The organism is uncultured Dysgonomonas sp. (assembly GCF_900079725.1).
Classification (GTDB): domain Bacteria; phylum Bacteroidota; class Bacteroidia; order Bacteroidales; family Dysgonomonadaceae; genus Dysgonomonas.
On the sequence record NZ_LT599032.1, the window covers coordinates 2,190,601 to 2,305,943 of the forward strand.

The 115,343-nt window shown below is 41.0% G+C and carries 82 protein-coding genes (2 of these 82 only partly in view); 67 read left to right on the forward strand and 15 right to left on the reverse strand.

Annotated features, from left to right (window positions below):
• The 9 genes from QZL88_RS09145 to murF form a co-directional block, all read left to right on the forward strand.
• Nucleotides 1-818 carry the 3' portion of a RagB/SusD family nutrient uptake outer membrane protein gene (locus tag QZL88_RS09145; RefSeq protein ID WP_296940324.1) on the forward strand. It extends 670 nt beyond the left edge of the window, so 818 of the gene's 1,488 nt are visible here — the last part of the coding sequence; its start codon lies off the left edge, out of view; its stop codon occupies nt 816-818.
• 19 nt (nt 819-837) lie between these two features.
• Complete coding sequence (locus QZL88_RS09150; protein ID WP_296940326.1) at nt 838-2,274, forward strand: SusF/SusE family outer membrane protein; 1,437 nt, start codon at nt 838-840, stop codon at nt 2,272-2,274.
• A 53-nt stretch (nt 2,275-2,327) separates the two neighbouring features.
• Nucleotides 2,328-4,085, forward strand: coding sequence for a glycoside hydrolase family 66 protein (locus QZL88_RS09155; protein WP_296940328.1), 1,758 nt, complete (start codon nt 2,328-2,330; stop codon nt 4,083-4,085).
• 25 nt (nt 4,086-4,110) lie between these two features.
• On the forward strand, nt 4,111-6,594 hold the full coding sequence (locus QZL88_RS09160) for a TIM-barrel domain-containing protein (protein WP_296940331.1): 2,484 nt from the start codon (nt 4,111-4,113) through the stop codon (nt 6,592-6,594).
• 10 nt (nt 6,595-6,604) lie between these two features.
• Nucleotides 6,605-8,806 carry a glycoside hydrolase family 97 protein gene (locus QZL88_RS09165; RefSeq protein ID WP_296940332.1) on the forward strand — a complete coding sequence of 734 codons (2,202 nt, stop codon included), beginning with the start codon at nt 6,605-6,607 and terminating at the stop codon, nt 8,804-8,806.
• Nucleotides 8,807-10,132: 1,326 nt separating this feature from the next.
• Entirely contained in the window at nt 10,133-10,459 is a 327-nt protein-coding gene (locus QZL88_RS09170; protein WP_194225912.1) for a cupin domain-containing protein, read from the forward strand.
• 2 nt (nt 10,460-10,461) lie between these two features.
• Nucleotides 10,462-11,694, forward strand: coding sequence for a DUF438 domain-containing protein (locus QZL88_RS09175; protein WP_296940336.1), 1,233 nt, complete (start codon nt 10,462-10,464; stop codon nt 11,692-11,694).
• Nucleotides 11,695-11,696: 2 nt separating this feature from the next.
• Complete coding sequence (locus QZL88_RS09180; protein ID WP_296940337.1) at nt 11,697-12,200, forward strand: DUF1858 domain-containing protein; 504 nt, start codon at nt 11,697-11,699, stop codon at nt 12,198-12,200.
• Between the two features lie 642 nt (nt 12,201-12,842).
• On the forward strand, nt 12,843-14,129 hold the full coding sequence (gene murF / locus QZL88_RS09185) for a UDP-N-acetylmuramoyl-tripeptide--D-alanyl-D-alanine ligase (protein ID WP_296940339.1): 1,287 nt from the start codon (nt 12,843-12,845) through the stop codon (nt 14,127-14,129).
• Nucleotides 14,130-14,222: 93 nt separating this feature from the next.
• Here the strand turns inward: murF and QZL88_RS09190 are convergent, their stop codons facing one another.
• The 3 genes from QZL88_RS09190 to QZL88_RS09200 form a co-directional block, all read right to left on the reverse strand.
• Nucleotides 14,223-14,396: a histone H1 gene (locus tag QZL88_RS09190; protein ID WP_006799072.1), complete on the reverse strand. Its 174-nt coding sequence runs from the start codon at nt 14,394-14,396 to the stop codon at nt 14,223-14,225.
• 334 nt (nt 14,397-14,730) lie between these two features.
• Nucleotides 14,731-16,437, reverse strand: coding sequence for a glycoside hydrolase family 43 protein (locus QZL88_RS09195; protein ID WP_296940342.1), 1,707 nt, complete (start codon nt 16,435-16,437; stop codon nt 14,731-14,733).
• A gap of 144 nt (nt 16,438-16,581) precedes the next feature.
• Nucleotides 16,582-20,706 carry a two-component regulator propeller domain-containing protein gene (locus QZL88_RS09200; protein ID WP_296940344.1) on the reverse strand — a complete coding sequence of 1,375 codons (4,125 nt, stop codon included), beginning with the start codon at nt 20,704-20,706 and terminating at the stop codon, nt 16,582-16,584.
• Between the two features lie 325 nt (nt 20,707-21,031).
• Here QZL88_RS09200 and QZL88_RS09205 point away from each other — a divergent pair, with 325 nt between their 5' ends.
• The 15 genes from QZL88_RS09205 (at nt 21,032) to rpiA (ending at nt 44,501) form a co-directional block, all read left to right on the forward strand.
• Nucleotides 21,032-24,181, forward strand: a complete 3,150-nt coding sequence (locus tag QZL88_RS09205; RefSeq protein WP_296940346.1) for a TonB-dependent receptor — start codon at nt 21,032-21,034, stop codon at nt 24,179-24,181.
• Between the two features lie 24 nt (nt 24,182-24,205).
• Nucleotides 24,206-25,837 (forward strand): RagB/SusD family nutrient uptake outer membrane protein, encoded by a 1,632-nt coding sequence (locus QZL88_RS09210; RefSeq protein WP_296940348.1) that lies wholly within the window; start codon nt 24,206-24,208, stop codon nt 25,835-25,837.
• 23 nt (nt 25,838-25,860) lie between these two features.
• Nucleotides 25,861-27,174 carry a glycan-binding surface protein gene (locus tag QZL88_RS09215; protein ID WP_296940350.1) on the forward strand — a complete coding sequence of 438 codons (1,314 nt, stop codon included), beginning with the start codon at nt 25,861-25,863 and terminating at the stop codon, nt 27,172-27,174.
• An 80-nt stretch (nt 27,175-27,254) separates the two neighbouring features.
• Nucleotides 27,255-29,453: an endo-1,4-beta-xylanase gene (locus tag QZL88_RS09220; protein WP_296940352.1), complete on the forward strand. Its 2,199-nt coding sequence runs from the start codon at nt 27,255-27,257 to the stop codon at nt 29,451-29,453.
• Between the two features lie 118 nt (nt 29,454-29,571).
• Nucleotides 29,572-31,284 carry a DUF5597 domain-containing protein gene (locus QZL88_RS09225; RefSeq protein WP_296940355.1) on the forward strand — a complete coding sequence of 571 codons (1,713 nt, stop codon included), beginning with the start codon at nt 29,572-29,574 and terminating at the stop codon, nt 31,282-31,284.
• A 15-nt stretch (nt 31,285-31,299) separates the two neighbouring features.
• On the forward strand, nt 31,300-33,228 hold the full coding sequence (locus QZL88_RS09230; protein ID WP_296940358.1) for a sialate O-acetylesterase: 1,929 nt from the start codon (nt 31,300-31,302) through the stop codon (nt 33,226-33,228).
• Between the two features lie 191 nt (nt 33,229-33,419).
• Nucleotides 33,420-34,838, forward strand: coding sequence for an MFS transporter (locus QZL88_RS09235; protein ID WP_296940359.1), 1,419 nt, complete (start codon nt 33,420-33,422; stop codon nt 34,836-34,838).
• Nucleotides 34,839-34,867: 29 nt separating this feature from the next.
• Nucleotides 34,868-36,013: an endo-1,4-beta-xylanase gene (locus QZL88_RS09240; RefSeq protein WP_296940360.1), complete on the forward strand. Its 1,146-nt coding sequence runs from the start codon at nt 34,868-34,870 to the stop codon at nt 36,011-36,013.
• A gap of 76 nt (nt 36,014-36,089) precedes the next feature.
• Nucleotides 36,090-37,058 (forward strand): glycoside hydrolase family 43 protein, encoded by a 969-nt coding sequence (locus QZL88_RS09245; protein ID WP_296940362.1) that lies wholly within the window; start codon nt 36,090-36,092, stop codon nt 37,056-37,058.
• A 414-nt stretch (nt 37,059-37,472) separates the two neighbouring features.
• Entirely contained in the window at nt 37,473-39,521 is a 2,049-nt protein-coding gene (locus QZL88_RS09250) for an alpha-glucuronidase family glycosyl hydrolase (protein ID WP_296940364.1), read from the forward strand.
• 77 nt (nt 39,522-39,598) lie between these two features.
• Complete coding sequence (gene uxuA / locus QZL88_RS09255) at nt 39,599-40,819, forward strand: mannonate dehydratase (protein ID WP_296940366.1); 1,221 nt, start codon at nt 39,599-39,601, stop codon at nt 40,817-40,819.
• On the forward strand, nt 40,803-41,618 hold the full coding sequence (locus QZL88_RS09260; protein WP_296940369.1) for an SDR family oxidoreductase: 816 nt from the start codon (nt 40,803-40,805) through the stop codon (nt 41,616-41,618). Before uxuA ends, QZL88_RS09260 begins: the two co-directional genes overlap by 17 nt.
• A 178-nt stretch (nt 41,619-41,796) precedes the next feature.
• Complete coding sequence (gene dnaN, locus QZL88_RS09265) at nt 41,797-42,921, forward strand: DNA polymerase III subunit beta (protein WP_296940371.1); 1,125 nt, start codon at nt 41,797-41,799, stop codon at nt 42,919-42,921.
• Between the two features lie 89 nt (nt 42,922-43,010).
• Complete coding sequence (locus tag QZL88_RS09270) at nt 43,011-43,781, forward strand: 3'-5' exonuclease (protein WP_296940375.1); 771 nt, start codon at nt 43,011-43,013, stop codon at nt 43,779-43,781.
• Between the two features lie 21 nt (nt 43,782-43,802).
• The gene (rpiA, locus tag QZL88_RS09275; protein ID WP_296940377.1) at nt 43,803-44,501 is read left to right on the forward strand and encodes a ribose 5-phosphate isomerase A; all 699 of its coding nucleotides are present in this window, start codon (nt 43,803-43,805) and stop codon (nt 44,499-44,501) included.
• Here rpiA and QZL88_RS09280 read toward each other — a convergent pair.
• The gene (locus tag QZL88_RS09280; protein ID WP_296940379.1) at nt 44,498-45,370 is read right to left on the reverse strand and encodes an AraC family transcriptional regulator; all 873 of its coding nucleotides are present in this window, start codon (nt 45,368-45,370) and stop codon (nt 44,498-44,500) included. The genes rpiA and QZL88_RS09280 overlap by 4 nt on opposite strands.
• Before the next feature lie 261 nt (nt 45,371-45,631).
• Between QZL88_RS09280 and QZL88_RS09285 the strand changes: the two genes are divergently transcribed.
• The 29 genes from QZL88_RS09285 to QZL88_RS09425 all read left to right on the forward strand — a co-directional run bounded on the left by QZL88_RS09285 (nt 45,632) and on the right by QZL88_RS09425 (nt 82,749).
• Nucleotides 45,632-48,658, forward strand: a complete 3,027-nt coding sequence (locus QZL88_RS09285; RefSeq protein WP_296940381.1) for a TonB-dependent receptor — start codon at nt 45,632-45,634, stop codon at nt 48,656-48,658.
• A gap of 12 nt (nt 48,659-48,670) precedes the next feature.
• Nucleotides 48,671-50,317: a RagB/SusD family nutrient uptake outer membrane protein gene (locus tag QZL88_RS09290; RefSeq protein ID WP_296940383.1), complete on the forward strand. Its 1,647-nt coding sequence runs from the start codon at nt 48,671-48,673 to the stop codon at nt 50,315-50,317.
• An 11-nt stretch (nt 50,318-50,328) separates the two neighbouring features.
• On the forward strand, nt 50,329-51,195 hold the full coding sequence (locus QZL88_RS09295; RefSeq protein ID WP_296940385.1) for an alpha/beta hydrolase: 867 nt from the start codon (nt 50,329-50,331) through the stop codon (nt 51,193-51,195).
• Nucleotides 51,196-51,221: 26 nt separating this feature from the next.
• Complete coding sequence (locus QZL88_RS09300; RefSeq protein ID WP_296940388.1) at nt 51,222-52,151, forward strand: alpha/beta hydrolase; 930 nt, start codon at nt 51,222-51,224, stop codon at nt 52,149-52,151.
• A gap of 14 nt (nt 52,152-52,165) precedes the next feature.
• Complete coding sequence (locus tag QZL88_RS09305) at nt 52,166-54,226, forward strand: right-handed parallel beta-helix repeat-containing protein (protein WP_296940390.1); 2,061 nt, start codon at nt 52,166-52,168, stop codon at nt 54,224-54,226.
• 102 nt (nt 54,227-54,328) lie between these two features.
• Nucleotides 54,329-55,840 carry a right-handed parallel beta-helix repeat-containing protein gene (locus tag QZL88_RS09310; protein ID WP_296940393.1) on the forward strand — a complete coding sequence of 504 codons (1,512 nt, stop codon included), beginning with the start codon at nt 54,329-54,331 and terminating at the stop codon, nt 55,838-55,840.
• An 11-nt stretch (nt 55,841-55,851) separates the two neighbouring features.
• On the forward strand, nt 55,852-57,093 hold the full coding sequence (locus QZL88_RS09315; RefSeq protein ID WP_296940395.1) for a serine hydrolase domain-containing protein: 1,242 nt from the start codon (nt 55,852-55,854) through the stop codon (nt 57,091-57,093).
• A 113-nt stretch (nt 57,094-57,206) separates the two neighbouring features.
• Nucleotides 57,207-58,226, forward strand: a complete 1,020-nt coding sequence (locus tag QZL88_RS09320) for a glycosidase (protein WP_296940398.1) — start codon at nt 57,207-57,209, stop codon at nt 58,224-58,226.
• Nucleotides 58,226-59,752, forward strand: a complete 1,527-nt coding sequence (locus tag QZL88_RS09325; RefSeq protein WP_296940400.1) for a hypothetical protein — start codon at nt 58,226-58,228, stop codon at nt 59,750-59,752. The genes QZL88_RS09320 and QZL88_RS09325 overlap by 1 nt, the downstream gene beginning before the upstream one ends.
• 4 nt (nt 59,753-59,756) lie before the next feature.
• On the forward strand, nt 59,757-61,334 hold the full coding sequence (locus QZL88_RS09330) for a sodium:solute symporter (protein ID WP_296940402.1): 1,578 nt from the start codon (nt 59,757-59,759) through the stop codon (nt 61,332-61,334).
• Between the two features lie 186 nt (nt 61,335-61,520).
• A complete protein-coding gene (locus tag QZL88_RS09335) occupies nt 61,521-62,423 on the forward strand; it encodes an AraC family transcriptional regulator (protein WP_296940403.1) in 903 nt (300 codons plus the stop codon).
• A gap of 164 nt (nt 62,424-62,587) precedes the next feature.
• Entirely contained in the window at nt 62,588-64,357 is a 1,770-nt protein-coding gene (locus QZL88_RS09340) for an alpha-L-rhamnosidase C-terminal domain-containing protein (protein WP_296940405.1), read from the forward strand.
• A 411-nt stretch (nt 64,358-64,768) separates the two neighbouring features.
• A complete protein-coding gene (locus QZL88_RS09345; RefSeq protein WP_296940407.1) occupies nt 64,769-65,230 on the forward strand; it encodes a division/cell wall cluster transcriptional repressor MraZ in 462 nt (153 codons plus the stop codon).
• Between the two features lie 2 nt (nt 65,231-65,232).
• Nucleotides 65,233-66,144, forward strand: a complete 912-nt coding sequence (rsmH, locus tag QZL88_RS09350; protein ID WP_296940408.1) for a 16S rRNA (cytosine(1402)-N(4))-methyltransferase RsmH — start codon at nt 65,233-65,235, stop codon at nt 66,142-66,144.
• 34 nt (nt 66,145-66,178) lie between these two features.
• Nucleotides 66,179-66,505 (forward strand): FtsL-like putative cell division protein, encoded by a 327-nt coding sequence (locus QZL88_RS09355; protein WP_006799050.1) that lies wholly within the window; start codon nt 66,179-66,181, stop codon nt 66,503-66,505.
• A gap of 24 nt (nt 66,506-66,529) precedes the next feature.
• A complete protein-coding gene (locus QZL88_RS09360; protein WP_296940412.1) occupies nt 66,530-68,737 on the forward strand; it encodes a penicillin-binding protein in 2,208 nt (735 codons plus the stop codon).
• A 106-nt stretch (nt 68,738-68,843) separates the two neighbouring features.
• A complete protein-coding gene (locus QZL88_RS09365; RefSeq protein ID WP_296940413.1) occupies nt 68,844-70,295 on the forward strand; it encodes a UDP-N-acetylmuramoyl-L-alanyl-D-glutamate--2,6-diaminopimelate ligase in 1,452 nt (483 codons plus the stop codon).
• 18 nt (nt 70,296-70,313) lie between these two features.
• On the forward strand, nt 70,314-71,576 hold the full coding sequence (gene mraY, locus QZL88_RS09370; RefSeq protein ID WP_006799047.1) for a phospho-N-acetylmuramoyl-pentapeptide-transferase: 1,263 nt from the start codon (nt 70,314-70,316) through the stop codon (nt 71,574-71,576).
• An 83-nt stretch (nt 71,577-71,659) separates the two neighbouring features.
• Nucleotides 71,660-72,994 (forward strand): UDP-N-acetylmuramoyl-L-alanine--D-glutamate ligase, encoded by a 1,335-nt coding sequence (gene murD, locus QZL88_RS09375; RefSeq protein WP_296940416.1) that lies wholly within the window; start codon nt 71,660-71,662, stop codon nt 72,992-72,994.
• A 6-nt stretch (nt 72,995-73,000) separates the two neighbouring features.
• Nucleotides 73,001-74,251, forward strand: a complete 1,251-nt coding sequence (locus tag QZL88_RS09380) for an FtsW/RodA/SpoVE family cell cycle protein (RefSeq protein WP_296940418.1) — start codon at nt 73,001-73,003, stop codon at nt 74,249-74,251.
• Nucleotides 74,248-75,360, forward strand: coding sequence for an undecaprenyldiphospho-muramoylpentapeptide beta-N-acetylglucosaminyltransferase (gene murG / locus QZL88_RS09385; protein WP_296940420.1), 1,113 nt, complete (start codon nt 74,248-74,250; stop codon nt 75,358-75,360). The genes QZL88_RS09380 and murG overlap by 4 nt, the downstream gene beginning before the upstream one ends.
• Complete coding sequence (gene murC, locus QZL88_RS09390; protein ID WP_296940422.1) at nt 75,353-76,723, forward strand: UDP-N-acetylmuramate--L-alanine ligase; 1,371 nt, start codon at nt 75,353-75,355, stop codon at nt 76,721-76,723. The genes murG and murC overlap by 8 nt, the downstream gene beginning before the upstream one ends.
• Nucleotides 76,724-76,829: 106 nt before the next feature.
• Complete coding sequence (locus tag QZL88_RS09395; protein ID WP_296940423.1) at nt 76,830-77,282, forward strand: transposase; 453 nt, start codon at nt 76,830-76,832, stop codon at nt 77,280-77,282.
• Nucleotides 77,283-77,354: 72 nt separating this feature from the next.
• A complete protein-coding gene (locus tag QZL88_RS09400; protein ID WP_296940425.1) occupies nt 77,355-78,089 on the forward strand; it encodes a hypothetical protein in 735 nt (244 codons plus the stop codon).
• Between the two features lie 58 nt (nt 78,090-78,147).
• Complete coding sequence (gene ftsA, locus QZL88_RS09405; RefSeq protein ID WP_296940428.1) at nt 78,148-79,479, forward strand: cell division protein FtsA; 1,332 nt, start codon at nt 78,148-78,150, stop codon at nt 79,477-79,479.
• Between the two features lie 66 nt (nt 79,480-79,545).
• Nucleotides 79,546-80,838, forward strand: coding sequence for a cell division protein FtsZ (ftsZ, locus tag QZL88_RS09410; RefSeq protein ID WP_296940430.1), 1,293 nt, complete (start codon nt 79,546-79,548; stop codon nt 80,836-80,838).
• Nucleotides 80,839-80,904: 66 nt separating this feature from the next.
• Nucleotides 80,905-81,357 carry a GatB/YqeY domain-containing protein gene (locus QZL88_RS09415; protein WP_296940432.1) on the forward strand — a complete coding sequence of 151 codons (453 nt, stop codon included), beginning with the start codon at nt 80,905-80,907 and terminating at the stop codon, nt 81,355-81,357.
• 142 nt (nt 81,358-81,499) lie between these two features.
• Nucleotides 81,500-81,988 (forward strand): DUF5034 domain-containing protein, encoded by a 489-nt coding sequence (locus tag QZL88_RS09420; protein WP_296940434.1) that lies wholly within the window; start codon nt 81,500-81,502, stop codon nt 81,986-81,988.
• Nucleotides 81,989-81,990: 2 nt separating this feature from the next.
• A complete protein-coding gene (locus tag QZL88_RS09425; RefSeq protein WP_296940436.1) occupies nt 81,991-82,749 on the forward strand; it encodes a hypothetical protein in 759 nt (252 codons plus the stop codon).
• A 12-nt stretch (nt 82,750-82,761) separates the two neighbouring features.
• On the opposite strand, the gene mutL is transcribed toward QZL88_RS09425, so the two are convergent.
• The 11 genes from mutL to QZL88_RS09480 all read right to left on the reverse strand — a co-directional run bounded on the left by mutL (nt 82,762) and on the right by QZL88_RS09480 (nt 100,919).
• A complete protein-coding gene (gene mutL / locus QZL88_RS09430; protein ID WP_296940438.1) occupies nt 82,762-84,597 on the reverse strand; it encodes a DNA mismatch repair endonuclease MutL in 1,836 nt (611 codons plus the stop codon).
• An 84-nt stretch (nt 84,598-84,681) separates the two neighbouring features.
• Entirely contained in the window at nt 84,682-86,562 is a 1,881-nt protein-coding gene (locus QZL88_RS09435; RefSeq protein WP_296940442.1) for an OstA-like protein, read from the reverse strand.
• A 30-nt stretch (nt 86,563-86,592) separates the two neighbouring features.
• Entirely contained in the window at nt 86,593-87,978 is a 1,386-nt protein-coding gene (locus QZL88_RS09440; protein WP_296940445.1) for a peptidylprolyl isomerase, read from the reverse strand.
• Between the two features lie 81 nt (nt 87,979-88,059).
• Nucleotides 88,060-88,926 (reverse strand): peptidylprolyl isomerase, encoded by an 867-nt coding sequence (locus tag QZL88_RS09445; RefSeq protein WP_296940448.1) that lies wholly within the window; start codon nt 88,924-88,926, stop codon nt 88,060-88,062.
• On the reverse strand, nt 88,923-90,938 hold the full coding sequence (locus QZL88_RS09450; RefSeq protein ID WP_296940450.1) for a peptidylprolyl isomerase: 2,016 nt from the start codon (nt 90,936-90,938) through the stop codon (nt 88,923-88,925). The genes QZL88_RS09445 and QZL88_RS09450 overlap by 4 nt, the downstream gene beginning before the upstream one ends.
• 145 nt (nt 90,939-91,083) lie before the next feature.
• Nucleotides 91,084-92,559: an IMP dehydrogenase gene (gene guaB, locus QZL88_RS09455; protein WP_296940451.1), complete on the reverse strand. Its 1,476-nt coding sequence runs from the start codon at nt 92,557-92,559 to the stop codon at nt 91,084-91,086.
• Between the two features lie 151 nt (nt 92,560-92,710).
• Nucleotides 92,711-93,364: a hypothetical protein gene (locus QZL88_RS09460; protein ID WP_296940454.1), complete on the reverse strand. Its 654-nt coding sequence runs from the start codon at nt 93,362-93,364 to the stop codon at nt 92,711-92,713.
• Between the two features lie 297 nt (nt 93,365-93,661).
• Nucleotides 93,662-94,705: an EFR1 family ferrodoxin gene (locus QZL88_RS09465; protein WP_296940455.1), complete on the reverse strand. Its 1,044-nt coding sequence runs from the start codon at nt 94,703-94,705 to the stop codon at nt 93,662-93,664.
• Nucleotides 94,706-94,716: 11 nt separating this feature from the next.
• Nucleotides 94,717-95,949 (reverse strand): TlpA disulfide reductase family protein, encoded by a 1,233-nt coding sequence (locus QZL88_RS09470; RefSeq protein WP_296940458.1) that lies wholly within the window; start codon nt 95,947-95,949, stop codon nt 94,717-94,719.
• A 121-nt stretch (nt 95,950-96,070) separates the two neighbouring features.
• On the reverse strand, nt 96,071-97,612 hold the full coding sequence (locus QZL88_RS09475; protein WP_296940460.1) for a SusD/RagB family nutrient-binding outer membrane lipoprotein: 1,542 nt from the start codon (nt 97,610-97,612) through the stop codon (nt 96,071-96,073).
• Between the two features lie 109 nt (nt 97,613-97,721).
• Nucleotides 97,722-100,919 carry a SusC/RagA family TonB-linked outer membrane protein gene (locus QZL88_RS09480; protein ID WP_296940466.1) on the reverse strand — a complete coding sequence of 1,066 codons (3,198 nt, stop codon included), beginning with the start codon at nt 100,917-100,919 and terminating at the stop codon, nt 97,722-97,724.
• 377 nt (nt 100,920-101,296) lie between these two features.
• Between QZL88_RS09480 and QZL88_RS09485 the strand changes: the two genes are divergently transcribed.
• From QZL88_RS09485 to QZL88_RS09550, 14 genes are all read left to right on the forward strand, one after another.
• Nucleotides 101,297-102,307 (forward strand): Gfo/Idh/MocA family oxidoreductase, encoded by a 1,011-nt coding sequence (locus QZL88_RS09485; protein ID WP_296940476.1) that lies wholly within the window; start codon nt 101,297-101,299, stop codon nt 102,305-102,307.
• Nucleotides 102,308-102,645: 338 nt separating this feature from the next.
• Nucleotides 102,646-103,134 carry a DoxX family membrane protein gene (locus QZL88_RS09490; RefSeq protein ID WP_296940484.1) on the forward strand — a complete coding sequence of 163 codons (489 nt, stop codon included), beginning with the start codon at nt 102,646-102,648 and terminating at the stop codon, nt 103,132-103,134.
• Between the two features lie 20 nt (nt 103,135-103,154).
• Nucleotides 103,155-104,852, forward strand: a complete 1,698-nt coding sequence (locus tag QZL88_RS09495; protein WP_296940492.1) for a Gfo/Idh/MocA family oxidoreductase — start codon at nt 103,155-103,157, stop codon at nt 104,850-104,852.
• A gap of 70 nt (nt 104,853-104,922) precedes the next feature.
• The gene (locus QZL88_RS09500) at nt 104,923-106,395 is read left to right on the forward strand and encodes a Gfo/Idh/MocA family oxidoreductase (protein ID WP_296940495.1); all 1,473 of its coding nucleotides are present in this window, start codon (nt 104,923-104,925) and stop codon (nt 106,393-106,395) included.
• A 32-nt stretch (nt 106,396-106,427) separates the two neighbouring features.
• Nucleotides 106,428-107,312 carry a DUF1080 domain-containing protein gene (locus QZL88_RS09505; RefSeq protein ID WP_296940497.1) on the forward strand — a complete coding sequence of 295 codons (885 nt, stop codon included), beginning with the start codon at nt 106,428-106,430 and terminating at the stop codon, nt 107,310-107,312.
• A gap of 100 nt (nt 107,313-107,412) precedes the next feature.
• Nucleotides 107,413-108,297 carry a sugar phosphate isomerase/epimerase gene (locus QZL88_RS09510; protein WP_296940498.1) on the forward strand — a complete coding sequence of 295 codons (885 nt, stop codon included), beginning with the start codon at nt 107,413-107,415 and terminating at the stop codon, nt 108,295-108,297.
• Between the two features lie 52 nt (nt 108,298-108,349).
• Nucleotides 108,350-109,312 carry an FAD:protein FMN transferase gene (locus QZL88_RS09515; protein ID WP_296940500.1) on the forward strand — a complete coding sequence of 321 codons (963 nt, stop codon included), beginning with the start codon at nt 108,350-108,352 and terminating at the stop codon, nt 109,310-109,312.
• A 140-nt stretch (nt 109,313-109,452) separates the two neighbouring features.
• Nucleotides 109,453-109,650, forward strand: coding sequence for a twin-arginine translocase TatA/TatE family subunit (gene tatA, locus QZL88_RS09520; protein ID WP_006799017.1), 198 nt, complete (start codon nt 109,453-109,455; stop codon nt 109,648-109,650).
• 14 nt (nt 109,651-109,664) lie between these two features.
• A complete protein-coding gene (tatC, locus tag QZL88_RS09525) occupies nt 109,665-110,528 on the forward strand; it encodes a twin-arginine translocase subunit TatC (protein ID WP_296940503.1) in 864 nt (287 codons plus the stop codon).
• A gap of 277 nt (nt 110,529-110,805) precedes the next feature.
• Nucleotides 110,806-111,510 (forward strand): RNA ligase family protein, encoded by a 705-nt coding sequence (locus QZL88_RS09530; protein WP_296940505.1) that lies wholly within the window; start codon nt 110,806-110,808, stop codon nt 111,508-111,510.
• An 11-nt stretch (nt 111,511-111,521) separates the two neighbouring features.
• On the forward strand, nt 111,522-112,631 hold the full coding sequence (locus QZL88_RS09535) for an AAA family ATPase (RefSeq protein ID WP_296940508.1): 1,110 nt from the start codon (nt 111,522-111,524) through the stop codon (nt 112,629-112,631).
• Nucleotides 112,632-112,695: 64 nt separating this feature from the next.
• On the forward strand, nt 112,696-113,073 hold the full coding sequence (locus QZL88_RS09540) for a DUF4377 domain-containing protein (RefSeq protein ID WP_296940511.1): 378 nt from the start codon (nt 112,696-112,698) through the stop codon (nt 113,071-113,073).
• Between the two features lie 999 nt (nt 113,074-114,072).
• Nucleotides 114,073-114,741, forward strand: coding sequence for a helix-turn-helix domain-containing protein (locus QZL88_RS09545; RefSeq protein WP_296940513.1), 669 nt, complete (start codon nt 114,073-114,075; stop codon nt 114,739-114,741).
• Nucleotides 114,742-115,075: 334 nt separating this feature from the next.
• Nucleotides 115,076-115,343: the 5' end (the start) of an ABC transporter ATP-binding protein gene (locus tag QZL88_RS09550; RefSeq protein WP_296940515.1), read on the forward strand. It continues 563 nt past the right edge of the window; 268 of the gene's 831 nt are visible here — the first part of the coding sequence; it begins with the start codon at nt 115,076-115,078; the stop codon falls past the right edge of the window.

A 115,343-nucleotide genomic window follows, 5' to 3' on the forward strand; every position in this document is an offset into this window, starting at 1 on the left:
TTACATTGGGGATGCATGATGAAAGCCTCAAAATGTGCAACATGGTGGAAAGCCTGGGCTATACATTAAATCCGAATTATAGCGATTGTTTCGGCGGCGAAGCCAAGAATAAGAATACATCGGAGTCACTTTTCGAAGTTCAGTATTATGGGCTTACAAAAGCCGATTTCTGGAGTGATGAAAATCAGGCAAACTGGCTCAGCACCTATATGGGGCCACGAAATTCAGGATGGGTAGGGGGAGCCTACGGATGGAACCAGCCTACACAGGAATTTGTAGACCAATATGAGAATGGCGATTTACGAAAAGACAAAACAATCCTGTATGAAGGATGCCCGTCTTTCGATAGTAAGACCTATAAGTCAAATATGTCTAATACAGGCTATAATGTCCGTAAGTTTTTGGTTCCGCTATCAATCTCAGCCGATTATAATACAAACTCAGCAAGTATTATCGTATTGCGCTATGCTGATGTATTACTGATGAAAGCAGAGGCCCTGAACGAATTGGGACAAACATCTGATGCCGAAGAGCCGCTTTATCAGGTAAGAAAAAGAGCTGGATTAACCAACCGTGACGATGTGGAGGGGCTGACTCAGGATCAGATGCGCGATAAAATCAGACAGGAACGCCGTATAGAATTGGCATTCGAGGGACATCGTTGGTTCGACATGATACGTTGGGATAATGGGCAATATGCTCTTGATTTCCTGCATTCCATCGGTAAAATAAATGCTTCACAAAAGCACTTGCTCTTTCCGATTCCACAAAAAGAAATAGACACAAATCCAAATCTGAAACAAAATACAGGATATTAATTTTTAAATACCGACTATCATGAAATTATATAAAATAATATCATTACTTACACTATTATTTCTATTCTGGTCGTGCACCGACGAGGATAATACGGAATATAATAAAGGAGACCAGCCATTGGAGATAAGCGCGTCAAAGGAAACTGTAGAACTGGATGCGTTGAATCCTGCATCGGAAGCTATAAAATTCATCTGGACATCGGGAACAAACAACGGAACCGGACTGGCAATAGAATATGTTTTCCAGATGGACAAACAGGATGGTAATTTCGAGAACGGGTTATCCATAGACATGGGACGCAACGTGTATGAGAAATCGTACAAGAATGAGGAACTTAATGATCTGCTTATTGATAAATTCGGCATAACCCCAGCTTCGGAGACAATATTCCAATACAGGATTATTGCCAAAGTGGCTTCTGAAAATATTGAATCTCAGACTTCGCCTGTTCAGACTATAAATATCAAGACTCATAAACCTATTACGAAAACATTGTACCTTATAGGAGATGCGACACCGAATGGATGGAGCGCCGACGATGCTACCGAAATGAAACCGATAACAAACACTCCGAAAGCATTTTCGTGGACAGGTGCGCTTTCTGCCGGAGAATTCAAACTTATAGCAACACAAGGGGAATTCTTACCTTCTTATAATAGAGGAGAAAATGACACTAAACTTGTACTCCGTGAATCAGACTCAGATCCGGACGAAAAGTTTGTAATTACAGAAGGAGGCACTTATACGGTCAAAGTGAACCTGATATCGATGGCTATCAGTATTACAAAAGGAGAAGGCCCTGAATTTAGCGAACTATGGTTTGTAGGTAATCCTTCCGGCTGGAATTTCAATCCGATGACTGTAGATCTGCTCGATCCGTTTGTATTCCATTACAATGACGATCTATCGGTAGGTGGAGAATTCAAAATAGGAACTGCCGCAGGCAACTGGGATGCTGTATTTTTCCGTCCTGCAATAAATGAACAACCGGAAGGGACTAACCTCGATGTAGACAAATGGGCGGGTGATCCTGACAATAAATGGAAAATCACAGGAGGTGTTTACAAGATTAAACTCGACACCCGGGACATGAAGATAGACATTGTGCCATTCACTCCTTTTGCCATGATTTATCTGGTAGGAGATGCTTCGCCTAACGGCTGGAATATTGGCAGTGCGACACCGATGACCGCAACAGGCAATCCATATGTATTCACCTGGACAGGAACATTAAATGCCGGAGAATTGAAATTCACACTGGATAAGCAGGACGACTGGAACGGTGCCTGGTTCATTGCCGGAGAAGCCGATAAAAACCCGACAGGAGATGTAGAGCAAATAATATACAATTATCCGGGAGCAGGTGTAGATTATAAATGGAAAATCACACAAGGAGGCACATATACAATTGAACTAAATCAATTGAAAGAAACTATTATAATCAAAAAACAATAATTAAAATATAAGGAGTGTCTTCTCCGGAGGCACTCCTGCTTAAAAATATTATCATGAAGAAAATATATGTATATCTAATATTCTGCCTGACAATCTCTTTGTGGAGTTGCGAAGATTATTACGATACGGATAATGATCCCGTAGTATATGGTGTGACTTATTTCAAAGCAGATTTACATACGGATAAAGCTTCGTACAAACCGGGTGAGACAGTCCGCTTTTACCTCAAAGAAAAGCCGTCAGGCAATGTAAAAGTAAGGTATTCCCACTTAGGCAAAGTGATTTCGGAAGAAACCCTGTCGTCTGCCACGTGGGACTGGACTGCACCCTCCGACGACTACAAAGGGTATATGGTAGATATATATGAAGTAACCGATAATGCAGAAAAGATACACCAGAGCATTGCTGTCGATGTATCGTCGGACTGGAAGAAGTTCCCTCGCTATGGTTTTCTTTCATCATATGGCAAACTATCCGAAAATGAAATAGAAAATAACATCGAAGCCCTTAACCGTTATCACATCAACGGCATTCAATTCTACGACTGGATGTATGACCACCAACGTCCATTGGCCGGAACGGTCGACAATCCGTCCGCATCATGGGCAGACCTTATAGGCAGAACTAATTATCTGTCCACAGTCAAAGGATATATCAATGCTGCCCACAATAAAGGGATGAAAGCCATGTTTTACAATCTTGCTTTCGGAGCATTGAGCAATGCGGCGGCAGATGGGGTAAAAGAGGAATGGTATCTTTTCAAAGATCAGAATCATACCGAAAAAGACAATCATCACCTCGACGCTCCTTTCCGCAGTAGCATTTATCTGACAAATCCGGGGAATAAGGAATGGCAGGATTATATTGCAGGAAGGCATGGTGATGTCTATAAAGTTTTCGATTTTGACGGCTATCATATCGACCAATTGGGAAACAGGGGAACAGTCTATGACTATACAGGAAATGCTGTTAAGCTCGAGGAGACTTATAAACCTTTTATCTCGGCGATGAAACAAGCCAATCCGGACAAACGACTGGTTATGAATGCAGTTTCTCAATACGGGCAGCAAAAGAGTATTGCAAAATCAGAAGTTGATTTCCTATACACAGAAGTTTGGGACGAATCTAAAACTTTTGACCAATTGGCTCAGGTTATACTCGATAATAATAGTTATAGCGGAAATGAAAAAGCGACTGTTCTGGCGGCATATATGAATTATGCACGATCAAACAATTCCGGCTACATCAATACACCCGGTATATTGCTTACCAACGCTGTGATATTCTCTTTTGGAGGCTCGCATCTCGAATTAGGAGAACACTATCTGTCGAATGAATATTTCCCGAACTCTAATTTGCAGATGAAATCCGGGACAAAGGAATCCCTTACTCATTACTACGATTTCCTTGTTGCATACCAGAATATCTTACGCGACGGAGGCACTTTTTCTCCAATAAACGTACAATCGGCCGCGGGAACCCTTTCATTCGAAAACTGGCCTGCATCGCAAGGCAGTATAGCTGTGGTGGGAAAGAAATTCACAGATAAAGATGTGGTTCATCTGATAAACTTTTCACAGGCTAATTCTATGGAATGGAGGGATACGAACGGCACACAAAAAGAACCGTCGCTAGTCGCCGGTATACAGGTAAAAGTGACCGCATCCAAAGCTGTTTCGAAAGTATGGATTGCCTCTCCCGATATCAATGGAGGAGTTGCGATCAATACTGAATTTTCCCAATCGGACAATGAGGTTTTGCTAACACTCCCTTCGCTTAAATACTGGGATATGCTGGTACTTGAATATTAATTAATAAGGAAAAGGTAAGAAGGTTATGATAAAGAAGGTTTGGTTATTTCTAATAGGTTTGATATTTTCTTCGGCAACACTATTTGCCGGAGAATGTATCTCCTATACTAAAAACGGGAATCAGGTTATTTTCAATTGTAAAGACGGGTCGAAGATGTCTCTGACAATAAACAGCAGCTCTGTCATTAAAGTCTGGTTCGACCAATCGGGGAAATTTCTAAGAAGCAATGAATCATTTGCTGTAATAAATGAAAATCTCGAGGATATCGGAGAAATTAATGTGAATGACGAACCCGCATGTTATGAAATATTTACGTCGAAGCTGCGTATCAGGGTAAATAAAAATCCGATGCAGTTACAGATATTCGATAAATGGCAGAAACTGGTTTTCAGCGATTTTAAAGAGAGAGGGCACGTTGCCGATTCTAAAGCCGTAAAAGCATACAAGGTTTTGCGTAACGATGAGCAATTTTTCGGGCTGGGCGAAAAGACAGGCCCCCTGAACCGCCGCGGACGCTCTTATAAGATGTGGAATAGCGACCGTCCCTGCTACAGTGTCACAGAAGACCCTCTGGCAAAAAGCATTCCATTTTTTATGAGTAGTTACCGTTATGGTATATTTTTGGACAATACATACAAGACTGAGTTCAAATTTGGTACTGAATCAGATGAATACTACTCATTTGAAGCACCGGACGGGGCATTTGTTTATTATTTCATATTCGGAAAAGATTATAAAGATATCCAACAGCAATATATCGACCTGACTGGTAAACCCATCATGCCTCCTAAATGGGCTTTGGGTTTCGCTCAGAGCCGGGGGTTATATACCAAAGAGGCTCAGGCTTTGGACATAGCGGCTGAATTCCGTAAACGTCAGATCCCTTGTGATATAATTTATCAGGATATAGGATGGACACAATATTTACAGGATTTTGAGTGGCGCAAAGGAAACTATACAGACCCAAAGGGGATGCTGAAATCATTGAAAGAACAAGGCTTTAAGATGATCGTCTCGCAAGACCCTGTTATATCACAGGCGAATGAAATACAATGGAAAGAAGCTGATAAATCAGGCTATTTCGTAAAAGATGTCCGTAATGGAAAATCGTATGATATGCCGTGGCCATGGGGAGGAAACTGCGGTGTAGTAGATTTCACTATTCCCGAAGTTGCCGATTGGTGGGGCCAATATCAGCAAAAGCCAATAGATGACGGAATAAGCGGATTCTGGACTGATATGGGTGAGCCTGCATGGAGCAATGAAGAAGACATAGACCGCCTGAATATGAAACATCATATAGGCATGCACGATGAGATACATAATGTATATGGTCTGACATGGGATAAGGTTGTAAAAGAGCAGTTTGACAAACGCAATCCGGATAAACGGATCTTCCAGATGACACGTTCGGCCTATGCCGGTTTACAACGTTACACATTCGGATGGACAAACGATAGCGGTAACGGAAATGATGTACTGGAAGGTTGGGGACAACTTGAGAATCAGGTAGCAGTAGGAATTTCTGCCGGACTGGGGGGAATTCCGTTCTGGACTACAGATATATCAGGTTATTGCGGAGATATTACCGACTATAACGCAATGGGTGAATTATATACGCGTTGGATGCAGTTCGGTATATTCTGCCCGTTGAGCCGCGCTCACCATGAGGGAGACAATGCTGTTGAGCCATGGATGTTCGGCGATGTGGTGGAAAAGAATACTAAAGCGGCTATCGAGCTGAAATACCAGCTATTCCCCTATCTGTACACATATTCACGTATAGCTCACGATACAGGCTTACCGATAACAAGAGGCTTATTTATGGAATATCCGAATGATGCAGAAGCTGTAAAAACAGATAACCAGTTCATCTTTGGAGAAGAAATATTAGTGGCTCCTGTGCTAAAAAAAGGAGAACGGGTAAGACGTGTTTACTTACCTGACGGGGAATGGATCGACTTCAATGATAAAAAGACTATCTATCTGGGTGGGCAAACCGTAGCCTATCGTGCACCGTTGAATACAATCCCTGTATTTGTGAAAAAGGGTTCGATTATCCCGATGATGCCTGTAATGCAGTATATACATGAGAAGAAAGACTACCCCCTGTTTATCCATATTTTCCCTAACTATGAGGATGAAAATGCCAGCTTTGAGCTTTATGAAGATGAGGGTGAAAATCTGGACTATCTGAAAGATATTTATTCAAAGACATATTTTGTATGTACAACATTGAGTGACGGATATACAACTATGATAGAACCAAAAGATAAAGGTTTCCGGCAATCGGAGAGGCGAAATATCGTTCTCAAATACCATTTAGAGGCAAAACCGAATAGCATATCCGCAGATAACAAGGTTATCAGAAATGTAGAAGAAAATATAATCCTGGATAAACAGGATACAGATTTTTCTTCAGTAGAATGGTCGTGGAATGAGACAACGAAAGAATGTTGGGTAAAAGTACCGGATAATAGAAAAACTGTAAATATATCAATCAAATAAAATAATAAGAATGAAGAAAATACTTTTGCTAATAAGCATCTGTTTATTAGGAGGATCGGCTTATGCCCAGGATTTAAAATCTCCTGATGGTAATTTCGTGATGAAATTCCATTTGCAGAATGGAGGGATTCCCTGCTATCAGCTTGACTACAAAGGAAAACAAATCATAAAGCCAAGTAAATTGGGTTTGGAACTAATGGGCAACACAACCAAAGTTGAATTTGGTGCGGAAATGGATATAAAGTCCGGGACTAATGACCCTCAGACCTCGCTTTATGACAATTTCCGTATAGTAGATACAAAAAGCGCCTCTTTCGATGAAACATGGCAGCCTGTGTGGGGAGAAACTAAAGATATCCGGAATCACTATAACGAATTAGCTGTGACATTGAATCAGGAAGGAACAGACCGGCAAATGATCATCCGTTTCCGCTTGTTCGACGATGGTCTGGGATTTCGTTATGAATTTCCTCAACAAAAGAATCTGATCTATTTTGTTATTAAAGAAGAACGTACCCAGTTTGCCATGACGGGCGACCATACAGCTTATTGGATACCGGGCGATTATGATACACAAGAATATGATTATACGACTTCCCGTCTTTCAGAGATCAGAGGCCTAATGAAAAATGCGATTACACCGAATGCTTCACAAACACCGTTTTCTCCGACAGGAGTACAGACTTCCCTGATGATGAAAACCGATGACGGCTTATATATCAACCTGCACGAGGCTGCGCTTATCAACTATGCTTGTATGCACCTTAATCTGGATGATAAAAATTTTGTTTTCGAATCGTGGCTGACACCGGATGCGAATGGATCGAAAGGACATATGCAGGCTCCATGCAGTACACCCTGGCGGACTATTATAGCGAGTGATGATGCACGGGACATTCTGGCATCGAATATGACTCTGAACCTGAACGAACCGTGTAAGATTGAAGATACATCATGGATCAGACCTGTGAAGTATGTTGGCGTTTGGTGGGAAATGATAACCGGAAAAAGTGAATGGTCTTATACTTACGACCTGCCAAGTGTACAACTTGGGATTACAGATTATTCTAAAGTAAAACCTCATGGCCGTCATGGTGCGACAACCGGGAATGTGAAAAAATATATTGATTTTGCCGCAGAGCATGGCTTTGATGCTGTATTGGTCGAAGGATGGAATACCGGTTGGGAAGACTGGTTTGGAAATTCAAAAGATTATGTTTTTGACTTTCTTACTCCTTATCCCGACTTTGACCTTAAAGCGATTCGCGATTATGCAAAAAGTAAGGGAGTGAAAATGATGATGCATCATGAAACTTCCGGCTCTATCCGTAATTATGAACGCCACCTGGATGCAGCATATAAATTCATGAATGATAATGATTACACTTCAGTTAAATCAGGCTATGTAGGAAATATGATACCGCGTGGTGAGTTTCATTACAGCCAATGGCTAAACAACCATTATCAGCATGCCATAGAAAAAGCGGCAGAACATAAGATCATGGTAAATGCCCATGAAGCCACCCGTCCTACCGGAATTAGCCGTACATGGCCCAACCTTATAGGAAACGAGTCTGCACGGGGCACGGAATATCAGGCTTTTGGAGGCAGCAAACCGAACCATGTGACCGTACTTCCGTTTACCCGCCTGATCGGTGGCCCTATGGATTATACTCCGGGTATCTTCGAAATGGATATCGAGAAAATCAATCCAAACAATAAATCACATGTAAACAGTACATTAGCGAATCAATTGGCGCTATATGTAACAATGTACAGCCCTTTGCAAATGGCTGCCGATTTTCCGGAACACTATGAGAAGTTTATGGATGCTTTCCGGTTTATCAAAGATGTAGCTCTTGACTGGGACAACAGCAAATATCTGGAAGCCGAACCGGGAGAATATATAACAGTCGCCCGTAAAGCCAAAGGAAAAGATAACTGGTTTGTAGGGAATGTAGCCGGGGAAAAAGGATTTACATCTAATATCGGCTTTGATTTTCTGGATGCAAATAAACAATACATAGCTACTATATACTCAGATGCAAAGGATGCTCATTATAAAACTAATCCGCAGGCATATGAAATAAGAAAAGTTATCGTAAATAATAAATCCAGATTAAAACAACTTTCAGCTCCGGGCGGGGGATATGCGATCAGTATAATACCGGTTACAGATAAAAATGAAACTAAAGGACTGAAAAAATTATAGGAAACCGTCCTTCATAGATACAGGAAACTCTTTTAATATTCCCCTAATACCGTTTAAATAAATATTTATTTAAACGGTATTAGGGGAATATTTATGACTAAATTTTAGTCTTCATGAAATAATTAATGAAATCAGGGTTATTCTTATTATTCAGAATTAATCTCTTATAAGGCATACCGAAATCTAATCTTTTAGTAAAAAGTTTATCTATATAGTAAGCTGTTAGCTTGTAGTTCTTTGAAGTATTGATCGGACCATCCAACCTCCCCAAGGGGCAGGGCTGCTAAGTTCTAATTTTTTAGACCCTCTGTGTCATGTTGAACGGAGTGAAACATCTCTTTTCTCAGGGTCGGGATCCTTCGTTCCACTCAGGATGACAGTAGAAAATAACAGAACAAAGTAGAGAACTTAGCAGCCCTGCCCCTTGGGGAGGCTACAGAGAGGGTAAAAAGTAATAGGTAGAAATAGTGTAAGCTTTTTACCTTTTCAAAGTTGTAAGCGTTGAGTAATAAGTATGAAAGAGTTCTAATTATTGGCTGCTAACTGTTGACTGTTTACTGATATATGTGTAACCTTTGTTACCTTTTTTATAGTTACAAGTTACTTCGCCCTTTGGACAGTTACGAGTTACGAGGGAAAGAATTAGCTCCGCTGACCGGTGGTTCTTAATTTTTCATTCTTAATTCTTAATTGCTTTCGGTGTTACAAGTGTTACCTTTTTGCGCTTCTGCATCTTTGCGAGCGTTATCTCTCATCCATGATTAAGACGAAGTTACGGAGTTTTTAGAAGAAAAAGTGACAATGAAAATTGTGTGAAAAGTGTCAGGTTTGTCAAGTTTTGTGCATAAGCTATCGGCTAACAGTTATCAGCTAATAGCTAAAAACTGTTACCTCTGTTACCTTTTGGAAAAGGCTGTAGGGGCAGAATATCTTCCGCCCGAAATAGAAAAAGGTCTACGGGCAGAAAATATTCCGCCCCTACAAAAGAATGCAAAGCCTGTTACCTTTGTTACTTTTTAGCCACATATAGTTAACAGATGCAAAAACAACAAGATAAAAGCAATAAAAAAAGTGTCAGAAGTGTCAGGTTTTAACTAAATATGGTTAATAAAAGTAAATATAGTGATGAGTTATAAATTATGAGGATGGGTTATACTTTGTACCTTAAGCTCTTTTCGAGAAACTCATTGTTAACTGATGGCTGTTCTCTAAAAAGTTGGCAATTTTCGTGTATTTATCCAAAATCTCTTTAGTGTAACAAATGTGACATATTATTTGTTATTATCATAATACCTTCACATTGTCAAATTAAAAACAATAAAGAAGATGAATAATATATTTGAAAAAGGAACAGTCTTAAACTTATCCCAACTCGTCGATTATTCTGACGGAGGAGTTATCAGCAAACAAGTACTAAAAAGCAATGCAGGAAATATTACCCTGTTCTCTTTCGACAAAGGTCAGGGCTTGAGCGAACACACAGCGCCATTCGATGCAATGGTACAGGTACTCGATGGTGAAGTAGAAATCAGAATCGGTGGCAATCCCGTATTGCTCAAACAAGGGGAGACCATCATTATGCCTGCCAATATCTCACATGCCTTATTTGCTGTAGAAAGGTTCAAAATGTTATTAACCATGATAAGAGGATAACCATGAGTGAAGTAATAAATAATTCGCAGAAAAGGAAAGAGTTGCTCAAGCATCTGATCCTTCAGTTACATAATAATGAAGCTCCCGAAATTGTCCGGAAACGGTTAATCGAACTATTGCGCTCTGTTCCCTATAACGAAGTGGTGGAAGTAGAACAGGAACTTATATCCGAAGGCTTGCCCGAAGAAGAAGTCCTGCGCTTTTGTGATATACACACTGCCGTACTGGACGGGAGTATAGATACATCAGCAGCAAAAACAGTACAGCCGGGGCATCCGGTAGATACCTTCAAGCGGGAGAATCGGGCTCTGGAAGAATATATCCAAAAGGCAAAAGTTCTGTTTGACAAAGGTAATAAGCTGAAAGATGAAGAAGTAAAAGAATATCTTTTGCAACTCAAAGGTGTCTTTAATAACCTGTCGGATGTAGATAAACATTACAAACGGAAGGAATACCTCCTATTCCCATTTCTGGAAAAGGCGGGTATTACAGGGCCTCCGAAAGTAATGTGGGGGAAACATGATGAAACGCGCGAATTGCTAAAGGCGGCCCATGAGGCTCTCCTGGCAAAGGATGTATCTGCCGGAGAAGTACCGAGTCTGATCCTGTTGGTTCTTTTGCCTGCTATCGACGCCCTCGAGGGTATGATAATGAAGGAAGAGGAGATATTGTTGCCAATGTGTCTCGATACACTCACAGATAAAGACTGGTACCAGATATACAAGGAAACTCCTCAATTCGGGTTCAGTCTGTACGATCCGCAAACGGAATGGGCTCCTGAATCAGTAGAAGTGGGGGAACTTACGTATAAAGAAGGGGATGCTATACACCTCTCTTCTGGAAACTTTACTACAAAAGAACTGGAAACAATATTCAAAACATTGCCTGTCGATGTCACTTTTGTGGATAAAGATGATAAAGTGAAATTCTTCTCACACGGAACAAAAAAAGTCTTTGAACGCAATCGCTCAATAATCGGCCGGGATGTACGCCTTTGTCATCCTCCGGGTAGTGTACATATTGTAGAGCAAATCATCAATGACTTCAAAAGCGGGAAAGAAAATGTAGCAGCATTCTGGATCTCTTCGTTTATGGGACGTTTCGTCTATATTGAATATACAGCACTCCGGGGAAATGACGGCGAATATCTGGGGGTGATGGAGGTTACACAGGATATAACGGATTTAAGGAAACTCGAAGGAGACCAACGTCTGTTATCTTATGGAACAAAGTAACAATGAAAACGGATATCAACCTTCAGACCAAAGTTGCCAACCTATTGGAATCTTATCCTGAGTTGGAAGATATACTAATGGAATTATCTCCGGTTTTCTCTAAGTTGAAAAATCCTGTATTACGCCGTACCATTGCCAAAGTTACATCATTGCAACAGGCAGCAGGAGTCGCAGGGATTTCCCCGCCTCTGCTAATTCAAAAACTAAGGAAAGCCGCGGGATTATCGGAGATTGCAATGGATGCAGATACGGACAATATTGAAGATGCAGCCGCACCCGTTTGGTTCGATGAAAGTAAAATAAGTTTCCGGTTCGATGCACGCCCTGTAATAGAATCAGGCGAGAGTCCCATGCAGGATATTCTAAAACTGTCGTCGAAGTTAGAAGGTGAGCAGATATTACAGATAGTTACTCCATTTAAACCTATACCGATTATTGATATTCTGAGTTCGAGAGGTTTTAAAGTCTGGAGCCGGGGAGATAATCATTTTTTCGTAAAGGAATAATAGTTATTAAATAAGAATTTGCAAGTAGCTTAGAAGTCCCCTTTTATTATATTCTCCACAGCATGTGATGAATATGCTGTGGAAAGCTACAAAGGGGATATGATCAGTTCAGAACTCAGCCTAAAGTAAAAAAAGAAAACCAGAGCAAATAAGATTGTATTTCTTTATTAAAGCTTTATCTATACACGGCCGTCGGCTAATGACTGACAGCTATTCGTTCTTTGAATTATAAATCTATGGCGTATAAACATTTAGCGATGAATGAACAGTCTGAAATTGAGTAATATATAGCGAAACCCATACTTTGTTTTTGTATTCTTCACATCCCTTTCAAGACTATATTTGTAGAAAAAACAGTATGACACCGATCAGATAAGATGGTATTAAAACTGTTATTTCCTCTTTGTGATAATAGCAGATGAAAGGTAATAAATAATCACTCAATTAAATAGCATTACCGGCACTAAAAACGGGGATATAAGCGTATATTTTCATAAAGTAAAAAACGTTAAGAAACATCTCGTATATGAATAATTAACGTTACATTCGCGTAGCCTTAAATAATCTTATAGACTCATACAAAGACCAAACAATAATAGAGAAATAAACGTTGTTATTAAAAAACATCATCTTAAAAGTGCTATGGAGATATCGGAACTGTATAAAATTTATAAACAATACCCGGAAGTTTCAACAGATACACGCAACAGCCCAAAAGATTCTATTTTCTTTGCACTGAAAGGCGCCAATTTTAATGGAAATGAGTATGCCGAAAGAGCTATCGATTCGGGATGTAGTTATGCTATTGTGGATGAATCCAAATATGCTACACGCCCGAATATTATATTGGTAGAAGATTGCCTGGATATATTGCAAAAACTCGCAAATCACCACCGTAAACAACTAAAGACCCCGGTGATAGGCATAACAGGAACAAATGGCAAAACAACTACCAAGGAACTAATCACCTCTGTCTTATCGCAGGAATACAATGTTCTTGCCACTCAGGGTAACCTGAACAATCATATTGGAGTGCCACTAACGCTACTGCGTATAAAAAAAGAGCATGAGATAGCTATTATAGAGATGGGAGCCAGCCATGTAGGGGAGATAAAAGTGCTTTCGGAAATGGCTATGCCTAATTATGGAGTCATTACCAATATTGGCCATGCTCACATAGAAGGCTTCGGTTCATATGAAAATGTAATCAAAGCCAAAGGTGAATTATACGAATATATAAGAAGTACAAGAGACGGGAAAATCTTTATCGACTATGACAATTCCCTGTTACGGGAAATGTCGGAAGGTATTACATCCATATACTACGGATTGGAAGAAGACTTGTTCATATCCGGAAAAGTATTATCTATAAGACCATTCCTCGAATTTGAATGGAAATTTGGCAGCAGACGCAATAAGGTTAAGACTAATCTTATCGGAGAATACAATCTGTCCAACGCATTAGCAGCAATCACTATAGGCAAATATCTGGGAGTAAAAGCCTCCTTAATATGCAAAGCAATTGAAGAATACCAGCCTACAAACAATCGCTCGCAGCTAAAAGAAACGGACAGGAATATGCTCATTATAGATGCATATAATGCAAATCCTACAAGTATGCATGCAGCCCTTGAAAACTTCGATCATATGGACGTGAATCACAAAGTTCTGATCTTGGGAGATATGAAGGAGCTTGGCCCGGACACGGATCTGGAGCATCAGAAAGTAGCCGACTATGTATCCCATCATAATTTTGACAGAGTAATATTCGTCGGAGATAATTTTAGCCGTATTACAACCGATTATCCCCGTTTCAAGGATCTGGACAGTTTGAAGTATTATCTGAAAGAGAACCCTATCGCAGATAGCTATATATTGCTTAAAGGCTCACGGGGGGTGCAGCTGGAAAGGTGTATCGATGTCCTGTAAATTGGGAAATATATATTTCGAAAAACCACTATAAAAAAGACAGGATAACCCATCGGATTATCCTGTTTTTTTAAATAAATGCTGTTGCTTTTATTATTTTGTTGCTTCAATCGATTTCTTGCGGAATTCTTTCAAAGCTTTCTCGATTTCAAGAGATACTTTTCTTGCTCTCTGTCCAGCTGCTTTGTTTCCACTTTCAACCTGTGCAGCTGCATCTTTAGCAAAGTCTGCAAAATCCTTGTGTAATTTTTCTACTAAATTTTTCATTTTACTTCTTTTTTTAAATTCGTACAAAGATAATTTCTTTAACTAAACAAACAAAAATGCCGGATAGTTTATTTAAACACGCATTAATAGTAAAGTTTTAGCGTTTTTTCTTCCTTTAGACAAAGACTAAATATCTATATTTTGTTCAACTTACTTATAAACATGCACATAATCTAGAATCATCTGATGAAAAAAATAGTATCACATACACCTCCAAGTCCGCATCTGTAGCCGTCGACAACAATATTTAATACAAAAAAACAGGGTTATCTTACCTAATTGTGATAACCCTATTTCTCAAAAGATTAAAATCTACCAATGAATATTTACTTTTTTATAAGTTCGAGTGTTTTGTAGATGTAGCATACATACCGATCATGGTGCCTGTAAATCCTCCGGCGACCTGAGTGCTGAGATTTTTTGCATCCAATCCCGACGCAATGTCAATCCATGTAGTACCACTATCGAACGATGCCTGAAAACTATATTTATCTTTGTCTCCCATTACTTTCAGGATGACGGGATTTCGACTCTTCTGCTCCGGAATTATATATTCAGCTATTCTCTTATTATTTTTCTCGGAACGGTCTAAAGTGAGTGCGCTTTTTCCATCAATTAACGTCTTACCAAAAACAAAATTATGTGATTCGTTCTGATAGCAAACTAATCCTGCTAGATCATTATCCGACTGTGGAGTGAATACCATCTCTATTTCAGCTTCGAAAACAAGATTTTGCTGACGGTAACCAACGAATGCCGGATTTGTGACTTCATAAATATTTTGAGGAATAGCATTAAGCATTATAGCCCCATCCTTCAAACTCCACCATTCTGCTCTTGGCGTACGGATAAAAGTCCACTTATAATCAAGAGTTTCTATGTTGAAATCATCTTTCCATACGAAATTTCCTGTCAACGTATTTTGTTGAGGGGCAAGGCTATCCTTAGTTACTACGATAGGTAGTGCTTCACCTTTTTCCAGAATAACAGGGAAACCGTCTTTCCACATAACAGGAAGTAAAAATGTTTCACGTCCCGTATTATAATAATTACCAAAATAAGGCCTGCAACCCAAAAATACGGCATACCAGTCTCCCCCCGGTGTCTCTATAAGATCAGCATGTCCTACACTGGTAATTGCATCAGTCCGGGATTCAGGCAAGCCGCGCTGTGTAAGGATAGGATTACCTTCATATGGTTTATACTCACCTTTTATATTATTTGCTATAAGAATTACTTCCGAATGGTTTGGTCCTGTACCGCCTTCAGCCGCCATCAGGTAATATTTTCCGTCTATTTTGTATATATGAGGACCTTCTATCCATACAGGTCTGGTGCTCTTATCCACACCTCCGTCCAGTATTACTTTCCGTTCACCAAAGGTCTTATCTGTATTCACATCAAAGTCATGTATCCAGATAGCGCGATGCCCCTCCCATTCGGGGACTCTCGCAGGAGCATCGTTATGGACTATGTATGCGGAACCATCATCATCAAAGAATAGAGACGGGTCTATCCCTCCTACTTTAGGTAATGTTACAGGATCTGACCAATTATTTTCAAAAGGGTCTTTTGTTTTCACCAGAAAGTTCCCGATACCATCCACACAGGTGGTTATCAGATAGAAGGTATCATTATGTCTGTTATACTCGATAGCAGGTGCATAAATACCTCCACTTAGCCGGATTCCGTCGAGGTTCAATTGAGATGGCCGATTGAGTACAAATCCTATCTGTTTCCAGTTTACTAAATCCTTGCTATGAAAAATAGGTATCCCCGGATAATATGAAAATGTAGAATGCACCATGTAAAAGTCGTCTCCTTTTCTGCAAACACTGGGATCGGGATAGAAGCCGCTGATAATGGGATTGAGATACTCCTTGGTCGGATCAATCTTCTTATCGAAGCTACTGTCCATCCCCCTGTATTGGAAATAATTAAAACAAGCCCTGTTTGTCTCGTCTGTTACAGTTTGCCCTTTGATATATATAAAAGGGAATATTCCTAAAAATAACAATATAAGTTTTCCACAGTTCAGCATAGTAGTTATCTATAAATGTTGAGTAAACAAATATAGAGTCTTTGCCGAAACTTCATTTACATGGTGGTTTCATTTACTTTTCCACATGTAACATTTATTGCAAAAGAACGATAAAATAAGGAAAGCTTTATATTTCAGCAAAGTTTATTCCTCATCCTGCAGCGGCGGAGAAAGATGTGCTGCCAGATACTCCTTTGGCGACATTCCATAGAATTCCCTGAATGAGTTAGAAAAATGAGACAGATTTGAAAACCCTATCGCATAGGCTACTTCCGAGATAGTCAGCTTCTTACCCGAAAGCAGTGTTGCCGCCTGACGCAAGCGAATACCTTTTATAAAATCGCGGGCCGATTGATTTGTCAGTTCTTTCAGTTTACGATGCATATGTACGCGGCTCATTCCTACATTCATAGCCAACATTTCCACATTCAGTTCGGGATTGGAAAGATTTTCGTTTATAATCTTCATAATACGTTGCATAAGTATCTCATCCGAAGATTTCAGCTCTATTTTTTGTATTTTATCCTCTGGCTGCTGTTGTCCGCTAAACTTATTCTTCAGCCGCTCCCTGTTCTCGATCAGATTAGCTATGGTACTTTTCAGCAGATCTGTATTGAAAGGCTTGGAAACGTAAGCATCCGCCCCTATATCCAGGCCTTCTATTTTATTTTCGGGAGTCGACTTTGCTGTGAGCAGAATGATCGGTATATGATTTATATTTATATTCTGTTTCACCTTACGCGAAAGTGTTATACCATCCATTTCAGGCATCATCACATCACTGATTATCAGATCAGGCTTTTCTGTCAATATCAGATCGATAGCTTCTTTTCCATTTTCACTTACAGTAACCCGATATTCGGACGACAGCTCATCCTTGATATACTCACGGATTTCATCTTCATCTTCAACCACCAGAATCCTGTATTTTGTCCGGGGTTTTATTTTTTTATCGCCACCTTCAATGTCTATTTTATTCAGCAGTTCATTAGAGACATACATAGGAGAAATCCTTTCGGCCGCAACTTTATATTCTTCTCCATCTTCCAGTTCCCTGGCTACCAGATGGTCGCTACCCAAAGGTAGCCGTATTATAAAACGAGTGCCCGGCATTTCAGGTCTATTTTCGGCGAAGATGGTTCCATGATGTAACTCTACTAAGGATTTAGAAAGATGCAAGCCTATGCCTGTTCCGAAATTAGAATTGGTAAAATCATTGCTTATCTGATAAAATCGCTCAAAAATCTGTTCTATTTTACCTTTATCGATACCTATACCATTATCCGTTACTGAAATTTCAAAATATTTCCTCAATGCTCCTTTTACATTTTCATCCTGGCCGATAGATAGTTCAATTGTTATATTACCATTATCCGGTGTATATTTAAAAGCATTCGATATTATATTCAATAAGACTTTATCAAAGTTATTCAGATCGATCCACACATTCAGCTTATCCACCTCATGCCTGAAATTAAAACTTATATTCTTTCTTTGAGCAGAATACTCAAATGTCATCATCAGATCGTCTATAAATCCTACAATATCAGTTTCTCTAAAATGCAATTGCATTTGCCCCTTATCCAGTTTACGGACATCCATTAGCTGGTTTATAAGTCGAAGAATCCGCAGGCCATTCCGATATATCATCACATAAGTCTTTTGCAGCTTCTGATCTTTATTCTCCGACAATAACTTTTCCAATGGATTTATAATCAGTGTCATAGGCGTGCGTATCTCATGCGATATATTAATAAAAAACTGTAATTTGGCTTCATTTATCTGCTCCAGGTGCTGCCGCCTCATTTCTTCCTGACGATGACGGATACGGGTATAGATATAATTCGCAATAAACAAAACCAACAAAACGCTCAACACTGCATAGGCAGCATATGCCCATGGAGACTGATACCACGGAGGTGTAATTATTATTCTTATTGTTTTTACATCTGAATAATTATCATGGTCTTTCGCCCTTAATTTGAAAGTATATGTTCCCGGATTCAGATTGGTATAAGTAACCCGTCCCATACCGGGATACGAATTAAGCCAGTCCTGACTGATTTCTTCAATCATATATTGATATACAATACGTTCGGGGTTTGAAAACTCCAGCGCAGAAAATTCTATACTGAATGTATTGTCGTTGTAAGCCAGAGTAAATTGGTCCGCATCCATAACCGATGTAGAAACAATCTCGTTATTACCCGATCTATCTCCCATCTTTATTGCCCGGTTGAATAGAAAGAAATCTGTAATCAGTACTTTCAGTTCCTTCTTAGCTTCGGTTATGTCTTTGGGATAGAAACTGGTGACACCATAAATACCACCAAAATATATCTTACCGGCTACGTCCTCAAATTTTGCTCCGCGTGTAAACTCATTGCCCTGCAAGCCGTCGCCGGTGTAGTAATTGATAAATCGGTTTTCACTGACAATAAATTTACTGATACCAAAATAGGTGCTTATCCAGAGATTCCGTTCTTTGTCTTCCCGTATGCCACATATAACATTGTTGGGCAATCCGTCTCTGGTCGAATAACTTTTAACCGATTGCTCTTTCTTATTAAAAACATTCAATCCGTCAGATGTCCCTATCCATATATTACCTGTCTTATCTTCAAAAAGGGTGTATGCTACCGTATGTGGTAATATTGTATTTTGGTTGAGATAATTCAGAAAAGTGTTCTTTTTCGAATCATAGCAACTTACACCTTTATAATGTGCAATCCAAATCAACCCCTCACTATCGAACAGGATGTCGTTTACCCAGTCGTTACTCAGTTCATCTATAGAAAAATCATCATTCTCACTTTTGCGTGATTCATAATGAGTCATTTTCCGGCTTGCCAGATTCAACCTGAAAAAGCCCGAACCATAGGTACCTATCAACAGGTTCTTCTCGTCATCTTCTGCTATACAGTATATCTTTTCATTTAGCAATTCAGGAATATATTCACAGTTTCCCGTCTTTCGATTAAATTTTGCCAGTCCTTTAGTATATGAGCCTACCCACATATTATTATTAGAGTCCTCAAAAATACTAAGTATGATATTTGAAATAGATGAAGGTGAAGAACTCTGCATAAAGTGGGCAACCCTTTCTCCTTTACTATTGATGCCGTATATACCTTCGTTATCTGTACTGACCCATGTGATGCCTTCCTTGTCCTTATAGATGGACATTACCGAACTGGAACCAATAGGGTTATTCTTTAAAGATTTGAATCCGTAATAATCAAACTTCTTTTCGGTACCGGGAATAAATATTATCCCCTTCTGAAAAATACCAAGCCAAAGGTTATTATCCTTGTCCTGAAGGATGGAATGGACTTTTCCTTTCGAAAAATCAAATGGAGCCGAACTGATTTTATAATCTTCAACAATATTTCTGTTTCTGTTGTATAGCTTCAAGCCTTGCCCGTCTGTACCTATATACAATATATTTTCTTTAGTCAGTAGCAAGTCTTTAATCAGTAGCTGAACATTATTGTCGGAGCCTATTGCTTCAAATGTCTTCGTCTGCTCATTATACTTATTCAGTCCTCCGGTTAATGTTCCTACAAATATATTACCTTGTTTGTCTTCTGTTATGGACGATATATTATTACTACTTATATTAGCAGGAGCTGTGAATGTTTTTATCTGATTTGTAAGAGGATTATAGAGATTCAGCCCGTTATTTTCAGAACCTATCCAAAGATTCCCTTTCGAATCTTCAAAAATCGAGTTCAGATAATTACTAACCAGCAGATTTGTCAGTTGCAGATTCGCATGAAATTCCCTTTCTCCTTTTTTGATGAGAAATATCCCTTGTCCCGAAGTTGCCACCCAAATATCTCCATTCCGGGTTTCTATCATACGGGTGATATGAGGTGAAACCAGGTTTCCTTCTTTGTACATTTTTATTCCCCTGAATGAATTCGTTGCCCAATCATATTTCATCAGGCCATTGATACACCCTACCCAGAAATTACCCGAGCTATCTTCGAATACGGTACGTACATAATTATTTTTCAGGGAGGTTGAATCTTCGGATGAATGCTTGTAGATATTGAACTTCATTCCGTCGAATTTATTCAATCCGTTTTCGGTCGCAATCCATACAAATCCTTTTTTATCCTGATATACCTGATTGATAAGACTGTTTGATAAGTCTTCGTCAGGAGAATAGAATCTGCCTATTTGTGAAAATATATAGGAATTTGCGACAAGGGAAAAAATACATATCAGAACAAATACTTTTAACCTCGTGTTCTTTGTTGTCATGGGTATCCAGATATTAGAAGCAGTATATATGCAAATATAAAAAAATAATAAGGAATATGTACTTTTCAAAAGCGAATGTAACGTAGAGAAAAGTATATGTTATAGTCGAAAAGCGGATGTTACACAGACAAAATTATATGATACACTTATTCTGTATAAAAAAAATAGATCTTTATATGTTTGTATTACATAAAATCTATGCGAATTGACAAATACAGGCCATACCTTAAATTCTAAATTATTTATATCTATGAAAACTTAAAACTTCCAGACTTGAATAAAAAGAAAATAACCTATTAATAATAGTAAATAATGAATCTTAATCATGAGAAATGCAAGAATTTTTAAGTCCTTGAGACTTTTATTTTTATTTTTTCTTATCCCCGCTTTGGCTTTTTCTCAAAACATATCCATAAATGGAGTTGTGAAAGACGCCTCTGGTGACGGATTACCGGGTGTTGCAATATCGGAAATAGGGACTTCTAACGGAACATTGACCGATATAGATGGAAAATTTACATTGACTGTTTCTTCCAAAGGAAAGATTAAAGTATCTATGATCGGTTTCCAAGCTCAGGAAATCAACGTATCAGGGAAAACATCTTTTAATATAGTATTGGAAGAAGATACAAAACTACTCGATGAAGTGGTAGTTGTCGGCTACGGACAAATGAAAAGAACTGACCTTACCGGCTCGGTAGTTTCGGTAAGTAGCGACGCGATATCAAAATCGGTGACCACATCTGTCGATCAGGTACTGCAAGGTAGAGCTGCCGGTGTACAGGTTACTCAAAATTCTGGGATGCCCGGAGGCGGTTCGTCAATTCGCATCCGTGGAACAAATTCTATAAACAGCTCCAATGAGCCTATTTTTGTTATCGACGGAGTTGTTATTGACGGTAATACTGATTCGGGATCGGAGAATGCATTATCTTCTATCAACCCGGCAGATATCCTATCAATGGACATATTGAAAGACGCCTCGGCTACTGCCATCTATGGCTCACGCGGAGCAAACGGGGTTATTATCATCACTACCAAAAGAGGTGAAAGCGGTACACCACGTATTACATATGATGGCTACGTAGGTATGCAGACAATGCCGAAGAAACTAGACTTATTGAATCTACAGGAATTTGCCTATCATAAGAATGAACGTACCCGGATAATGGGGCATCCTATGGACGATAGCTTCATCCGTCCCGACCTATTAGGTGAAGGTACTGACTGGCAGGATGAACTTTTCCGCACGGCAGTGATGCACAACCACAACCTGTCTGTTTCAGGTGGTACCAGTAAAATGACTTATGCTTTTGGCGCCGGTTATCTGAATCAGGAAGGTATCGCTTTAGGTTCGGGCTTTGAACGTTTCAGTCTGCGTGGAAATATAGACGCTGAAGTTAAAAGCTGGCTGAAAATGGGAGTAAACTTTGCTGTGAACAATTCAAAACAAAACATAACCGTATCTGATGATAATCTGATAAATATAGCATTACAGCAAACACCGAATGTTGCCGCCCGCAATCCTGACGGAAGCTACGGTGGGCCTGACACAGACGAGTTTGTACAAACCAATCCTGTCGGATTAGCCATGCTAAAAGACAACAGGAATGAAAAAAGCGGTTTCCGCAGCAATATATATGCAGAAGCAACAATCATAGATGGACTGACTCTGAAAACAGAATTCTCCAGCGATATAAACAATACCAACGTTTATAAATTCACTCCGTCTTACGAATTCGGTGCAATCAAGAATGAAGTAAGGGAGTCGGAACGCTCTAAATCATACAGCAAGTTCTGGGCATGGAGGAATATCGCTACATACAATAAAACAGTAGCAGAAAAACATGCGATAAACGTAATGCTAGGTCAGGAAATGCAGGAATCTAAATGGGACTACCTGTGGGGATATCGCAAAGGATTCATTACAAATAATGCAAATGACCTCGATGCCGGAGATGCAACTACTGCAAAAGCAAATAACAGTAGCGGTATCAATTCGCTTATGTCATATTTCGGCCGCGCATTCTATTCTTTCGACGACAGATATTTACTTACAGCCACATTAAGACGCGACGGTTCATCCCGATTTGCCGACGGCAACCGCTGGGGATGGTTCCCTTCTGCAGCATTGGCATGGAAAATTTCGAATGAAAGTTTCCTGAAAGAAAACAAAACGATCAACAATATGAAATTCCGTTTGGGATGGGGTAAAGTTGGTAATGAAAACATACAGAACTACGGATATACGTCTACGATGTCATCTGTAGCTACTATATGGGGTACCGGATTATTGAGTGGAAATACAGCCAATCCTGACTTGCAGTGGGAAACTACCAGCTCGGTGAATGTTGGATTCGACCTGAATCTATTCCGCAACCGAATAGAGCTGATCGTAGAATGGTACAACAAGGAAACTGACAACCTCCTTTTATTAATGCCACTGCCTGCATATGTCGGCACATCGGGGCAAGGCTCTACCACGCCACCATGGGTAAATATAGGATCTATCCGCAACAGAGGGTTCGAGGTTACATTAAACACATTCAATATCGACAAAAAGGATTTCTCATGGAAATCTAATTTCGTTTTTTCTTCCAACCGCAACAAAGTCCTGTCCCTAGATATGGAAAGCAGTATCGTAGATGCTACAATGTCACGCGGCTCGGAAACATCCATTATCACACGTACGGCAGTAGGCCAACCGATAGGCCAATTCTACGGTTATAAGGTAATAGGCCGTTTCGAAAGTGCAACCGATTTCTATTATAAAGATGCTAATGGCAATATACAGCAAACGGCTATCCCCGAAGGTGTGCCTATCAGCAAGACCGGGGTATGGGTAGGCGACTTGATGTTTGAGGATAAAGACGGCGATGGAAAAATTACAGAAGCAGACCGCGACTATATAGGTAATCCTGAACCTAAATTCACATTTGGTATCGGTAATACATTTACATACAAAGATTTTGATCTAACCGTCTATCTTAACGGATCTTATGGAGGCGACGTATTCAACTGGATAAGACGCTGGACTGACGATCCCCGCCAATCGACAAACGTAACCAAACGTGCAACCACTTTTGCCCGCCTGGGAGTAATCGACCCTACTCTGTCTGATGATGATTTCCGTAACGTAAGAATTATTGGAGGAGCCAGTAATATGCCTCGTCTTGCACCTTCAGATGCAAATGCAAACAACCGTGTATCGGATCGCTATATCGAGGATGGCTCTTACCTGCGTATACAGAATATTTCGTTAGGATATACATTGCCTAAGAAAATGGTGAACAAACTTCATATAGAAAATCTGAGAGTATACACCAACATACAAAATCTTCATACATTCTCTAAATATAAAGGTTATGATCCTGAGTTGGGTTCTATGTCTCAAAATGCATTATTGACAGGTATCGATAACGCCCGTTATCCATCACCGGTTATCTATACATTTGGGTTAAATGTTACGTTTTAAAAAAATTAAACAGTTATATCTGATATGAAAACTAAGAATAAAATAATAGCATGCGCTCTGACCCTTGCAGCTTCATTCACATTTTCGGGATGTAGTGATTTTCTGGACCATTCACCGGACGACAGGGTAACGCTGGAAAACTTCTTTCAGTCTCCTGAAGATTTGCGCACAGCTACAGCCCCATTATATAATAAAGTATGGTTCGACTTCAATGATAAGTTCTACTTCGGACTGGGAGAAGGCCGTTCAAACAATATGTTTGCTCCTTACTCCGATTATGTTTATCCGTTTACAACCCTTACAGAAACGTCCCTTACAGGCCCATTGGTAAGTGCATGGCAGTCATTCTATAATGTAATCGCACAGTCAAACAACACGATAAATAACATCAGGGATAAATCCAAAAATGTAACGGAGGAACAGAAAAATGAAGCAATGGCCGAGGCCCGTTTCATGAGAGGAACCGCCTACTGGTATCTGGCTTCACTTTGGCAGGATGTTATCATTATTGAAGACAATACGAAACTGATTGCCAACCCAATCGTAAACACGAATCCGAGAGCCGACGTATTTGAGTTTGCAATACGCGACCTTGAGTTTGCTGCGAAACATCTACCCGAAACATCAATTGCTTCGGGACGCCTGAACAAATACAGTGCTTTCGGAATGCTTTCACGCGTCTATCTTTCACGTGCAGGCTTATCAGACAGCCCCAATAGCGGACAACGGGATCAAACATATCTCGAGCTGGCCCGTAAAGCAGCAGAAAAGGTCATAAAAGACAGTAAATTCAGTTTGATGACCAATTATGAAGACTTGTATTATGTAAAAAACAATAATAATAGCGAATCCATGTTTGCTCTGCAATGGGTACCAAACGGTGACTATGGTGTTACCAATACCCAACAGGCTTATTTTGCAGCTTCTTCTGCCATTACAGGCGATGATGCCGCATGGGGAGGATATATGTTTGCATCGTATGATATCATAAGGACTTACGATCCTAAAGACGACATCCGCCTGAGAGCCACCTTTATGCCACGCGGGCAACATTATCCGGAGCTGAATGCTGCCGCAGGAGGTTATACTCAGGACAATACCAACCAATGTTATGTAAAGAAAGGGGTTGTTGGTACAAGTAAAGATAATGATGGAAAATCGGGCCGTATGAATTCTGCACTGAATACATATATGCTCCGTTTGGCCGAAGTATATCTGATATATGCCGAAGCCATACTGGGAGACGACGCATCTACATCCGATGCCGAAGCATTACTTTACTTCAATAAGGTAAGAGAAAGAGCCAAAATGCCTACGCTTACATCCATTACCTGGAACGACATCTTCTATGAACGCCGTATAGAACTGGCTATGGAAGGCCAATTCTGGTACGATCTGGTGCGCCGTTCATATTACAAGCAACAGGAAGTTCTGAATTATATGAACAATCAGGATCGTGCCGCACAGTATACATATGACAAAGAAACACATACCACTACTCTTGAGAATGAAGACTCGCGTCCTGTTGAAACGGCTACTGCCGCTCGCCTGAAGCTGCCTTATCCTGAATCGGAAGTTGTACAAAACAAACTTCTGAAAGAGCCTCCTGTTGCATATCAGTTTACAGAAGGTAAAATAACAGATTTGTTCAATTGATTCAATCGATAAAAATTACTGACATGAATAAAAAAGTAATTCTAAAAAATATTAGTGGGGTATATCTGGCTTTTTGCCTGTTAGCAGGCTTGGCGTTTTTCACTTCGTGTGAAGACGATGATAAATCTGACAGCAGCCCCATTACAGTGACAAGTATCCACTTATCCGACGCGGACGATGAGGTTCCGGACAGGACACTTAACTATGTACGTCTGGGTTATCTTATCCGAATCGAAGGTTCCGGCTTCACCGGAATGCAGAAGATATATATTAATGGTGTCAGCGCATATTTCAATACGACGCTGATGTCCGACAACTCTATGATCATTAAGGTCCCCAATGATGCACCTACAGTAGAGGCCACCGAAGATGTACGAAATACAATCCGCTTTGTAAAGAAAGGAACAGAATATACTTACAACTTCGATGTACGTTCGGCTGCACCGTCCATTTCCCGTATATCCCACACCATGCCGCAAGCCGGTGAAGAGATTACCATCTATGGTTCGGGATTGTATGAAATATCGAAAGTTACATTCCCGGGAGGAGTTACAGTTACAGAAGGTATAGAATCTGACAATGAGGAAGGAACTTATTGTATACTCAAAGTTCCGGCTGGTATTACCGAAGGCGGTGCTATCCTGGTAGAAGGTTCGGCGGGAGCAACTTATTCTCCTGCATATTTCAACTTTAAGAAAGGTTTGTTGCACAATTTCGATGATGTGAACAACTCAAGTTGGGGAGGTGGCCTCGTTTCAGGCAATCTGACAGATGTAATCCCGGCAGCGGGTGACGGCCCTAAATCCCAGGGAATATACCGTTCTTTCAACAAAGACAAAGAGGTTATACCTGCGCCTGCGGCAAAAGCATCTTTCTATTGGGCAAATAGTGCAGTGTGGCCTACCATACTTACCAACAGCGTAATACCTGTGACTACAGAAACATCGAAAGTAGCCGTGCAATTCGATGTATACTTTGAAGGTGCATGGAATTCGGGAACAATCAGAATGGTTATTGCCGACGGATATGGAACAGACAGGTACTGCATGCTTTATACCCCATGGCTGGTGAATGGAAAAATAACAGAATTCGAAAATCCGGGTTCATGGTACACTGTAACATTACCATTCAGCAATAGTGCTGACTTTGTAGACAAAACTTTCGAAAGTGTATTGAATGCCGTTAATGGAGCCAGTTATAAACAATGGGGACCTTGGTTCGACAATATTAAGATCGACGATATAGAACCCGAACCGACAAACGTGGTAGTTTACTTCGATAACCTACGCGTCGTTCCTCTCGAAGTTCCGGCATACAACGAGTTTGGAGATGAATAAATTTGATTATCTGGCATCAGGCTGTCCTCAAAAGATGGCCTGACAAACAGAATAAACATTAATAATAAAAGATAATTATTATGAGATATATAAAATCACTCATTCCTGCGGCACTACTCGCAATTGGCTTTCTCGCATCATCCTGCGACAATGAAAAGATGGAATGGTACAAAGATCCCAACAAAGGTGATGTTACTGTCAACGAAATACCTCTGAAATACAGCGAAAAACTGGCACTCTATAAATCACTCAAAGAATATAACAAAGAAAATGTTATACTGGGAGTCGGCATGGGAGTAGCCGAATATATGGACAATGAAACATACCGTACTTTTGTAAATGAAAATTTCGAAGCGGTTACAGCAGGCTACCACATGAAACATGGCCCGATGGTAAGCAGCAACGGGACTCTGAATTTTACACGGGTAGATAATTTCCTGAATATGCTCCCTGCTTCAATAGCTGTTTACGGACATACATTAGGCTGGCACCAGAATCAAAACGGAGATTATCTTCGCGGACTGATTGCTCCAACCATTATACCGGGTGCATCAGGAACGAACATTCTGTCGAATGGCGATTTCGAAAATGACCTTACAGGCTGGAACTCGTGGGGAAGTGGTAAGCAGAGCGTAGAAATATCTACAGAGACAAAACTCAGCGGCAATAAATCAGCAAAGGCTGTGACCAAATCAAATGCAACTAACTTATGGGATTTACAGATACAAAGCCCGTCAGTGGCCACAATTCAAGACCACCGCTACGAAATCTCATTCTATATAAAATCGGAAGGTGAAGGAGAGATGCGTGTAAACTTTGCAGGTATGAGTAATCAATATCCATATGCTAACGGAGGAGGTGCAACTGTAAAAACATCTTCTACTTGGACACGTGTGGCTTATTCCGGCGATTCATTCAAAGCTACCGGAACGTCCATGTCTTTCCAGTTCGACCTTGGTAAAGTAGGCGACATGGTTTATTATATAGACTTTGTACGCGTAGTAGACCTCGATGCCGGCAATGAACCGGTGAATGTTGTTCCGAACGGCAGTTTCGAAAGTGACTGGGGCAACTGGGTTCGCCAGAATCAAGGCGCAGGCATGTCTATCACTACAGACGAAAAGATGGATGGAACTCATTCGGCAAAAATAATAGCAAAGAGCGGATCTGCCAGTGCATGGGACTTACAACTCATCACTCCTAGCTTGGCAGTTACGGCGACTCATACATATGAATTATCTTTCTATGTGAAATCAGATGTTGCAGGACGTGGACGGATATCATTCCCGGGACAAAGCAACGAATATCCGTATATGAGCTGGACAGGAGGAAGTGCAACGGAGTATTTCTCAACAACAACTGCATGGCAACAGATTAAATGTGATGTAAAAGCAGATAACAATTCATTCAAGCTAAGCTTCGACTTCGGATATCTGCCTGATGTTACTTACTATATCGATGATGTAAAACTAGTAGATAAAGCTGGCGGCTCTTCCGGTTCTACCGAGCCAATTATTATAGAGAAAACTGCTGAAGAAAAAGCAGAAATAATAGATGCTGCCCTAAAAAACTGGATTTCCTCTATGGTTGGCCATTACAAAGAGAGAGTACACGACTGGGATGTAGTGAATGAGCCAGTAGGAGACAACGGAGAAATACGTGTAGGTGACGGCAAAGGCGACTCGGGCGATATTTTCCATTGGCAGGACTTCCTCGGCAAAGATTATGCAGTGAAAGCATTCAAATATGCAAGAGAAGCGGGGGCCGATGGCGTATTATTCATAAATGAATATGCTATTGAATCTAATACGACAAAACTGGACGGATTCCTTAAATATGTGGAATATATAGAAAGCCAAGGCGTAAAAATAGACGGATTAGGTACACAGATGCACGTCAGAGTCGGTTATACAACAAATGAAGGAATCGACAATATGTTTAAGAAACTGGCTGCCACAGGCAAGAAAATAAAAGTTTCGGAACTTGATGTACAGGTTGGCACAGCAACTCCTAGTGCAGAGCAAATGACTGCACAGTCCGACATGTTCCAGTATGTAATAGAATCATATATGAAAAATGTACCTGCAAGCCAACGCTATGGTATCACAATATGGGGTGTGACTGACGAAACAAGCTGGATTGAAAATGATGCTCCTTGCATCTGGGATGCCAAAGACGCACGTAAACCTGCGTATAAAGGCGTTGCCGACGGACTATTTGGTGAAGATGCCAGCGCAAACTGGACGTATGAAGATATTGTGAATGCAGCAAAAGAATAATAACGGTTAAATGGGTTTTAGATAATACATAGATTGTTCATTAAAAAGGGGAAAAGAGGGCGACAACCTCTACTACTCAGTTGTCTCCCTCCTCCTTTTTTCAGAGAATTAAATACCAATGAAGAAATATATCATACTGCTTTTAACGCTTGCTTTTTCATCATTTATCTTTGCTCAAAAGGGAAATACTTTTCCGCACCTTGCTAAAAGCGGAACTGTTACCCAATTGATAGTAAATGACAAACCTTTTCTTATCCTTGGCGGTGAGTTAGGCAATTCGTCGGCTGCTTCCGGTGAAGATATTGAACGTATTTTCCCGAAACTGCAACGCATGGGACTTAATACGGTTCTGGTTCCTGCATATTGGGACCTGATCGAACCCACCGAAGGCAGTTATGATTTTTCACTGGTCGACAAAGCAATTAAACAGACAAGAGAAAATGATCTGAAAATTGTATTTCTCTGGTTTGGGGCATGGAAAAACTCGATGAGTTGTTATGCACCCCTATGGTTTAAGAAAGACTACAAAAAATATCCACGTGCAAACACAAAAGCCGGGAAACCACTCGAAATAGCCAGTTCTTTTTCTGAAAATGTATATCAGGCCGACAACCGAGCTTTTTCTCAATTGATGAAATATATCGCATCCATTGACAAAGAGGAAGGTACTGTAATAATGGTACAAATAGAAAATGAGATAGGCATGCTCGAAGATGCCCGTGACTATTCGGCAGAAGCAAATAAATTATTCAACGAATCTGTTCCCGAAGTTCTGATAAATTATCTAAACAAGAATAAGAATACGCTCCACCCTCAGATGCTCGAAAAGTGGGAGAAACAAGGGTTTAAGAAAAAAGGCAACTGGCAGGAGATATTCGGTGCAGACCTCTATACCGACGAAATATTTATGGCTTGGTCATATGCCCGTTATGTGGAAAAACTGGCACAGACTGCACGCTCGATGCACAATATCCCTCTTTATGTAAACGCTGCCATGAACAGCCGCAACCGCAAACCCGGAGAATACCCATCTGCAGGGCCATTAGCCCATCTGGTAGATATCTGGCATTGCGGAGCACCAAATATAGACATTCTTGCACCCGACCTATACGATGGTTTTGTGGATTGGGTAGCTAAATATAAACTGCATAACAATCCGCTGTTTATCCCGGAAATCAAACTATCGGATAGTAACGGCGCTCAGGCCTTTTATGTCTTCGGCGAGCACGATGCTATCGGTTTTTGCCCGTTTTCCATAGAGAATGGCTCCGATTCGGAGCGTTCGCCACTAGTGCAAAGCTATGCCAAACTGCGCGAATTAATGCCATTACTGACTGAACATCAGGGTAAGAATACGATGAATGGCCTTTATTTCGATAAAGAAAACCAGAAACGTATCATATACAGGGATGACCTTAGAATAACCTGCCGCCATTTCTTCACTCTCCCGTGGGATTCACGCGCTACAGACGGGAGTAAATGGCCCGAAGGCGGCGGAATTATACTTCGGTTGGCCAAAGATGAATATATCATTGCCGGTAGCGGAATCGTAGTAGAATTTGAGAAGACAGATGAAAACAAAGCTATCGACGCCAAGGAGTTAGGCGAAGACGGATTTGCTAGTACAGGAAAAAACGACAGAAAAGAACAAATCTGGAATAGCAGTTCCAGATGCGGGATAGGCCCAGTAGACGAAATCTCCGTAAACAAAGATGGTACATTCGGTTATATCCGCCGCCTGAACGGGGATCAGACACATCAGGGACGCCATGTACGCATTGGGGTTGACGACTTTAGCATTCTTCATGTAAAATTGTACGAATATAAATAAGAGACAGGTATCAGAATGATGAAATCAGGAAAATATATAAGTATATCGTTGTACAAGGCACTGTTATTATTGGTATTAGCCATATCAATATCAGGACTACAGGCTGCTGTAAAACTTCCGCGGCTTATCAGCGACGGGATGGTATTACAACGTGACATTCCATTACAATTGTGGGGTTGGGCCTCTCCCAAAGAAACTGTTACAGTAAAATTTCTTGATAAATCATATCAGACTAAAGCCGATAAAAAGGGTGATTGGAAAATTACACTACCCGCCCAACCTGCCGGTGGGCCATATACTATACAGATAAATGACATTCAACTAAAAGATATCCTAATAGGTGATGTATGGCTTTGTTCGGGACAGTCGAATATGGAACTGCCCATACGCCGTACTCTCGATTTATATGCAGATGAAGTAAAGCAGGTAAATAACCTGATGATACGGCTATTCAGAGTCCCGATGTACTATAATTTCAGCGAAAAAGAAGCAGACTATCAGGGAGGAAACTGGAAAGCTGCCACACAGGAGAATATACTCGATTTTTCGGCTGTCGCCTACTTTTTTGCAAAAGAACTTTATAATAAATATGAAGTACCTGTTGGAATTATCAATACTGCAACCGGTGGATCGCCTGCCGAAGCGTGGATCAGCGGCAATGCATTAAAAAATTATCCGTCTCTTGAAGCCGAAGCGCAAAAATGTGCAGTACCGGGCTTTATAGAAGAAACGAGAAAACAGGAACAACAAGCAAGCAATGAATGGTACTCGGCAATGATAAAAGCAGATAAAGGTATCGGAGAATGGCATAAGAAGAACATCGACACATCGGGATGGAACGACTATTATCTGCCGGGATTATGGAAAGATAAAGGCATGGATGTGAAAAACGCAGTGATCTGGCTTCGTAAAGAGTTTGAGGAGGCAAAAGAGGATGAAGGAAAATCTGCTACCCTGCGCCTGGGATATATTATCGACTCCGATTCTGCCTTTGTAAACGGAACATTTGTGGGTACAACTGGTTATCAGTATCCGCCGCGTATATACCGGATCCCCGAAGGAACATTAATAGCAGGCAAAAACACTGTTGCAATAAGAATAGTAACAAATGAATGGGGAGGTATAAAAGAAGATAAGCCCTATAAAGTGATCATAGGGAATAAGGAGACAGACCTTACCGGAGAGTGGAAATACCGTATCGGGACTGAATTACCTCCTTCCCCGCCAAATACATTTTTTCAGTACAAACCGATGGGATTGTATAACGGGATGATTTCACCCGCAACAAATTATAAAGTAAAAGGGATATTGTGGTATCAGGGAGAATCAAATACAAGCAGGGCAAAAGAATACAGAACTTTATTCCCCGACCTTATCAATGATTGGAGAGAACAAAGGAATGAGCCGCAATTGCCTTTCATATATGCGCAGCTTCCCGAACTTAACAGGCCGTGGAAGCAACCTGTCGAAAGTGGAATGGCTGAACTCAGGGAGGCTCAACGACTGGCTTTGTCTCTACCCTATACGGGCATGGCTGTAACACTCGGCTTCGGAGAATGGAATGATATTCATCCTTTAAATAAAAGAGATGTAGCCAACCGTCTGGCACTGGAAGCAAAGCGTATAGCCTATGGCGAGAACATTGTCAGTACAGGCCCGCAACTGGAAAATATGCAGATTGAAGGAAATGCGGTCATCCTCACATTCGATTCTGTAGGTGAAGGTCTGTATTCCAACAGTATAATCAATGGCTTTACTATTGCCGGAGCAGATAAGAAATATGTATGGGCGGAAGCCGCTATTTTAAATAAGAATCAGGTAAAAGTATGGAGCAATCAGATACAAAATCCCGTATCGGTAAGATATGCGTGGGCGGATAATCCCGAAGGTGCTAACCTGAAAAACAAAGAAGGATTGCCTGCTTCACCATTCGAGGCCGAGTAATAAGAAACTGTTTAAATTTTAATCAATGAAGTATTTTGAATCTAAAACGGCTCTTATCTTGTCAGAAATTTTATCGTTTAGCCCGCTAAACTCAAAAGTTTTGACTTCGAAACAGCTCGTTTTATCCTTCAAAATCATATTCTTGAAAAATTTAAACAGATTCTAAGAAAACAATAAAAAAACAACATAAAATGGAACTAAGAGAACAAACTCATACCGAGTCCAAAGGCTTTTACAAACTATCACTACTGCAACGTATTGGTTTCGGTTCAGGCGATTTAGCTCAGAACCTTATCTATCAGACAGTTGCTCAATACCTTCTTCTTTTCTATACGAACGTTTACGGGCTACCTGCGGCAACGGCTGCCGTTATGTTCCTGATAGTCCGCCTGGTAGATGTGGCATGGGATCCGTTGGTAGGGGCTTTTGTAGATAAGCACAATCCTAAACTGGGCAAATACAGATCTTATCTGGTTCTGGGCGGTATCCCTCTTACAGGCTTTGCTATCCTCTGTTTCTGGAATGGGTTCTCCGGTTCACTGCTTTATGCTTATATCACCTATGTGGGCTTATCGATGTGTTATACATTGGTAAACGTTCCTTATGGCGCGCTGAACGCATCGCTTACACGCGATACCGATGAAATAACAAAACTCACCTCGACACGCATGTTCCTTGCCAATCTAGGCGGACTGGCTGTAGCTTATGGCATTCCGGTTCTGGTTAAAACACTTTCGCCTGATGGCAAAATTAATTCTTCCGAGTCGGGCAGTGCATGGTTTATCACTATGACTATATATGCGCTTGCAGGGCTGGCCTTACTGATTTTCTGCTATACCCAGACCAAAGAACGGGTGGTAATGGACGAAAAGGATACATCACACGTGAAAGTCTCCGATCTGTGGACAGAGTTTAAACACAACCGTCCTTTGCGCGTTCTGGCCTTTTTCTTCGTCACAGCTTTTGCAATGATGGCTATCGGAAATTCGGCGGGTTCTTATTATATGATCTATAATGTACAGGCACCGGACTGGCTACCATATTTTGCGGCGCTCGGCTCTATTCCGGCATTTATATTTATGCCGTTGGTTCCGGCTATAAAACGTGCGATAGGAAAAAAACAAATGTTCTATGTATTTCTTTCCATTGCTATTTTAGGAATGGCCATGCTCTATGCAATATCGGTAATTCCCGCCCTTAAAACACAGATATGGCTGGTGCTTGTTGCCCAGTTTATTAAATCTACCGGAGTGATTGTTGCCACAGGATATATGTGGGCGTTGGTTCCCGAAGTAATATCGTATGGAGAATACACTACCGGAAAAAGAATATCGGGTATTGTGAATGCATTGACCGGTATATTCTTTAAGGCAGGAATGGCGCTGGGTGGAGTTGTACCCGGATTTGTACTCGCATTTGTCAACTTCGACGAGAAGAATACGGTCTCACAATCGGCCTTTGCCGAGCAAGGCATTCTATGGCTTGTGGCAGTGATACCGGCAATATTACTCATTTTAGCCATGTTTGTTATCTCGAAATATGAATTAGAGGATAATGTGATCGACAAAATAAACAGGGAGATCGAAGATAGGCATTTGAATAAGAAATAGATAAAACCTCAATAAAAACAAAAGAAATCATGAAAGTATTAACTCCTGTTCTCTCTCTTATCATCGCCTTCACTATCTTGAGTTGTTCGGCAGAAAAGAAAGAAAATAAAGTAAAAGAACGTTCATTAAAAGAAGCCCTTAAAGACAAATTCCTGATCGGCACAGCCCTGAATACAAATCAGATATGGGGAACAGACTCTGCTGCCGTAAAGCTGGTAAAAGAGCAATTTAATTCCATCGTTGCCGAAAACTGTATGAAGAGCATGTTCTTACAACCAAAAGAGGGTGAATTCAACTTTAAGGATGCCGACAAGTTTGTAGAATTCGGAGAGCAAAATAATATGTTTATCATCGGACATACACTGATATGGCATTCTCAGGCTCCTGCTTGGTTCTTTACGGATGACAAGGGAAAAGACGTTTCGAAAGAAGTGTTGACAGAGCGTATGAAAACCCATATAACAACTGTTGTCAGCCGCTACAAAGGACGTATTAAAGGCTGGGATGTAGTAAATGAAGCCATTCTCGATGACGGTTCATGGCGCGACAGCAAATTCTATAAAATCATAGGAGAAGATTTTATTCCTCTCGCCTTCGAATTTGCTCACGCCGCCGATCCCGATGCAGAACTCTACTATAATGATTACAACGAGTGGCATGCAGGAAAGCGTGATGCAATTGTCAAACTCGTAAATTCACTGAAAGAAGAAGGACTCCGCATAGACGGCGTGGGAATGCAGGGACATATAGGGATGGATTATCCAAGCCTGGGAGAATATAAAGCAGCTATAGAGGCTTATTCTGCCACTGGTGTAAAAGTTCATATCACCGAACTGGATATGAGCGCGCTTCCATCGCCTTGGGGAAATACAGGGGCTAATATTTCAGATACAATTGCATATCACAGGGAAATGAACCCTTATACAACAAACTTACCGGATTCTATCTCTACAATCTGGACTAAGCGGATGGGCGATTACTTCAAACTGTTTTTAGATAATAGTGATAAGATTGCGCGCGTTACCCTATGGGGTGTTACAGATAATGACTCGTGGAAAAACGATTTCCCGATACGCGGACGCACCGATTATCCGTTATTATTCGACCGTCAATACAAAGCAAAAGCTGTGGTTAAGGAAATAATTAATGAACTAAAAGTGAAAAATGAAAAGTGAAGAATATATAAATAAACAGATCCGTGAATTTCTTTAATTTTCAACTCTCAATTTTCAACTAAATAATAAGCACGTAATGAAAAAAGCTAAATACTTATTCCCTCAGGACTATATGGCAGACCCGTCTGCTCACGTATTCGAAGGTAAAATCTATATATACCCATCCCACGACTGGGAAAGCGGGATAGCCGAAAATGACAACGGCGACCACTTCAATATGAAAGATTATCATGTATTCTCTCTCGATGAAGTGGACGGGCCTATCACAGATCATGGGGTGGTACTGGCCGCAGAAAATATTCCGTGGTCGGGACGCCAGCTGTGGGATAGCGATGTCGCATTCAAAGACGGTAAATACTACCTGTACTTTTCACTGAAAGACCAAAATGATATTTTCCGTCTGGGAGTAGCTATCAGTGACAAGCCATATGGGCCGTTCATCCCACAGGAAAATCCGATTAAAGGAAGCTATAGCATCGACCCGTGTGTATTTGAAGAGAACGGAGAATATTACATCTACTTCGGCGGCATCTGGGGTGGACAGCTTCAGCGATATCGGAATAATAAAGCGTTGGAATCCGCAGCTTTTCCGGCAGATAACGAACCGGCTCTTTGTGGAAAAGTTGCACGTTTGAGAAACGACATGCTGGAGTTTGCGGAAGAACCACGCGATGTTGTCATTCTGGACGAAAACGGGCAGTCAATAACACAAGGGGACACAGACCGTCGCTTCTTTGAGGCTTCGTGGATGCATAAATACAATGGAAAGTATTATTTCTCATATTCTACAGGTGACACTCACCTCCTTTGCTATGCCATAGGTGATAATCCTTACGGCCCATTCATTTACAAAGGGGTAATTCTTACTCCCGTTATCGGATGGACAACCCACCATAGTATTGTAGAATACAAGGGTAAGTGGTATCTTTTCCATCACGATTCTGCACCGTCGGGTGGTAGGACATGGCTCCGTAGTATGAAGGTCGTGGAACTGGAATATAATCCGGACGGGACAATTAAAACTATTGAAGGATTGGAGAAATAATTTATCTATAGGGTATAGCTAATAGCTTTTAGTCGTTAGTCAGCTCTTTGATATTTTGTATTTAAAATTTAAAAATTCAATGCTTAAGAATTTAAAGATTGATTAGAAAAAGTAACAGATGAAAAATTATAAATAAGTGTAACCTTTGTTACCTTTTGAAAAAAGATACAAGTAAACGAGATACAAGTTGTTAACTGTTGACTGTTTACTGTAAAAGTTGTTACATGTGTTACCTTTTAACAAGTAGTAAGTTTTAAGTTGAAAGTTATATGAGATACGAGTAGACAAGATACGAGATACGAGATACAAGTTACTGTGCTGACTGTTGACTGTTGACTGAAAAAAGTGTTACATGTGTTACCTTTTTAACTAAATATGATCGATTAATATAAAATGAAAATTAAGTTATAAAATATGAAGCGTACAAAATTCACACTTTTAATTTTTAGTTTTTCATTTATAATTTTCCTGTCACCTTTGTTACTTTTTGCAGAGGATGGTAGCCAACTGTGGTTACGTTATCAAAGTGAAACTCACTTCAAGGCAAAAGTTACATCGAAAGAAAAAAGCCCGGCAATAACTATAGCCATAAGGGAGTTGGAAAACTCCTGGCAGGGACAGCCTATTGAATTTAGCCTGGATAAAAGACAGAAGCATCTGAAAGATGGCTATCAGATAAAAGGTGACAAAGACAAAATAACTATCACTGCACAAAAAGATGTCGGACTATTATACGGCGCTTACCATTTGCTTCGTCTGCAACTCACAGAAGCTGACAGGACAAATATGAATATAGAGGAAATACCTGCTTACGATGTGCGCATTCTCAATCACTGGGATAACCTGAATCGTACCGTAGAACGTGGCTATGCGGGCTATTCAATATGGAAGTGGAATGAGTTGCCTAATACGCTCTCGCCCCGATACGAGGCTTATGCACGGGCCAATGCATCGATAGGGATTAACGCTACAGTATTGAATAACGTGAATGCTACACCGGAGATACTGACTGATGCCTATCTGGAAAAAGTAAAAGCACTGGCTGATATATTCCGCTCTTACGGAATGAAAGTGTACCTTGCCGTAAATTTCTCTTCACCGAAAGAACTTGGTGGCTTATCTGATTCCGATCCGCTTAATCCGGCAGTAAGTAAATGGTGGAATAGTAAAGTAAAAGAAATTTACAGCCTTATACCCGACTTTGGCGGCTTCCTTGTCAAAGCCAATTCCGAAGGTCTTCCCGGCCCACAGGATTACGGCCGCACTCATGCCGATGGAGCGAACATGCTGGCTGATGCCCTGAAACCTTATGGAGGTATTGTTATGTGGCGCGCATTTGTTTATAATCCGAGTGATGAAGATAGGGCCAAACAAGCCTATCTGGAATTTGTACCACTCGACGCGCAATTCCGCGACAATGTAATAATCCAGATAAAGAACGGACCTGTCGACTTCCAACCACGCGAACCGTTCAGCCCGTTATTCGGGGCGCTCCGCAAAACACCGGAGATGGTCGAATTTCAGATCACACAAGAATATCTGGGTTTTTCCAATCATCTGGTATATCTTTCGCCTTTGTTTAAAGAAACACTCGACAGCGATACTTATTCGGATGGAGAAGGCTCTACCATTGCAAAGATCACAGATGGCACATTGCGTCCTAATAAGGTTACAGCAATATCTGCCGTAGCAAATATAGGAGAAGACACTAACTGGTGCGGACATCATTTTGCCCAAGCCAACTGGTATGCTTTCGGACGTTTGGCATGGAATCACCAATTGACATCAGAGCAGATAGCAGACGAATGGATAAAAATGACTTTCTCAAACAATAAAGACTTTATTGATCCGGTAAAGGATATGATGCTGACATCGAGAGAGACCGCAGTAGATTATATGATGCCACTTGGATTGCATCACATATTTGCATTCGACCACCACTATGGGCCTGAACCATGGGGAGATGTGCCCGGCGCCCGTCCCGACTGGATGCCGTGGTATTATCATAATGCAGACAGTACAGGTCTAGGATTTGACCGTACAATGAACGGAAGCAATGCCGTATCGCAATACTTTCCGCCATTGAATAACATTTATAATGATATTAAACTTTGCCCTGAAAATCTCCTGCTATGGTTCCATCATGTGCCATGGGATTACAGGATGAAAGACGGAAAAACGCTATGGGAGGCGCTTTGTTACAAGTACGATTCGGGTGTGCAGCAGGTAAGAACTTATCAGAAATTATGGGACAAGATGGAACCATTCGTTGACGAACAGCGTTTCAGGGAAGTACAATCGAAACTGAGAATACAGGCACGGGATGCTGTATGGTGGAAAGATGCCTGCCTGCTTTATTTCCAAACGTTTTCGAAACGGCCGATACCTTACGATATTGAACGGCCGGTACACGAACTGGAATACCTGAAGAAGATTAAACTGGATATGAAACATCATAATTAAAATGAAGAATGAAGAATTAGGAATGAAGAATTAATCTTGTAAACTCTTAATTTTTTAAATCTTGAAATTCAAATTATATGGAAAAGACATGGAGATGGTTCGGCAAAAAAGATAAGATAAGCCTGTCTATGCTCAGACAGATAGGAGTAGAAGGTATTGTAACTGCCCTGCACGATATACCCAATGGAGAGGTGTGGCCATTGGAAGCAATAAACGATCTGAAGAATTACATTAAAGATGCAGGCCTTCGCTGGTCGGTAGTGGAAAGCCTGCCTGTTAGTGAAGCTATAAAATACGGTGGGGAAAATGCAGATCAATTAATAGCTAATTACATAGAAAGCCTTGCCAATCTGGGAGAAGCAGGTATAAATACGGTATGCTACAATTTTATGCCGGTTATTGACTGGATACGCACCGATCTCGAATATCCATGGGCGGACGGAACCTCTTCATTGTATTTCGATAAAATACGCTTTGCCTACTTCGACTGTTTCATCCTTAACCGGGAGGGAGCTGTAAAAGACTATTCTGCCGAGGAGATGGAGAAAGTATATGCGTTGGATAAGACAATTACCGAAGCAGAAAAAGAACAACTGATAGATACTATAATAGTAAAGACACAGGGTTTCATTAATGGGAATATCAAAGAAGGGGATAAACATCCTGTTGCGATATTTAAGAAGCTGCTATCGCTTTATAAAGACGTAGATAGGAATGCATTGAGAGAAAACCTGAAGTATTTCCTTTCGCAGTTGATGCCCGTTTGCGAAGAATATAATATAAACATGTGCATCCATCCTGATGATCCTCCTTTCCAAATGTTGGGACTCCCCCGTATTGTAACAAATATGGAGGACATTAAATGGATTTTCAATGCAGTAGACAACCCTTACAACGGACTCACATTCTGCGCGGGTTCGCTTAGTGCAAGCATACATAACAATGTTCCTGAGTTGGCTCGCAGATTTGCATCACGTACACGTTTCATCCATCTGCGCAGTACAGATGTCTTCCAGAACGGAGACTTTATAGAAGCCCCGCATCTGGAAGGCCGTGGCCATTTGATAGAACTGGTGCGTATCTTCGAAAAAGAAAACCCTGCCCTGCCTATGCGTGTAGACCACGGGCGACTGATGCTAGGCGACGGAGATAAAGGCTACAATCCCGGCTATTCATTTTATGGACGCATGTACGCCTTTGCCCAGATGGACGGAGTGATAGCCACAATACAGGATGAGATAAGAAGAGAAATAAACAATGACGATAAATATGCGCAGGAGTATGAACGAACTTTTTAGTGTTAAAGGTAAAATAACAATCGTAACAGGCGGATACGGCGTACTGGGTTCAAGTATTGCAAAATACATGGCATTGCAAGGAGCTGTCATAATCATATTAGGCCGCTCGGAAGAAAAAGGGAATGCTTTGGCTGACGAAATAAAAGCCGCCGGAGGGGAGGCTGTATTTTTGACCTCGGATGTGCTCGACCTCGCCATACTCGAAAGCAACAAGGAAAGTATTTTATCCATGTATGGAAGAATCGACATTCTGATAAATGTTGTCGGAGGAAATGTACCCGGTGCTACCCTGAGTCCCGAACAACCCTTCTTCGATATGAAAATAGCCGACTGGGAGAAGGTTACCAACCTGAATCTGAATGGGACTGTTTACCCCTCTTATGTATTCGGTGAAGCGATGGCCAAACAGAAAAGCGGGAATATTATCAACATCACATCCATGGCAGCCTATTCTGCCATCACACGCGTACCGGGCTACTCTGTGGCAAAAACAGGCATAAGTAATTTCACACAGTGGCTGGCAACAGAAATGGCATTGAAATACGGAGATAATGTAAGAGTCAACGCGATTGCTCCGGGCTTTTTTATCGGAAATCAGAACCGTGCAGTACTTATCAACCCTGATGGTTCACTGACCGAAAGAAGCGAAAAGGTACTGGCTAAAACCCCGATGAAACGCTTTGGAGATATAACGGAACTGAACGGAGCAGTACAGTTTCTGTGCAGTGACGCCGCCAGTTTCATTACAGGAGCGATACTACCTGTAGACGGGGGATTCAGTGCATTTAGCGGAGTGTAGAAAGTTTTACATAACGAGAAGTATGTTTTATAGGCAATTGCCTCTTTCAGGAGAGAGGAAGTATTTGAGGGATAAAATATCAGTTATATCGAAAAAGCTATTGTTATAACTGGAAAAAATTCCTACATTTGCTCTATTGATAATATGCGAAATTTAAAATCTAAAACATACTGATAATATGAAATTTGTTGTTTCCAGCACTGCTTTATTAAGTCACTTGCAAGCGATAAGCAAGGTGATCAACTCAAAAAACACGTTGCCTATTCTCGATTGTTTCTTGTTGGAACTGGAAGGTTCTACTCTTACTCTTACTGCAGCCGATGCCGAAACCCGTCTGGTTACTTCCCTCGAAGTAAACGAAGCCGATGGTAACGGAAAGTTTGCCGTAAATGCGAAGAACCTGTTGGATCCGTTGAAAGAACTGCCTGAGCAACCGCTTACATTCGAGATAAACAATGACAATCTGGAAACATTCATTTTCTTCCACAACGGTAAGTATAATTTCATAGGACAAAGCGGAGATGATTATCCTCAGCCGAAAGAACTGAAAGAGACTGCCGTTAGCCTGACTATCGAACCGCAGGTGCTGTTTGCAGGAATCAACCGCACATTGTTTGCCAGCGCAGACGATGAGCTTCGCCCTGTAATGAACGGTGTGTTCTTCGATATCACCCCTGAAGACCTGACCTTCGTAGCATCGGACGGTCACAAACTTGTTCGCTGCAAAACATTATCGGCAAAAGGAGCCGAAAGAGCATCTTTCATTCTTCCAAAGAAACCTGCCAACCTATTAAAGGCTATCCTGCCAAAAGAAGCTGAAACAGTAGAGATTAAATTCGACGAAAATAACGCATATATAAAGATGTCGAGCTATACAATGACTTCCCGCTTTATAGAAGGACGTTACCCGAACTACAACTCTGTTATTCCACAGAATAACACAAACAAGGTTATACTTGATCGTCAGACTTTCCTGAATGCACTGAAACGTGTATCTGTATTCTCTAATCAGGCAAGCAATCTTATCAAACTTCAGCTTACTGACAGGAATATTGTAGTAACAGCTCAGGACATCGACTTCTCCACAGCTGCCGAAGAGACTATCGCTTGCGAATATACAGGTTCTCCTATGAACATCGGATTCAAATCGAGTTTCCTGATCGAGATACTGAACAACATTCCATCTACAGACATTTCGCTCGAATTGTCTGACCCTTCACGTGCAGGATTGATTATCCCTACCGAGAATGAGGAAAATGAAGATTTGCTGATGTTGCTCATGCCAATGATGCTAAACGACTAAAGACAGAATTTTAAATACAAAATATATAGACTTTATCATTCTTCTGATTCTAAAAAATGGGGAATGATAAAGTTTTTTCTTGAAAGCTTATGGAACTAAACCTCAAAAACCCGCTTGTATTCTTCGACCTCGAAACCACAGGTACAGATACGGTAAAAGACCGGATAGTGGAAATATCGTACCTGAAAGTATACCCTAACGGAAAGCAGGAAGTAAAGACCAAAAGGCTCAACCCGGAAATGCCTATACCTCCGGGAGCAACGGCTGTACACGGCATATCGGATGAGGACATAAAAGACTGCCCTACATTCAAGCAGATAGCAAAATCTCTGGCCGACCAGATGGAAGGTTGCGATCTGGCAGGTTTTAACTCGAGCCGTTTCGATATTCCGCTCCTTGCTGAAGAATTCTTACGCGCCGGAGTGGATATAGACTTCAGCAAACGGAAAATGATAGATGTACAGATCATCTTCCATAAGAAAGAACAACGCACCCTTGAAGCTGCTTACAAGTTCTATTGTGACAAGGAGCTTACCGACGCGCACTCCGCAGAAGCCGATACATTAGCCACATTCGAAGTATTGAAAGCCCAACTGGACAAGTATCCGGACTTGGTAAACGATATGGAAAAACTGGCTGAGGAGTTTTCATTCTTCAACAACAATGTTGATCTGGCAGGACGCATCATAAGAGACGAAAACGGAATCGAGGTCTTTAACTTCGGCAAGCATAAAGGGAAACCTGTGGCTGAAGTATTGAAGAAAGAACCGAGTTTTTATGCATGGATGATGGACGCAGACTTCCCTCTAAATACCAAACAGGTGCTGACCAAAATAAAGTTGAGAGAGATGCAGCGGTAAACTCTGCGAAGATGGAAAGCTATGGAATGGGGTAAGAATATCATCGATTCGTTGAAATGGTCGGACACCATTATCAATAGAGAAGGGAAAGAGAAGGTTGTCAAAGAAATCGCAGCTAAGATGAAAGACGGACAGATAATCGGGGTTGGCTCAGGCTCCACTGTTTATCTGGCTCTGATTGCCATCGCCGAAAGAATCGAAAAAGAAAACCTGCACATACAAGTCATCCCTTCTTCTTTAGAGATATCGATGACCTGCACCCAGTTAAGAATTCCTCAAACTACACTTCTAGAGAAAAAGCCCGACTGGACTTTCGACGGGGCAGATGAAGTAGACCCGCAACGAAGTCTTATAAAAGGACGAGGGGGAGCCATGTTTAAGGAAAAGCTGTTGATCTGCAATAGTACCGAAACTTATATCATTGTAGATGAATCTAAATTTGTCACACAGTTAGGCTCCAAATTCCCGGTTCCTGTCGAAGTATTTCCAACCTCTCTGCTATATGCAGAAAAAGAACTTACAGCATTAGACGCTAGCGACGTATCGCTAAGAATGGCAAAAGGGAAAGACGGGCCTGTTATTACAGAAAACGGAAACTTTATTCTTGATGCATGGTTCGACTCAATAGAAAGTTCTTTGGAACGTGACATTAAGTCAATAACGGGAGTTATCGAAAGCGGATTGTTCATAGGATACAATGTGGAGATAATAAGTATCTAAAATTTCGTCATTATCTTCTGAATATTCATTCTATATTCAGACGGGGTCTGCCCCTTCTTCTTTTTGAATATCCGGTTGAAATTAGAAATATTGTTGAAGCCTGACGAATAGCATACCTCTGCTATCGTATGAGTAGTTTCGTATAAAACTTTTGCTGCATGGCCTATCCGTATATCATTCAGATAGTCAATAAAGCTCCGGTTAGTCCTCTTCTTGAAAAAGTGACTGAATGCAGATTCCGACATGCCCACGCTTTCGGCAACAGCCGAAAGTGCAATATCCTCCTGAAAATGCTCCTGTATATATGCTATCACTTTATTGATTCTACGGCTTTTCGATTCCCTGATAGCGAAATCCATTTTACTACTGCCTTCCAAGAGGAACTTTTGATCAGGAGAGACGGATAAAAGATAAAGTATCCTGAAAAATTCCAATGCAGACTCTACACCCTGCTTATGTGACAGGTTGAGTAAAGCATCTTTCATTGCCACTTTGGTCTCGTCAGAGAATTCGATTCCGTAAAATGAATTGGTGAACAACTCTTTTACCGGGTGAAATATCTTCTTATTTATAATAGGATATTCCAGCGTCTCCTTATGGAACTGGATAGTCACTACATGAGCATTTCCATTATCGTCTTCACTTACCCAGCGATGGGGAATATTCGGGCCTACCATTACCAGATCAAGGTCCCGGTATTCTGTTACACAATCGCCTACAATCCTCTTCCCCCTGCTGTTGAGTACAAGATTAATTTCATAATCGGAATGAAAATGCGCTGCATAATCGAACCTTGCATTAGGATGATTCAGGACAATAAATAAGTCCTCATCATTGATCGGTGTTATCTCTCTTTGTATGTATTCCATGGTAGTAGTTTTTTACAAATATAGAGATATAATTCAAAAAAGTACAATCAATTATAAAAATAATATACATACTTAAATGATTGATAATCAGAATAAATATTTAATTCTAAGACTTTTCCTTCAAAAAAGTACAACAGTTTAACAGTATTATATTACAATTTATACAAATACTATTCTATGTTTGTGGTAGCTAAGTTCCAAATGTCCTAGGTATATTTAAAATTTACAAAAGCTAACCGATTTAATAAATCTGATTATTTTATGAAAAAGAACAAAATCTTATTAATCTTGTTTTTATTGGTCTTTCCGGTTGCACAAATACTTGCCCAAGAAATAGGGCTGAAAGGCAATGTAACCGCATCCGACGGCGAGAGCCTTATAGGTGTAACAATCACGGTAAAAGGCCAAAATAGAGGAATCACAACCGATGTAGATGGTAACTTTGCCATCACGGTGAAGAAAGGCGATGTTCTCGTTTTTTCTTATATTGGTTTCACTACTATCGAACGAACCGTAGCAGAGAATACCCTCAATGTAGTGATGGAACCTTCTTCCGAAATGCTGGCAGAGGTAGTAACTGTAGGTTATGGAGTACAGAAAAAAGTGGACATGACAGGTTCCGTCTCCACGGTAAAGGGCGATGTATTACTCAAAGCTCCTACCCCGAACCTGGCAAATGCTTTGACCGGAAAAATGACCGGAGTAATAACTACCCAGCAAACAGGAAAACCCGGGTTGGATGATCCCGCTTTCTTTATCAGGGGAAAAAGTACATTCGGAGATAATGGTACATTACTGCTTGTCGACGGAATAGAGCGCTCTATCAGCAAACTCGACCCCAATGAAATAGAAAGCATAACAGTACTCAAAGACGCAGCCTCGGCTGCCGTATATGGGGCACGGGCAGCAAATGGGGTTATAATCGTTACCACCAAGCGCGGTACCGAAGGTAAAACCAAGATAAACTATTCGGGAACATTCGGATTTCAGACCCCTACTGTCATCCCCGAAATGATGAATGCCTACGAATATGCGAAATATCTGAATTTAGCATTGGATAACTTCAACAACAATGCTCCACGTTTTACCGAATCTGAGATTCAGGCATATAAAAACGGTACAATGTCTTCAACAGACTGGTGGAAAGAAACCTTGAAAAAAAGAGCAGGAATCCAGCAGCACAGCCTGACTGTAAACGGAGGGAGTAAAACGACTAAGTTCTTCACATCGCTGGGATACCTCAATCAGGATGGGCTTTATGATCTGTCAGGGTTTAAGAGGTATACAGTCCGTTCTAACATAGATACTCAAATAACAAATGATTTCAGTATATCACTCGACTTAGCCGGCCGATATGAGAAAATAAACCAATCTGCAATAGGAGACGGCCTATTCTCAACCATCATCAATTCTAAACCGACAGAAAGCCCTTATGTGCCCGACAGTGTAGAAAGAGGTGGTCTCAACTCAAATGGGCAAAATGTTTCACCAATAGGTCAGGCTGAGAATTCGGGATATAATAAAACTGAAAATTCCGTATTCCAGAGTACGTTACAAGGTGTATATAATGTACCTTTTGTGAAAGGACTGAAAGCAAGAGCCAGTTTTTCTTATGACCGTTGGTTTTCGAAAGCCAAAACATTCACTATGCCATACGAGTTTTACCAACATGACAGAGTGATAGATACATATACCAAAAGAAAAACCGGTGGTGGCACGAGCCTGTACGAAGGTACCGCGGAAGACGAAAGACTTACCGTACAAGCTGCTCTGACATATGATGCAACATTCAATAAAGCACATAACGTTTCTGCACTCTTCCTATTTGAAGAGTCATCATATAAGTACAGCGATTTGCAGGCATCACGCGTAAACTATATATCAACAGCCATAGACCAGCTATTTGCAGGCCCTGACAAGGACAAAGATAATGGAGGACTCGCCAGAGAGACTGTAAGACAGGGATATGTAGGGCGTCTGAACTACAACTATTTAGGCAAATACCTGTTTCAGTTCAACTTCCGTTACGATGGATCATACAATTTCCCTAAGAGTAAACGCTGGGGCTTCTTCCCTGCGGTTTCAGCCGGATGGAGAATCAGTGAAGAGCCTTTCCTAAAAGACAATGCTATATTGCATAATCTGAAACTACGGGCATCGTACGGAGAATTCGGAAACGACAGAGTGGCTGCTTATCAATTTATGTCAGGATACAGATTCAACTCAGGCTCTGTAATCGGAGGCTCTTTTCAGTCGGGAATAAACGATACAGGTATCGCCAATCCTAATATTACATGGGAAACTGCAAGCAATACTGATGTCGGTTTGGACTTCAGCTTGTTGAATGGAAAAATATCAGGAGAATTTACATACTTCTACAAAAAGACCAGAGATATTTTATTACCTAGAAATGCATCTGTTCCTCAGTCATTTGGGGCAACACTACCTGACGAAAATATAGGTAAAGTAGACAATTATGGTATCGAATCTATCCTTCGCTACACAGACAAAATCGGCGATTTCAATTTTATGGTAGAAGGTAATATAACATATGCGAAAAGCAAAGTTGTATTCATGGATGAAGCGATAAACAAGCTGGATCATCAAAGATCTACAGGGCGTCCATTCGACCAGAATTACGGATATAAAGCCTTGGGTCTGTTTCGTAGTCAGGAAGAGATAGATAGTTGGGCAATACAAGACGGACGCGGCAACACATCTCTTAAAGTAGGAGATATAAAATACGAAGACTTCTACGATGATGGCGTGATTGACGGCAAAGACCATCAGTTTATCGGTAAAAGTGAGATACCTGAGATAATCTTCGGATTGAATATCGGATTATCATACAAAAACTTCGACATGACTATGAATTTTCAGGGTGCAACAGGATTTGACCAATATCTGAGGTGGGATCCCTTCAATCTTGAATCCAATGCACTGGCGATCTTCAAAGACTCATGGTCGGAAGATAACCCGAATGCAAAGTACCCACGCCTGTATGCAGGAACAGTACAAAATAATCGTGAAAAATCATCATTCTGGTTATACGATGGCACATATTTGAGACTGAAGAATTTTGAGCTGGCCTATACTTTCGACAAAAAAGACTTCCTGAAGAAAATAGGTATACAGAATCTTAGGGTATTCGTTTCCGGAAACAATCTGCTCACATTCTCCAAAATGAAAGATTTCGACCCGGAAGCACCAAATATAGACCCCGACAGAAATGCATATTACTATCCTCAGATGAAAACATACAATTTTGGTTTTAACGTCGAATTTTAATCGAATATGAATATGAAAAATATAATATTATCAGTTTTTACGGTGTTTTCCTTATTCTTCGCCAATGCTTGTATGGATTTGGACAAAGAGCCTCTCGATATAATTTCGGATGATGCCGTATTCAAAGATGAAGCATTAACAAAGGCATATCTATATAAAATATATGGTTATATGCCATGTGGCTACGGCCTGTTTGTAGAAGGCGGGGCAAATGTTCTTACAGGAATGGGTATTACCGATCTGCTCGACGGCAGTACCGACCTCCTGCGTTCACCTGCCGGATGGAACGAAAGCAATGGTGTAATGATTCCCGGGACTATCTCTGCATCTTACAATCCACTGGAAACATGGGGCAGAAGCTATGAAGTCATCCGGAAAGTCAACAATCTGATCGCCGGATTGACAAACGACAGCCCCTTGTCGGAAGATTTCAAGACGAGAGTAATGGCAGAAGCCCGCTTTGTAAGGGCATTTATATACTTCGACCTGGTACGCCGCTATGGGGATGTCCCACTTATTAAGGAATTGCAGCATTTCGATAATCTACAGGAATTGATGGTTCCCCGTACTCCAATATCGGACATTTATGATTTTATCGACAGTGAATTGGAACAAATAGGAGATATATTACCATATGCTAAAGACATTACTGTAGCCGAACACGGACGGGTTTCGCGTGAAGCTGCATGGGCTCTTAATGGCCGGGCAATGCTCTTTGCCGAAAGATATGCGAGATCTGCCTTGTTTTCCAATAAGGTAATAGAGGGGGATCACTTTATCCTCGATCCAGATTACAATGCATTGTTTCAATCTCATGGAGGTAACAAGGAAGTTATATTCGAAGTAATGTTCGACGGAGTCAACAAAGGACATGCTTGCGACAATCTTTACATGCCTCCGAGTATCGACAACGGATGGGGATCACAGACAAACCCTACTCAGGAACTTGTAGATGCTTATGAGATGCTTGACGGCACACCGTTCGACTGGAGCAATCCCGCACATGCCGCCAATCCTTACGATGGAAGAGACAAACGCCTGCAGGCAAGTATTATTGTAGACGGATCTGTTTTCAAAAACAAAGTAATAAGAACAGGATACCTTATGCCGGACGATGGGCTTGGACTTGTAGAGCGTACATACTCAGGATACTATATCCGTAAATTCTTGGACGAAACATTACCATTCGAAAAGTTGAATTTTATGGGAAGTATTACCAGTTGGAAAGAAATCAGGCTGGCAGAAGTACTGCTCAACTACGCCGAAGCTCAGAATGAAGCCAACAGTGGTCCCGACGCATCAGTATATGAAACTATGAGGCTTGTTCGCGAACGTGCAGGTCTACCGGCATTGCCATCGGGACTGAATCAGACGCAAATGAAAGAACGGATAATGCAAGAACGAAAGGTGGAACTGGCTTTTGAAGGACATCGATTCTGGGATCTGAGACGTTGGAAATTGGCCGAATCGGTATTGAATAATAAATATTTCCACGGGATGAAAATAACAGAAGATGATAACGGAGTGAAGACTTATGAGAAATTCGAATTGAACATGCTTCCAAAACAGGTATTCCTTCCAAAACATTATTTGATGCCTATTCATCAGGGAGAACTGGAAAAGAATCCTAATTTGGGCAACAATAATCCCGGATACTAAAAAAGATGAAGATGAGACTGAAAACCATATTTTATATTCTCCCTATCCTGCTGACACTCATTATAGTGTCGGCATGGTGCAGGAAACCAGTGACTCAGCTGATCTTGCAGGATGTTCATTATGGCAGCGACTCCTTGCAGACAATGGATATTTATCTGACTGAGAATAGAACGGAAGAAACCCCTCTTGTTGTTCTGGTACATGGTGGAGGCTGGATGGCCGGAGATAAGAAAGACGCCGATTTTATGAGACAAGCATGTTTTGCCAATGGTATAAATGTAGTAAATATAAATTATCGCCTTGGCACACCGGGTGTTCCAGGCATCCATTACAAAGAGATGATGGCAGATATAGACAGCGCCATGTCATATGTATTGGATCGTGCCAGCGAATGGAAGATACGCAAGTCTAAGTATATATTCTGGGGAGGGAGTGCAGGCGCTCATTTATCACTGTTATATGCCTATAATTACGATACGCGGGACATTATTTCACTCGTTATAACCCTGGGGGCTCCTACCCGCTTCGATGCTGAAAGCATGAAAGGAGCCAAACCCGGCGATATACAAGGATTGCTTCCTCTGATTACAGGAAAACCGTGGAATGACGGCCCTGAATTGCTGGACAAAGCGTACAAGGATGCGAGCCCATATTTTGGCAAGAATCTGAAACCATCTTTCCTCATTCATGGAGAAAAAGACGACATTGTCCCTAAACAGCAATCTATAATGATGAGTGAATTACTTAAACAGAAAAACATTGCCGACACTCTCGTTATTCTACCCAATGGAGGACACGGAGGCGAAAATACACCTCAGGAAGTTTCTGAAAGGCTAAATTTGGCAATGTATCAATGGATTATAAGATATAGCAAATAAGTGTATCACCTTTAAATATAATCGCTATGAATACAATATTCACCAAAAGTGCAGCAATAATCGTTTGTCTGTCCCTTATATTTTCATTCTATTCCTGTTCAGGGGATATAGAAGAATCATTCGACAACAATGTATTGAATACAAAAACAGCAGTAGCTACCGACAACTCTGCTGTGGAAATGCTCAATGTGGCTTATGGAGAACATCCTCAACAGGTAATGGATATATATCTTTTAGAAAACAGGACATTAGAAACCCCATTAGTGGTTCTTATACATGGTGGAGCATGGGTGGCCGGAGACAAAGCTGATGCGGGCTTTATGAAAGACGCCTGCTATAACAATGGGATGAACGTTGTCAATATTAATTATCGCCTGGCAGACAGTACAATCAACTATACTCATATAATGGAGGATATAAGTAGTGCTATGGCAATGATACTAAACCATGCAGCAGAATACAATGTTCGTACATCCAAAATCGTATTTTGGGGTGGGAGCGCCGGAGGACACTTAGCTTTGTTATATGCTTATAATTATGATGCACAGAATGCTGTATCTCTGATAATGACATTAGGTGCGCCTACGGCTCTCGATGATAAGATAACAATCAGTTTAATACCAGGATTGGATAAGAAAATAGAGGCAATAGGGTTACTAGGTGTCATTGTTGGCAAGCCTTATGATATACTTTATCCGTTAGATCCGGCCTATATCGATGCCAGTCCTCTTCATGGAAGAAATCTGAAACCTACATTACTCATACATGGCATGTCAGATAGCATTGTCCCTCTAAGGCAAGCTTGGTTAATGAGAGACAAACTGGAACAAAAAAATATAAACTATCGGCTCTTTGAAATCCCTGGCGGCGCCCATGACGGAAGTGGCGGATGGCCCGGATATGCGGAGGAAGCTCAAAGAATAATGTATGAATGGGTTATAAATTATAGTAACTAAAAACATAAAATAATATGAATACAAATACAATAAGGAGAGAGGGATTCAAGTTCCGTATTATATTTTCTTTTCTGCTCGGAATTTTTATCCTCACTTCATGTACAGACAATATTGCCGACAGACTTGTAAACTACCCCACGGCATCAGAACCGAATGCGATCTATTATATAGACTCGGAAGGAGGTAATGACTCGAATGAAGGCACATCCGAAACTTCGGCATGGAAAACGTTCAACAATCTGAACCGCATGTCGCTACAGTCAGGCAACAAAATCCTACTGAAAAAAGGAAGCCTATGGACCGGACAATTATCACCGAAAGGTAGTGGCACATCAGCCAATCCTATTATCTTAGGGTCATATGGAGAAGGTAACAGGCCTGTTATAGACGGGCAGGGAGAAATACTTGCCGCAGTTTACCTAAGCAATCAGTCCAACTGGGTTATTCAAGATTTAGAAGTAAAAAATTTCGCATCCGAACGTGGAGATACTTATCGTTGCGGAATACTTGTAGAAAATAACGGAGGAGGCACTATCAGTAATATTAAGATACTGAATAACTATGTACATGAAGTTTCCGGATCTTTCCGTTATGTCGGAGCAGCGCACCCGCATCAATATGGGGGAATTGCTGTCAATGTAATCGGACAAGCAGGCAGTGATAAATATGACAATATTCTCATAGAAGGCAACGAAGTGGAAAAAGCCGGACGTACCGGAATTGTAGTATGGGACAATATTTTTGCCGGAGCTACAGAAGCTTCTACCAATGTAGTGATACGAAACAATAAAGTAAAAGACATAGACTCTGATGGTATTCTTACCTTCGGATGCAATGGCTCTCTTATAGAATACAATGTGGCCAATGGCTGCGGTTCGTATCGCGAAGACAATCAGTTTAACGGCTCGGCTGCTATTTGGGCTACACGCGGGCGGGATTGTATCATACAATACAACGAGGCTTATAATACAAAAGCCCTCCCGGGTAATGACGACGGAACAGGATTTGACATAGATATGGATGCCGTCAATTGCATTGTGCAATATAACTACAGCCATGACAACGAAGGTGGATTCATGCTCTTCGTGGATGCTTCCAACTCATCGGGCAGCATTGTTCGTTACAATATCAGCCAAAACGACAAAACACGTATATTTATGATTGCAGGCGGAGTTACGCCTAATACACAGATATACAACAATACTATATATCTGCCTAGCGGTTCTACTACTAAAATAATTGAACACACGTGGGACGATGGCGGAGATATAAATGCACCGTGGTTATTCAAAAACAACATCATTTACAATCTGGGATCGGGAGGCTATCAGATTCCGGGTACGGGAGGTGTATTCGCAGGAAACCTATATTATGGCAACCATCCTGAGAGTGAACCGAACGAGGCGGATAAACTGACAGTCGACCCTCAGTTTGTAAATGTAGGTAGCGGAGCTTTAGGCATAGGCTCGCTTGACGGTTATAAATTGCAGGAGACATCTCCTATAATCAACACAGGAGTTAAGATACCAAAGAACGGAGGACAAGACTTCTGGGCAAACGTCGTTTCCTCGGGAGGAAAACCTACACGCGGCGCTCATGAACCAAATGGTATGGCATCGGGAGAATCCGAATTTACCGACATGCTAAATGACTGGAATTATGCATTCTATTATACAGGAAACTGGAATCTGGACACCAGCAACCCTCATTTTTTTGGAGGAGATGCTTCAAGGGCAGTAAGAACAACATTGGATGATGGTATAATCATATATAATTATCCGAATATCAAAGCTATTACTGTAACTATGTATCTATGTGTATGGTATCCTACACTGACTCCGGAAAAGATAGAAATATACGGCTCGTTCACAGGCGGAGATTTAAGTAACTACTCGAAGTTACCTGTATCTTACGACACCGATCCTACCGTAACCGAAGGTTGGCAAAAAACAACGATTAATCTGAGTAGCGCTCTGCCTGAAGGTGTGAACTTTATAGGTATCCGTGTAGCGGATAATACGGCTGAAAGTTGGGCAACTCAGATAGGAGAAGTATCAATTACATATGTGGAGTAGACCGTAATATTACCATTCTGAACGAAGTGAAAAATCCCTTCTGAAAAATTGAGATATTTCACTTCGTTCAATATGAGAGAATCAAATACAACAAAATAACTTATGCGCAGATTATCAGGAATATTATTATTTATACTTTTTTCCGTATGCTGCCTTGCACAAGGGGGCAATATATATTATATCGATAGCCAATCGGGAAATGACAGCCATGACGGATTAACACCCGAAAAAGCTTGGAAGACATTCAGCATAGCCAATAATAAAGAATTCAAGCCGGGCGACCGTATTCTATTGAAATGCGGATCTAAATGGTCTGGTTCGCTTGCTCCCAAAGGTTCGGGGTCGGATGAGGCTCCTATCACAATAGCTTCATATGGAGAAGGAACACGCCCTGCGATAGATGGCGGAGGGACAGTGAAAGCTCCTGTATATCTACGTAATCAGTCCAACTGGACTATCCAGGGACTTGAAGTCTCAAATCCTGCACCCGAAAGAGGTTATGTCTATAGAGGAGGAATACTTGTAGAAAATGACAACGGTGGTGTACAGCGGAATATAAAGATATTGGACAACTATGTTCACCATGTCACCAGTTCGTTTCGCTATGCCTACGATTTTCATCCGCACCAGTTCGGAGGAATCGCTGTAAACGTTACAGGATCGAAAGGAACTGATAAACTCCAAAATGTGCTGATTGAAGGCAACAAAGTAGAGAATGCGGGACGTACGGGAATTGTAGTGTGGGACCACATATTTGCAAAATACGATGAAGCTAGTACAGGAGTAAGAATTAAGAACAACTCTGTGAAGGATATAGATTCGGACGGGATACTCACCTATGGCTGTGACGGCGCAATTATAGAATACAATGTAGCAGACGGCTGTGGCTCTTACCGCGAAGATGGAGGGTTTAACGGTTCGGCAGCTATCTGGTGTACACGAGGCAGCAATTGCATTATTCAATACAACGAAGCATTTAATACGCATATGTTGGAAGGCAACGCCGATGGTACGGCATTCGATATCGATATAGATGCTATCGACTGTATCGTGCAATACAACTACAGTCACGACAATGAGGGAGGATTCATGTTGTTTATCGATGCGTCCAACTCATCGGGTAGCATTGTCCGCTACAATATCAGCCAGAACGACAAGACACGCATATTCATGGTCGCAGGCGGAGTGCCACCCAATATGCAGATATATAACAATACGATTTACATTTCCGAAGGGTTGGATACAAAAATCATAGAACATACATGGGATGAAGCAGGTAATATAAATGCCCCGTGGATATTCAAGAATAACGTCATCTACAACTACGGTTCGGGAGGATACATGATTCCGGGTACAGGTGGTATTTTTTCCAATAATATCTACTGGGGCAATCATCCAGCCTGCGAACCTCAGGAGCCGAATAAAATCACAAAAGACCCCATGCTGGAAAGTCCGGGGAATGGTAAAAGAGGGCTGGATTCCCTGTCAGGATATAAACTGAAAAAGAAATCACCTGCCTTGAAAGCGGGTGCCGTGATAGACCATAATGGCGGGCTGGACTTCTTCGGAAACAAAGTATCTGTACATGACCGCCCTAACATCGGAGCTAATTAATGATTACAACTATGAAAAGACTTGTAGGAACACTGCTTTTTATCGTATTATTTTATAATACTTCTATCAGTCAGTCTGTACAGGGGTTTGTAAAGACTGATAACCCCGACGCTATAGGATTCGATACAGAACGTCTGAAAAAGATAGACAATTTATTATCAGGATATGTAAACGACGGAATAATGCCGAACGCCTTATCTCTGGTGATCAAAGATGGGAAAATAATACACTTCTCGGCATATGGTTATAGTGATGTCGAAAAAAAAATCGCGGTAAAGAAAGACGATATTTTCAGAAAGGCATCACAAACAAAGGCGATTACATCCACTGTATTGATGACGCTATTCGAAGAAAACTGGTTTATGCTGGATGAACCTATCGAAAAATACCTGCCTATGTTTGCGCATCCCCGTGTTTATGTATCAGGAAGCGCTAAGGAAGGGAATCTTGTTACCCGCCCTGCTAACCGTAGTATAACCATCCGTCATTTACTAACACATACATCCGGCTATGGATACGATGCTTTCGGGGAAAATATACGCGGAGTAAACTATATTGAACCTACTACATCGAAAGAAGTAATGGAACGATTGGCACGTGTGCCGTTGATGCACGATCCGGGAGAAAGGTTTACATATGGTTTCAGTACCGATATAGCAGGATATCTGGCAGAGGTACTCACAGGTAAAAGTCTTGGTACACTAATGAAGGAACGGGTATTCGATCCTTTGGGCATGAAAGATACTTATTTTCATCTGCCAAAGGAAAAACACAGTCGATTGGTGAAATGCTATATGCGTACCAGTGACTCTACCCGTTATGTCCTCAATTCCGACCCATTTGAACAAACATTTCCATTTGCCACAGACCAGCCTTATAATGGCGGTGGCGGCGGACTATGCGGAACGATAGAAGACTATGCCAAATTCTGTCAGATGATATTGAATGGCGGAGAGTTCAACAACCGCCGTATACTCGGACGCAGAACGGTAGAACTGATGTGCACAGACCAGTTGGCAGGCATCCCTCAAAATCATCCATTCAGCCTGGGATTCGAGGTTACTGATTTCAACAGGTTCAAACGTTCGATGGTATCGGAAGGTTCGGTCAAGTGGGGCGGTGCTTACGGTACGGATTATATAATCGACAGAAAGGAAAATATGATAGTACTGCTCTATACCAATATAGTTCCCTGGGTCAATCCCAATGTACAAGATAGATTTCACATAGCTGTTTACCAAAGCCTTAAATAGAAATTCAGAGGAAATTTTAAAACAAAATATTAATACATATACTCATGGTATTTTATACTGTGCTCACCCTATACATGTAAAATAATCGACTAAAAATATAAAAAGCTACGACTATGATGTTGAAAAAGTATGATAAAAATCCTGTCCTTATGCCTAATCCGGCAAATGATTGGGAGAGTCTTGTGGTTTGTAACCCCGGGGTATGGTACGAAGACGGAACTTTCTACATGCTCTACAGAGCAGCCGGAAACGACGCCGAACATGTTATCCGCCTTGGACTTGCAATAAGTAAAAATGGTTATGATTTTGAGCGTGCATCTTCCGAACCGGTTTTTTCTCCGAGTGCCGATGGCCCCGATTCGGGATGTGTGGAAGACCCGCGCATAGTCAAATTCGACGATGACTATTACATCACTTATGCCTTCCGCCCTTATCCTCCGGGACAATACTGGAAGTTTGCACACGACGTAGTATTGCGCCCCAAAGCAGGAGAGAATACTCCCATATTTCTCAAAGAGAACATGGGTAATTCGGGACTGGCCGTCACGAAAGATTTCCTTCATTACAAAAAGCTGGGCAGGATAACAGAATCTATACTCGACGACAGGGACGTTATACTTTTTCCAGAGAAAATACAAGAGCAGTATGTACTAATGCATCGTCCGAAGCAATACATCGGAGAAAAATATAAAGTTAAATACCCTTCTATCTGGCTGAAATTCTCAGATGATTTATTAAATTGGACTTCTAAAGAAAGTCATCTCCTTATCAGTGGGATAGAAAATTCGTGGGAAGAGAAGATAGGCGGCAGTACCCCACCATTGAAAACCAAAGACGGCTGGCTGGTATTATACCACGGTGTGGAACATGGAGGACAGGGATATTACAGAGTAGGAGCTTTACTTCTCGATCTTGAAGACCCCTTAAAAATAATCGGCCGTACAAAAGACTATATACTCGAACCTGAAACTGAATTCGAAACCAAAGGGCATTACAATGGCTGTGTTTTCCCTACCGGCAATGTTATTATCGGAGATACACTTTATGTCTATTACGGCGCAGCCGACAGATATGTATGTGTGGCGACCTGTAATGTAGACGAACTGATTCAGTTTATCAAAACCAATAAATAATGAAGAAGATATTAATTGCTGCATCTGTTTTGTTAGCCATGTTCTGTTCATGCGGAGAGAAACATCCGGTACTCGAAATATCCACACAACCTGTATCCATCGGTTTTCTCGGCAACGGAGTAGAATGGTCGGCCTATCCTCACGGCGATTCCCCTGATGCAGAATGGGGTTACCTGATGACCGATGAAAAACTGGAACGTGTATGCAAACGCCTCGACTATATGAAGCCCCGTATTGTAAGATTGATGGATGTTGCGGGATGGAGATATTTTAAAGGAGTGGATTCGAAAGGCAATCCAATACTCGATTTTGAGTGCGCCGAGGTAAAAATGGCATGCAAACTACTCGACTATTGCCAGAAGAATAATATAACAGTACTTATCGGTGATTACGGAGTTCCCGGATTCTGGGGATACGCAGGCAAGATAGATCGTGTAGATGATCCCCGCTATGTGGATATGACAATAAAATACATATCATATCTGGTCAAGGACAAAGGATACGACTGCATCAAATATTATATTATCACCAACGAGCCGAACGGAACATGGGCATGTACCAATGGCGACTGGGATCAATGGCAGAAAGGTGTGGAAATGTTCGTCGACGGATTCAATAAAGCGAACCTGAATATAGAAATATCCGCTCCCGATGTAGTGGAAATGTCCGACAATCCGCATTCGAAGTACACAGGCCGCCAATGGGTAGAGCAATCCGTTATACAGATGGATTCGAGAATCGGAAATTATAATGTACATTGCTATGCTGATGCGTATATGGTTCGTGACGGAGGTTTTCAAAAGCATTACGAAGAAGTTGCCAAGATACTGAAACCTACAGGCAAACCTTTTATCTTCGGAGAAATCGGGGTACTTTATAAAACGGGCGAATTAGGCAGGGAATATGAAAAGCTATTGCCTCAAAAACCTTTCGCCAGTGAAGATTCACAGCTTCATGTCTACGATTATGTGTATGGAATAGATGCAACCGATGCCCTTATCCAGTCTATGAAGGCCGGATTTCATGGCGCCAGCGCATGGATGCTCGACGATGCAATGCATACCATCGGTGACCTTGGCGACAAGAACCAACTCAAAGTCTGGGGATTTTGGAATTCGCTGGGCACGGAACTATTGGGAGATGCGAAAGAAGAGAATATCCGTCCGTGGTTCTTTACATGGTCTTTGATGTGTCGTTATTTCACTCCGGGAATGGATGTATTTAATCCGGTTAATGAATCTTCTTTTGCTAACCTACGGGTTGTTGCAGGTAAAGATAGCAAAGGATCTACTATTGCCCTGATAAATGCAAGTGACTCAGCATACACACTCAATCTGAAAATGGATGTCTCAGGCACAGAACCGTTCAGCATATATACTTATACCGAATCGGGATACAAAACAGATGAAAATTCGTTCCCTGTAGCAGAAGGTGTTACTGAAGCCAGCCAAATATCTTCGGGCAAAGAGACTGTAGCCATACCGCCCCGCAGTTTCAAGTTATATACAAACATAAAAGTAGACTAAGAAAATGACTGCAACGATTTCCCCGATAGACATTGCGATTATAGTAATCAGCATGGCATTCATCATTTGGTGGGCATTAAAAAACGGTAAGAGCAGCGATTCGAAGTCTTATTTCCTTGCGGGTCGGAGCATGTCGTGGATAGTGGTAGGATTGTCTTTATTCGCTGCCAGTATTTCCAGTACTACGTTGATCGGACAAACGGGAGATGCTTATTCTACGGGTATTTCCGTATTCAATTACAATCTGATGGGCGTTGTGGTAATGGTATTCTTTGCCACTTTCCTTTTGCCTGTTTACATCAATAGCGGCATATTTACAATCCCCGAATTTCTGGAAAGACGATTCGATGCACGCTCACGATACTACTTCTCTGCCATTTGCATTATAGGAAATATCTTTCTCGATGCGGCAACAGCATTGTATGCAGCCGCTCTGATTATCAAACTGCTTATGCCTTCGGTCGATATACAGATAATAGTGATTGTGTTTGCCATACTGGCGGCATCTTACACCATACCCGGAGGCTTGTCTTCGGCTATCAATGCAGAGATTATACAAGCTGTTATACTGATTGTCGGGTCGGTATTGCTTGCTGTATTTGTAACAATGAGTGGTGGCTTCGAATATTTCAGGGATTTGCTTGCATCGGGCGATTACATGACAAAGCTTATCCGTCCACTCGATGATCCTTCTACACCGTGGCTCGCCCTCTTTATAGGGATGCCTATTACAGGACTGTACTTTTGGGCAAACAATCAGACCTTGGTACAACGGGTACTGAGTGCAAAAAATCTGAACGAAGGACGTAAGGGTGTTATGCTCAACGGAGGTATTACCTTAACTACTCTTTTCTTGTTTGCAATACCGGGGGTAATGGCACAGAAACTATTTCCGGGATTAGCCAGTCCCGATATGGTGTATCCGGCAATGATTCTCAATCTGATGCCTGTAGGGCTTCTGGGGATTATGATAGCCGTTCTTTTTGCCGCGCTTACGTCGGCACTGAGTGCAATAATGAACTCTACTTCTACGCTGTTTACTATGGACTTTTACCGGAAGATAGATAAGAATGCAGATGATAAAAAACTGGTACGAGTAGGGAAAATAGTATCTGTGATAGTTGTCATTATAGCAGCTTTATGGGCACCTCAAATAGGCAAATTCGGTTCCATATTGAAATATTATCAGGAGATGCTAGCCTATCTGGCTCCTCCTATTGTTGCAGCTTTCATAGTAGGTATTTTTAGTAAACGGGTAAATGGACAAGGTGTATTTACAGGGCTTATCAGCGGACTTGTTATTGCTATACTCCTATTATTCTTCAAGTCTGCGATCTTCGGTAATATGCATTTCTTATTCATCGTACCAATACTATTTACATTCAGTATCATAGTTATGTATCTGGTAAGCCTTCGTTATGCTGCACCATCAGAAGAAAAACTAAGAGAGAATATATTCACGCTGGATGGGTTCAGAAAGGAAACTATAGAACTAAGACAGGTTAAATGGTATTCGAATTATCGGATATGGGGTATTATATTGCTCGTGCTTTCGGCTTTACTATTGATTATTCTGTCATAGCAATTATACATAGAATATAAATAAATGCAGGCAGGCTATAATATGGTCTGCCTGCACTTTTAAGACATATTATCAATATGAAAATAAAGCTAAAACAACCCTACTAGTGACAATGCATAATATCAAATTTTAAAATATTTTCGCTACATTGCACTTTATATACCAGAATAACATACTCATATAAAGATGAAAGACTCTATTCATTTGAAATATCTGATAGTAAATGAAACAGACTTACTATGGGGGCTGACTGTAAACTCGGTAGGCTACCAGAGTATAGAATCCAATATGCCTTACCCGCCGGGAAATCACCCTACCAGATACTTATTTTCTACAGATAGAGGACGCATTTTGGATGAATACCAGCTTCTATATATTACCAAGGGGAAAGGCTCTTATATATCCAACATATCGGGAAAGAAAGAAACTCATCCGATAAATGAAGGCCATATGTTTCTCCTGTTTCCGGGCGAGTGGCACAATTATATGCCTGACAAGCAAGCAGGATGGGACGAATACTGGATAGGCTTTAAAGGGATTAATATCGATAGCCGAGTTAGCAATGGTTTCTTCAACAAAGAAAAACCGATATACAATGTAGGTCTCAACAATGAGGTTGTCCAATTATATAAACAAGCGATACAAATTGCGATTGAACAGAAATCGGGGTTCCAACAAATGCTTGCCGGAATTGTAAACCATTTACTCGGATTGGCATATTCTTTAGATAAAAACTACCTCTTTGAAAGTTCCGAATCGGTCAATCAGATCAATAAAGCCAAAATCATTATCCTTGAAAATTTCAAAGAGATAAAACCTCAGGAGATAGCCGACCAATTAAATATGAGCTATTCCAATTTCCGAAAAATATTTAAAGAATATACAGGTTTTGCTCCGTCGCAATACATTCAGGAACTAAAAATACAGAAGTCGAAAGAATTACTGACGAACACAATGATTCCTGTAAAAGAGATAGCCTATATGATGGGTTTCGAAAATCAGGAATATTTCTTTACTGCATTCAAAAAGAAGAATAATACAACACCTATCGAGTACCGGAAATTTACACAGGGCCCGAAAAACCCATAAAAGGCACATCACCCGATTTTGTCATTTTTTATAATAGGACTGTCAAATTGTTAATTTATATAGACAGGCAAAACTACTATCTTTGTCAGTTTCCATAAATCTCTATCGTAGCCTGATAACGAAGAAAAATCATGAATCCTGAAGTCAATCAATAAATGAAGAGCATGCGAATAATATTAAACCTAGCATTAATTACCTTATTATTAGTAAGTAATAATATATCCGCCCAGCAATTACCACTCCCATTTCAGGATGGTACCAATGTAAAATCCAGGACAAGCAGTCTGGTATATAATTACCTTACCCCTACGCGTATTATCTGGACTTCTGACAATAATAGCGAAAAACATGTAATAAACACCCAATCTATCCTAAAACAAGGAACAGGCCAAGCCGATCTGAATGCAGGAACTTATCTTAAACTAATTGGTGATAATACGAACAAAGGCGGTATTATTCTCGATTTTGGCAAAGAAATACAGGGTGGATTGGAAATAATAACGTCTATAAACAATAAGAATCCGGCAGGAAAAGTACGTATCCGCTTCGGAGAGTCCGTTGCCGAGACCATGAGTGATATTGGAGGTGAAGGCGGAGCTACAAACGATCATGCCATGCGTGATTTTATAGTGACACTACCCTGGCTGGGACGACTCACTGTAGGCGATTCCGGATTTCGCTTTGTCCGCATCGATGTTGTAGACCCTGATACGGAAGTGGAAATAAAGGAAATAAGTGCTGCATTTGCATATAGGGATATCCCCTATCTGGGCTCTTTCCGTTGTAATGATGAACGCCTGAACCAGATATGGCTTACAGGTGCATATACGGTACATCTCAATATGCAGGATTACCTGTGGGATGCTATAAAACGCGACCGATTAGTATGGGTGGGAGACCTTCACCCTGAAGTAATGACAATCAATGCTGTTTTCGGATATAACAATGTTGTACCTAAAAGTCTCGATCTGGCACGGGATATTACACCTCTGCCTGCATGGATGAACGGTATCAGCTCATATTCCATGTGGTGGATTATAATCCATCGCGACTGGTATCTATATCAGGGCAATCTGGAATATCTTAAAGAGCAACAGGAATATATGTCTCGATTACTTAAACTTTTAAGTGAAAAGATAGACAACAACGGAAAAGAGATACTGGACGGCAATCGTTTTCTCGACTGGCCATCGAGTGAAAATCCCCAGGTCATTCATGCCGGCCTGCAATCTATGATGGTAATGACATTCGATGCAGGGGAAGAATTGAGCAGAATACTGAATGACAAAGAGAGTGAAAAACTTTGCCAATCGGCTTTAAAGAAACTAAGAAAATATGTACCGGACATAACTTCGTCCAAACAGGCAGCTTCCCTGCTAAGCCTATCCGGGCTTATCGCACCAAAGAAAGCAAATGATGAAGTATTGGCACAAAACGGAGTGCATGGTATGTCTACCTTCTATGGCTACTATATGCTGAATGCCCGTGCAAAAGCAGGCGATTATAAAGGTGCGATAGATAACATACGTGAATATTGGGGTGCTATGCTCGACCTTGGAGCAACCTCGTTCTGGGAAGATTTCGATATAGACTGGATGAAAAATGCAGCACGGATTGACGAGGTCGTACCCGAAGGAAAAGTAAATGTTCACGCCTCTTATGGGGGATATTGCTATAAAGGATATCGCCATAGTTTTTGTCATGGCTGGGCTTCGGGTCCTACTACATGGCTTAGTAGACATGTACTGGGGGTAGAACCTTTAGAAGCCGGATGCAAAAAGGTACGGATTACCCCTAATCTGGGAGATTTGGAATGGGCAGAAGGTGCTTTTCCTACTCCGCATGGGATCATAGAGATAAAACATACAAAACAAGCCGATGGGAAAATCAAATCGGAAATTAAGGCTCCTGAAGGAGTCGTTGTGGTGAAGTAAAACAAATCCTGCTATACAAAATAGTTTCACTTTATACCGCACACACCATTTTTAACAACAACTTTATTTTTAACTTATATCTACTGGACTTGTATTCCTTTTAGGCTATCCAAAAAGGAATATGGGTTATTTTGTGTTTGTATATATCCTAAAAGAATAGTACATTTAATACAAATGTATAATTAATATTATTTATAAATATCACCTAAAAAGAACTGTTGACAACTTGTTTACAACCTGTTGACAAAGTATTACAAGTCAAACATTATCAAGTCAATATATATGTTGAAAACTTATGAACATGGTTGTTAAAAACTTTTAGTCAATTTTAAGTGGGGAAATGTGGGGAAAAGTGTATAATTTTCATACCTTTACGTCGCATATTGTATATAGTTAAAATTCAAAGTGTTAATGATTCAATTTTTGGGTAATATAGAAGCGAAAATCGACGCGAAGGGGAGGGTCTTTGTGCCGGCTGCCTTCAGGAAGATTCTTCAATCTTCTACCCAGAATACATTGATACTCAGAAAAGATCTGTTTCAGGATTGTCTTGTCCTCTATCCCGTGGAAGTATGGGAAGAAGAGGTAGCAAAATTACGTTCGCGCTTAAGCAGATGGGATCGAGAGCAACAAGCTCTTTTCAGGCAGTTTGTTGTTGATGCCGAGCGTCTCGATATAGATACGAACGGACGCATCCTGATATCGAAGCGATATTGCCAGATGGTAAGCATCCTATCCGATGTTAGATTCTTAGGGGTAGATAATACAATTGAGATATGGGCAAAAGAAGGGCTGGAAAAGACGCTTATTCCGGCAGATGATTTCAGTTCCCGTATACAGACATTAATGAACAACGACTCACAATACGACTAATCATGACTGAGATATACCATACACCTGCACTGCTCCACGAAAGTGTGGACGGTATGAATATTCGTACCGAGAGTATTTGTGTAGACGTAACATTCGGCGGTGGCGGACATTCGAAGGAGATCCTTTCCCGCCTCGGCAACAAGGGACATCTGTATGCTTTCGATCAGGATGAAGACGCTATCAACAATATACAGGAGGATAGTAAATTCACGTTCATCCGGAGCAATTTCCGCTTCCTAAAGAACTTTATTAAATATCACGGCGTAGAAGAAGTGGACGCTATTCTTGCCGATTTGGGCGTGTCATCACATCATTTCGATGCCGAAGACCGTGGATTTTCTTTCCGTTTCGAAGATAGTGATCTGGATATGCGCATGAATCAGAAAGCCGGGAAAACGGCAGCACAAGTGCTGAATATATACACCGAAGAGCAGCTGGCAGATGTCTTTTACTTATATGGTGAGCTTAAGCAGTCGAGGCGCATTGCGTCTGCGATTGTAAAGACTCGGAAAGAAAAACCTTACAGGAAAGTAAGTGACTTGCTGGATACGCTGAATTCCTTTGTCGGGAGAGGCGAAAAAGAAAAGAAAGTTTTGGCTCAAGCCTTTCAGGCACTTCGCATAGAGGTGAATGAAGAGATGGAAACTCTGAAAGAAATGCTTGAACAGGCTCTTGACATATTGAAACCGGGCGGTCGTTTGGTCGTTATCACCTATCATTCTTTGGAAGACAGGCTTGTGAAGAACTTCTTTAAGACAGGTAACTTTGAAGGGAAAGTGGAAAAAGACTTCTTCGGGAACTTTGAAACGCCATTCAAATTGATAAACAATAAAGTAATTGTGCCTTCACGGGAAGAAGAGGAAAGAAACCCGCGTTCGAGAAGCGCTAAACTAAGGATAGCAGAGAAAATTTGAGTTGTTAATAAATTACATAGGACTTGTAATAGAAATGAAAGCGAAAGATATAAAAAAGAAAGTGATGTATATTCTGGGAGGGACAGTTCTTACAGAGGACTTCTTCTGGAAGAATGCACGTTTCATTATCACTGTTTTTGTTATTCTCGTCTTATATATAAGCAACAGATACAGTTGTATAGAAAAGAGGTCTCAGATAGAGTCGTTGCAGCATGAACTGAAAGATGCGAAATTCGAATCATTGACTATTGCGGCACAGTTGATGGGAGTGAGCCGTGAGTCGAAAGTAGAGTCTTTGATCCAGCAGAACGGAGTAGACTTGCAGCAAACCAAAGAGCCTATTTATAAAATTAAGAAATAGAAGAGACTTTCTCGGAAAAAGGATATGGCAAAGAAATCAGAAGGAACGATGAAGAATGTAGCAGTCAGCCGTTATGGTTGGATTGTCTTTTTCATGTCTTTCGTGTTTATAGCAATTATTGTTTGCATTTTCAAAATCAAATATGCGGAAGGGCCCGAATGGCGCGAGCTTGGCAAACAGGAAACTGTAAAAAAAGACCGGGAGATACGTCCCAACCGCGGAAATATATATGCCGATGACGGCCGTCTGCTTGCAACCAGTGAACCCTTGTATGGCGTATATGTCGACTTCATGTCGGAGGGTATAAAGAAAGATACGTTGATGAAATACGTAACCCCTCTGTCTCAGGAGTTAGCGAAAAAATTTCCGGATAGAAATGCCGCTCAATACAAAAAGATAATATTAGATGGCTGGGCACTTAGCCGCAAAGAACTGGACGAACTGGAGCGCAACCGGAAAAGTGGTTCCAACAAGAAGGTAAAAGTAAGAAGCCGTTATGTAAGAATTATTCGCCCCGATATAAATTATGTCGACCTGAAAGAACTGAAAACATTTCCGTTCTTTAATCAGCGCAGCAACAGGAGCGGTCTTTTCACCGAAGAAAAGACAATGCGTCTGAAACCTTTCGGCCGATTGGCTGGACGGACCGTAGGCTCTATCTTTAAAGATTTTGAAGACGGGGGGGCGAGTGGACTGGAGTTGAAATATGATTCAATACTCAAAGGTGTGCCCGGGTTGAAAACACGTGAGCGTGTGCAAGGCCGCTGGATAGACGTAGTATTGGAAGAACCTGTCGATGGCTGGGATATAAAGACCACACTGAATGTGGATATTCAGGATATGGCAGAAAAAGCCCTTTACGGCAAACTGGCTGAAACAAAAGCCGAATCAGGTGTAGCCATTGTAATGGAAGTAGCTACCGGCGAAATAAAAGCGATAACCAATCTCGACAGGGTATCGGAAGGAGTATATGCCGAAGGAAACCCGAATGCATTCTCGTGGATGTCCGAACCGGGTTCCACATTCAAGACCGTATCGGTGATGGTAGCCCTCGAAGACGGGGTAGTTACACCAAATGACTCTGTGCGTGTCGGCAATGGGCTTTTCGAATATAAAGGGCGTGTTGTGCGCGACCACTACTGGCGTACAGGGGGACGCAAAGAGTTTATGACTATTACCGAAGGGATGTATATTTCTTCCAATGTTGTTATGACTAAAATGATTCTGAAGGGCTATGAAAATAATCCTCAGAAATATGCACAACATATCCGTGATTTAGGTATTACAAAGAAAATAGAATGGGACGTACCTCTGAAGGGTATAGAAGGCACATCCATAGTCCGCATGCCGGATGATAAGGCAAATCCGTGGTCAAAAACGACTCTGGCATGGATGTCGTTCGGTTATGAGACACAGATTCCGCCTATCTACATGCTGATGTTTTACAATGGGATAGCCAATAACGGGAAAATGATAAAGCCTTTCCTTACCAAAGCCTTTATGAAAGATGGCAAGGTGAAAGAAGAATTCGAAACGGAAGTTATCAATCCGGCGTTATGCTCCGAGAAGACATTAGGAGAGGTGAGGGAAATGCTCAGAGGGGTAGTGTCTGACGGTCTGGGAAAAGCAGCCGGTTCTCAACTTTTCCAATCGGCAGGTAAGACAGGTACGGCAATGATTGCATCTCGGGGAGGATACGAAGGTTATTATGTTTCGTTCTGTGGATATTTCCCCGCAGAAGACCCAAAATATACATGTTTTGTTGGGATACGCAGGCCGCAGGGTTCTCCGTCGGGAGGGCTTATGGCTGGATCGGTATTTAAGTCTATAGCCGAAGGCATTTATACTAAACACTTAGTGTCGACTCCTCTACCTGCTCCGAAAGATACTGTAAACTCATTGATTCCTGTAGTTAAGGGAGGATTGCTTAAGAATACAGAATATGTATTGAAAAAGCTAGACCAGAATTATACGTTTTCGGGTAGTAATATCGATTGGATAAAGACGAAGAGCGACTCTCTGTCAGGAGGAATTATATTGGAAGATAATACTTCCGTAAAACAAGGCCTTGTTCCTAACGTTATAGGTATGGGGGCACGTGATGCAGTATATCTATTGGAGAATGCCGGACTTAGAGTCAACCTGACGGGAGAGGGAAAAGTGAAGCGGCAATCTATCCCTGCCGGAAGCCGGATAGTAAAAGGCGGTGGTATTACAATAGAATTGAATTAAGGTCGCAGACCTGTTTGTTACTTGATTAAGTTTATAAGCAATAGGCAGTTAAGCTGGTTAATAATATTATTAAGTACTTTCTTTTACTTAAATAAAGAATACAGATATGAAATTAAAGGATTTATTAAAAGGCATAGATGTAGTTGAAATAAAAGGAGATGAAAATCTTGAAATAACAGCTATTCAGACCGACTCACGTAAAGCAATCGCCGGTTCGGCCTTTATTGCCCTGAAAGGGGTACAGGTAGACGGACACCAATATATTAACAATGCCCTTGATTTAGGAGCTAAAGTTGTAATCCACCAGGAGAAAGTAGATACTTCGAGAGAAGGAATTACTTATGTAAAAATAAAGGACAGTGCAGATGCAGCCGGTAAAATTGCCACCCTATGGTATGGAGACCCTTCTGCCAAACTGAAACTGGTGGGAGTTACCGGAACGAATGGCAAGACTACTACAGCCACATTATTATATGAGATGTTCCGTAAACTGGGGTATAAAGTAGGATTACTATCCACAGTAGCTAACTATATCGATGGCACGGTATATCATGCCACACATACTACGCCTGATCCGCTGTCGCTGAATGAGATGCTGGCAAAGATGGTAGATGCTGGCTGCGAATATGCTTTCATGGAAGTGAGCTCGCATGCGATACATCAGAAACGTATCAGTGGATTGAAGTTCGATGGTGGTATCTTTACCAATATCACGCAGGATCATCTCGACTATCACAAAACGATGGCTGAGTACCTGAAAGCCAAAAAGATGTTTTTCGACAATTTGCCCGAAACTGCTTTTGCCCTTACCAACGCCGATGACAAGAACGGAGCGGTAATGCTTCAGAATACAAAAGCGAAGAAATATACTTATTCGGTAAAAACGCTGGCCGATTTTAAAGCTAAGATTATAGAGAAGCACTTCGACGGCACAGCTGTCGAATTCAATAATAAGGAATTGCAGGTGCAGTTTGTCGGTGTGTTCAATGTGTATAATTTATTAGCAGTGTATGGAGCAACCGTTCTGCTAGGGCAGGACCCGGATGAGGCATTGCTTATCCTGAGTACATTAAAACCGGTATCGGGACGTTTCGAGACATTACGCTCGCCTGAAAACTATACAGCGATTGTTGATTATGCGCATACACCCGATGCTTTAACGAATGTGTTGGAAGCCATCCACGAAGTATTGGAAGGTAACGGGCGTGTGATTACGGTAGTGGGTTGTGGAGGCAACAGGGATAAGACCAAACGTCCGATTATGGCACGTGAGGCTGTACGCCTGAGCGATCAGGTGATACTTACATCCGACAATCCGCGATTCGAAGAGCCACAGGCTATTATCAACGATATGGCTGACGGGCTGAACAGTCAGCAAATGAAGAAAACACTATTGATCGTAGAGCGTGAACAAGCGATTAAAACAGCTTGCACATTGGCCAAAGAGGGCGATGTAATCCTCATTGCAGGTAAAGGCCATGAAGATTATCAGGATGTGAAAGGAGTGAAACATCACTTCGATGATAGAGAAGTAGTAAGAAATATTTTTGGAGAATAAAAAAATCAGAAGGAGCAAATGTTATATTATCTATTCGACTATTTAGACCAGTTAGATTTCCCGGGAGCGGGGATGTTCAGGTATGTCTCGTTCCGTGCAGCCATGGCACTGGTATTATCATTATTGATATCCACTATCATAGGGCGTCGTATCATCGACAAGCTGCAAAAGCTGCAAATCGGAGAAATAGTCCGCAATCTGGGACTGGAAGGACAATTGAGCAAAAAAGGAACGCCTACAATGGGAGGAATTATCATTATCATCTCCATACTTGTACCCGTTTTGCTTTTGGCCCGTTTAGACAATATATATATCATTCTGATGCTTATTACAACCGTTTGGTTGGGAGTTCTTGGCTTTTTGGACGATTATATCAAGGTATTCAAAAAGGATAAAGAAGGACTGCATGGTAAGTTTAAAATAATTGCCCAGATAGGTCTGGGACTTATCGTTGGCATGACGCTTTACCTGAGTCCTGACGTTATTATCCGTGAAAATATAGAATTTCGTAATCAGGATAATGTCATAGAACGGGTCAGTTATACTGCCGAAGGAGCGAAGTCTACACAGACTACCATCCCTTTCATGAAGAATAACAACCTAGACTATGAAGACCTTGTCTCTTTCATGGGTGACTATGCTGAACCTGCTGCCTGGATATTGTTTGTAACGATTGTTATATTCATTGTAACGGCTGTATCGAACGGTGCAAATCTGACCGATGGGCTCGATGGGCTTGCGGCCGGTAGTTCGGCAATAATAGGGGTCACTTTGGGGATACTTGCATATGTATCCGGACACATTGAGTTTGCCTCCTATCTGAATATAATGTTTATTCCGGGTAGTCAGGAGCTCGTTATATTTGCCTCAGCATTTATCGGGGCTACAGTTGGTTTCTTATGGTACAATGCATTTCCCGCACAGGTATTCATGGGAGATACGGGTAGCTTAACGCTGGGGGGTATAATCGGGGTTTTCGCGGTGGTTATCCATAAAGAATTATTGCTGCCTATATTATGTGGTATCTTTATGGTGGAGAGCCTCTCGGTAATGATACAGGTATTTTATTTTAAACTGACCAAGAAGAAATACGGTGAAGGACGCCGTGTATTTAAAATGACACCTCTGCATCATCATTTCCAGAAGGCCGGAAATTCAGGCATACAGGCTTTATTCCAAAAACCGATAGGGGCTGTACCGGAATCGAAAATTGTGGTACGTTTCTGGATTATAGGAATTATCCTGGCTGTACTTACATTAGCAACATTGAAAATGCGATAATATGCAATTTCAAAATTTCAAGATTAAGTCTTGAACAAAAATCTTGAAATTTGAAATCTTGAAATCCTGAAATTAAAGAATATATGAACAAGATAATCATACTGGGAGGAGGCGAAAGCGGAGTTGGTTCGGCCATACTTGCACAAGCAAAAGGATTCGATGTTTTTTTGTCGGATAATGGTCCTTTGCAGGACAAGTATAAAGCAGAACTGGAGCAATACGGTATTCCTTACGAAGAAAAGGGTCATACTGAAGAGCTGGTACTCGCCGCAACCGAAATCATAAAAAGTCCGGGTATTCCTAATTATGCTCCTCTTGTTCACAAAGCCATAGAAAAAGGTATTCCCGTTCTTTCCGAAATGGAATTCGCCAAACGTTATACGACTGCCAAAATGATTTGTATAACAGGGAGTAATGGCAAAACGACCACTACCAGCCTGATATATCATATACTGAAATCGGCGGGGCTGAATGTAGGGCTGGGAGGAAATATCGGGAGGAGTTTTGCCCGTCAGGTCGCGGAAGAAAATTATGATTATTACGTGTTGGAACTAAGTAGTTTCCAGCTCGAAAACATGTATTCTTTCAAAGCTGACATCGCCATCTTACTGAATATCACGCCTGACCATCTGGACAGATACGACCACGATATACAGAAATACATAGACGCTAAGATGCGTATCGTACAGAACCAGACCGAGGCCGACGCTTTCATATTTTGGGAAGAAGACCCTATTGTAAGTAAAGAAATTAAGAAACTGGTATCTAAAGGTAAACAATATACATTCGCCGAACACAAGGTTGGCAATGCAGTCGCTTACCTGAATGATCATGAAATAGATATTAACACTCCTAATTCCGCATTTATTATGGAACAGGATTTATTAGCTCTGGAAGGTACACACAACCTCTACAATTCGCTTGCTTCAGGTATTGCCGCTAAGTTGCTGGATATAACTGACGAAAACCTTCGCCATTCTCTCAGCGACTTTCAGGGAGTAGAGCATCGTCTCGAGAAGGTAGCTAAGGTGAAGGGTGTCCAGTTTATAAATGATTCGAAGGCTACCAATGTGAATTCATGCTGGTATGCTTTGCAGAGTATGAAAACAAAAGTAGTTTTGATACTTGGGGGAACGGATAAAGGAAATGATTATGCCGAGATAGAACAGCTGGTAAAGGACAAAGCGCGCGCCCTTGTATTTCTGGGTGTGGACAATAGCAAGCTGCATAAGTTCTTTGATGGTAAAATAGAAAAGATACAAGATACATCATCGATGAAAGATGCTGTAGAAAAAGCTTACGCATTGGCTGAAGAGGGAGATACAGTATTGCTATCACCTTGTTGTGCCAGCTTCGACCTCTTTAAGAATTACGAAGACAGAGGTAACCAATTTAAAGAATATGTCAGAAAATTGTAATTAGATATGGAATTCAATTTTTTAGGAAGGGCATTTAAAGGTGATAAGGTAATATGGTGCATATTTATAGCATTGTGTATTATCTCTTTGCTTGAAGTCTTTAGTGCTACAAGTACAATTGCCTACCGTCAGCAAAGCCATTGGGCTCCGATACTCCGTCATGCTGCATTCTTGCTGATCGGGTTTGCTGTGGTTATGTTTTTGCAAAGGGTGCCTACCCGCTTTTTCTCCATCTTATTACTGGGCTTACCCATTTCGGCCATACTGCTCATCTTCACTATGTTTATGGGGCAGGACGTGAATGGTGCGCAACGCTGGCTGGGAGTAGGTGCATTTACGATACAGCCATCTGAGTTTGCAAAGATATCGGCTATCGGCTTTATCGCTTTCTTCCTTAGTAAAATGAAGCCGGAAAATGAGACGTGGATTTTTAAGACATTGATTATAGGGATAGTTGTCATTTGCGCATTGATTGCCCCTGAGAACTTATCTACTGCATGTCTTCTCTTTGGGGTATCCGTACTCATGCTATGGATCGGACAGGTGCAATTTAAGCGGCTATTGAAGGTCGGTTTAGGCGGTGCGGCTTTGGTCGGGCTTGTGTTACTTTGTATAACTTTATTACCCGATAAAGTTGTTAAGGACTACTTTCCTGATCGTCTTACCACATGGAAAAACCGTATAGAAAGGCACTCCGGCGAACAGGAAGGAATCTCTATCCACGATAGAAAAGAAGACGGGACAATTGCCTATAAAATCACAGACGACAACTATCAGGTATCGCATGCTAAAATAGCGATTGCAAACGGAGGTGTTATCGGGCTTCCCGGCAGTGGTGTAGAGCGGGATTTTCTGCCGCAGGCGTATTCCGACTTTATTTTTGCAATCGTTCTTGAAGAGATGGGTTTGCTCGGCGGATTATTTGTACTCCTTTTATATGTCGCATTAATGATCCGGTGCGGAGTACTTGCATCGAAATGCGAAAAGAAATTTCCCCGCTACCTCATTCTGGGGGCAGGGCTTATACTTACAATACAGGCTTTGGCTAATATGGCCGTTGCAGTCAATCTTATACCCGTAACAGGGCAGCCATTACCATTGGTCAGCCGGGGAGGAACTTCTACAATTATTACTTGCGCTTATTTCGGGATTATTTTGGCTTGTTCTTCAAAACTGAACGATTCAGATCATGAAGATGTAGACGAAAGCATTGCGAATGTGGATTTTGAAACTTTTGATGAAGCAAATAGAATATGAAACAGCTAAAAGTAATAATAAGCGGTGGGGGCACAGGAGGGCATATATTCCCTGCTATAGCTATTGCCAACACGATAAAAGGGCGTTATCCTGATGCTGAAATCCTCTTTGTAGGAGCTACCGGTCGTATGGAAATGGAGAAAGTTCCTGCAGCCGGATATGAAATTATCGGTCTGGAAATATCTGGTCTTAACAGGAAAAATATCTTTAAGAATATATCTACCGTATTGAAATTCCAGAAGAGCTTAATAAAAGCGAAACGGATACTCAAGGATTTCCGGCCCGATGTCGTAATAGGTGTGGGAGGCTATGCGAGTGGTCCCGTGCTATACAAAGCGAATGCGTTGAAAATACCGACGCTTATTCAGGAACAGAATTCCTATGCCGGGGTTACAAATAAATTCTTGTCAAAGAAGGCTTCTGTAGTATGTGTTGCATACGAAGGGATGGAACGTTTCTTCCCTAAAAGCAAAATAGTAATGACTGGCAATCCATGCCGTCAGGAGTTACTATCTGCTACTATTACCAAGCAAGAAGCAAATAAGGAATTTAACCTCGATCCGAACAAAAAAACAATCCTGCTCATAGGAGGAAGCTTAGGTTCGAGGATGATGAATAAAAGTATTCTGTCGGGAATTGATGAACTGGCTAAGTCTGATGTACAATTGCTTTGGCAATGCGGAAAACTCTATTCGTTCGAAATGAATATGGATTTATCCAGTAAAGGTAGTCCTGAAAATATACATATCCATGAATTTATATCGCGGATGGATTTGGCCTATAAAGCAGCTGATCTGGTTATTTCCCGTGCGGGGGCAAGCTCTATCTCCGAACTTAGCCTGCTCGGAAAGCCTGTGATATTAGTACCTTCGCCGAATGTATCGGAAGATCATCAGACAAAGAATGCGATGGCGCTGGTAAACAAAAATGCAGCTATTCTGATCAGGGATGATGAAGCAATCGAAAAACTTGTACCTGTGGCATTAGACGTAATACAGGATAAAGAAAAACTTAGCATTTTATCAGAGAATATTCTGAAAATGGCACAACCCGATTCTGCCAACCGTATTGTGGATGAGGTTATTAAATTGGTAAAGGAAAATGAATAATATACAATCTATATATTTTATAGGAATAGGCGGTATAGGCATGAGCAATCTGGCGCGTTACTTTATGTCGAAAGGCAAAAAGGTTGCCGGATATGACCGTACCGAAACTTCTCTAACAAAAGATCTGGTTACCGAAGGCGCTGAAATCCATTATACTGATGATGTAAAGCTTATACCGGGCTATTGTAAAGATAAAGGAAGTACACTGGTTGTATATACACCTGCCGTACCGGCTGAGAATGAAGAAGTCAGATATTTTCAGCAGAACGGATTTACTATACAGAAAAGGGCACAGGTATTAGGCATAATCACAAAATCCAGTAAAGCTCTCTGTTGCGCAGGTACACATGGAAAGACTACGACTTCCAGTATGCTGGCACACATTCTTAAGCAGTCGCATCTCGATTGTAATGCCTTTCTGGGCGGTATATTGAAAAATTATGGCAGTAACCTGATGCTTTCCGATAAAAGCGAATTTACGGTGGTGGAAGCGGATGAGTACGACCGTTCTTTCCACTGGCTTCATCCTTATATGGCGCTGGTAACTTCTGTCGATCCCGACCATCTGGATATATATGGTACAGAGGAGGATTATCTGAAAAGCTTTGAGAAGTTTACAAGCCTTATCCAGCCCGGAGGGGCATTGGTGATGAAGCACAATATAAAACTTTCGCCAAAAACAGGAAAAGATGTGCGGGTATATACTTATTCGATGGATAAAGGAGATTTTCATGCACAGAATATAAAAATAGGAAATGGCGAGATCCGGTTCGATTTTGTAACACCGAAGGAAACAATTGACAACATACAGCTCGGTGTACCCGTAAAAATAAATATAGAAAACGGCATTGGTTCCATGGCTCTGGCATGGCTTAACGGAGCCACTGCCAACGAACTACGGCATGGTATGGCCACCTTTATGGGAGCAAAGCGTCGTTTCGATTTTTTGCTGAAAACAGATAAGATAGTGATGATAGACGATTACGCGCACCATCCGGAAGAACTGGCCGCTAGTATAACATCTGTCAAGGAATTATATCCCGACCGTAAGCTGACTGGTATTTTTCAGCCGCATCTGTATACGCGGACGCGAGATTTTGCCTCTGAATTTGCAAAGAGTCTGTCTTTATTGGACGAGCTAGTCCTGCTGGATATTTATCCGGCAAGGGAAAAGCCGATAGAAGGAGTGACTTCGAAGATTATTTTCGATAAAGTCACATGTCCTAAAACATTGTGCAGCAAAGAGGAATTATTACCTTTATTGGAAAATAAGAATGATATAGAAGTTCTGCTCACTGTAGGGGCAGGAGACATCGACCAGCTATTAGGTCCTATAAAGGATATATTGGAACAAAAAATATAATGGTGAAAAGAAGAATCAATAGCTTTTCGCTTTCGGTCGAGGCTGTTGTATTCTATTGATTAATTGCCCCCACTTTTAAGTGGAGGGTATGTAGGAATAGATAAAAATGGCTTTAGCCAAAACTGAGATTAAAATGTCTTATCTTAAAGTATATATTCATTGTGTATGGAGTACGAAAAATAGGATTCCGTATCTTAACTCAATTGAATTAAGACAAAAAGTATGGCATCATATTAAAGAAAATGCGATAACGAAAGATATTTTTATAGATTCTATTTCCGGTTATTCAGATCATTGTCATTGTATAATATCACTTGGTATAGATCAAACAATTCAAAAAGTGATGCAACTAATTAAAGGAGAATCCTCTTTTTGGATAAATAAGTCTAAGCTAATTAATCAAAAATTTGAATGGCAAGACGAATATTTTGCATTGTCTATTTCAGAATCAATGATTGGTAGGGTGAGAGAATATGTGTTGAATCAAGAAGTACATCATCGTAAAAAAACTTTTCAGGAAGAGTTTGATGAGTTTATCAAGAAGTATAATTTCGACTAAAGTCATTTTATATATTACATTTGAGAACCTCCAGCTAAAGCAGGAGGCAATTGAAAACAAGGAACAAAAAATATGAAAAAAGCATTAGTCATTATCGGAATTTGTATGCTTGCAGGCTATCTCATTTTTTCGGTTTTCTACTTTCAGGGGAAACCAAAGGATGGCGTATGCTCCAAGTTTGAAGTCGAGGTAAAGAATGGTACTGATGACGAGCAGTTTGTAGAAACAGAAGATATAGCGCAATATGTGAAAGAAAAAGGGCTGGATCCGACAGGCAAACAAATAAAAGACATCAACACAAACGCAATCGAAGAGGCTATATTGACAAATCAACTTGTAAAAAAGGCTGATGTATTTGTTACCAATAATGGAGCTATCAAAGCGTCTATAGAAGAACGTAAACCCGTACTGAGGGTTATGTCCGGCACAGGAGAAAATTACTATATCGACAATGAAGGACGTAAGATGCCTCTGTCGAGACGTTTCACCGCATACCTTCCCATTGCCACCGGAGCAATAAAAGAAGACTTTGCAAAGACCGACTTATACAAATTTGCACTATTTTTGCATAATGATAAGTTCTGGAACGCACAAATTGAGCAAATTGTGGTCCTACCTAATCAGGATATAAAATTAATACCCCGTGTGGGTGATCACCAGATTATTTTGGGAAACCTATATGGATATAAAGAAAGGCTGGATAAACTCTTGGCTTTTTATGAAAACGGACTTAACGAAACGGGATGGAACAAGTATTCCGTTATTAATTTGAAGTTTGACAAACAAGTTGTCTGTACAAAACGTTAAATGAAGAATAGATATTTTGCCGGTTTTATCCAAACCGGTTTATAAAGATAGGAATTATATGGAGCAATCAGGATTTATAGTAGGCATCGACTTAGGTACATCCAAGATAATTGGAGTAGTAGGTCGTAAGAACGAGCAGGGAGTGATTTCCATTCTTGCATCGGAAAGTATTCCTTCCGATTCGTGTGTAAAATACGGTGTAATATACAATATAGACGAAGCGGCAGGTAAGATTAAGAAACTTATCAACTTGCTCGAGAACAAAACAGGAAAGAAAATAGGGAAAGCGTATGTATCGGTTGCCGGAAAATCACTTCGGGCAATAGAGCATAAAGAAACCAAATTATTGGATGGAACAACGCCTATCACTTTTGCTTTGTTGGATAATCTGGAACAACAGGCGAAGCTAAATAAACCTGAGTTTTTTACTAACTACAGTGTTCTTGCTCCCGAATACTATCTGGACGGAAACTATGAAGAAGACCCTATAGATAAAATAGGCTCTACTCTCGACGGTCATTACCGTCTGGTTATAGGCCGCCCGAATATAAAGACCAATCTGGCAAAAAGTATAACCGAGAAAGCCCAGATAGAAATTGCAGGCTACATAGTAGGACCTGTTGCTGCCGGAGCGCTGGTACTTGACGAACACGACAGGCAGGCGGGATGCGCCCTAGTCGATTTTGGGGCAAGTACTACAACTCTTTCCATATACAAAGGCGGTTTGTTGCGGTTCATGTCAGTCATACCATTTGGCGGGCGTACTATAACGAAAGACGTACAGGAGCTTGGCTTCGTTTTCGAATCTGCAGAGACTTACAAAATCCGTTACGGAAAATTAGGAAAAGAGAAGAATAAGGCAGCTGCAGACGTTTCTCCCGATGTAGATTTAAGAGAACTGAACAAAGTGATACAACTCCGTCAGGATGAAATTATACTGAATGTTATCAATCAGATAAAACTATCAGGATATGCAGATGAACTGGATGCAGGTATTATCATGATAGGTGGAGCGTCTCAGATGAACGGCCTGGTCGATTACCTTGCCGAAAAATCACAACTTCCGGTAAAACGTGCAGTAGCAAAACGCGTATACATAAACAATGCAGCCGAATTGCTTCAGAATCCTTTATATACACAGGCATTGAGTCTGTTGCTTTTTGCAAATGAAAATTGCGAGAAGAAAGAAGTTGTGATGCCTAAGGTAGAACCTGTAATTGCTCCCACTCCGACCCTTACCCCTCCTGTTGAAGAGGAAGAAGAACCGGAGGAAGATACAAAGAAAAATAAAAAGCACAAGAAGCAAAAAGACGGCAAACAAACAACTTTGTTTGGCTTTTTTGAAAAAATACAGAACTTCGGAGGAACAATGTTCAACGACGAAGAGTAAATGCAGTAATAAGTAAAATAAATATAAGCTAACAGCTATCAGCTAAAAATAAACAACCTCTAAAATATGGATGAAAAAATACTTGATTTCCAGTTTCCAAAGAAAACCCAAACTATAATAAAAGTAATTGGTGTAGGAGGTGGCGGTGGTAACGCCGTGAATCATATGTACAACGAAGGAATACACGATGTATCGTTTGCATTGTGTAACACAGATAATCAGGCTCTTTGCGAATCTCCTGTAGAAACCCGTGTCCAGCTGGGACGGAAAACAACGGAAGGCCTTGGAGCGGGCAACCGTCCGGAAGTAGCCAAAGCTGCGGCGGAAGAAAGTCGCGACGATCTGGAAAGACTGCTTAACGACGGTACCAGAATGGCCTTCATCACTGCCGGTATGGGAGGTGGCACAGGTACAGGTGCAGCACCTGTAGTAGCACGTATTGCCAAAGATATGGGAATCCTTACAGTAGGAATTGTGACTATTCCGTTTGTTTTCGAAGGCCGTAAAAAGATAATACAGGCTCTTCGCGGCGTTGAAGATATAGCGAAGAATGTAGACGCATTGCTCGTTATCAACAATGAGCGACTGATAGATATATATGCGGACCTTACTATTCCGAATGCCTTTGCAAAAGCGGATGATACATTGACTATCGCGGCAAAAGGCATCGCTGAAATAATCACCGTACACGGTCATATCAATCTTGACTTTGCCGATGTGAAAACAATACTCAAAGATGGCGGGGTTGCCATCATGAGTAGCGGATACGGTGAAGGTGAAAGCCGTGTGGAAGATGCGATTGTAAACGCGCTACACTCTCCGTTGTTGAATAACAATGATGTATTTGATGCCAAGAAAATATTATTCAATATATATTCAAGCGACGAGAATCCTCTTATTGTAGAAGAGATGGAAGCTGTAGCTAATTTTATGAAACGCTTCGGCCCAGAAATCGAAGTAATCTGGGGTACAGCTACCGATAAGAAACTGGGAGAAAAAGTGAAGATAACTCTCCTTGCTACAGGATTTGGTATGTCCAGCATTCCGGGTATAGATGAGCATTACCGCGAAATGACAGAAGAGGAGGAGATGCTCGAAGAAGAACGTATAAGGACAGAGGAAGAAGAAAAACGCCGCATTAACGAGATGATAGAAAAGCACTACGGAAAAGACGGTGTGCAGACAATGGCGGTAAGAACATCTTTCTTTACCCCAAAGCCGATTATCTTATCTACGGAAGAACTGGATAATGACCGCATTGTGGATGCGCTGGAAAATACTCCTGTATTTAAGCGTGACGATAAATTTAATCCGGGAGAATATAAGCCCGAAGCAAAGAAACCGGGGGAACTATTCTGATTCGATAGTGTTACATTTGACCCTTTCTGTTACTTAATAAAACAATATAATAAAAAACATATAACCATGAACTTATTCGATCAAGTTAGTGAAGGAATAAAAGATGCAATGCGTGCGAAAGATAAAGTAAGACTGGAAGCATTGCGTGGTGTCAAAAAAGAATTCATAGAGGCCAAAACTGCAAAAGGGGCTAATGATGAACTTTCCGACGAAGCGGCTATCCAGATACTTCAGAAGATGGCTAAGCAACGTCGCGACAGTGCTGCTATCTATACCACACAGAACCGTGCAGACCTTGCCGAAAACGAACTGGCAGAACTGGCAGTTATAGAAGCATTTCTCCCTAAACAATTATCGCAGGACGAACTGGATACTAAAATCGGTGAAATCATCGCTCAGGTTGGAGCAACTTCACCTGCCGATATGGGCAAAGTAATGGGTGTAGCTACAAAGGCATTAGCAGGAGTTGCAGCAGGTAAAGCTATTTCCGAGACGGTTAAGAAGCTATTGAGCAAATAAAATAGATGGGGATAATCTATACAATATAAGAGCAGGGTGTAATAAACATCCTGCTTTTTCGTTTTTATATTGCGTTTTAAATCTGTAAAATCAGAATATTTATATTATACTTGTATAGCCTAATCTAAAAAATGTACTGACTATGAAATTGAAAATTTCCCTGTATTTATTAATTTCTTTCCTATTCCTTTTGAATACAGCGATGAGCTGTGATGAAAAAGAGGGTGGAGAGCCTAAAGCCGTAACCATAAAGGCTATAGAACTTTATAATATCAACAATGAAGGTCAGGGGCCAGTTATTTCTGATGAACCTATAAAAAAAGAAGCCTACATGATCGGTATCCGCTATTTGATTGAAGAGAATGAAGAAACAACAGGACTTTACTATAGAGTAAGCGATAATATCAAGTCGGAACAAATAGTATCTAATGTGGATATAGGAGAAGAATATCCTGCCGGGAGTGATATATCCGGTTTGTTTACAAAGACTTCATATACTTCAATACTGCTGGACAACGCTTTTGTTTTAAAGAAATCAATCCCTGCCGGAACTTATTCTTTTAAAGTGATTTTAACGACTAAGGAAGACAAAGTGATGGAGGCCAGTACCAATCTGATAGAATTATATTAATAATGAAGAAGATGTTATTTTTCATCATGGGTCTGATTGTGTTTTCGAGTAGCCATGCGCAGGAAAAGAAATTTTGGTTGGATTTTGAGGTAGAACAAACCTTCGGATTGAATCAGTGGTTCGACAATGAGGATATAAATAAAGGATTGAGGAAAAACAGGACGACAGATTTGAAAAGCAGAATAAATTTTCTAATATCCCGAAATATAGGCGTTTATTCTGATCTTTCGATATCGTTATATTCTTATAATAAGGATTATAAGAGTGCTAATTACCTTAACGAATTTGATCTTAATTCCTATTATCTCAGCAGTGACTATTTTAGTGAAAGTGACGATAATCCAGGTGCTAAACTGACAATCGGTGCATTCTACAAATTCAGGTTCAAAAAATTTGACCTTGTCCCTCACTTGGGTTTTGGCTTGGAAGATCTGTATGTTCCATCAGCAAGTTACACGGTGAAAGAACATAATTCAAATGCAATGTATAATGTAAGATATATCTGGCTTCCTGATGATGATAATTTTGTATCTGACAAGAATATAATAACAGCCCTTCAACTTACATCGTCTTATAAATTAACTAATACAACCAGTCTTACACTGGGAATAAACTACCGTCTTCGATTGACTAAACCCAAATTCAAAGCAGTAACTACAGACTATTATGATGGCTCAGTCGTGGACGAAATAGAAATAAAAGGGAAGAACATGCATTCCTTAGGCATCAGTCTGGGTGTCTCTTTTGGATGGGGAAAATAAAAATACTCTTTATTACCGGAACATTTTCTCTATCACATCATCTTCCAGTAATGAAATAATTGTCTTACCATCGGGAGTATGCTTATGCGCAGGCGATGCAAACAGTTGGTCTACAATCTTATTCATCTCCTCGTCGGATAATTTATGCCCATAAGGAATAGATGCCGCATTGGCCATCGACAAGGCAAGGGATTCCTGTATTTCTTCTTTTACATCGCTTCCGCTGTCTACACTCCGGCTTATCATATTATGTACAAGCTGCACAGGATCTACGTTCGTGATTTCGGAAGGTGTTCCGTTTATTGCATAGGCATTGTTGCCAAGATGGCTCAAATCGAATCCTACAGCTTCCAGATCATCCATCAGATAAGGGATCATCGCCGCTTCGGAAGGCGACAACTCTATTATATCGGGAAACAAAGCCCGCTGCGAGATACCTCTCTTCTGACGAATCTGAGCGATAAACTGGTCAAAAAGGATACGGACATGTGCCCGGTGCTGGTCTATGAGCATCAAACCCGATTTTACAGAAGTCAGTATGTATTTATTTTTATATTGGTAATGGACTACCATTTCCGCGCTTACAGAAGGGGTATTCGTCTCCGGATTGGAGGAATGGCTGAATATATTCACATCCGGCTCTATATCTATGCTCGAACTACCCTTATCTTTTTCAAATCCCTCATAGAATTTTTCCCAGTCTACATTCTGGCGCTGGTAACCGGAGTTTGACGAAGGGCTTTTGAAAGGGTTGTATGACGGGTTTATATTCACACGTGGCTGACTTACATTCTTCGACGGGTCGTGTATTGGTATATCTATGGCATCTGTTGTATCGAAATCGATAGTAGGCACCTCATTGAATTTACCTAATGCTTCTTTTACAGCAGCCGAAAGTATCTGCCATATAGGCTGTTCGTTTTCGAACTTTATTTCGGTCTTTGTAGGATGTATATTCACATCGATAGAGTCCGGCTCAACATCGAAATAGATAAAATAGTTAGGGTTCTCACCCGATGGTATTAGCGGCTCGAATGCGGCTGTCACCGCCTTGTTGAAATACGGATGACGCATATAACGTCCATTCACGAAGAAATACTGCAAGGCTCTTGTTTTGCGGGCCGATTCGGGTTTTCCTACAAATCCTTTTATCTTTACCAGAGAAGTATCTATATCGATGGATATGAGTTGCTGGTTGAAATTCTTTCCTACCACATTTACAACTCGCTGACGCAGATTGCATGCAGGATAGCGGAGAACTTCAATATCGTTGTCGGTGAAAGAGAATTCTATCTCGGGGTTAACCAATACTATCCGTTCCAGCTCGGTCAGTATATTTCTCCGTTCGGTATCATTCGATTTAAGAAACTTACGGCGGGCAGGTACATTGAAAAAGATATTCTTCACCGAAAAATTACTTCCTTTGGGGCAGGCAATACACTCCTGAGCTTCAACCCTCGAACCCGAAATCTGGAGTAAAGTGCCCAGTTCGTCTTCTTCCCTGCGAGTCTTTACTTCTACCTGCGCAATAGCAGCGATGGAGGGCAACGCCTCTCCACGAAACCCCATTGTATGTAGAGCGAACAGATCATCAGCCGACCTTATTTTCGAAGTTGCGTGACGTTCAAAAGCCATACGCACATCGGTAGCGGACATACCTTTACCGTTGTCGATGACCTGAACTAATGTACGTCCGGCATCCTTGATGATAAGTTGTATAGTGTCGGCCCCTGCATCAATAGCATTTTCGACCAGTTCTTTTACTACGGATGAAGGTCGTTGAATGACCTCTCCGGCAGCTATCTGATTGGCTATGGAATCGGGTAAAAGATGTATTATATCGCTCATATCCTGTATGTCAGTTAACAGTCAACAGTTAGCAATCAACAATTAACTACTTATAACTCGTAATTTATAATTTAATAATGGTCTTTATTCTTCTCTGTCAAATACTGCCGGACGTTTAGGCCGTACATCTCCGGCTTTTTTAGGAGCTTTCCTGAATATATCGTCTTTATCTAATGGTCTTATATAGTCGTACCAGTAAAAATCCTTTAGTCTCAATTGCTCAGGAGTTATCAGATGGAAAGGGGTTGTTTTTCCTACAGGCTTGGGCCATACAACTAACTTTTCGAACTGTCCGTCGTTCATAAAAATCTGAAGGTAACTACCCTCGAGCCAGTTAAGTACTCCATTTAATGTACCATCCCGTTCTTCCGGATAGGCAATCGTTTCTACGTTTCCTTCAGCCAAGACTCGTTTTACTTTCTTATTTTCGAAGAAGATCTTCATCGAACGGCTTTTCAGCTGATTGAAGTGTATAGAATCTTTTTCTTCGATAGAGAAACTATACTGCTTAACATGCATCCGGTCGATGGTGCTATCATTCATAAATATATCTATTGTATCTCCCGACAACTGCCTGTTGGTATTCCACAATATAGGGTCGCGATACATATGGATAATAGAATCCTTAGAGTTGAACTGTAAGGAATCGCATACACCCTGCATATCGGAACGATAAAACCTTACTCCATAATAAGCCTTTATCATACGGAACTCTTTTTTTGTAGTATCCACAGCTTGTAACGCAGACGTTGTATAAAGCGGCATTGTGTCTGCCGGAAGTCCCATATCTACCCGTGCCGAATCGTTTTGGAAACGGTCGATGATGTGCAAAGAATCCCTGGCCAGAGAATCCAAAATCAGGGGTTCGGGTTTTATCAGAGAATCTGTTGCAATAGGTTTTATCTTAGGAATATGGGTACTGTCTATGATGGTCAGCAGTTTCAATGTATCGGCATGTATATACAAGCTGTCCCCCTGCGAATATTCGATACAATAAGCGGAATCGGTAGCTAACGCCGAATTGTTAAGTTCGTTATAATAGCCATAATTACCGATAAGGATTATTTTCTTTACAGTATCCTGTAAGAACATATTACCGAATACTTCTCCATAACCCAGTGTCTTATAATAATAGATAGAATCACCTCTCAGGTAACGATTCCCTTCTTTATTCATTACTGTTGATTGATCGAGGAGGAGTGATTTTTCTGTTTCCGTATTGTACCATCCGTTGCTGGTATATATGACCCCACTGTCGGAAACTATTTCGGTCGGTGTGGTGAAAATCGCTACTTTCTCGTTCGTATTGTATTTCAGCTTGTCCGAATAAAGCGTGAAATTCGGATTCTTCAAGATTACGCTATCCTTGAATGTGGCAATCCGGATATTGGGTTCATATTGCCCCCAGAAAGAGGTCAATTCGTTGAGCGAATCTACAAGCATACCACCGTCGAAATAATAACCGAGATTCATAGTCCGGTCATAATTAAGACTATCGGTAAACAATGTTATCGGATTTCGCTTATTTTTTGGTGAATGTTCCAGATTGACATTTTCACGGACTTTCACCAATTTCGTATTCCCGTCATAATGCATATATCTTCCGTTCAGGAAAAGGGTATCGCCTTGTTCCATACGAACATTACTGAATGCCTCGAACGAATTCTGCTTCTCATTCCAGTAAGCACTATCGCAGTAAAGATAAGCTCCGTCGTGCAAGAATATAACACTGTCTTTTAGTACTTGCGGTTCAAAATCAGGCCGTCTTATCAGTCTTTTCGAATTGACCAACTCAATCACTTTGACTCCGCCTTTACTTGCAGGCTGCGGCTTCACAGGGTCCTGCGGTTTTTTGGGAACCTGTGTAATATCCAACTTCACCTGTGGCGACAACATCGACTGAGCCGAAGCATAAAGAGCAATGAGGCACAGAACACTCACCAGAGGTATCCTATGCCTTTGCATCGCATATTTTATAAGTTTATTAAACACGTTTTATTTAGCCTTATTAGTAGTATCATCTTTGAGCCATCCGGAATATTGGAAATCACAATTCCGCCAGTTTTCATCTATGAAAACATATGTACCCTTAATTTTAGTCTGAAGCCATTTACGGAGTATATCTTCTTGTTTATGCGCTTCTACTATTTCTTTCAGGGCCTGATAGTCATCGGATACATTAGCTACATGCCCTTCGGTACGGCTTCTGAGTTTTACGATGGCTACTACTTCTTTCCCGTTATCTGTCTTCATTCTGAACGGAGCCGATACTTCTCCTACTTTCAACTTATCCACAGCGATAGCTACAGCCGGAGGAAGTTCTTCTTTCAGGAAGCGTGGTGTACCATAGTTTGCACTTTCCTTACGGTTAACCATTAATCCGTTATTCTTTCGGGTATCTTTGTCGAATGATAGCACCGTTGCATCTTCGAATGTAAACTTGTTTTGTTTTATATCCTTGGTGATGGAATCCATTTTAGCGATTGCTTTTTCGAATTCAGCTTCCGGCACTTTCGGACGAAGCAGGATATGACGCACGTTTATCAGGTCACCTCTGCGTTCGATCAACTGGATAATATGGAACCCGTACTCGGTTTCTACTATATTCGATACTTTTTTAGGATCATTCAGCGAGAAAGCCATATTGGAGAACTCTGTAACCCAACTGGCACGTCCGCTGAATCCGGTTTCCCCACCGTTCTGCGCAGAACCATCTTCAGAGTACATAATTGCCAGTGTGGAGAAGCTTTCTCCTGCATTTACCCTGTTGGTAAAATCCCTCAGGCGTTCTTTTACTTTATCTATCTCGGCCAATGGAACTATGGGTTCATTTGTAATTATCTGTACTTCTACAGTAGTAGGTATATATGGTAAGCTATCCTGTGGCAATTGCGCATAATACCGTCTTACCTCCGATGGAGTCAGGCTACTCTTTTTCCCTACCAGTTTTTTCTTCACTTCCGATACCAGATAGCCATTCCGGATTTCTTCTCTCCATTCTTCGCGCAACTGACTCATCGAAGCTTGAAGATATTCTTCTACTTTTTCTTTGGAACCTAAATTAGCAATAACCATGTTTTCCTGACGGGTTACTCCTCTGGATACCTCTGCTGTAGGCACATCTATACTGTCTATCTTGGCCTGGTCCAGAAACAGTTTTTGTACAGCCAACTGTTCGGGTATCAGACAATACGGATCGCCTTCGATACGGTCGCCCCTCGACAGCATCATCTGCCGGGCCTTTTCTACATCCGATTTTAGTATAGCTTCGTCTCCTACTACCCAGATTATCTGGTCGATGATATTATCCTGAGCCTTACAAAAAAGCCCCGAACTTAATAGTATTGCTAATAAAATAAATTTTCCGGCCTGTTTTACCATTTGTATGTTCAATTAAAAAATCGCGTAAATATAGTGATAATGTATTACTTTTTCTCTTAACGTAAAAAAAGAAGTTATATTCTATTTATTATAAAACTTAATTTCTTCATCCGAAACGGCTTTGTCATACAAGTCTTTTTTCACCTGCTGCAAATAATCAGCCTTCTTTTGTTCCATATACATTTCGGATAGTTGCCCTTTGACATAGTCATACGGGGCTTCGCTTCCGGTCAGTTCGTACTCTTTGATATTCAATAGATATACAAAAGATGAGTCGCGCAATTCCAGATTCTTATTCCTCTGAAGAAATATTTTTTCATCAGTAACGGCAGGTGGCATATTCTCCAGTACATCTACCAGCCCCACCCATTTGTCATAAAAATATTCGTAGGCCACTGCATTCTGTAATGTGTTCTTTTCAATATTTTCTATCGCAGCATCATTTTCCTGTTTATACCATTTCTGAAAATTAGCCAGTTGTTTTGAATTTACAGGAATTTTCAGATACAGCCCCTTAATAATATTGTCTTCCAGTTTGAATTTGTCCTTATTCTGCTCATAGTACGCCTTGAGTTCATTTTCCGAAACGGATTTTGAAAAATGCTCTTTCAGCAATTGTTCCTGATATGAACTTGTTATCAGCGACTTTTTGTAGCTTTCTACCAATTCATCTATATCCTTCTTGTTTACAATATTTTGCAGGGCCTTATTATATATCAGCTGGTCGTTTATCCACATATCGATATAAGACTTGACTGCGGCAGTGCTGTCTTCGGCTGACAATCCGACAGGAATAACTTCGTCCAGGTCGGCTTGATAGAGTGTTTTGTCTCCCACTGTAACAATCGGATTTAAAGCCCGGTCAGCATCAGCTGCCCCGCTTCCACTACAAGAGAACGCTACGAAAACCGTAAAAAACAGATATAAGCAGATAAGTATCTCTTTCATTGTTTCAAATTTAATGCAGGCTTGTTAATATCTACTTTGTATTTATTTTGGAGGAAAGTTGCCCAATCTTTTTCGAGTTTTTCCTGATAATCCAGCTCTACTGCATAACGGACATCTGTATAATCCTCAGGTGAATCTATGAACTTTCCGGTCACAAAGAAATACGGATATCCTGTGAATGGGGGAGGTACCACACCTTCATATATTTTATTATCTACATATGCGTTGCCACCTCTTATCCATAGTCCCGGCTCTATTTTGACTTGTATGGAATCCTTGTTCAGCGTGTCATCTATCTCTTTGATAAAAGTTTCGCGGGATTTTGTCTTTTTAGAGGCAGCTTCGGCTTTCTTTAGGATATACTCACTCTTTGCGTATATCACCATACCTTTATATTTAGGGCCATCCAATGAATATTTCACTTTGTTTTTGTCGAAGCAGGCTGCTAAGCCTTCCGCATCTGTCTTTGAGCGCTCCCACACATTTTTATTTTGTACGTCATAATATAACAGACCGTCGGAAAACTCATTCACTATGCGGGCAAAGTCAGGAAATCTTTTGTCCAGCGTATTTTCTTCATAATCGGATAGCAAAAGTGCCTGAAACCCTTCGAAATATTCGTTGAGTATATCCGACGACAGACTATAAGGAGAGGCTTCTTCAATCTGCATGATTGTAATGTCATTCGTATCTTTAATCCTTTCTTTTTGCCTGTAATTGATATACTTGGCAAATTCACGAACCGGATATGCCCTTTGTCCGTCTATATCGAACAGAATATCGTCACCGTTCTTTATCATTTTCAGGAACACGGAATCACGAGGAGATACAGTTTCTGTTATTTCATATAATTTGGAGTAAGCCTCTTCATTGACAGTGACATTAAAATGGCTTTTCAGCCTGCGTCTTTTCTCGTCACTAAGTTCCTGTACCTTATCACTTCTGAGAATTCTTTCGCGTAGCTGTTTTTTCATTACATCAAGACTCTCTGTCGGTATTTTCCTTAATAACCTTATGATATGGTAGCCATAGTTCGACATCACCGGCTTACTTATATCTCCGGCCTTTTCCAGATTGAAAGCCGCCATAGTAAAATCCATCGGCAGATTCGAATCCAGTTTTATGATGCCAAAGTAGCATCCGTTAGTTCCCATTTTGTGAACTTTGGAAAATAAGTCGCAAAGAGACTGGTAATCTGCCGGAGACTTAATGTTTTCATACTCTCTCCACGCAACCTTACCCACACTGTCTATCTGCTGTTGTGACGGAGGCAGATGTGAGAAGTTAAATACGACTTGTTCTATTTCTACGGCTCCCATTGCGGGGCGCCTGTTCAGTACTTGCACAATGTGGTATCCCCGGGCTGCACGTATAGGCATACTTACCTCGTTTAGCGGCAGGCTGTAGATGGCATCTTCTACTTTGGCTGCAAACATGAAAGGAGATACCCAGCCTATATACCCGTTGCGGGATTCGGCGCGGGGATAGAACACCGCACCCGAACGTGGGGTACTCAGTTCCGCTCCGGTGAATCCGTCTTTCATTATTTTAACCCTGGCTTCCATTGCCTTCTTATACATCTTCAGAGTATCGGCAGGCAATACTATTTCTTTATTGTCGAACGGGAACATAACATGGTTAATCTCCACATTTTCCTGCATCCGCTTATACATTTTCTCTATATATTCGTCTTCATAGTCAGTATTATTCATATATTGCTGAGCCATCTGCGACCTGTAGGATGATAACTGTCGCCGGTAAGAGGCTGTTGTATCTAACTGCTGGGCTTTAGCTTCAGTTACATTCAGCTTAAAGTTTATATATGAATTTACGAAGTCAGCAAAGTCCTGTTTGTTTTCGGCACTGGCATTTCCCTTTTTGTAGGCGTATTCAACCTCTGACTTATACACAGGTACTCCATCTATTGTGAATACAACAGTATTGTCCTGTTGTGCAAGTATACCTAATGTTGTAAGTAGTGCGAAGAATAATAAAGAGTGCTTTTTTATCATATAAGTAAGCTATGTAATAATAAACCAGAGGCAAAGATACAAGAAATATAGGCTCATAATGTTTTAAAATATTCTAAAATAAAAACTCTGTATGTTTTTTCAACATACAGAGCCTTAATTTATTTCAGAATTTATACGATCGTATTTATTCTCCGCGGCTATAATTAGGCGCTTCGCTTGTTATCGCTACATCGTGCGGATGGCTTTCGGCTACTCCGGCATTTGTGATGCGTGTAAATTTAGCGTTATGCAGTGCGTCTATATTATTAGCTCCGCAGTAGCCCATACCTGCGCGTAAGCCACCAGTCATCTGATAAACGACTTCGAACAACGAGCCTTTGAACGGTACGCGGGCAGCAATACCCTCCGGTACAAGTTTCTTTATATCGGCTTCCATATCCTGGAAGTAGCGGTCTTTCGAACCTTTTTCCATTGCTTCAAGAGAGCCCATCCCACGGTACGATTTGAATTTACGTCCGTTAAATATGATAGTTTCTCCCGGTGATTCTTCCACTCCGGCAAGCAGTGAACCCATCATAACGGAATAACCTCCGGCTGCCAAAGCTTTTACTATATCTCCCGAATAACGCAAACCTCCATCAGCGATTAATGGAACACCTGTTCCTTTCAGTGCTTTAGCAACATCATAGATAGCTGATAGCTGTGGAACACCTATTCCCGCTACTACACGTGTGGTACAGATAGAACCCGGTCCTATACCTACTTTCACTGCATCGGCTCCTGCATCTACCAGATATTTAGCTGCTTCGCCAGTGGCAATATTACCTACTACTACGTCTATACCCGGATAGGCTGCTTTTACCCTTTTCAGCATATCGGCTACTCCTTTCGAATGTCCGTGCGCTGTGTCGATAACAATGGCATCTACTCCAGCTTCAACCAATGCTGCTACACGGTCGAGGGTATCATATGTCACACCTACTCCGGCAGCGACACGCAGACGGCCATGTTCGTCTTTGCATGCAAATGGTTTATCTTTAGCTTTAGTTATGTCTTTGTATGTAATCAGTCCGATCAGCCTGTTTTCGGAATCTACTACAGGGAGTTTTTCGATTTTGTGTTGTTGCAGAATGTCTGCCGCAGCTTCCAGATCGGTGCTTTGGCGTGTGGTGATAATCCTGTCTTTGGTCATCACATCGTCTATCAGCTGGTTCATATCGCGGCGGAAACGCAGGTCGCGATTGGTAACGATACCCACAAGATAATTGTTGGCATCCACAACAGGGATACCTCCGATTTTAAATTCGGCCATCATAGCCAGCGCCTGGCCTACCGTTTTGTCACGAAGGATGCTTACAGGGTTCGATATCATACCGTTTTCGGCACGTTTCACGAATCTTACCTGTTGGGCCTGGGCTTCGATCGACATGTTTTTGTGTATAACACCAATACCTCCTTCGCGGGCAATAGCAATAGCCAGTTTAGCTTCTGTAACTGTGTCCATAGCTGCCGAAACGATTGGGATATTTAATTTGATATTGCGTGAGAAACTTGTCGAGAGATCGACTTCGCGTGGGAGAACTTCTGAATATGCGGGGATCAACAATACATCGTCGAATGTCAATCCATCCATGACTACTTTATCTGCAATAAAAGACATATATAAAAGAGCTTTTGAAATTTATTGCGTGCAAATATAGTCATTTTTTGCCAAACGGAGTTTCTTTTTGATTAAAAAAGATGCTGATTTGCCAAAAGTTTTTAGACACGGCTGAAAATTTAACAATTAAGCGTTAATTCAGTCTGATTTGTTAATCCGCCAATATTCTACCGGAATGTTTCAATATGAATTGTTTTATTGTTTCATCTATTGATTTATCAGAAACATAGTCTGGAGCATGTGCCTTAAGTTGGTTGAAAACTGTAGTGTATTCTTCTGTATTTTTGAAAGACTGATATTGTTTTTTCTTAAAGTTGTTCAGTTCTTTTTTGTTTAATTTCTTTTCCTTTATTATGATTCCATCTTTTATTTCCAGAAGTATATAGTTTTTGGGACTATCTCCGTTTTTAAAACCTTCTTCGGGGACTTCTCCTGCAAGCATCAGACCCGACACCCATTCTGCTTTTGTCCGGGTTGTATTTGGGAACAGTGAAGGATATGCATTCTCTCTTTTTATTTGCAAATCCTCCATATAATATTTTTGTATTGCTGTTACATAAAGCTCATTGTTTTCGATCTGGAACGTCCCTATATAACCTTGTCTCGGCCCGGTAGACACAATCACTTCTCCATCAGGAGTAGTCTCTGTGTGATCCGCTTTGTTAACGAAGAAATGCGATAGGAATTTACTTTCTATAATACTGTATTCTTTTCCATTATATAGTAACTTATCGGGAGTATATACACTGGCCGACAGATTAGAGTATACTGCCAACAGGAGGATGAGCAAAAGCTGTTTTTTCATTGAGGATGCCGGTTAATAGTAAAAAATGTATGGGTTCAAAATTAGATATTTATTTCGAAATCATAGTGTAGAATGCTTTATTTTTATCATTTCAGAATTCAGTTATCTACATGCGGAAACTGATAGCCATAGCTCTTTGACCGAATGGAATAAGTAGCAAGTAATGAGTAGTAAGTTGAAAGTTATATGAGATACGAGTAGACAAGATACGAGATACAAGTGACTGTTCACCGACGAGATGCTTCGCTCTGCTAAGCAAGACAAGCTAATTATTAATTGCTTTCAGTGTTACCTTTTCTATTCGTTATCCTTCCATTTATTATCAGGGATAGATTTGTATCGTCCCCAGAATCTATAACGGGTTAATGAGGAATATGAAACGAGCTTTCCAATCCATTTTATCATGAGCAGGAGATGCTGCAATCTATACAGGGCGAACAGTAACAACATGAAGACAGATGTGAAAACGGCTGATTTTATAAAGCCGGATTGGATATTGGTTGAGATAAAATAGTGTATAAGATAAGATGAAGCAAATGATGCAGCCAATGAGACAATCAGAAACAATCCGTGTGCGGTCTCAATTGCTTTCTTGGGGCATTCGTTCATACATTTCATACAGCTTTCGCACTTAGATGTCCAAAATGGGTGGTTGTTTACGCTTTTGATAGCTTTCACAGGACATTTCTTTATACATAAGCCACAGTTATCACAATCGGGAGAAGCATAGAACGACTTTGCAAGGGCAAAACGTCCAACTAAATAATAGGCTAACGCAACAGGAGATATAAGAATGTCTTGTACGATGTCCTTATCGGAGACAAAGTTCGGTTTGTCTGCTAATATCTTCAGGCAGTGTTTTTCGAGGCGGCTATAGTTTTTCTGATGCAGAAACTTTACCGACTTGTCACTCAATGCCGGATGAATGGATAGCCAGTTTGAAGGCATATCAAAAGGAATTTGCCCTGTGATATGGTATCCTTTTTGTTTAAGGATGAAGAAGGAGACCATAAAGGCTATCCCTGTAAGACCGGGAGTAACGAGGCGTCCAATCCTGAGTCCGGCCCGGGTATTCATCAATACCACCTTGTTTTGTCCTTTCGGAAAACGACGGATGAAATCGAGGGTTATCTTAGGATAATTAAAGCCGTGGATGGGGGATATGATTACAATCAAAGTCTGCGCTTCCGGCTCCTGTAGATGAGTGTCAGCTTTTGTGATATCTGTAAGCCGGCAATCGATATTGCTTTTAGCTGCAAACTCAGAAAACCACAGTGCTACTCGTCGGGCATTACCTGTACCCGAAAAGTAAAACACATGTGCTTTCCTGAGTTTGTCCATGACAGGGATAATTATTTTTCTGCGAGGAGTTCGTCTATTACTTTGTTGAAGTCTTGTTTGAACTCTTCGTAAAACAACCCTGTAGCCGGCCCGTTGAAGCCGGTATGTATCTTTCGGACTTTGCCCTTCTTGTCGATAAAAATGGTAGTAGGGTAGCCCATAATTTTGCTTACCTGAGGCAGGGCTTTGGCCGTTGCATCATCACCCAGCTTGCCTGCGAATAAGATATCATATGTGGTATCATAGCGTTTTACCAGACGCGAAAGAACGGTCTTTACGTATTCAGGATCGTCTTTCCGCTCAAAGGACAAGCCTATGATCTCCACGCCGCGATCTTTGTTTTCTTTATACCAAGGTGAAAGATATTCCATCTCGTCGAGGCAGTTAGGACACCAGCTGCCAAGTATGGAGATAATGACTACTTTATCCTTGAATTTAGGATCAGACAACGACACTTTATTACCTTCAATATCGGGGAAGGTAAAGTCGAGACGGTCGAATCCTTTTTTCATGTATGCAAGGCTGTAAGGGTCGGCTAGTGCCGCTTCGGCATTGCGCTTCCCGATTAGTTTAGTTACGCCTCTTGTGGTGTAAAACTCTCCTGTGAAATTATCGTTACCTTCAAACTTGCCCTTGATCAGGTAGGGGCTTAATCCGGCAAAGGCAGAGAATTGGAAGCCATCGTTTGTCAATGCTCCTTCAAGGTAGCGAAGGTCTCCGGCATTGGTAAGGATGGAGCCCGTAAGGATCTCTCCGGCTTGATTGAAGATACCGACGTTGCGAGCTGTATCGCCTTTCTGGCTTATAAATTGTATATCCCATTTTCCTGCAAGAGAGGCTGTCGCCGGAGCTGCTGCTTTTTCGAAACGGGGAGCGTCTGTTTTCACAGCGGAGAAAGGCACACCTTCATCGCCACCTTCGATAAAGAGTTTTATAAATCGCCCATCGAATTTTCCGTCACTGATGACACCTCTTAGTTCAGCATCATAAGCTTCGATGGGGATGATAACTGTATCAGAGGAATAGCGTACACCCTTGAGTGGTACACGTTCGGCTCCGTTAACCAGATATACTGTCGCCGAATCTGTCGCCGTATTTACTACATCGAAAAGGAATGGGAACTTCTGATCAGAAACGGAGAACTCGCCGCGCCATTTGCCGTCGGTCAGTTTGTTATTTACTTCCTTGTTGCACGAGGCCAGAGAGATGAGCCCGGCCAGGCTTGCTATCATATATTTTTCCATACGCTAAAAAAGTTAGTCCTGACCATCTTTGCCTTGTCTGAATTTGTGGTAGATCTTATGGGAGTAATTACACCACATCTTCGCGACAATGACAAAGAATGTATCAGGACAAAAATACATACTAGTTTCTAAATATCCATGGCTTTGTTTCTATTTTGTCATTGCCTTGTACTGACAATGCCTGTTGATAGTTAGCCTTATTCACATTTTGTTCTTTAGTAGGATAATACAAGCGGCTTGGAACTCCCCCATCACCGAAGAGAGGATCGAAGCGATATGTTACTGCTCTGGTTTCTATTTCGCCCTCGAATACAACATCACCTTCCTGTATGAGGAAATCGGGAAACCCTGTCCGGCGGTATTCGCTCCATGCTTCCAGTCCTTGCATATATAATGCGATATATTTCTGGGTTAAGACATTCTTCTGGTTAGCCGCAGGCAGTTTAGACAGGTAGTCTGTAACTTTGTCGGCCGCGACACCCCATTTTTCAAGCGAGGCTTGTACTCCTGCCTGATAATCGTTTTGACTCCAGTTATTGTATTCGGAAATCAGGAAGGCAACTTCAGCATATTCCATCAGAACTTCGGCGTAATTGGCCGCATTGATTGCAGCACCCGGTAAGCTCACATCATTAGCGGAAAACTTACCTGCCTGATCATTTGCCAATCCGTATGGTAGACCTACATAAGTATTCGTTGTGGTAGTCGGTAATGCGTATGCAGACAAGCGCGGGTCGGCTACAGGAAGTACCGGATTACTGCCTTTTAGCAGGTCGACAAGGATATGAGAAACAGCAAAATCTTTCCGGTTCGCTGTTACAGTGGCCCTATAGAGAGGTGCCTCATTCGGAGATGTGGCAGAATATTTGAAAGCAGCATTGTCGGAGTTACCAGTAAATACTCCTTTATTCAATGCATCTTCAAAATGGGATTTATACAATGTATTGTTCTTCTCTTTCAGGCGGGTGGCAAAACGCAGACGGAGCGAATTGGCAAATTTCGCCCATTTGGCATTACTACCTGCGTAAATAATATCAGCCTTGCCGAATGTAGTCTCCCCCTGATACTTAATAAGGGTATCTCCGGCCGCTTTTAGTTCGCTCAACAGGTCAGTATAGATTTTTTCCTGTGCTGCATACGCCGGAGTGATATTCTCCGGATTTTGTTGTAATGCCTGAAAATCGGCATCTTTAGTGCCATACGACTGGTAAGGAATGTTACCGAATACATCTGTCAATGCATAGAAAGCATAACTCTTGAGTACGCGGCTGATGGCTATCTGGGTTGCATTGCGTCCTACGCCATTTGCAGTGGCCACGTCTTTTGTGGCAGGGTCGGTATTCAGTTTGATTATTTCCTCCAGATTATTCAATGTCTTATAGAGTCCTTTCCAGTAATCGTCTGAATAACTGAAAGGAATATCGTAACGCGACTGTGTTGTATACGTATTCTGTGCAAAATACTGAACAAACAACATAGAGCCTCTCAATGATACTTGTTCGCTGCGTAGGTTATCGACAAGTAATTTCTCGGAAGAAGTGATTAAGGATGTAGTAGGCACGGACGATGGACGGTTAGGGTCCTCATTGATATCATCTACGCATGATGTGGATAATAGCAATGATGTGAAAGCACCTAATATATATAGCTTATTTATTTTCATAATCGTTTTATTGTATTTTAGCTAAAATAGAGTATTTGATAATATATTGTTCCAATATAACTGCCTGTTATTTTTTGAGCTTAGTAAAGTAATAAACAGGTCTGCGACCTTAAAATTTGAAACCAAGGTTTAGTCCGTATGTTACCGGAGTAGGGATATTACCACCTTCTATACCCTGTACATTGCCGCTACTGTTTGTCAATTCCGGGTCTATATCTTTACTCTTTGTATAAATATTCCATAGATTGCGAGCATAGGCTGTTACACTAACACTTTCGATTCTCCATTTGGGCAATCTGAAAGTGTAACCAAATGTTAATTCTCTCAGTTTGATGAATGTTGCATCGAATACAGTATAAGCTGTTGGCCCATTGTATTGGTTTTGTGCCCATGCCTGAGCGGTTATGTTCTTAGAGTTCTGAGCTGTATTACTTACGCTATATGTACCATCGGAGTTGAATACTACATCTCCTGTAACACCATCAAGGACAGTGCCTGTTTCACGGATATTATCAGCAGCCGTTGATTTCAGTATACCGGAATACATCCCCACTTTGTAGGTCTGGGAGAAGAACTTGCCTCCTACCCGCGAGTCGATAAGGAAACCAAACGTGAAGTCTTTATATCTTAGCTGATTCTGAAAGCTCCACAAGAAGTCAGGCAATACACTGCCTAGCGGAACAAACTGATCTGTACGCATATATACACCGTCTTTATCCACTACCTTTTGTCCGTCGGGCGCATACACAAAGTCATAGCCCATTATCTGTCCGTAACTATCTCCTTCTTTTGCTACCAGTGACACTAACGTGTTGCTCAGCTGGAGAGTATTTACAGCTTCGGAAAGTTTGATAATCTTATTGCTGTTCTTAGAAAAGTTTGCAATTGCTGTCCAATCCCAGTCTCTTTGCCTGATAGGGTTCACTGTCAATGTAGCCTCTATACCTTTGTTATTAATCTTTCCTGCATTAATCAGCTTGTAACTATATCCGAAAGCATCGGAAGTAGGTAGTGAAATAATCTGATTGCGGCTGTTGTTATTATAATAGGTAACATCGAGTCCTAATAAGTTATTGAACAGTTGTAATTGTAAGCCGGCTTCCCACGAAGATGTTATTTCCGGCTTCAGTTCCGGATTGTTCAACTTTTCAGGGAGGCTATAAACGATATTTCCATCGAATGAATTGAGGGCTTCATAAGTCTTATACAATTGATAAGGGTCTGTATCATTACCCACCTGAGCCCAACCTAAACGTACCTTAGCAAATGACAACCATTTTTGCTCTTTCAACGCCGGCAGTTCGGTCAGAATAAAAGACGATGTGAGAGATGGATAAAGGAATGAGTTATCATCTTCGGGCAATGTTGACGACCAGTCGTTACGTAATGTACCATCTAAATACAACATGCTTTTCCATCCATAAGAGAAACTACCATAGATAGACGATATGGCTTTTTTATAGAGTCCGGTTGATGGGTTCACAATAATAGAAGCAGCATTATTCAGACTATAATATTCAGGAATAGCAAGTCCTCCGGACGTTTGAATATCGCTTACTCGCCTGTTGCGTCTCATATAGTTTGCACCAACATTTGCCACCAGTGAGTGATCTCCCCAGCGGTTGTTGGTCGTAGCCAGAAATTCATAGTTAAATTCATCAAACTTTTGTGAATATTCCTGATACTGAGACTGTGAGCGGGAATAATAAGCAATCCTATCCTGAGAATTATATTGATAGACATCCCCGTTGACCCTTCCTGTCAGGCTAAGCCATGTAGTAGGGGTTACCGTCAGTCCTACATTTCCATAAAAACGATCCCTGTTTTCTTTCAGGTAACTTTCATATGCCGACCAGTACGGGTTATCTATATATTTTGTTTTTTCTCCGGCAGCAGTATTATCCCAGCTTGTCCTGTTCCACGCACGAGGAGTCCCGTCGGCTCTTTTATATTCTTTCAACTTTTGATAGTCGACCTGTACTTGCCCCCATTGGTAGGCCTCGAGCATGATGTTACGGTTCGAGGCTCCCGTCCATGGACGGCCTGTCGATTTATTGTTTATATAATTTACGTTTCCAAAGAATGATACAAGAGAGCCTTTGGTACTACCCGATATATTTATAGAGTTACGTCCTAAAGACGAATTCGGAATAGTTCCTTTTACATTCTTGTTCGTAACCGATACACGAAAAGTACCCGCTGCCGTATTCTTTGACAGGGCAATATTATTTGTGTTCGATACCCCTGTACGGAAATAGTCCTCCACATCGTGCTTCGGATAAACCCATGGTTGCGGATTCAAATAGTCAGCTGTATATTCAGGATCGAGGTTGTACCAGTGTAATACAGGTGTTCCGTCCAGTTTTGGACCCCAGCTTTCATCAGCCGCATAATCCACTATATTATATTCCTTTCCGTCGATAGTCGCCTTTTGGAAAGTGGTGCTGTATCCCCCGCCATATAACTTTTGGCGTTCTGGGAGTCTGACTACTTTTTCGAACTCAATACCGGTATTCACCTGTATATCTATGCGATCATCGCTTCTATCTCCTTTTTTCGTAGTGATGAGAATTACTCCGTTAGCCGCACGTGTGCCATAAAGGGCTGCTGCCGACGGGCCTTTCAGTACGCTAATATCCGCGATGTCGTCAGGGTTGATATCCTGAATTGTACTACCCACATCTTTTCCTGCACTACCATTTATAGTAGCAGATGTATTCATATCTGTGTTATCCAAAGGAACTCCATCTATTATGTATAATGGCTGGTTGTTTCCCGTAATAGAGTTTATACCCCGCAAAGTTACCCTGGACGATCCACCCATATTCCCTCCGCTGGAAATAACCTGTAATCCGGCTATCTTACCCGACAATGCACTTAAAGCATTGGTCGGTCTTGTTTCCAATGCCTGACCGGATACTCCCTGAACAGCATAACCGAGTGCTTTCTTTTCACGGGGAATGTTTAGTGATGTGATAACTACTTCGTCGAGTTCCGTAGCCTGTTCTTTCAGTACTACATTTATAGATGCATTTGTCAATACTTTTGCTTCATGTGTCTCGAAACCTAAAAAGGAGAAGACTATAGTTTCATTTCTCTGTGCGGAAATGGAATAATAACCATCTTCGTTGGTCAGTGTACCAGTCCTAAGATTACCTTTAATCTGAACAGTAACCCCCGGGAGCTCCAAGCCTGTAGCATCGGTTACACGTCCTTTGATGACAAACTCTTCATTTATCTGTGCAGAAAGTAGTATTGTAAAGACATTTAACAATAGTAATAATTTTATTTTTCTCAATTCTAACATAGTTTTTGTAGTTTACTCAAACATTTTTATAGATGTAATAAATATCTCACCGTTAAAAACAGATAATATTTATCACAAAAGTATAACGACTATATTGTCTGTGAAATCCCTTTTATGTGGTATTTATATACCTAAAACATGGTATTGCAGCGTTCGTTTGTCTATTTTGGACCCCCAAAGGGGGTCCTTTCCTAAATATTTATTTCTTTTAATCAATCGTTAAACATCGAATTCTCAATTCAACATATCAAAGGAAGAGAGGCCGGAAGGTATGATTATAGGCTTCGCATTATAGATAAAATTTTCTAAATTCGCTTACATATTTTGTTCTTCATCTTCATTATACTTACATTTGCAACCACAGAACCAATTGATTTATGACATTAAGTAGCTCACAGCCTAAAATCCGTTTCGGAGTGATAGGCACTAATTTCATTGTAGACAAAGTCCTGGAAGGTGCGAGTTTTGATTCCCGCTTCGAATTGACAGCGATATACTCCCGCACACAGGAAAAAGCCGATGAATTTGCGCGTAAGCACAATGTTCCACACACATTTACCTCATTGGAAGCAATGGCTGCAAGCGGGCTAATCGATGCCGTATATATTGCCTCTCCCAACTCATTGCATGCTTCGCAGAGCATTTTGTTTATGCAGCACGGAAAGCATGTTTTGTGTGAAAAACCTTTTGCGTCCAATACTAAAGAAGTGAAAGGAATGATAGCTGCATCGCGAAAGAATAATGTTACATTGATGGAGGCTATGAAACCCAGCCTTACTCCCAATTTTAAAGCACTGAAAAATCATATCAGCGAGATAGGGACTATCAGAAGGTATTTTTCCTGTTATTGCCAGTATTCATCACGTTACGATAAACTAAAAGAAGGAGTTGTGCTGAATGCTTTCGATCCTACACTTTCAAATGGTGCCGTAATGGATCTGGGAGTATACACTATATTTCCGATGGTAGCCTTATTTGGCCGTCCTCTGAAAATAAGTGCCACCGGGCTGAAACTATCTACAGGAGCAGACGGACAAGGTGCTGTGAATCTCGAATATGAGGGGATGAATGCTACCGTACTTTATTCCAAAATTGCCGATTCGGCCTTACCGACAGAGATACAGGGTGAAGATGGAACAATAACGGCGGATAGGATAAATATTATAGGCAAAGTCTCACTTAAAAACAGAAACGGAGAAGAAAAGATAATAAGTTCTACGGATGTAATACATGAATATTATTACGAAGTGGCCGAATTCATTAATTTGATCCAGGAAGGAAAACGCGAGTCGGAAATTAATAGCCATGAAAACTCACTTATAACCATAGAAATAGTAGATGAAATAAGAAAACAGCTAGGAGTTAAATATCCTGCTGATGACAAATGAGTATACATTTGTGCCAAATATCTGGCATTTGTTTTTGTAAAAGTCAGATTAGTATGATTTTAATTTTTTTAGAAAACTTTTTTTAACAATAATAAATTATTATTCACTCAAAATATTCATAGCTTTATTCCGCATTTAATAAGTAAGATTTCATGGACTGTTGAATTTGCCCATGCAGGGAATTGAACTTACTGTGAACAAGAGCCTTAAGAAGAATAAAACCATGTTATACTTTGATTATTATTGCATCAAGAGATTAGTGTGTAAATTTTATTGCGAAAATAAAATCTAAATTTTAAACAATATTAAACGAAACAATTTATTTATTAACTTAATCCATGAACGAACAGACATCTTACTCACGCGCCCAGACGTTTTGGCTGGTAGTACTACGGCTACTAATCGGATGGCATTTCTTATACGAGGGAATCGTAAAAATTCTAAATTCGGGCTGGTCAGCCTATCCTTACCTGATGGACTCTCAGGGATTTTTTGCCGAATACTTTCATAATTTAGCCGCAGACCCGGGATTTTTAGCGGTATCCAACTATATTAATATATATGGATTAACACTAATCGGATTAGGACTAATATTAGGATGTTTCTCACGCGCTGCTTCTATCGGAGGTATCGTATTTCTTGCACTATACTATCTTTCACACCCACCTTTTATCGGAGCCACTTATATGATGCCTACCGAGGGCTCTTATCTTTGGATAGATAAAAATATGATTGAAATAGGAGCATTGATGGTGCTGTTCTATTTTCCTACCTCCCAAATTATTGGTTTGGACCGATACATCAATAAATTATTTAAACGCAAATAAAGCTAACATACTATAAAATTATGACACCCGAAGACAGAATTGTCCCTGAGGATAACGATAAGAAGAACGATAAAAAAGCATCCGATAATAATCCGTTACCGGAATCCCAAGGTAGGCGTAATGCCCTCAAAGCACTGGCAACGACTCCTGTTTTAGGAGCTTTGGCATATGGTGTATACAAAAAACAAAAATATACCAAGACCCTCAATGATGTAAGTGATGTATTTAAGCTAAGTAGTGAAACGGCGTCGATACCCGATTTGAAACCTAACGGAGAGCAAATCCGTATAGGCGTGATCGGCTACGGAGGAAGAGGAAAATACTTACTTCGTGCTGCCGGATTTGCCACACCCCAGCATCTGCAAGGGTGGATAGATGATGCCAAGAAAAATAAAAAAGATACCCGATATAAAGATTTTAAAGAACAGGAAGACCTGAATATTGTATTTGCCGGAATATGTGATATCTTCGATACATTCGCGGAAGAAGGTATGGCTGCCGGAGCAAACATTTACAGAGAAGGAGTCGGAGGTAAAATGGGAACTGCTCCAAAGCGTTACCGCCACTATAAAGAGATGCTTGCCGATAAGGATATAGATGCTGTTATCATTGCAACGCCCGACCACTGGCACAGTACCATGGTGATGGATGCTGCTAAAGCCGGAAAGCATGTATATGTAGAAAAACCTCTCTCGTGGACAGTGCCTGAAACATATATGGTAAGGGACATTGTCAAGGAAACAGGAATTGTTTTTCAGCTGGGTCACCAGGGACGTCAGATAGACTGTTACCACAAAGCAAAAGAGATAATAGACAAAGGACTTTTAGGACCAATCAGCCTGATTGAGGTATGTACAAACAGGAATGATCCTAACGGTGCATGGGTATATGACATCCATCCGGATGCCAACCCTCAGACCATAGACTGGAAACAGTACCAAGGAGATCCTGATAGGATAAAAGAATACATGGATTATATGACTAAATATAATCTGCTTAAGTATGTAGGCCCTGAAACCAGGGATAAATTCAGCCTCGAACGTTTCTTCCGCTGGCGTTGCTGGTGGGATTACAGCACAGGACTTAGCGGAGACTTGCTGACACATGAATATGATGCTATCAATCAACTCATGGGAGTAGGTATCCCTCACTCTGCTACATCGTCGGGTGGCGTATACTTCTTCAAAGATGGACGAACCGTTCCGGATGTACTGCAAACCACATTCGAATTTCCTGAAAAGAACCTGACAATGCTCTATAGTGCCACTTTGTCCAGCAGCCGCAACAGAGGTAAAGTAATTATGGGACACGATGCATCGATGGAAGTAGGCGATACACTGACTGTGAAAATAGACAGTGGTTCTACCAGATATAAAGAAAAACTCGAAAAAGGGATTATCAAACCCGATGTGCCATTTTATACATATGTTCCCGGGAAAAACAATGTGGACGCAATAACATCTGCAACCGAAATGTATTTTGCCCAACGCGGACTATTATATTCTTATCTGGGAGGAAAACGTTACGATACGACCTTCCTTCATGTCAGGGAATGGATCGAATGTATCCGCAACCGGAATAATAAACCGTCTTGTGATATAAATGCAGCCTTCGAAGAAGCAATTACAGCACATATGGGAACACGTGCTTATCTTGAAGGGCGTACCATGTACTGGGATAAAGACAAAGAAGAAATCGTCAGAGGAGAATTTAGCTGACAATCAAAATTTTAAAGGACATTAAATCTATAATAATTAACAATTATTACACCTAAAAACAGAAAAACTTATGGCATCAGACATTTCAAGGAGAAAATTCCTGAGTACCGGAGCTAAAGCTGCTATCGGTCTGACAATTATCCCAAGCACCGTTTTGGGTAAAAACTTCGGGCATGTTGCACCGAGCGACAAATTGAACATTGCCGCTGTGGGTATCGGAGGTATGGGACATGCTAATATTAAGCAAGTAGAAAAAACAGAAAACATCGTAGCTCTTTGCGACGTGGACTGGAGATATGCCAAAGGCGTATTCGACAGATTCCCTGATGCAAAAAAATACTGGGATTTCCGCAAGATGTATGACGAAATGGGCAAATCCATCGATGCGGTTATTGTAGCTACGGCCGACCATACACATGCTATTGTTTCTGCAGATGCAATGACAATGGGCAAACACGTTTATTGCCAGAAACCATTGACTCATACAGTATATGAGTCTCGCTTACTTACCAATCTTGCTAAAAAACATAAGGTAGCAACACAGATGGGTAACCAAGGATCTTCTGCCGAAGGAGTTAACCTTGTTTGCGAATGGATATGGAATGGTGAGATCGGCGAAATTACAAAAGTAGAAGCCTTTACAGACCGTCCGATATGGCCACAAGGATTAAATGCTCCCGAAAAGGTAGATAAAATACCGAAGACATTAGATTGGGACTTGTTTACAGGACCAGCTAAAATGCGCCCTTACAATGCACTATATACTCCTTGGAACTGGCGTGGCTGGTGGGATTATGGTACAGGAGCATTAGGTGATATGGCTTGTCATATCCTACACCCTGTATTTAAAGGCTTGAAATTGGGTTATCCTACAAGCGCACAGGGATCTTCTACCATGTTGTTGCAAGACTGCGCACCTCAGGCACAGTATGTGAAACTTGTATTCCCGGCTCGCGACAATATGCCGAAGGTATCTATGCCGGAAGTTGAAGTACACTGGTATGATGGTGGTTTGAAACCAAATATGCCTGCAGGATGGCCACAAGGAAAAAACATGAATGATGCAGGTGGCGGTGTTATTTTCCACGGAACAAAAGATACATTGATCTGCGGATGTTATGGAGTGAACCCATGGTTGCTTTCGGGTCGTAAGCCTAATGCGCCTAAAGTTTGCCGCCGCGTAGAAACTTCTCATGAAATGGACTGGGTACGTGCTTGTAAAGAAGATGCTTCCAGCCGTGTGTTAACTGCTTCTGACTTTAGCGAGGCAGGACCTTTCAACGAAATGGTAGTAATGGGTGTGCTTGCTGTACGCTTGCAAAACCTGAATAAGGAACTACTTTGGGATGGACAGAATATGAAATTTACAAATATTAATCCTAACGAAGAGATCCGTATTCTGAAGAAAGACGACTTCAAGATTGTCGATGGCGACCCTAAATTCAATAAAATTTGGACTGATCCTATCAATGCACAAGAATTTGCACAAGAATTGATCAAACATAATTATCGTGATGGCTGGAAACTGCCGGATATGCCATAATGCAGAATTGTTAAATTAAACCGTATAAAGAAATGAAGAAAATTGTTTACAGTCTAGGTTGTCTTATGATAGCAGGAGCAATGATTGCTTGCGGAGGCGCCAAAAAAGATGCACAAAATGCAGGTGAAAATGCAGATTCTGTTAAAACAGCAGAAAATACTGCACCTCAGTACACTGTAGTAGAAAAACCGCTTGTAGATCTTTCAAAGTTTGCGAAAGACAAAGATGGTTTTATCACTATTTTCGATGGTAAAACATTCGAAGGATGGCGCGGTTATGGAAAAGATGCCGTTCCGGGTAAATGGACTATCGACCAGGGTGCTATCAAATTCAACGGAACAGGTGGTGGCGAAGCTCAGGATAAAGAAGGCGGAGATATCATCTTTGCACATAAGTTCAAAAACTTTGAGTTGACTTTCGATTGGAAAGTAGCCAAAGGCAGCAACTCCGGAGTATTCTTCCTGGCTCAGGAAATTGAAACAACAAATGATAAAGGTGAAAAGAGAATGGAACCTATCTATATCTCATCTCCTGAATATCAGATATTGGACAATGCCAATCATCCTGATGCAAAAATGGGTAAAGACAACAATCGTCAATCAGCATCTCTTTATGATATGATTCCTGCCGTACCTCAAAACTCTAAACCTTTTGGAGAGTGGAACACAGGTAAAATTATGGTATATAAAGGAACTGTTGTTCACGGGCAAAATGGAGAAAACGTAGTTGAGTACCATTTGTGGACCCCTCAATGGACAGAATTGTTGCAGGCAAGTAAATTCAGTCAGGAAAAATGGCCTTTGGCTTTCGAATTGCTGAACAATCTTGGTGGAGCTAACAGAGAAGGTTATATCGGATTCCAGGATCATGGAGATGACGTTTGGTTCCGCAACATCAAAATTAAGATCCTTGATTAATCAGTCAGGTAACTAATTTTTTCTATTACAATAATGCCAAATCCATCGAAAGGACTATCCTTTCATGGATTTGGCTTTTAAAAAAAGAATCTTAATCAACATGAAAATAACAACATTTTTTATAGCTGCCCTCCTACTGATGATCTCTTGCTCTCCAAAAGCAGAAACTACAGATCAACAGGCACCTCCAAAGAAAGATATAGCATTGCAACTATATTCTTTAAGAGACGATATATCTAAAGATTATGCCGGGACAATAAAGAAAGCCGGAGAAATGGGATTTACCGCTGTGGAAGCCGCGAACTATAGCGATGGCAAATTCTATGGAAAAGCGCCCGAAGAATTTAAAGCCGATATAGAAGCTGCGGGAATGAAAGTATTGTCTTCTCATACAGGCAAAGGGCTTAATGAAAAAGAACTCGCTTCGAAAGATTTTACAGAAGCCTTGAAATGGTGGGATCAGTGTATTGCCGCGCACAAGGCTGCCGGGATGAAATATATTGTGACTCCGTGGATGGATGTACCTAAAACACTGAAAGACCTGCAAACATATTGTGAATACTACAATGAGATAGGAAAAAAGTGTAAAGAGAACGGAATGATGTACGGATATCATAATCATGCACATGAATTCCAAAAAGTGGAAGATATAGTGATGTATGACTATATGATAGAAAATACTAATCCTGAATACGTCTTCTTCGAAATGGATGTATATTGGGTTGTAAGAGGTGGACAAAGTCCTGTGGATTACTTCAATAAATATAAAAATCGCTTTGCTCTACTGCATATCAAGGACAACAAAGAACTTGGTCAGAGCGGTATGGTAGGTTTCGATGCTATCTTCAAAAATACAGATGCAGCAGGCACAAAACACCTGGTTGTAGAAGTAGAGAAATATAACTTTACTCCCGAAGAAAGCGTGAAAAAGAGTTTGGAATACTTACTGAATTGCCCGTTGGTAAAAGAAAGTTACGATAAATAAAATATAAAAATGAGCAGGAACAAACAACTTCCTGCTCATTTTCCAAATAAGCATGAATGCAGTAATGGCCGACAACGGTACTTTCTACTACAGCATACAAGGAACTGCGGAAGGTACAAGTTACAATATTATTTATCAGGACGATGAAGATCGCGATTTTCAGCCCGAAATAGAGTCATTACTCGCCGATTTTGAAAAGTCGATGTCTGTATATGATGAAACATCCCTTATTTCGCGTATCAACAGGAATGAAGATATAGAAACAGACTACTATTTTGAAACGGTTTTCAACAGGGCAAAAGAGATAAGCCTGCAAACAGAAGGCACATTCGATATCTCTGCCGAGCCATTATTCAGAGCATGGGGCTTTAGTTCCCAAGAAAAAAATATTCCCGACAAAGACAAAGTCAGTGCCTTGAAGGAATGTATCGGGATGGACAAAATAAAGATAGAAAACAGACGCGTTATAAAAACAAATCCGAATATAGTACTAAATGCCAATGCTATAGCAAAAGGATATTCGGCTGATATAGTCGCCGACTTTCTGGATAAGCACGGATGTTTGAATTATCTGGTCGAAATAGGTGGAGAAATACGCCTCAAAGGAGAGAATACATCTGGAGAAGCATGGAGGATCGGGATCGACCGTCCGGCGGAGGATAATCCTATACCGGGACAGGATTTGCAGGTCATTCTGCAAATTACGGACAGAGGACTGGCTACATCCGGCAATTACCGTCAGTTTTATATTCAGGACGGACAAAAGATTACACATACCATAAATCCGGCAACAGGTTATCCGGTAACTCACAATCTACTATCAACCACAGTCATAGCCAAAGATGCGATTACAGCTGACGCCTTTGCCACGGCATTCTTAGTGGTGGGCATCGAAAAAGCATTAGAGTGGGTACAGAAATTTGCCGATATGGATGCCCTGTTTATCTGCGACGAGGAGGGAGAATATAAGGTGTATTATACTCCCGGAATAGAAGAAAATCTTATCCCGGCATAAATGTGGTAGAAGATAGAATCAAGAATAGTTAAAAAAGAAATAAATATCCATTTCATCCCGTCTACTAGACGTTATTTATGTTATTTTTACTGATGAATGGAGTATAGCCATATTTACATTAATATTTAAACTTAGAAAACATGAAAACACTTTTGTTTTTAGGAAACCTGGGGACAGGAGAAATCATCATCATAGCTATAGTCGTACTATTACTTTTTGGTGGACGTAAAATACCTGAACTAATGAAAGGCCTTGGTAAAGGAATCAAAAACTTCAAAGAAGGCGTAAAAGGTATTGAAGACGATATAGAAGGAAACGACACAACTAAAAAAGATTGAGATAGTACTTTTCTATGGAAGAGAACAATGAAGGAATGACCTTTTGGGATCATTTAGAGGAACTTCGATGGACATTAATACGGTCTATCATCGCTTTATTTGTGTTTGCTATTCTGGGCTTTGCGGTTATGCCATACATTTATGATACATGGATAATGGGGCCTACGCGTGCCGACTTTGTCCTGTACAAATATCTGTGTTATGCTACATCAGCTGTACCTTTCTTGCCCGACTTTTGTGATGATACATTTCATATCAAGATTATAAACTATAATCTTACATCACAGTTTTTCAGGCACATGACCACATCATTCTGGTTGGCACTAATACTTACATTCCCTTATCTGATATTTGAGATCTGGCGATTTGTTAGCCCTGCCTTATATTCTAACGAGAAGAAAAGTATCCGATGGGTATTCCTGTTCGGAACTATTATGTTCTTCATCGGATGCTCAGTGGGCTACTTTCTGGTTTTCCCAATGACATTCCGCTTCTTATCTACTTATCAGCTAAGTGAGATGATAGAGAATACTATCTCCCTCGATTCATATATGGATAACTTCCTGATGCTGATATTTATTATGGGGATTGTCTTTGAGTTGCCACTTGTATCGTGGTTATTATCGCAGTTGGGGCTATTGAACAGATCGTTCTTCAAGAAGTTCAGGCGTCATGCTATAGTAGGTCTCTTGGTATTGTCTGCTGTTATTACACCTTCGGGCGATCCGTTTACATTATCGGTAGTCTTTATACCGCTTTACCTGCTGTTCGAGTTGAGCCGTTTTATGGTAAAACCGGCACCTAAAGAGACGGACGAGGACGACGATGATGAAGAGGAGGAGGAGGAAGAAGAGGAATCTCCTCAATTATCGGTATAGAATAATAAACACAATCTGATATAGTTAAGCGCATACCTGAAATTCAGGTATGCGCTTTTCATTTTCATTAGATGAATTACACGGTCAAATCCTCAAATTTGGCTGTCTTGATAAATGTTACTACCTTTGTACAAATTATTTATAACTATTTCATACGGAATGTCATGTAATTGTTTAGCATACATAGCGGGAGTCTTCCCGCATCTTTCAAGGCTGTAAAGTGAATTTACGGGCCTTGTCTGCTATTGTATTCTAAAAACTTAAAAACAATTACATTATGTTATCACAAAAATATGGTCGTACATATCATTTTCCGTTTTCACCCGGAACTACCAGTGACGACCGGATAAACCATACATACCGGGACGATATCCAACAGATAAAAATCCTTGTGCATACAGAAAAACTGGATGGAGAGAATAACTGCCTCAACCGGTTCGGTGTCTTTGCTCGTTCACATGCGGCACCGACCACTTCGCCCTGGACAAACCAGCTACGCGAACGATGGGAATTAATAAAGCGAGACTTAGGTGATATAGAACTGTTTGGCGAAAATCTGTATGCAATACACTCTATCGAATACAAGCGGATAGAGTCTTATTACTACGTGTTTGCAGTGCGATGCCTCGATAAATGGTTGTCGTGGGACGAAGTGAAATTCTATGCTGCGATGTTCGATTTCCCTACTGTCCCTGAATTGGATATTCAGCAGGTAAAGAGCCTACCTGACAATAGACTCGAACAGCAGATATTGGCTTGGGCACAGCTACCGAGTGTATTCGGTTCCATCGATACACAAACCGGCGAAGATTGTACACGTGAAGGAATTGTCACCCGTAATGCGGGTGAATACCTTATCGGCGACTTCTCTCACAATGTATTCAAATATGTCCGTAAAGGGCATGTAAAAACAGGAGAACACTGGACCCGTAACTGGAAACGTGCACGTTTGGTTTGGGAAAGGCTAGTAATTAACAAATAAAATATATGATTATGACTTGGAAATTAACACAAAATAAAGACTGGCAATCGCTCGAAAAACAATTTTCGTGGGTTGCGGATATGAAAAATGTAATACAACACAAAAGTCATCATGCCGAGGGGAATGTAGCCATCCACACGCAAATGGTACTTGATGAATTGACAAAGATACCCCGGTATGAAACATTATCCGAACAGGAGCAGGAGATATTGTGGGCAGCCGCACTGATGCACGATGTGGAAAAACGTTCTACTTCGCAGGATGAAGGTAATGGGAATATCTCGGCTAGCGGACATGCCCGCAGGGGAGAATATACTGCACGGAATATCCTGTTCAAGGATGTCCCTACGCCTTTTGACATCCGCGAAAAAGTAGTTTCACTGGTTCGTTTTCATGGTTTGCCTCTGTGGCTGATGGAAAAATTGGAACCGGCCAAAAAGATTCATGCAGTATCGCTGAGAGCTAATACCCGTCAGCTAAAAATGTTGGCCGAGGCTGATGCCCGGGGTAGAATCTGCAAGGATGGAGAAGCGTTAATTGAATCATTAGACTTATTTGAAATGTTCTGTAAAGATGAAAGTTGCTGGGATAAGGCGCTGGAGTTTCCGACGGCAAGTGCCCGATACGAATATTTCAATACAATAGATGGTTATATCGGTTATATTCCCTACGATGATTTCAAATGTGAAGTCACGATACTATCCGGATTGCCGGGAATGGGAAAAGACCATTACATACAATCATTGAAACCGGATATCCCGGTCATCAGTCTCGATGCTATCCGCCGTAAGCACAAATACAGTCCGACGGACAGATCAGCAACGGGTCGTGTAGTACAGGAAGCGAAAGAACAGGCACGTGTATATTTACGAAAAAAACAGGACTTCGTATGGAATGCTACCAATATTACACGCTTGATGCGTCAGCAACTTGTCGATTTATTTACACTGTATGGCGCAAAAGTAAGGATAGTGTATGTGGAAAAACCGTATGATGTGTGGCGCAATCAGAACCGTAACCGTGAATTCCAGTTGCCTGAAAATGTACTGGACAAGATGTTGCTGAAGCTCGAAATACCCCAGTTGATAGAAGCCCATGAGGTAGAGTATATGGTTGAATAATAAACCTTTTCAGCAGTATACATGTTTATAAATAAGGTATTAATATATTCAAAAATAATAGATTATGTATAAATTAATGGTAAGCCTACTTGCAATGGCTTTATTTTTAGGTTCCTGCGGTAGTTCAAAAAACACGGAAAAGTTGACTGTAGCCTCCAAGCAGGGTGATTGTGTAGGAGTAGCACCAATGAAATGCCTTTTGGTAAAAAAAGACGGCCAGGCAGACTGGGAATTCTTTTATAGCAATATAGAGGGTTTCGTTTATGAACCCGGATACGAATATGTATTGGAAGTAAAAGTCGAAAAAGTAGAGCATCCTGCAGCAGATCAGTCTTCGTTAAAGTATACTTTGGTAAAAGAAGTTTCTAAAGAGGAGAAAACATCGGATAAGCTCCCCGATATGCCAACCGGAGATGATTTACAGCCCGAACCTGTGGAGTAAATCAATATCTCTTTGATTATATAGATAAAGGACGGTTTTATTTAACCGTCCTTTATTTTATTATTTAAGTGAATCAGTAGTTGGATATTAATGTTCAATTACATTAGTCGTTTTTGAGTCGTCTACACTCCTCGATTGTTAATTCGAGACTCGGCATAATCAAAATAAATTTTGCTTCTGCTCTCGCTACTTAAAACGTTCTATTTTTTAACGCATAGAGACTATCTTAATTTAAATTAGAGGTTTTTAGCTCATTACTGCCGCGCCCTCCCGGGCTTGTCCTTCCTTTTGGCATTGCCCAAAAGGAAGCAAAAAGCTAGCGCTAAGTTCCTCGGCGACCCAAAACCGTTTTGACGGCTGAATCAAACACACGGGCTATTGCCCCGTTTGATTCTACGCCGTCTGCAACGGATTGGGTACCCCGCCTGCGTCACTAATGCGCAAGGGCTGACGCACGTGAGGCTAAAGCATGAAGAGCCTCTGCCCTGTCGCCGCATCGCGGTAACGGCCTCGTCCCGCAGGCGGGGCACCCAATCCGTAAAGCGGAGGTGTAGGGCAAAATAGGATAGCTGCTATACACGGCTGATAATCCGGCTAGAGATGATTCCGTATTATTTTGCCCCACCGGAGTTGCGGTTTTGGGTCGACGGAGGGATGCAGCCTTGATTTTTGTAACTTTTTATCAAGAAAAAGTTAAGAAAAACAAGCCAGCTGGCGCGTTAGAAAAAATAGAATATTTAATCCCAACGACTAATCCATAAAACTTTATGTTAAAAAAGACAATCATTTCCAACTGCATTTATCTATACTGAAAAACAATTGATGAAATCGTCTAGACTTTTTATTTTCATATCTTTTTGTCATGCTGACGATAGGAAACATCTCGTTTCTCAAGAGATTTTTCACTCCGTTCAAAATGACAAAGAGGGTATTTGTCTCATAATGTTACCAGATTCAAAAAAGTATAGACGACTTCGATAATAAAAAATTTTTAATCTTATGGCAAAGTATAACGAGAGTGTAGCAGAAACGATTGTTTCGCTGATAGAGGATGATTTTTGTTCGGTAGCGGAAATTTGCAGGGTGACGGGTATCAGCCGAAAGACTTTCTACTGCTGGAAAGAGACTGTGCCGGGTTTGGCTAAAGAAATATTCGACGCGGAATGCAGGCGTGAAGACAGGATCAGGCAAATGTTATATTCATCCCTTAAAAAGAGGCTGGACGGGCATATGATGGTAGAAGAGAAAGAAACATTCCTGCCGGACGAACTTGAACCGGAAAAACTGGTTCTACAATCGAAAGTTATCCGCAGGAAATATTGCCTGCCAGACCTGAAAACAATTAAACTGTTACTGGACAGGCAGGATAGAATTGCTCTTTCCAAAAAGAATGAGGAAGATATCCCAGAGGAGATGGATATACATATTATCGACACAACTACTCCAACTGATATCGAAAATGAAATAACTGAACACATCGAGGAAAGCGAGATTGTTCCGGCAGAGGAAAAAGAAAGCCTTGTTGATGACCCCGAAGAAGCTGAAGCAAAGATAATGCTTGACAGGCTGTACAGGCTCAAGGCTGAACGGATACGCACGATAAAAGCGAGTAATAACCATCCTATATTCAGCCCGGCAGGAAAGAGAGGAAAGAAACGGAGAAAATAAGTATTATATGTTACTTGTGTCACCTTTTTTTAACAAAAAAGATTAACGAATGAAATACAAAGGAAGCAATGAAAAAATATTAGTCATTTCTGTTGTAGAAGGTTGTCCCAAAAGTTAATTTACTTTATTAAAGTATTGCTCTCTCTGTCATCCTGAGTGCAACGAAGGATCTCAACTCTCCAGAAACGAGATGTTTGGCTCTGTTCAACATGACAAAAAGATATGGAAAAATATTTTTCAAAAAAATCGCCTTAATTATTGTATTTATAAAAATAATCAATACATTTGCGTGTACTATTATACTATTACACTATTATATTTTAATCTAATTAATATGATATCAATGCGTAATGTTACCTTCGGGTATAAGAAAAAGCTAATATTCAATGATTTTTCAATCTCGATAGAGAAAGGAAAAGTTTGCGGATTGTTAGGAAAAAACGGAGCAGGCAAATCGACCATGTTGTATTTGCTTACAGGCCTCCTAAGCCCTAAAAAGGGTAAAGTGGAATATAAACGCGAGGATGTGGCAAAGCGTAGGCCTTCCACATTGCAGAATATGTTTATAGTACCCGAAGAATTTGAATTACCGAATATACCAC

Coding starts and splice junctions, on each gene's coding strand:
- QZL88_RS09355 (WP_006799050.1), top strand. CDS start 66,179: ATGAAAGCGAAAGATATAAAAAAGAAAGTGATGTATATTCTGGGAGGG.
- guaB (WP_296940451.1), bottom strand. CDS start 92,559: ATGTCTTTTATTGCAGATAAAGTAGTCATGGATGGATTGACATTCGAC.
- tatA (WP_006799017.1), top strand. CDS start 109,453: ATGAAAACACTTTTGTTTTTAGGAAACCTGGGGACAGGAGAAATCATC.
- QZL88_RS09280 (WP_296940379.1), bottom strand. CDS start 45,370: ATGGAATACATACAAAGAGAGATAACACCGATCAATGATGAGGACTTA.
- QZL88_RS09290 (WP_296940383.1), top strand. CDS start 48,671: ATGAAAAATATAATATTATCAGTTTTTACGGTGTTTTCCTTATTCTTC.
- QZL88_RS09315 (WP_296940395.1), top strand. CDS start 55,852: ATGAAAAGACTTGTAGGAACACTGCTTTTTATCGTATTATTTTATAAT.
- murG (WP_296940420.1), top strand. CDS start 74,248: ATGAAACAGCTAAAAGTAATAATAAGCGGTGGGGGCACAGGAGGGCAT.
- QZL88_RS09170 (WP_194225912.1), top strand. CDS start 10,133: ATGAATAATATATTTGAAAAAGGAACAGTCTTAAACTTATCCCAACTC.
- QZL88_RS09415 (WP_296940432.1), top strand. CDS start 80,905: ATGAACTTATTCGATCAAGTTAGTGAAGGAATAAAAGATGCAATGCGT.
- QZL88_RS09545 (WP_296940513.1), top strand. CDS start 114,073: ATGGCAAAGTATAACGAGAGTGTAGCAGAAACGATTGTTTCGCTGATA.
- QZL88_RS09175 (WP_296940336.1), top strand. CDS start 10,462: ATGAGTGAAGTAATAAATAATTCGCAGAAAAGGAAAGAGTTGCTCAAG.
- QZL88_RS09260 (WP_296940369.1), top strand. CDS start 40,803: ATGAACGAACTTTTTAGTGTTAAAGGTAAAATAACAATCGTAACAGGC.
- QZL88_RS09450 (WP_296940450.1), bottom strand. CDS start 90,938: ATGATAAAAAAGCACTCTTTATTATTCTTCGCACTACTTACAACATTA.
- QZL88_RS09180 (WP_296940337.1), top strand. CDS start 11,697: ATGAAAACGGATATCAACCTTCAGACCAAAGTTGCCAACCTATTGGAA.
- QZL88_RS09215 (WP_296940350.1), top strand. CDS start 25,861: ATGAATAAAAAAGTAATTCTAAAAAATATTAGTGGGGTATATCTGGCT.
- QZL88_RS09225 (WP_296940355.1), top strand. CDS start 29,572: ATGAAGAAATATATCATACTGCTTTTAACGCTTGCTTTTTCATCATTT.
- rpiA (WP_296940377.1), top strand. CDS start 43,803: ATGGAATGGGGTAAGAATATCATCGATTCGTTGAAATGGTCGGACACC.
- QZL88_RS09470 (WP_296940458.1), bottom strand. CDS start 95,949: ATGGAAAAATATATGATAGCAAGCCTGGCCGGGCTCATCTCTCTGGCC.
- QZL88_RS09310 (WP_296940393.1), top strand. CDS start 54,329: ATGCGCAGATTATCAGGAATATTATTATTTATACTTTTTTCCGTATGC.
- mutL (WP_296940438.1), bottom strand. CDS start 84,597: ATGAGCGATATAATACATCTTTTACCCGATTCCATAGCCAATCAGATA.
- QZL88_RS09445 (WP_296940448.1), bottom strand. CDS start 88,926: ATGAAAGAGATACTTATCTGCTTATATCTGTTTTTTACGGTTTTCGTA.
- QZL88_RS09250 (WP_296940364.1), top strand. CDS start 37,473: ATGAAGCGTACAAAATTCACACTTTTAATTTTTAGTTTTTCATTTATA.
- QZL88_RS09190 (WP_006799072.1), bottom strand. CDS start 14,396: ATGAAAAATTTAGTAGAAAAATTACACAAGGATTTTGCAGACTTTGCT.
- QZL88_RS09155 (WP_296940328.1), top strand. CDS start 2,328: ATGAAGAAAATATATGTATATCTAATATTCTGCCTGACAATCTCTTTG.
- QZL88_RS09395 (WP_296940423.1), top strand. CDS start 76,830: ATGGCTTTAGCCAAAACTGAGATTAAAATGTCTTATCTTAAAGTATAT.
- murC (WP_296940422.1), top strand. CDS start 75,353: ATGAATAATATACAATCTATATATTTTATAGGAATAGGCGGTATAGGC.
- QZL88_RS09330 (WP_296940402.1), top strand. CDS start 59,757: ATGACTGCAACGATTTCCCCGATAGACATTGCGATTATAGTAATCAGC.
- QZL88_RS09205 (WP_296940346.1), top strand. CDS start 21,032: ATGAGAAATGCAAGAATTTTTAAGTCCTTGAGACTTTTATTTTTATTT.
- QZL88_RS09490 (WP_296940484.1), top strand. CDS start 102,646: ATGAACGAACAGACATCTTACTCACGCGCCCAGACGTTTTGGCTGGTA.
- QZL88_RS09295 (WP_296940385.1), top strand. CDS start 50,329: ATGAGACTGAAAACCATATTTTATATTCTCCCTATCCTGCTGACACTC.
- QZL88_RS09425 (WP_296940436.1), top strand. CDS start 81,991: ATGAAGAAGATGTTATTTTTCATCATGGGTCTGATTGTGTTTTCGAGT.
- QZL88_RS09240 (WP_296940360.1), top strand. CDS start 34,868: ATGAAAGTATTAACTCCTGTTCTCTCTCTTATCATCGCCTTCACTATC.
- ftsZ (WP_296940430.1), top strand. CDS start 79,546: ATGGATGAAAAAATACTTGATTTCCAGTTTCCAAAGAAAACCCAAACT.
- QZL88_RS09365 (WP_296940413.1), top strand. CDS start 68,844: ATGAAATTAAAGGATTTATTAAAAGGCATAGATGTAGTTGAAATAAAA.
- QZL88_RS09530 (WP_296940505.1), top strand. CDS start 110,806: ATGTTATCACAAAAATATGGTCGTACATATCATTTTCCGTTTTCACCC.
- dnaN (WP_296940371.1), top strand. CDS start 41,797: ATGAAATTTGTTGTTTCCAGCACTGCTTTATTAAGTCACTTGCAAGCG.
- QZL88_RS09400 (WP_296940425.1), top strand. CDS start 77,355: ATGAAAAAAGCATTAGTCATTATCGGAATTTGTATGCTTGCAGGCTAT.
- QZL88_RS09505 (WP_296940497.1), top strand. CDS start 106,428: ATGAAGAAAATTGTTTACAGTCTAGGTTGTCTTATGATAGCAGGAGCA.
- uxuA (WP_296940366.1), top strand. CDS start 39,599: ATGGAAAAGACATGGAGATGGTTCGGCAAAAAAGATAAGATAAGCCTG.
- murF (WP_296940339.1), top strand. CDS start 12,843: ATGGAGATATCGGAACTGTATAAAATTTATAAACAATACCCGGAAGTT.
- QZL88_RS09485 (WP_296940476.1), top strand. CDS start 101,297: ATGACATTAAGTAGCTCACAGCCTAAAATCCGTTTCGGAGTGATAGGC.
- mraY (WP_006799047.1), top strand. CDS start 70,314: ATGTTATATTATCTATTCGACTATTTAGACCAGTTAGATTTCCCGGGA.
- QZL88_RS09515 (WP_296940500.1), top strand. CDS start 108,350: ATGAATGCAGTAATGGCCGACAACGGTACTTTCTACTACAGCATACAA.
- rsmH (WP_296940408.1), top strand. CDS start 65,233: ATGACTGAGATATACCATACACCTGCACTGCTCCACGAAAGTGTGGAC.
- QZL88_RS09200 (WP_296940344.1), bottom strand. CDS start 20,706: ATGACAACAAAGAACACGAGGTTAAAAGTATTTGTTCTGATATGTATT.
- QZL88_RS09480 (WP_296940466.1), bottom strand. CDS start 100,919: ATGTTAGAATTGAGAAAAATAAAATTATTACTATTGTTAAATGTCTTT.
- QZL88_RS09270 (WP_296940375.1), top strand. CDS start 43,011: ATGGAACTAAACCTCAAAAACCCGCTTGTATTCTTCGACCTCGAAACC.
- murD (WP_296940416.1), top strand. CDS start 71,660: ATGAACAAGATAATCATACTGGGAGGAGGCGAAAGCGGAGTTGGTTCG.
- QZL88_RS09195 (WP_296940342.1), bottom strand. CDS start 16,437: ATGCTGAACTGTGGAAAACTTATATTGTTATTTTTAGGAATATTCCCT.
- QZL88_RS09305 (WP_296940390.1), top strand. CDS start 52,166: ATGAATACAAATACAATAAGGAGAGAGGGATTCAAGTTCCGTATTATA.
- QZL88_RS09495 (WP_296940492.1), top strand. CDS start 103,155: ATGACACCCGAAGACAGAATTGTCCCTGAGGATAACGATAAGAAGAAC.
- QZL88_RS09285 (WP_296940381.1), top strand. CDS start 45,632: ATGAAAAAGAACAAAATCTTATTAATCTTGTTTTTATTGGTCTTTCCG.
- QZL88_RS09465 (WP_296940455.1), bottom strand. CDS start 94,705: ATGGACAAACTCAGGAAAGCACATGTGTTTTACTTTTCGGGTACAGGT.
- QZL88_RS09360 (WP_296940412.1), top strand. CDS start 66,530: ATGGCAAAGAAATCAGAAGGAACGATGAAGAATGTAGCAGTCAGCCGT.
- QZL88_RS09345 (WP_296940407.1), top strand. CDS start 64,769: ATGATTCAATTTTTGGGTAATATAGAAGCGAAAATCGACGCGAAGGGG.
- QZL88_RS09440 (WP_296940445.1), bottom strand. CDS start 87,978: ATGGTAAAACAGGCCGGAAAATTTATTTTATTAGCAATACTATTAAGT.
- ftsA (WP_296940428.1), top strand. CDS start 78,148: ATGGAGCAATCAGGATTTATAGTAGGCATCGACTTAGGTACATCCAAG.
- QZL88_RS09340 (WP_296940405.1), top strand. CDS start 62,588: ATGCGAATAATATTAAACCTAGCATTAATTACCTTATTATTAGTAAGT.
- QZL88_RS09500 (WP_296940495.1), top strand. CDS start 104,923: ATGGCATCAGACATTTCAAGGAGAAAATTCCTGAGTACCGGAGCTAAA.
- QZL88_RS09210 (WP_296940348.1), top strand. CDS start 24,206: ATGAAAACTAAGAATAAAATAATAGCATGCGCTCTGACCCTTGCAGCT.
- QZL88_RS09220 (WP_296940352.1), top strand. CDS start 27,255: ATGAGATATATAAAATCACTCATTCCTGCGGCACTACTCGCAATTGGC.
- QZL88_RS09435 (WP_296940442.1), bottom strand. CDS start 86,562: ATGCAAAGGCATAGGATACCTCTGGTGAGTGTTCTGTGCCTCATTGCT.
- QZL88_RS09420 (WP_296940434.1), top strand. CDS start 81,500: ATGAAATTGAAAATTTCCCTGTATTTATTAATTTCTTTCCTATTCCTT.
- QZL88_RS09245 (WP_296940362.1), top strand. CDS start 36,090: ATGAAAAAAGCTAAATACTTATTCCCTCAGGACTATATGGCAGACCCG.
- tatC (WP_296940503.1), top strand. CDS start 109,665: ATGGAAGAGAACAATGAAGGAATGACCTTTTGGGATCATTTAGAGGAA.
- QZL88_RS09460 (WP_296940454.1), bottom strand. CDS start 93,364: ATGAAAAAACAGCTTTTGCTCATCCTCCTGTTGGCAGTATACTCTAAT.
- QZL88_RS09160 (WP_296940331.1), top strand. CDS start 4,111: ATGATAAAGAAGGTTTGGTTATTTCTAATAGGTTTGATATTTTCTTCG.
- QZL88_RS09300 (WP_296940388.1), top strand. CDS start 51,222: ATGAATACAATATTCACCAAAAGTGCAGCAATAATCGTTTGTCTGTCC.
- QZL88_RS09320 (WP_296940398.1), top strand. CDS start 57,207: ATGATGTTGAAAAAGTATGATAAAAATCCTGTCCTTATGCCTAATCCG.
- QZL88_RS09235 (WP_296940359.1), top strand. CDS start 33,420: ATGGAACTAAGAGAACAAACTCATACCGAGTCCAAAGGCTTTTACAAA.
- QZL88_RS09535 (WP_296940508.1), top strand. CDS start 111,522: ATGACTTGGAAATTAACACAAAATAAAGACTGGCAATCGCTCGAAAAA.
- QZL88_RS09510 (WP_296940498.1), top strand. CDS start 107,413: ATGAAAATAACAACATTTTTTATAGCTGCCCTCCTACTGATGATCTCT.
- QZL88_RS09325 (WP_296940400.1), top strand. CDS start 58,226: ATGAAGAAGATATTAATTGCTGCATCTGTTTTGTTAGCCATGTTCTGT.
- QZL88_RS09150 (WP_296940326.1), top strand. CDS start 838: ATGAAATTATATAAAATAATATCATTACTTACACTATTATTTCTATTC.
- QZL88_RS09540 (WP_296940511.1), top strand. CDS start 112,696: ATGTATAAATTAATGGTAAGCCTACTTGCAATGGCTTTATTTTTAGGT.
- QZL88_RS09380 (WP_296940418.1), top strand. CDS start 73,001: ATGGAATTCAATTTTTTAGGAAGGGCATTTAAAGGTGATAAGGTAATA.
- QZL88_RS09165 (WP_296940332.1), top strand. CDS start 6,605: ATGAAGAAAATACTTTTGCTAATAAGCATCTGTTTATTAGGAGGATCG.
- QZL88_RS09230 (WP_296940358.1), top strand. CDS start 31,300: ATGATGAAATCAGGAAAATATATAAGTATATCGTTGTACAAGGCACTG.
- QZL88_RS09335 (WP_296940403.1), top strand. CDS start 61,521: ATGAAAGACTCTATTCATTTGAAATATCTGATAGTAAATGAAACAGAC.
- QZL88_RS09475 (WP_296940460.1), bottom strand. CDS start 97,612: ATGAAAATAAATAAGCTATATATATTAGGTGCTTTCACATCATTGCTA.